This window comes from Mesorhizobium sp. M0808, assembly GCF_040320025.1.
In the GTDB taxonomy this organism is placed as follows: domain Bacteria; phylum Pseudomonadota; class Alphaproteobacteria; order Rhizobiales; family Rhizobiaceae; genus Mesorhizobium.
The window spans coordinates 1-93,247 of sequence record NZ_JAMYOX010000025.1; the positions used below are offsets into that span (position 1 = coordinate 1).

Genomic DNA, 93,247 nt, shown 5'->3' on the forward strand with positions numbered 1-93,247 from the left:
CCACCCCCCCCACGCCCGCGGCCGCCAAAACACGCACTCCCCTCCCTCACGAGCCGCGCTCTTGGGCTGGGCCCGCCGACCCCGTTGGCTGGGCGACGGCGCATCGGCTGTTTGATCACCGGCCCCGGCGCTGCGTGAGACGGGCTTGGCTTGGTCGCACGCTGCTCGGACATTTGCGTCACCACCGCGAGCCGGCCCTCGTCATTTCGCGGCCTTGACGAATGACGGGTCGATCATCTGCTCCGGCGTCACGTCCGCCTGAAGCAGCCCGGCGTTCTTGGCGGCTGCCTCGACATCGGCGAATGTCTTGGTGGAAAATTCGCCCGTCAGCGCATCCTTGTTTTCGGCGAGAGTATAGTAACGCACGCCATCAAAGGCGGTGTTGAGGTCTTCGACGCTCGAACCGACTGCCTTGGAGATGATCGCCCGGCCGTCGGGCGTGTCGGCATTGTAAGCCTTCAGGGCCGCATCCCAGGTCTTGATCATGGCAAGCACCTGGCCGGGACGCGACTTGATCACCTCATCGCGCACCACGAACACGTCACTGATCAGGCCGGGATCTTCGCCTGCGGTGAAGAGCAGCTTGACGTCCTTGTTCTGTGCCCTGGCCGCGGTGAGATAAGGCTCATAGGTAACCGCGACCGGAACCTGGCCAGCGATCAACGCGCTGCCGGCATCCGCCGCCGGCATTGGAACCGGCTGGACATCGGCGATGGACATGCCGTTCTTGGCGAGCGCGTATTTGAGCAGGATGTCGCTCGTCGTGCCTTCCTCGAAAGCGACCTGCTTGCCCTTGAGGTCGGCGACGGAGGCGACGTCCTTGCCGGCGATCATGGCGTCTGCCGTCATGCTGACGTCGAGCAGAAGCACGATCTTCACCGGCAGGCCGGCCGCAACCATTCCCATAGCCGTGTGGGTCGCGATGTTGGCGGCATCGAGCTGGCCGCTCGCCAGGGCGGCGTTGATGTCCTTGTCCTCGGCGAAGTTCACGATCTGCACGTCGGACAGCCCGTTTGCCTTGAACAGACCCTTGGCTTCGGCGACGTGCCACTGGCCGTAGCCAAGCCATGGCTCGATGCCGATCTTGAATGTTCCTGCCTCAGGCGTCGCCGGAATTGTCGTGTCGGCCGCGTAGACCGCCGGGGCAAACCCGACGGCAGCAGCCATAACGAGTGCCCGAAATTGTCCTGCTAGGTTACGCATCATCTTGTTCCCCTTGATGATCAGGCCGCTTTTTTGAGCCAAACATCCGGCCTGGTGAGAATGCGGGCTTCTGCTCTTGCGGCATCGTGCCTCGGCATCTTAGCTGTCCGTTCAACGAAAGTGCGACGACACTTCAACGTCAGCAACAGCGGATGTCAAGGCTAAATACATACATGCATATACAAGTTAGACACCTCTTTCCGACTCTGAATCGCTCCACTGCGATCAGGTTTTTTTGGACGGAGAATACCGACTGCCAAGCGAGTAGCGGCTTCCAACGTAAGTCAGCTTGCTGATCGTGGCAACGACGGCGCCCGTCCATGTCCGGCGATGCAGAAACAGGCAGCAGCTGCCGACGTCGATGCCCAGATACCGCGCCGTCTCGGCATCGGCAGGGGTCGCCGAGATGATGTGCTCGACCTCCGTCACCGGGGTTTTCTGCATGAGATAGTCGTAGGTCGCTGTCCTGGAAAAATCCTGCTTGTCATAGTCGGGTATCAGGCCCGGGTTGACGAAGCGCTCTTCCAGTTGCACAGGCAGGTCGTTCTCGAAGTTGACGACGATGGAATGATAGACCGACACGCGCTTTGCAAACTCGAACGAAAGCGCGAGCTCCTTTGTCGGCATGATCTTTTCGAGGACGATAACCTCGGAGCGATGCCGGTTTCCCCGCGCGACAATTTCCGCCGCGATGTTGTTGATCTCGATCAGTGCGGATTGCGGTCGAGGTGGCGCGATGAATGTGCCGACGCCCTGGCGCCGGATCAGAAAACCCGCAGAGGTCAACTCCCGCAAGGCACGATGGACCGTCATCCGAGACACGCCGAGTGTCGCCACGAATTCATTTTCGGACGGCAGCTTGCGGTCCTTGCTCCATCGCCCCGTTCCGATGTTCGTCAGGATGTAGTCCTTGACCTTCTCGTAAAGAGGGCTGGCGGTGTCGGGCAAAGTTATCATTTCAAAAATCCTTTCCGGCAGGTTCGGAAATCACACGCGCCCGGCAGACCGCATCCGGATGATCGTTTTCAAGCCGTCACCCTGCCCCGCCAGCAGCCGCTCATAGGCTGCGGGAACATCATCCAGGCCGATCTCGCGGTCGATCAGTTCGACCATGGGCTCGGTCAATTCGCCGAGCATCCGAATGGCGTCGGGAAGCTCATCGGCAAAGGCGTGGCATCCCAGCAATGCTATTTCGCGTTCAACCAGGATGTTGGGATCGATATCGAGGCGGCCATGGAATATGCCGACCATCGCAACGGTGCCGCCGGCATCGAGAACGCCGAGCAACTGGCCGAGTGCTGCGACGCTGCCGGTTGCTTCGACGGCAGCGAGCAAGGGGGCATCCGCGGTGGCGGCGGCAATGGCGTCCCGGTTCAAGTCGACGATGCTGGCGCCGGTCACCCGCGCCACCCGGGCGCAGCGGCCAGGGTTGCCATCGGCGACGAGCACGGTACCTGCGAATGTCCGGGAAAGCAGCAGTGCGGCAAGCCCGCCGATAGTCCCGCAGCCGACCACCAGAACGGAGCCGGCCGTTTTCGGCAGACGCCGCACTGCGTGCAACGCTACAGCCAGCGGCTCGGCCATCGCCGCGACCCGTTCGTCAAGCGCGGCATCGACGACGTGCAGCAGGCGTGCGGGCAGGACCGCCTGTTCGGCAAATCCGCCGTCGCATATCTCGCCGACAAAGCCCAGCGACGTGCAAAGATGCCGCCTGCCTGCATGGCATCGCGCGCATTCTCCACACCAGAAACGGGAATCGGCGACCACGCGGTCGCCAACAGCGACGGTATCCACCCCCTCGCCGATGGCGATCACCGTGCCTGTCAGCTCATGGCCAGCCGTCGAAGGCGATCGGCTTATCCATTGGCCCGTGCGGAAGTTGTGGAGATCGGAACCGCAAATGCCTGCGGCATCGACCCTCAGCTTCACCCAGCCTGGCTCGGGAGCGCCTGGCGTGGCGATATCCTCGACGCGCAAGTCGCCGGGTCCATAGAGTCGCGCCGCCCTCATCGTCATCGTTTCGGCTCAGCCGGCGAGATAGCGATCGCGGATCTCCGAAACCGCGTTCTCATGCGAGCTGAATCCTTCGTAGCGGGCGAGCCTGCGGGCATGCAGGGCGAGTTCCGGATAGGCCGCCGAGGTCACATAGCCGACCGACGATCTCTTGACGAAATCCGTCACGGAAAGCGGTCCAAAGGTTCGCGCCCACCGGCTGGTCGGCAGCACCGCATTGGGTCCTAGGACGAAGTTGGCGAGGGTCACCGGCGTATGCGGACCCATGAGGATCTCGGCGGCTTCCGTGATACGTCCGAGATGCGCAAATGGCTCGGTTGACAGAATCTCGAGGTGCTCCGGCGCATAGTCGTTGATGAACCGGTAGCTGTCCTCCAGCGACTCGGTCAGCACGATGCCGCCGCGCTTCCCAGTCAGCACCGCGCGTGAGAACTCCACACGCTGTTCGCTCATCCTGGACCAGTGTTCCGGTATCGCAATCAACGCGGCTTCGGCGACCTTGCGGCTGTGCGTCACCAGGTAGGCCGAGGAATCCGGCCCGTGCTCGGCCTCGATCAACAGGTCAAGAGCAGCCAGGCCGCCGTCGACGCTGTGATCGGCAAAAATGATCGCTTCGGAAGGACCGGCGGGGAGACCTGTGTTGATGATCGGGGACAACACGCTCTTTGCCGCCACCACCCACGGGCTCCCCGGCCCGACGATCTTGACGGCAGGCTTCACAGTCTCGGTCCCATAGGCGACGGCGGCGACCGCATGGGCGCCGCCGCACTTGTACACGGTCTCCACGCCGGCGATGCGGGCAGCAACCAGCGTCGCGGCGTCGACGGAACCATCCGAAGTCGCAGGCGTCACGATCGCGATCTGGGGAACCCCGGCAATCACCGCCGGAACCGAGGTCATCATCGTCACCGAGGGAAAGGCGCCTTTGCCGCGCGGAACATAAAGCGCAACGGAAGCAATCGGTGTGTATCGGTCACCCGCATAGGCGCCCGGCCGAACTTCCTTGAGCCACATCGTTTCCGGGCGCTGCTCCTCGTGGAAATGCCGGATGTTCTCAATACCGAACCGGATACTCTCCACGACATCCTTCTCGACCTTGTCGAATGCCGCGTCGAACTCCGCTTCCGAAACTTTCAGTCCACCGTCGGCAACATCGGCTTTGTCGAGTTCGCGTGCAAACCGGAGCAAGGCCGCGTCACCTTCATCCTTGACGGCCTGGATGATTGGACGGACCTTTTCGATGAAGGAAGACAGATCTCCTTCGGCGCGTTTCAGTAAACTGGACCGCTGATCGACACTGAGGGATGACAGGCGGTGGAAGCTGACGTCAGACATGGCGGCTCCTTTTCTTAGAACACAATTACGATTAGCGCTTGTCGATCACTTCTGGGACACGTCTCCGGCCACTGAAGCCTTCAAATCGATGCGAGAAAGCCTCCATCCACGGGAATGGACTGGCCGGTTATGTAGGCTGCCGCATCCGAAGCGAGGAACACCGCGATTCCGTGCAGGTCCGAGAGATCACCAAAACGGCGCTGCGGAATCTTGGCAAGCATCGATTGCTGCCATGCCTCGTTGCTGTAGAACACGTCTGTCATCGCTGTCCTGAAATAGCCAGGCGCAATGGCGTTGACCCGGATCCCGAGATCGGCCCACTCCGCCGCAAGCGCTCGCGTCATGCCGAGGAGGCCTGATTTCGACGAGCCGTACGGCACCGCCGTGGGAACCCCAACCTCGGAGGTCAGCGAGCAGAGATTGATAATGACGCCGGGCCGTCCGGCGTCTCTCATCTGCCGCGCGGCGGCTTGGGCGCAGAAGAAGGCGCCTTTGAGATTCGTATCGACAATCCGGTCCCACAAGGCCTCGTCGACATCGAGTGAAGGCCGGACCTCTTCCACCCCCGCATTGTTGACGAGAATATCGAGACCTCCGAGCAGGCTGCCGGCCTCGGCTGTCGCCGCCCGGCAGCGGTCGACATCGGTGACATCCAGGGCGATGGCATGCGCGACCCCGCCGGCGGTGCGGATGGCGGCCATCGTCTTCTCGAGCGAGGCCACGCTGCGCGCCGTGACCGCGACGTCGGCGCCGGCCGCGCTGAGCGCCTCGGCGATGCTGCGCCCGATGCCACGGCTTGCGCCGGTTACAAGCGCCTTCCTGCCTGACAGATCGAAGAGAGATGCGTTGCGCATGTCATCCTCCTTGGTAATGTCGCGCTTGGACCGATCGCGTCGAGACTATCCGAATGCAGCTTATCTATACAAGCATGTACATCATGGCTGTAGTGCGCCATGCGGAACTTTGCTTGTCAGAGCGGCAGCGCATTGGCCGACATCGGACCGGTCTACGCGGTTCGCCCCAGCCCATCTGGAGTTCATCGGGAGGGATAGATGAAGCGCGCAGTAGACCACGACGCGATGAGCGTGGTCGGCTATACCACCCCCTGGAGTGCCAAAGCAGGCCAGCGGATCAACCTCAGCCTGTCATGCGATCGGCCGATAAAGGCCACACGAATTTGCCGGCTCGACAAGCCGGCTCCGGAACTTCTCGCCTGGCCCATCGAAACGATAGGTGAAGCACGGCGTCGGCATTTCGACCAGGGGTCGTTCCTGTTCGTGCGAGCCGGCGAACTGGTCAAAGTACAAGCCGTCCACGGCATTCGTTTCGAGCTGTTCCTCACGCGCAACGAAGGTGCGCGCACGATCCTGGAAGCAGGCGCCCTCGGGCTGCGCCTCCGCGACGGCGCATTTGTCGTGGAAATCGGCGGCGAAACCCCTGTCGAGAAGAAGGCGCCAACTGGTGTGTGGCTCACTGTCGAGTTGGACCTGCGGCAGGAACAATCGCGTCTGCGCATCAAATCCCATGATCTTCTCGCGCCTTACGAACTCCATGAAGGTTTTGGCGGCCCGGCGCGGAACCTCCAGGCGCACGGTATCCATTTCGGCGCAAGTGCCACCAACCACGAACCTACCCTCAACGCGAAATTTGCCGCGATCCGGCTCGACACCCCACACGGGACTGTTGCCTGGGATTTCCCGACGCTGTTACCAACGCAGCCGATCCTGTCGTCGGGCGGAGCAGATCCGCTGCTCCTGGATGTGATCAATCAGCCAGCCTTCTGCGTGACTTCGGCACGGTGGGACGGATCGAGCTTCGAGCCTCGCTTGGTGCCGTCGCACTACGACGCTATCCATTGCCACGACGACGACATCGGCCCGCTTGCATGGCCGGCATCGCACCGCGCGACGATCCCCGAAAACGCACACCCAGGCGTCTACGCGTTCCAGGTCGAATGGGAGGGTGGCTACGAACGCGTGGTGTTCTTCGTCACCTCTTCACAGGTTTCGTCGCCGCTGTTGTTTCTCGTGCCGACGGCCACCTATCTCGCTTATGCGGACGAATATCTCCCGGATCATCTTTATGAATGGAAAGGCGACGACCGGGGACATCGCTTCGCGATCGCCAACAATCTGAAATCCCTTTACGACTACCATTCCGACCTTAGCGGTGTTTCCATCTGCTCCTACAAAAAGCCGAAAGTGACGCTCAGGGACGATTACGATTATCCGCTCTGCGGCTGCCCACACAACCTGCCGGTCGATCTGCATTTCCTCCGATTCTGCCACGAAAATGGAATCGTGTTTGACGTCATGACCGATCACGATTTGCACGAATGCGGCATAGACGGTTTGCGTCGACATCAAGCCGTCGTCACCGGCAGTCATCCCGAATATATGTCGATCGAGATGGAGCAGGCGCTGCGGCAGTTTGTGGCCGAAGGCGGCAGCATCGCCTATCTCGGCGGAAACGGCTTTGCTGCCACTGTGGCTTTCAAGGACGATCTGATGGAGTTGCGGCGCTCGCCGCTGGAGGCCGGCCGAACCTGGGACGGCCCGGTCGCCGAACAGGCGCTGTCGATCACCAACGAACCAGGCGGCTATCTCCGCTGCCGCGGCCGAGGCGAATTCTCGCTGATCGGCGGTGCAATCTCATTGATGGGTTTCGATGGCGCACGCCCTTTCACGCGCACTGAGGAAAGCCATGAAGCAGGATGCGCATGGCTGTTCGAAGGCGTTGAAAATGCGACCTTCGGCACCGACGGCATCGTGCTGGGCGGTGCCGCGGGCTACGAAGTGGATGCGACGGATCCGGCCCTCGGCACTTCCGCTGACACCGTCGTGATCGCGCGTGCGACGGGATTTCCCGACAGCTTCTTTCAGGATCCGACGCGCTGGTACGAGGGCGGGGATAGGCAGCACATCGCCCGCCGCTGCGCCGAAATGACCCTGCGAAAGCTCGCAGCAGGCGGCTTGATCTTTTCCGCAAGCTCGGTTGCCTGGTGCGGCGCGCTGCCAGCCGCAGGCGCCATGAACGATGTCGGCAGGATCACGCTCAATCTGCTTACCCGCCTCGGCGCCACGAAAGGAGAACCCGGCCGAGAAAAATCGATAAGCTGATTGGCGCCGTTACGGAAAGATCCGTATCCGGTTTTGGGAATCAAATCAGTCGGCGTGCACCGGCTTCGTCTCACATGCCTCTCCCCACCTGACGGACGGCAGTTGCCTCAGCCGCAACCTTCAGGTGCGCTGCTTTGACAAACGGCGCTGAACCAGAATTTGGCGCGGCATCAACGACACCCTCGCCGACTAGGCAAGGAAGCTCGGTATCCCTTCTTCGGCGGCGTGCAAGCGTTGTCGGACTATCCCGCAACGAATTGTCGGAACTGACCGATCTGGCCCGTCCTTGGGTCTCACCAGGGCAAGGAAGACGCGATGAGAGACCTGATCTTGAAGATGTCCATATCGATCGACGGCTTCGTGAGTGACCTGGAAGGCCGAAACACATGGATGTTCGGCGCCGATCAAGAGGCGAAGGCCTGGGGCGTAGAGTTCATATGGAACTCGAGCCTGCACATCATGGGCAGCCGCAGCTTCCGTGACATGGCCGCCTGGTGGCCGACCTCCTGCGAGCAGTTCGCGGCGCCGATGAACCAGATCCCCAAGGCCGTCTTCTCACGACGGGGACCGGAGATCCTGAGGGAGGTGAGCAAGTCGGCGGCGCTCGATGAGGCTCGCGCCGTCAACGCGGGAACCGGACAGCCGGCGAAGTTGCAGCCCGGTGGTGAAAGTTGGGCGGAGGCCTATGTGGCGAGCGGTGACTTGGCGGAGGAAGTCGCGAAGTTGAAAGCCCAAGAGGGCAAGCCGATCATCGCCCACGGCGGAGTGAGCTTCGCCCGCAGTCTCGTCGCCCAAGGACTGGTCGACCAGCTCGCCCTGATGGTGGCCCCCGTGGCGCTGGGCAAAGGCCTGCCGCTGTTCTCCGAACTGGTCGCGCCGATGTCTCTCAAGCTGGTGAGCTCGAAAGCCTTCCCGGGGGGCGCGGTGGCGCAGATTTACCGGCCAACGTGAACACGTCAGAGAATGTGTGCAGCCAGCGAACCGGCGAAGTGAGGGCGAGGTTTGAATGAATGCGATCCCTTCGGATCGTCGTCGATCGATAGGAGCCTGTGCGTGGCGAAGCTTGTGTTCGGAATGATGCAGTCGCTCGACGGCTATGTCGCTGGCGCCGAGGGCGGGCCCGGGCTGCCGATGCCCGGAGAGGCGCTCCATCGCCACTTCAACGCCCATGTGCGCGGGATCGCCGGCAGCCTCTACGGCCGGCGCATGTACGAGGTAATGCGCTATTGGGACGAGGATCAGTCGGGACAGGACCAGGTCGGGCGCGACTTTGCGGCGGCCTGGCGGGCGCAGCCGAAATGGGTCGTCTCTCGCACCCTGAAGTCGGTCGGGCCGAACGCCACGCTGGTGGACGACGATCTCAAAGGGTTCGTTAGGGCGCTTAAAGCCGAACACGAGGGCGAGATCGAAGTCGCCGGACCGGAGCTTGCGGGTAGTCTGACCGAGCTTGGCCTTATCGATGAGTACCGGCTCTACTTCCGTCCCATCGTGCTTGGTCGCGGCAAGCCATTCTTCGCCGGCCCGCGGCCGCCGCTGCGTCTCGTGGCCAGCGACCGGGTTGGCGAGGACGCGATCAGAGTGACGTACGTTCCCGCCTGATCACAACCCACCCGACACCCTAACGTCCGTCGGACCGAATTTGAGCTCATTCCCACTCGATGGTGCCTGGCGGTTTGCTCGTCACGTCATAGACGACGCGGTTGATGCCGCGCACCTCGTTGATGATGCCGGTGGCGGCGGCGCCCAGGAATGCCATGTCGTGACGGTGATATCCGCGGTGCTGCCATCTACCGATGGTGACGCTTTCGGCGCGTATGCGCGTACATACCGATAAGGGCAGCGGTCACGAGCCGCGCTGTCCCCACGGGCATTGCTCTACGTGCGCCCTTCAAGGAAAAGGAGCATTGTGACGGGGCTTAGCTATAGACGCTGTAGCATTGATCTAATGCGATTTATCGCAGCATCGACACCTTGCCTAGGCAGACTTTCAACCTTGTAAAATGAAAGGAACGTAAGCGAGGCTTGAGGAGCACAGGTATTCAGAATAGCTGTCTTGAGAACACGCCGCACTGGCCGCCTGAGGATCAGCCAATCGACCCACCAAGGGGAGCCCAAAGTTGTTATTGCAACCACCTTCCTTAACTGGCGAAGTCGCGGTTGTATGGCACCAAGATCGGCTGCGTGATCGTAGGCAATACCAGGCACCCATACCCTGTCGAACCAGCCCTTCAATATAGCTGGAGGTCCGAACCACCACGTGGGAAAAATCAAGACGATAGTCTCGGCCCAGAGAAGATCCTCAATCTCTTTAGCTACCTCTGTAGTCTCGAATCCGGAATAGTAGCTCGCGCGCTCCGCCGGTGTAAGAGCCGGGAAGAAGCCAGATCGATACAGATCAACATGTCGGCACTGGTGCTTCGCATCCATCAGGGTGTCGATAGCTGCTTTCGAAAGCGTTTGGCAAAGGCTTGGATTGAGTGGATGAGCCGTGACAATCAAACATCGCATACTAATATTTTGAATCCTCCCCAATTTGGTTGCGCTGCGCGTCATCATTCGTGCGGCGCGGTTCGGGCGAAGCTTCTCATACCAATCATGGATTTCGAAATAGCTGTACGCGCCACAGTCTTCAAAGAGCAATTGTTTTTCGACGCCGAGAATGGCCCTTCTACAGCGGTACGCTCGAGACAGCGCCATCGGCGACCTGCCAGGCGTCAGTCGCGCGATATGGACAGCCCCGCGAGAAGCGGCGCGTACGCGGCGAGCCTGCGGGATACGAACTCCGTGAAGAGCCGTACGCGCTTCGTCTTGCGTGTCTCCCCCTGTGTGAGAAGCCAGAGCGTTCCGTACATGTGCAGGTCGGTGCCCGGCACCCTCACCAGTAGGGGGTCGGCATCGCCGACGAAGCAGGGCAGTGTCGTGATCCCGAGCCCTTGCCGTACAGCAACGATCTGCGCCTCGGCGTCCGTGGTCCTGAAGGGAACCCCCGTGGTGCGAACCTCACCCTCGCTGGCCCATTCCGGAATTCCATGAATGCTTATGACGATCCACCGGATGGGATCAGGCGCGCCCGCACGCCACGCGGCTAGTCGATCACAGGACATATAGACGCCGCCGAACACCTCCGGTCCCTTCAGGCCATGAAGATTGAGCGGCAGGGTTTTGCGGTCGTAGACGACGCGGATCGCGACGTCGGCCTCTCGGTTGGTCAGATTTGCCAGCTCGCCGGACGACAAGATTTCCATCTCGATATCCGGATGCAGACGCGCGAAATCGGCGAAGTCCGGCATGAGCAGGTGTGTCGCGAGGGGCGGTGCCAGCGTCACCCGCAGAAGCCCGCGCACGCTCTGGTCGCGCCCGAAGACGCGCGTCTCCAGCAGGTGCGACGACACTTCCATCTGGTCCGCGAACTCGAGGACCTCCTCGCCCGCAGCCGTCAGGCGGTAGCCCGAAGGCAGCTTTTCGAACATCTGCACCCCGAGGCGTTCCTCGAGCTGGGCGACGCGTCGCAGCACGGTCGAGTGGTTCACACCGAGGCGCTCGGCGGCGGCCCGCACCGAGCCTCCGCGCGCGACGGCAAGAAAGTAGCGAACGTCATCCCAGTCGATCATGGTGCAATCCGGCACCGCGCGGTGCGCCTTCCAAAGCCCGTATCTAACACATCGAACAGCAGTACGGGCGGTCATCATAGCCTATGTCGACGAGCGCGGCTCAATTCCGAACGGCGGACGCCGATCGTCGCGGCTGGCGTCAGTCGTCCAGCCGGATCGATTTCGCACCACCGATGTGCGCGCTTCCGCACTCAACAACTGACGCCGGCGGACCCATTTCGAGGTTCTCGGAGGCAGATGCCGTCCCGACACCACGAAAGGAGAAGTCATGGGAAAGCTTGAGGGTAAGGTTGCAGTCATCACGGGTGGATCGAGCGGCATGGCGCTGGCGAGCGCCAAGCGGTTCGTTGAAGAAGGCGCCTATGTTTTCATCACGGGCCGGAGACAGGAGGCGCTGGACGAGGCCGTCAAGCTGATCGGCCGGAACGTGACCGGCGTGCGCGGCGACGCGGCCAATCTCGACGACCTCGACCGCCTGTTCGATACAGTCAAGCGGGAAAAGGGCAGGATCGACGTCCTGTACGCGAGCGCCGGCACGGGCGAAGCCGTCCCACTGGGCGAGATTACCGAGCAGCACTTCGATGCGGCCTTCGGCCTGAATACGCGCGGCACGCTGTTTACGGTTCAGAAGGCGTTGCCGCTGTTCAACGATGGCGGATCGATCTTCATGACCGGGTCAGTTGCTTCGGTGAAAGGTTTTCCTGGTTACAGCGTGTATGCGGCGAGCAAGGCGGCGCTGCACGCATTCGCACGCGGGTGGCTCAACGAACTCAAGGGCAGGAATATCCGGGTGAACGTGCTGCACCCGGGGCCGATCGCCACACCGATGCAGGACCAAGTTCTGACCGAGGAGGCGAAGCAGATGTTCGAATCCCTGATCCCGCGGGGAAAGATGGGGCGTCCTGAGGAAATTGCGACGGCCGCGCTGTTTCTTGCTTCCGACGATTCGAGCTTCGTGAATGGGGTGGAGTTGTCTGTCGATGGCGGCTTCTCGGCCATCTGAAATCGCGCCGGATCACGGGAAGCGGCTGACCGGCGGGAACTAGCGTGTCCATGGTGGAACGACCACGCAAAGGTCGCCACACAGCGGAACGAATAACCCAGCGCCGTTGAAGGCCGGGGAATCAATACCAACACGGATCGGAGAAGCATTATGAGCTACGCAATTGTAGGATTCGGTAAGATAGGCCAGGCCCTCGCCCACGCCTTCGCCCGTAAAAACATCGACGTGGCCGTCGCGAGCCGCCGGCCGCCCGAGGCGTTGGCGCCGCAGGCTCGGGCGATTGGACCCACGGTCGTCGCCAAGTCGCTGCGGGATGCACTCGAGGCCGACACAATTATCTTGGCGGTCCCGTTCGGGGAGCATCGCGAGGTTGCGAAAGCCCTGCCGAGTTGGAAAGGCAAGACGGTCATCGACGCGATGAACGCGTTTCCAGTCCCTGAAGAGCTGGACGGCCTGCCGTCCTCCGCCTTCGTCGCGAAGGCGTTCACCGGCGCCAAGCTCGTCAAAGGGTTCAATCATCTGGTTGCGGCCACCCTGGCTGCCGATCCGATCGTCGAGGGCGGGCACCGTGTCGTCTTTCTGTCGAGCGACGACGAGGACGCGACCGCTCCCGTGGCGGCCTTGGCCAAACAACTCGGGTTCGCACCCGTCAAGCTGGGAAAGCTCAACGAGGGTGGCGCGCTGGTGCAGGCACGCGGCCGCACTTGGGGCCAGCTCATCTTCCAGGATTTGTTCAAGAAGGAGCAGTAATCGATGTACGACCATGTGACCTGGCCCGAGCGATATGATCCGAAAACGTCGGCCATCTACGCACTCAACGACATTGACGTGAAGGCGCCGCCTGAAGCGGTCTGGAAGCTGCTCGTCGAAGCCGAGAATTGGTCGAGCTACTTTCCCGCCGAGGATCAGGTCAAGATTCTGACGGGGGAGCCGGAACTGGCGCTCGGAACGCGATACAGCCGTGTGACGGTTGGATTTCCGATGAGTCTGGTCGTGACGGAATGCGAGCCCCTTCGCAGGCTCGCATGGGCGACGACAGTTGATGGCGACGAGACCGGCTCAAGCGCATACCATGGCTGGGTCATCACGCCTACGGACCATGGCTGCCATGTGCTGACCGAGGAAACGCAGCAGGGCCCCTTCTTCCTCGATGAGCTCGGGCGCAAACATCCCGGCGCACTCTACCGGTATCACCAAGACTGGGTCGAAAGCCTCGCCCACGCAGCGGAGGCGGAAACAGCGAAGACGACAGTGGATTGATTGCGCTTCCTATTTAATTTTGGAGATGAATGAGATGAATATCGAACTCAAAGGCCGCAAGGCCATCGTTACCGGATCCACCGCCGGTATCGGCCGCGCGACGGCGGAGGGGTTGGCGCGTGCCGGTGCATCGGTCGTCGTCAACGGCCGTGGAAACGCTCGGGTCGATGAGGCGGTGCGGCAGCTGCGGCAGGCCTTCCCCGGCAGCGACATCTCGGGTATCGCCGCTGATCTTGCGACAGCGGAGGGGGCAAAGGCCTTGATCGCGCATGCGCCGGACGCCGATATCCTTGTGAACAACGTCGGTACAGCACACATCCGGAGCTACAACGGCGTCGAGGATATCGCAAATATCCCCGATGAGGACTGGCTTGACCTCTTCCAGTTGAACGTAATGAGTGGCGTGCGCGCGAGCCGTCATTACCTGCCGCGGATGGTGGCGAAAGGCTGGGGCCGCGTCGTGTTCATAAGTAGCGAATCCGCAGTCAACATCCCTAAGGAAATGCTCGACTATGGCATGACCAAGACCGCTCAACTCGCGGTCTCACGCGGGCTTGCCGAGGCGGTCGCGGGCACGGGCGTCACCGTCAACGCCGTCCTGCCGGGACCTACCCGCTCTGAGATCCTGGGCAACTTCATGGCGAAACAGGCTGACGCAAATGGAATCACGCAGCACGAAGCCGAGCAGGGATTCCTGCAGGCGATGCGTCCGACGAGCCTCATCCACCGCTTCGCGACCACCGATGAGGTGGCCAACATGATCATCTACACATGCTCGGAGCAGGCTTCGGCGACCACCGGCGCGGCTTTGCGGGTGGATGGTGGCGTGGTCCGCTTCGTCGCGTAGCAGGACGACCAAATTGTTCCGTTCGCCAACTCGGGTCCGCTGTCGGCCAAGCTGCTGAAGCATGGCACGCTTAAGTCTACAGGGATCTGCCGCACGGGCATGCGCACGATCCACGCATTGCGGGAGCACTCTGAAACTATGCGAGGCACGAGAACGTATTCAGCTACGGCGCCGTCCCCGCTGTGCTCGGCGGCCGTGCGCTCGTCTCGTTGGTCCCGCCCCGGGGCTTAGACCATGATACAAATCCACGGAACATGATGTCTATTGTCCGAGGAATTGGATCGGCGCTCCAATCCAAAGCATGTGCTGTGGACGGCGCGGTGTATCGATCCCTTTGAGCCTCTCTACACATAATCGAAGGTCTATCGCCGACCTGCAAAACGGCTGCTTGTTCTTGCAGAATCGCCCGCGAACTATCGCTTCCTATCGTTGACCAACAATTTCCGAATATATCCGACAGTACTCCAACCTACTCTACCGTACGCCCCATCATTCCCACTCGATTGTTTTAAGTGATCGTAACGCATTGAATTCCCTGCACAAATTCTTTCTGCACGCAATGAAGAACCGTCTCCCCGATCCGTCAGAAATTTGCGCTCTTGAATTCAAAGGAGAATTTCGGCGATTCAAAATCTGCTCGGTTTCAGCGACTATCGGCATCGATTGGTCGATTTTCGACATTCTTTAGCTGTGCCTTCACGATCCCGTCGGCAAAAAGACCGTCACGGCTCGCAAGAGCCTGAACGACACGCAGTTCCTCTCATGCCTTGATCCGTCCCGGACTTACGCCTTGGCGGCGTTCTGTGCAGCCTCGAATACATCGCGTGCGGACGTCGTACCCGCTACGTGCTCCGTAAGCACGTGCACCAACGTTTTCGAGTGTCGTGCAAACGCTGTACCCCGCCATCAAAGCCTCTAGCTCGCTAATGGCGGCTTCCAAGCCAGAAGGGACATCAATCTGACCGGCCAAAGACGCCCCGCTCCACCGAGCGGGGGCGTCTCCCCTGTTAATCCCTGTCAGCTTGCCGGATTGCGTGCGATGACGATCCACGCCGCGCCGTCGATCATCACCGACCGCTCGCCGGGGAGGCCCGCGAAGGCGGCACGAACCGCGGCCGAGGCGCGGGCGCGGATGTCGTCGGGCTGATCAGCGAGAGCGCGCGACAGCGGGCCGACCTCGAGTGTCATCTCCACCGCGTCGTCGATCGCCGCGTCCCGCGTCCCCCCCTCGCCGAACGGGATGGAGGCATCGAATGGCGCGATAGCGACATCGGTGAAGCCAGCCGCCGTTAAAATACGCGCCACCCGCCCCTGGTCGCCAAACGAGAACGGGCCGGGCGCTTCGGGATCGGGCGGCGCCGTCGGCGGGACGATGCCCTTGATCGCGCCCATCGGCAAGCGCACCCAATCGTTCTCGGCCATGCCGCGCCAGCAGACGAAAGCGACCCGCGCGCCCGGCTTGAGCGCACGGCGCATATGAGCGAACGCCGCCGTAGGATCGTCAAAGAACATCACTCCGAAGCGCGAGAACAGGATGTCGAACGCGCCCTCGGGCAACGCGGTGCTGCTGGCGTCGGCCACCTGGAACAGGGCCGGCGTATCCTGCGGCGCTAGCGCGCGCGCTCTGCCGATCAGCGGTTCGGATATGTCCACGCCTAGCACATGGCCCCCCGCGCCGACGCGGGCGGCCAGATCCAGACTAGACGCCCCCGCGCCGCAGCCGACGTCCAGCACGCGTTCGCCCGTGGCGGGCGCGGCGGCTTCGATCGCGGCCTGGCCGAACACCGCCATCATGGCATCGAGCCGGGCCTGGTAAGCGACCCAGCGCTCCCCGCTTTGGCCATTCCAGTCGGCTACCTGATAACATTTTTCTCTGCCATGCCATATCCTTGTTCTGATTCTTTCTTTGCTAGGCTCTCCCCTCAGGCGAGAGGGGGCCCGCGTTCCGTGACACCGGCCCGCAACCTTCTGAATTTGATAGCCCGCGGCAACCGGAGAAGGGAATCTGTGCTCTCAAACCAGCATCGACTGCTGGGCGAAGATGCCCGCCATCGCGCCGTGCGATGATGCCGTGGTGACCGAGGGCATGAGGGGGTTGGCAAGGTCGCCGGCGGCGTAGATGCCGGGCATGCTGGTTTCGCGGCGCTCGTCGACCTTGAGGGCGATGCCGAGGGGCGTATCGACCGTGGCGAGGCCCAGCGATTCATGCAGGATTGCGGACGGCTTGTTGCGCGGATGCGCGAACAGGATGTCGACCGCGACATTGGGGCCGGTATCGAGATTGACGGTGGCGAGATGGCCCCCGTGATGGGCGATCTCGGTGATCCGGCCATCGACGACAGGTATGTTACGACGCGCGAGATCGGCCCGGATATCGGGCGGAATGTCGTGACCATCGGCGAAGAGCGTCAACCTGTCGGTCCAATCGTGGAACAGCCTGACAGACTGGTGCGACTGCGGGCCGGACCAGACGAGGCCCCAATGCTGGCCGGCGACTTCAAAACCGTCGCAATAGGGGCAGGGCACGATGGACGTGCCCCAGCCTTCGGCAAAGCCCGGAACATCAGGCATCTGGTCGGCGACGCCATAGCTCAGGATCAGGCGGCGCGCCCCAAGGCTTTCGCCATCGCCAGTGAGGACGGAGAAATCGTCGACGGCGCCGGAGACGCTGTCGGCCCGGGCATTGACCAGCCTGATCGTGGGATAACGCGCCAGCTGCTGCCGCGCCTCGGCCAGGATGTCCAGCGGTGGCTTGTGATCGTGGCCGAGCAGACCATGCGAGTGGCCGGCGAAGCGGTTGCGCGGCAGGCCGGTATCGAGAACGGTGACCTTGCGGCGGGCACGGCCGAGCTGCAGGGCGCCGGCGAGACCGGCAAAGCTGCCGCCGATGATGATGACGTCATCCATGGTGATGGGCTCCGTGTCGTGGATGGAGGGGGTTGGGCTGGGCCTGGCGCGCAATATCGTCCAGCGATACGCGCTCGAGACGGGCAGCGAGCAGGGCTTCGGCCTCTGCGAGAAAGTCGCCCATCTGTGTTGACCGGCCGGACAATGCCGCATTCGATATCGCCGGGCGGCCCGGGGAAACTTGATTTGGACAACAGGTTGAAACCTACCCACTGGCTTGCACATTTCCGATACTACATGGTATCGTAATGCACGAATTAGGATACTGTCAAGTACTGGAATTGTCGTGACCGTAAACAGCCAGGGCCGGCGCGGCCGGCCCGCCAACGAGGCGCTTGGCCAAACGATAGTCGACGCCGCGTGCGAACTCTTTGTGGAATTGGGTTTTCAAGCGACGACATTGGACAAGGTCGCCCAGCGGGCGAAGATATCCAAGCTCAGCATCTATCGGCACTTCGAGAACAAGGAGGCGCTGTTCAGCGCGGCCATCGCGACCCGCTGCCATCAGTTTGCACCGCAGGCCCCTTTTGAAGGCGTCGACGGTTCGGTCGAAGATCAACTCATGGCGGTGGGATCATCCCTGCTTCGCACGCTGTTGAGCTCGGACGTCCGCAGTGTCGAAGCCATGATCATGGCCGACCAGACGAATCAAAAGTCGTTAAGCAAGCTCCATTACGAAGCCGGCCCCGCCCATGTCATCGCCCAAATCGAGGCCCTGTTGCGTCAGTTGCACGCGAAGGCGGTTCTGAACGTGCCCGATCCTCTCCGGTCCGCCCGCTTGTTTGCCGCGCTTTTCAAAGGATCCGATCTCCTGATTATCGCACGCTTCGATGAGGCGAGAGCAGAGGACGACAACGAAATCGAATCCTATTGCCGGTCGGCCGTCGCCATGTTCATCGCCGCGCACGGTGGCAACGACCACGCGGGCGGATAGGCATTTGATTGCTCCGGGCAGCTTGGCCGGGACCGTCGTCCAGGCGCTTCGTCATATTGGGCCGGCGCGCGCGGCCGAGCTTGCACAGATCGCGGCACCTCATCTTTCTCCCAACGATAAAAAGACGCTCGCATCTACCGCGGTCCAAGCTCCCGCCTGGATGCGGTCGACGCTTCTCTCCATCGCAGATCCGGCAGCAGTCGGGACAACATTTGATAGGTGATGCGACGGTGCCATCCGACGATTTGCGATCGGGTCCGGAACATCGATCGGTACCGCAGCCAAAGCTGAAACTATGTATGTCGACAACTAAAGTACCGTCAGCGCAGAAATGTCATGCTACGGGCAATTTTCGTTATATATTTCAAAGCGTTGACGCACAGAAAAGTACCGTCAAATCCCAAAAACGAATGACGGTACTTTTTAGAATGCTCTATCGGATACGAAAAGCACCGTCAAAAGTACCCACAGAGTGATCTGCTACAAGCTGCGAGCCGCGCCAGGCGCTCCGATAAACTTAACGATTTCAATGACTTGATAGGTTTGTCAATTCCATTGATAATGTGCCCTGGCTAGCAGTCTGCCCTGCCCGCAAATCATTGTATTTTCTGCGAAATTCTACGCTAGAGCCGCCTATCATCACCGTTTCCCTCACTCCCATTCGATGGTGCCTGGCGGTTTGCTCGTCACGTCGTAGACGACGCGGTTGATGCCGCGTACCTCGTTGATGATGCGGGTGGCGGCTGCTCCCAGGAATGCCATGTCGTAATGGTAGAAGTCGGCCGTCATGCCGTCGACCGAGGTGACGGCGCGCAGCGCGCAGACGAACTCGTAGGTGCGGCCGTCGCCCATCACGCCGACGGTCTGCACCGGCAGCAGCACGGCGAAGGCCTGCCAGATGGCGTCGTAGAGGCCGGCCTTGCGGATCTCGTCGAGATAGATGGCGTCGGCCTCGCGCAGGATCTCCAGCTTTTCGCGGGTGATGCCGCCCGGACAGCGGATGGCGAGACCGGGACCGGGGAACGGATGCCGGCCAATGAAGCTGTCGGGCAGGCCGAGCTCCTTGCCGAGCGCCCTCACCTCGTCCTTGAACAATTCGCGCAGCGGCTCGACCAGCTGCATGTTCATGCGTTCGGGCAAGCCGCCGACATTGTGATGCGACTTGATGGTCACCGACGGGCCGCCGCTGAAAGAGACGCTTTCGATGACGTCGGGATAGAGGGTGCCTTGTGCCAGGAAATCGGCGCCGCCGAGCTTCTCGGCCTCCTCCTCGAACACTTCGATGAACAGCCGCCCGATGGTCTTGCGCTTCTTCTCGGGGTCCGACTCGCCCTCGAGCGCGCCGATGAAACGGTCCGAAGCGTCGACCAGGATCAGCGGCAGATTGTAATGCTGGCGAAACATCTCCACCACGCCTGATGCCTCGTCCTTGCGCATCAGACCGTGGTCGACAAGGATGCAGGTGAGCTGGTCGCCGACCGCCTCATGGATCAGCAAGGCCGCGACCGAGGAATCGACGCCGCCCGACAGCGCGCAGATCACCTTGCCCTTGCCGACCTGTTTGCGGATCGTCTCGACCGCGTGCTCGCGGTAGGCGCGCATCGTCCAGTCGCCTTCGATGCCGGCGATGTTGTGGACGAAGTTGCGGAGCAGCCTGGCGCCGTCCGGCGTATGCACCACTTCGGGGTGGAACATGAGGCCGTACATTTTGCGCTCGACATTGCCGAAGATGGCGAAGGGCGAGCCCTCCGATTTTCCGAGCACCTCGAACCCCTTGGGCAGGGAGATGACCCGATCTCCATGGCTCATCCACACCTGGTGGCGCTGGCCGGGCGCCCACAGGCCCTCGAACAACGGGCTGTCCTTGGCGATCTCGACGAAGGCGCGGCCGAATTCGCGATGATCGGAGCTTTCGGCGACGCCGCCCATCTGCACGCACATCGCCATCTGGCCATAGCAGATGCCGAGCACCGGCACGCCGGCATCGAAGACGATCTGCGGCGCGCGCGGGCTGCCGATGTCGCCGGTCGAGGCCGGGCCGCCGGACAGGATCACCGCCTTCGGATTGATGCGCTTGAACGCCGCCTCGGCCGACTGGAAGGGCACGATCTCGGAAAACACGCCGGCCTCGCGGATGCGGCGGGCGATCAGCTGAGTGAACTGGCTGCCGAAATCGACAATCAGGACGGTGTCGGGATGATTGGCTGTTTTCATGGCGAGCGTTTAGAGAAAGAAACGAGTCGGCGCAATGGGTTGTGAGGTCGCGCTTTCACTTCGATTCCGGTGTGTCGTCCTGAACGCCAGAGGCTTTGTCCAATGCATCAGTTTGCGTTGTATCGAGTGACCGCAAGGCGTCCATCAGCGCCGCGAAACGCTCGTGACCAAGGCGGGCAACATAGCTCCGTTCGATCTGCAGCTTGATGCGGTCGCCATCGCGCAGGGCGTCCAGGCCGTTGCGGGTGTAGCGCACAAGCTTGCCGCGACCGTCTTGCGGATCGGGCAGACGCTGCAACACACCTTCCGTCTCCAGGCCATCGAGCAATTGCTGAATCGCCTGCTTTGAGATCGCGGAGCGCTCGATCAGCGCCGACTGGCGCATGCCGCCGCGCGGTATGTGTCCAAGCAGGCCGGCACGCGCTTCGGTGAACCAGTGATGGCCGGCAGCGCGCATCGCAGCGGCGAACTCGGTCTGCCAAGCGCGGCTCGCCTGCCACAGCCGCCAACCTATGTGATCCGGCAGCGCTTCAGGTTTTTCGTCAAGGCCCTTGACCAAATTCTTCTCGCCCGATACATAGTCAAGCATCTTGACTACTAGTTCACTCTAAGTGGCGATGCCGGTCAAGGCAATCGGCGACTTCAATTCAGGAGGAAATCATGGCAGCACTTCAGAAGGAAACCCTTGCAATGCTCATTCCGGGCATGACCCATGTGTTGGAACGAAACGGCAAGGAGGCTTACGTCTATTTTGAAAGCGAGGGTGCCGCGCACATGCTGCTCGACGATGGCGAGGCGCGAAGCGGGCGCTGGCGGATGCTCGATGACGGTTATATCGCCGACTGGGACACCGGCGCGACCGGACGCTGGACCCTCGATCACGAGCCCGGGTCAGTCACTTACATCAATCGCGACAACGCCGTTCGCTTCAGGATGATCGGCGTGCTGTTCGGCAACGCTAAGAACCTGCCGCCCCAACAAGCTTGAAGTCGATCGCGCCCGAGGCGATCGCCTGTTCCAGCAGCTGAACCGCCGCGGCCAGCTTCTCGTCGATGACGTGCAGATATTCGATCCAGTCGCCGACATGCCTCAGATCGGCTGCCCCGTCGGAAATGCCGCGCAGGCCGATAAGCGGAACGTCGAACAGCTGGCAGGCGCGCAGGCAGGCGAAGGTTTCCATGTCGACCATGTCGGCGGCGATCGTGTCGTAGGCGGCGCCGGAGACGATTGCCGCCCCGGTCGACAGCGCCGCCGGCCTGATGCCTGGTATCCTGAACGGCAGCGGCACGCTGACAGGCAGGTCGAGGAACGGCGTGGCGCCCTTCTCGAACCCAAGGGGCGAGGCGTCCATGTCGCGGTAGCCAACCGAAACGGCCTGGTAGATTTCCGTCTGCTCCAGCGTCCGGCTGCCCGCCGACCCGAGCGACACGACGAGATCCGGCAGCGCCTTCCCGGCATGCAGCCGGGACAGTTCGGCGCCGAGCCCGATACCGGCCTCCACTGGTCCGACGCCGGTCATCAGTGGCGTGAACAGCCGCTGCAGGTGTGGACCGTATTCGGCCTCGGCCGCCATGACGAAGAGAACGGACTTGCCGGAGATCGGGGTGAGCTCACCAGGTGTCTTGCCGGCCATGATCGTCCATCCTCCCTACCCGCTCCTCAGCCCTCGATACCGTCGCGGCCGAGCACCGTCATCATCGTTCCGGTCATCGTGGCGATCAGCTTGGCCTCGCCGTCGACGGCGAACGCATAGGCTTGTCCGTCGGCGACGATGATGGTGCGGCCAGGCTTGGTCACCGAGCCGCGGAACAGGAAGCGCTCGCCCCTGCCCGGCGCCAGCAGATTGACCTTGAACTCGATGGTCAGCACGCCGGAATTTTCCGGCATCAGCGAGAATGCCGCATAGCCGCAGGCCGAGTCGAGAGCCGTCGAAATGACGCCGGCATGGAGAAAGCCATGCTGCTGCGTCAGAGCCGCCGAATAGGGCATTTCGATCTCGATGATGCCGGGCGTCACCAGCGTCAGCTCGGCGCCAATCGTCATCATCGCGTTCTGGCGCGCGAAGGACGTCCTGACGCGGTCCTCATAATCGGGAGCAGGAACGATCTTTGCTGCCATGGCCGTCGCCCTTCGTTTCTCGGCAAATCTTATTGCAAAGGCATTTATCGCAGAGGGGTGGGCGGCAGGCAATCGCAAATGCTGCACTGCAGCATTCGGCTTAGCCCTGTATCGATGGCAACGATTCAGCCGGCCCGCCGCAGCGCGCAGAAGTAAAAGCCGTCGGTGCCGCTCAGCAGCGGCGACAGCGAAATGCCGCCTGCCGCACCGATACGCACTGTCGCTTCGTGGCCCGCAAAACGGCTGTCCCAAAGCTGGCGGTGATCGAGCGGGACAAAACCGGGATGGCGATCCCGGAAGGCCGAAACCTGGTCGCCATTTTCCTCGTCGAACACCGAACAGGTGATGTAGACCAGCAGGCCGCCGGGTTTGACGAAGTCCCTGGCGGCATCGAGTATCGTCTCCTGCTCGCCCTTGCGGGCGTCGAGCTGTCTTTGCGTCAGCCGCCATTTGGCATCCGGCCGGCGCCGCCAGGTGCCGCTGCCGGTGCAGGGCGCATCGATCAGGACGATGTCCATATGCTTGCCGAGCGGCGCGAGTTCGGCCGGCTTGGTGACGATCTGCACATTGCGGTTTTCCGAGCGGCGGATGCGGTCGAAGATCGGCGCCAGCCTTGCCTTCTCCGCATCGTGGGCGAAGATCTGGCCGCGATTGTCCATCGCCGCGGACAGCGCCAGCGTCTTGCCGCCGGCGCCGGCGCAAAAGTCGAGCACCTGCATTCCAGGCTCGGCGCCGGCCAGTTCGGCCGCAATCTGGGAACCCTCGTCCTGAACCTCGAACCAGCCTTTCTGGAAGGCCGGCTCGGCCTGCACGTTCGGGTGCCTGCCGTCGCCTTCGATCGGCGGGATGCGGATGCCGTGCGGCGCGATCCGGGCAGGCTTGGCGCCGGTCTCCGCCAGTTCCGCCAGCACCTTGCCGCGATCGGCCTTCAGCGTATTGACCCTGAGGTCGAGCGGCGGGCGTGTCGCCAGCGCGGCACCCTCTTCCACCCATGCCGTGCCGAACGCGCGCTCGAACAGCGGCATGCACCAGTCGGGGATGTCTGCCCTGACGGCCGGCGGCGCATCGGCGAGCCGGCGAGCCGCAAGCGTTGTCAGTTCGTCGGCGGTAAGCAGCGGCGGCGCGAACTTGTCGCCCTCGAGCGCCTCGTTCAGCGACTGCGCCGTCTGGCCCCATTCGAGCAGCAGCGCGCCGAAGCCGATGGCGCGCGGCGTGTCTTCGCCCAACAGCCAGCCGGCCGAGCGCTTGCGGCGCAGCGCGTCATAGACGATGTTGCCGATCGCGGCGCGGTCGCCGCCACCGGCGAAGCGGTGCGACAGGCCCCAGTCCTTCAGCGCATCGGCCACCGGACGGTGGCGCCGGCCAATGTCGTCAAGCACTTCGATGGCTGCCGCCAGCCGCCCGCCCAGTCTCATTGTCGTTTTCCATTACTCAGCAAATTAATTCCGGCCCTGCTCTTAGAGCTTTTCGTGCCCTGATTGAAACAGTTCTGTTTCGCCGACGGCGAGACGATCCATGCCGAGGGGTGACGAATGTGGGTTGGTGCATCGCGAGCCGCGGCCACCAGGCGGGCGCCGGCATGCGGAACGAAACAATTCGATCAATATATTACATGCTTCTAATGTGCGTGTCCGGCGCTCACAAGCATAGCGGCTTGCGAAACTGCTCTGCTTTGCAAGTTTTCCGGTTGCGAATACTCTTTGCGCGGTGATTCGCTTCGCAGAAAAAGCGGAGCCGCGGGTCGATACGAGGAGAGGGCAATGAAAACTTATCTGGCGGAAGTTCTAGGCACGTTTCTATTGGTGTTCATCGGCACGGCTTCGGTGGTGACGGGCGGCTTCGGCGGCGCGCTGCCGCTTGGCCAGGAAGGCATCGGTCTGGCGTTCGGCATCGGCCTGATCGCGGCGGCCTATGCGATCGGCCCGATTTCCGGCGCGCATCTCAATCCGGCGGTGACGCTCGGTGTGTTCCTCGCCGGGCGGATGCCGGCCAGGGACGTCATTCCCTATTGGATCGCGCAGGTCATCGGCGCCATCATCGCGTCGCTGGCGCTGTGGATCATCGTCTCCGGACAGGTCGGCGGCCACACCGGCGGCTTCGGCGCCAATGGCTGGGATGTGACGAAATGGGGCGTCAGCTCGGCCTTCCTGTGGGAGCTGATCGGCACCTTCACCTTCGTCACGGTGATCCTCGGCGTCACTAACGCCAAGCACACCACGGCCTTCGCCGGCCTGGTCATCGGCCTGACGCTGGCCGGACTGCACTTCGCCATCATTCCGGTGACCGGCACGTCGCTCAACCCGGCCCGTTCGATCGGACCGGCGCTGTTTTCGGGAACTGCGGCGATCGGCCAGCTGTGGCTGTTCATCGTCGCGCCGCTGATCGGCGGCGCCATTGCCGGCGTGGTCGCCAAGGCCGGTATCTTCGAGAAAGACTGACTTTCGAAGGCTTCATGGAAAAGGCGCGGGTCAAGGCCCGCGCCTTTTTCGTTGCATCGAGAAGTCGTGCGCCCGGATCAGGCCGCGAGGTCAAAACGGTCGGCGTTCATCACCTTGGTCCAGGCGGCGGCGAAATCCCTGACGAACTTCTGCCCGGCGTCGACCGATCCGTAGACCTCGGCAAGCGCACGCAATTGCGCGTGCGAGCCGAAGATCAGGTCGGCGCGGGTGCCGGTCCACTTGACTGCCCTGGTCTCGCGGTCGCGCGCCTCGTAGACTTCATCGGAGCCGGCGGCCGGATCCCAGACCGTGTTCATGCTGAGCAGGTTGACGAAGAAATCGTTGGTCAACGTGCCGGGCCTGTCGGTGAACACGCCGTGCTTCGACTGGCCGGTGTTGGCGCCGAGCACCCGCAACCCGCCGACGAGCACCGTCATCTCCGGCGCCGTCAAGGTCAGCAGCTGCGCCCGGTCGACCAGCATCGCTTCGACCGACATCGGCGGCTTGCCCCTGACATAATTGCGGAAGCCATCGACTTTCGGCTCGAGCGCGGCGAAGGACTGGACGTCGGTCTGTTCCTGCGAAGCGTCCATGCGGCCCGGCGTGAAAGGAACCTGCACGTCATGGCCGCCGTCCTTGGCCGCCTTCTCGACCGCGGCGACGCCGCCGAGAACGATCAGGTCGGCAAGCGAGATCTTCTTGCCGCCGGACTGCGAGTTATTGAAGCCCTTCTGGATGCCTTCGAGTGTCTCGAGCACCTTGGCCAGCTGCGCCGGCTGGTTGACCTCCCAATCCTTCTGCGGCGCCAGGCGGATGCGGGCGCCGTTGGCGCCGCCGCGCTTGTCGGAGCCGCGGAAAGTCGAGGCCGAGGCCCAGGCGGTCGAGACCAGTTCGGAAACGGACAGGCCGGAGGCCAGGATCTTCGCCTTCAGCGAGGCGATGTCCTGTTCTGCGACCAGCTCGTGGTCGATTGCCGGTATCGGGTCCTGCCAGATCAGCTCTTCCTTCGGCACGAGCGGGCCGAGATAGCGGACGGCCGGACCCATGTCGCGATGGGTCAGCTTGAACCAGGCGCGGGCGAAGGCATCGGCGAACTGATCAGGATTCTGATGGAACCGTCGCGAGATCTTCTCGTAGGCCGGGTCGACGCGCAGCACGAGGTCGGTGGTCAGCATCGCCGGCGCGCGGCGCTTCGAGGGATCGTGCGCGTCCGGCACGGTGCCTGCACCGGCGCCGCCCTTCGGCGTCCACTGATGGGCGCCGGCCGGGCTCTTGGTCAGCTCCCATTCGTAGTTGAACAGATTGTCGAAGAAGTTGTTGCTCCATTTGGTCGGCGTCGTGGTCCAGGTCACCTCGAGGCCCGAGGTGATGGCGTCGCCGGCAATGCCGGTGGCATGCTTGCTCGACCAGCCGAGGCCCTGTGCCTCGATGCCGGCGCCTTCCGGCTCCGCCCCGACCAGCGATGCATCACCGGCGCCGTGGGTCTTGCCGAAGGTGTGACCGCCGGCGATGAGCGCCACGGTTTCCTCGTCGTTCATGGCCATGCGAGCGAAGGTCTCGCGAATGTCGCGCGCCGCGGCCAATGGATCGGGCGTGCCGTTCGGCCCTTCCGGGTTGACGTAGATCAGCCCCATCTGCACGGCGCCGAGATGGCCGTGAAGTTCACGGTCGCCGGAATAGCGCTCGTCGGCGAGCCACTTGGTTTCCGATCCCCAGTCGACGTCCTGCTCCGGCTCCCAGACATCGGCGCGGCCGCCGGCGAAGCCGAAGGTCTTGAAGCCCATCGATTCCAGCGCGACGTTGCCGGTGAGGATCAACAGGTCGGCCCAGGAGATCTTCCTGCCGTATTTCTGCTTGACCGGCCACAGCAGCCGGCGCGCCTTGTCGAGATTGGCGTTGTCCGGCCAGCTGTTGAGCGGCGCGAAACGCTGCTGGCCGGCGCCGGCGCCGCCACGGCCGTCGCCGATGCGATAGGTACCGGCGCTGTGCCAGGCCATGCGGATGAAGAGCGGGCCGTAATGGCCGAAATCGGCCGGCCACCAATCCTGCGAATCGGTCATCACCTGGTGCAGATCCCTGATCACCGCATCGAGATCGAGGCTCTTGAATTCCTTGGCGTAGTCGAAGTCCTCGTCCATCGGGTCCGAGAGGCTGGACTGCTGATGGAGGACGGCAAGGTCGAGCTGGTTCGGCCACCAGTCACGGTTGCTCCTCCTGGCCGATCCATGTGGGACCGGGCATTTGCCGGCGCTGTTGTCGTCGGTTTTCGCGTCCATCTTTGCCTCCGATTTGTTGATTTTCCGGGATTTTGTTGATTTTCCGGGCAGGGCCAGCGGCCGCGCCATTCTGGAATGGTTCCAGACTAGCCCGCCCAGCCGATAAAGACAAATTGCCTTTGCTGTTTATTCTGATAGGTTTTCCTTATGATCGGTTTGACCGTCCGGCAGATGCATTATTTCGAGGCGCTGGCGCAGACGCTGCATTTCGGCCGTGCCGCAAAACTCGCCGGCGTCAGCCAGCCGGCGCTGTCCGCGCAGATCGCCGAGATGGAGCTGCGGCTCAATTGCCGTCTGTTCGAGCGCGGCGGCAAATCGGTGCGCATGACCGACGAAGCGCAGGTCCTGCTGCCGCGCATCGAGCGCATTCTTGCCGACGTCCGCGACGTCGAGGCGACGGCCCGGCGCGGCCGCCCGGCGCTGGAAGGCCGCTTCCGGCTCGGCATCATCCCGACGGTGGCGCCCTATCTGCTGCCGCATGTGCTGCCGGAGCTGAAACGGCATTTCCCGGCCTTGCAGCTGGAACTGCGCGAGGCGGTGACCGCGTCGCTGGTCGAGGACACCAGTTCGGGGAAGCTCGACGCCTTCGTCGCGGCACTGCCCCTCGATTACCCCGGCCTGGTCACCGAGGAACTTTTCTCCGACCGGTTCTTCCTTGCCGTGCCGGCCGGCGACCCCGCCTTCGCCTCGCCGCCGGTGCCGCCGGAAAGCCCGGCGCTGGAGCGGCTGATGCTGCTGGAGGAAGGCCATTGCCTGCGCGAACAGGCGCTCGCCGTCTGCGGCAGCGTGCGGCCGGTGGCGATGGCAAGCTACGGCGCGACCAGCCTGACGACGCTCTTACAGATGGTGGCGCATGGGCTCGGCGTCACGCTCATCCCCGAGATGGCGGCCGGGCCAGCCAGCACTATCCCCGATTTGAAGATCGTGCCGTTCCAGGAACCGATGCCGCAGCGCACGATCTGCCTCGCCTGGCGGCGCAACAAGGTGCGCCACGACGAATGCGTCGAACTGGCCAAGATCATCCGCGGGCTGGATGCGGCGGTGCTGGCAGCGTAGAGCGGCGGGTCAAGGATCCGGTTTTAGCCCCGAAGCCAACTCGCAAGAAAGGAACGGCTTCAATCCTTTTCCCAGGCTGCGAGCAACGGGCCGTTGCTTCCATAGACAGGGTCCTTGCGCGGACGGCCAACCCTGGGGATCGTGACGACTGCCTTGGCATGGTCGGCGGCGGTCGTACACAGGTCATAGGTGCCGGATGGAGGATAGGCGCCGACAACCAGAAAATCGTCGGACGCGGAAAGACGCTGGTGCCCGGTGCCGGCCGGAAGCACCGCGACGTCGCCGGCCTTCAGGGGGAGCGTTCGTCCCTTGTTGCCGCCAAAGCGGACTTTCGCCGTCCCGCGCGCGACGCCGAGCACCTCGTGTATCCGCGAATGGTAGTGGACGTAGTCGTAGATGCCGTTGCGCCAGCTATCGCCCCAGCCATTTGCCTCGAAAAGCGCCTCCATGACAGCCGCAGGATCGAATTCCTCGGGCAGCTTCACGGCGCCGCGATAGACGACAAGCGGCCAGAACGGATGGTTGGGCACAAGGCCATCATCCCAGAACCGAAATTCATTCGCTTTGCGCGGCCGGAGAAGATCGACGACCTCTCGCCGGCCCGGTCTGGCGGCACCGGTGACCTGCTCGACGGCTTTCTTCGTGGTTTGCAGAATGCTCATGATGCTGCTTGGATTGGTGGTGGCTTCATGCCGATTAACCGGCTGCACGGCGCTCGGTTCCGCTGAGGGCAGAGATCTGCGATCTGTGCGGTCGGCATTTGACGTCCGGGCACATCGAAGCCGCCCAAGTTTCAAGACTTGAACACCGCAAGCATGTGAAGATCCAATCGGTCCCGCCGCTGTGTCGTCCCATGGCACGGATGAGACGATACACTGTTTTACCACAGCGCTCGCGACAGCTCGCGAAACGGGCGACCCGCAGAGGCTTTTTTCGTGTTATTATGCACCTGCAACGCGCGTAATCTCGACCTCGGCAATATGGCAAAGGTCGAAAGCAATTTTTGCCCTGGCGTCCCCCAGCACGGACTCAACTCCGGATGGCTGAGTGTGCTTATCCGGGGCGAGGAGGTTGTCCATGTCCACGAGTAATGTCGAACGCCCGCTGCAGCCGGGCGACCGCGCGCCGAATATTATTCTCGATGCGATCTCCCGCGAAGGCAAAATCGCGCTCACTGATTTTCGAGGTCGTAGCCCATTGTTGATCGGCTTGTTTCGAGGCCTGCACTGTGCGTTCTGCCGGCGCAATGTCGCGGCAATGGCGCAACTCAAGCCGGCTCTGGCTGAGAAAGGCGTCGAATGCCTGGCGGTCGTCAATACGCCGGTAGAGCGCGCACGGCTCTATTTCCGTTACCATCCGACACCCGATCTTCTCGCCGCGTCCGACCCGGAGCGGGCCTCGCACCGTGCCTTCGGCTTGCGCGAGATCGGGATGGACAAGGTCATGGGGATCCGTATCGATCTCCCGGGTGAGTTGCCCGAGCCTATGGACCCCATCGCAATAAACGAGTTGCTCAACAAGAAGGAGGGGTATGAGATTACGGAAGCCGATCAGCAGATGATGGCTTCCGCTAAGGAGCTGCTGGTTGGTCAGTTTCTCATCGACCGAGGCGGTATTGTACGCTGGAGCTTCACTGAAGTTCTGGAGGCTGGCCTCAATACCGTCAAGGCGCCGAATCCGGAGGAATTGATGTCAGCAGCTTCCCAAGTTGCACATTAATGGGCTGCGGAAATAGGCGGCTGACACTCGCTCGACGACCGCGCCCTTCCCGCTCACTACCGGGGAAAGGCCGTCCTGGGTCAAAACCTGAAGATCGTGGATGACCGCTTCGCGCCCGATCTCGGCCGTAGAGATCAGCTTCTCCGCGTCCTGAAAGCAGACATCGCAAGCGAGGACTCCGGAGGTCGCGGTTGCGCCCTCAAGCCCCGCCCGGTCGACCAGATAGAAGATCGCATTGGCCTCGCCGCCCGGCATCGTCTCGCTGAGCTGGATGCGGCTGTTAGGCTGGATCAGACCGAGCAGGGTCTCCGCCGCACCTCGACGCCGAGGTCGCGCAGATCGTGGCCGTTGCCGCGCCGCGCCGATTTTCTGGAGTGATAAGCCGCGCCCGACGCGGCGAATTCGTAACCCTACTCGGCGGCCGTCTCCGATGGCGCCTCTGCCGACCCCGAAGGCTCGGCCTCGGCACGGGGCTTGCGCCGTGAAAACAGCGACCTGAGCGTGACGTAGAACACCGGCGTCAGGAACAGGCCGACGAAGGTGACGCCGAGCATGCCGGAGAATACCGCGGTGCCGAGCGACTGGCGCATTTCTGCGCCCGGGCCCGTTGCGATCATCAGCGGCACGACGCCGAGGATGAACGAGAAAGCGGTCATCAGGATCGGCCGCAGCCTGAGCCGGCAGGCTTCGACGGCAGCCTCGGCGGCCGACAGCCCGCGTTCCTGCGCCTGCCGCGCGAATTCGACGATCAGGATCGCGTTCTTGGCGGCAAGCCCGATTAGCACGATGAGGCCGATCTGCACGAGGATGTTGTTGTCCAGCCCTCGGAACGACACGCCGAGCAACGCCGCGAGCACGCCGAGCGGCACCACCAGCACAATGGCGAACGGCAGCACCCAGCTTTCATATTGCGCCGCCAGCGCCAGGAACACGAACAACACCGACAGTCCGAAGATATAGACAGCGGCATTGCCGGTGTTGCGCTCCTGATAGGCGAGCTCGGTCCATTCATAGGAGGTACCGGCCGGCAGCGTCTTTGCCGTGATCCCTTCCATCAATGCCAGCGCGTCGCCCGTGGAAACGCCGGGCGCGGCGTTGCCCTGCAACGGCACCGAAACGTACATGTTGTAGCGCTGGACCAGCGCCGGGCCGGTGACGTCGCGGATCTCGACCAACGTGCCGAGCGGAACCAGCGCGCCGGTCGCCGAGCGCACCTTCAGTTTCAAGATGTCGGCGCGATCGAGACGGAACGCCTGGTCGGCCTGCGCCCGCACCTGGTAGACGCGCCCGAAAGCGTTGAAGTCGTTGACGTAGGCGGTGCCCAAATTGATCGACAGCGCCTCGAAGATGTTGGGGATCGGCACGTTCAGGATGCGCGCCTTGTCGCGATCGATCGCCAGGAAGAATTGCGGGCTCGACGCGGAGAACGTGGTGAACACGCCCGTCAGCCCCGGCGTCTTGTTGGCCTTGCCAGCGATTTCGTTGGCAAGCGCCAGGATCTGCCGCATGTCGGCGCTGTTGCGCTCCTGGATCTGCAGCTTGAAGCCGCCGGCATTGCCGACGCCGCGGATCGGCGGCGGCGGCAGTGCGATAATGAAGGCTTCCTTGATGCTTTGCAGGCTGCCGAACAGATTGCCGATGACCTGGGTCGCCGACTGGCCGGCTTTCAGTCGCTCGTCAAACGGCTTGAATCTGGCGAAGATCACGCCCGCGTTGCTGGCGTTGGTGAAGGTCGCGCCGGAGAAGCCGGCGAAGGCGACTGCGTAGTCGACGCCTGGCGTTTTCTGGATGATCTGCGACGCCTGCTGGATGACCGCATCGGTCCTCGACAGCGAAGCGCCGTCCGGCAACTGGATGACGACGATCGCATAGCCCTGGTCAAGCGACGGAATGAAACCGCGCGGCACCGACTGCACCATGTAGACCGTGGCGTAGATGAGGGCCGCGAAAACGGCCAGCATGGCGGCGATCGTTATCCACGAGCCGACCAGCACGCGGATGATGCTCGAATACCAATGGGCGACCCTGTCGAAGCCGCGATTGAAGCCGTCGGCGAGCGCCCGTCCGAACCGCGCCAGGAAAAAGCGCGGCGGCGCCGCCGCGGCGTGATGCGGCTTGAACAGCAGTGCGGCCAGCGCCGGCGAAAGCGTCAGCGAATTGAATGCCGAGATCGCCGTCGACACCGCGATGGTGATCGCAAACTGCAGATAGAACTGCCCAGAAATGCCGGGGATGAAGGCTGTCGGTACGAACACGGCTATCAGCACCAGCGAGATCGCGATGACGGCCGTTCCGACTTCGTCCATGGTCAGGTGCGACGCCGGATTGGGCGCCAGCCCTCTGGCGATATTGCGCTCGACGTTTTCGACCACGACGATCGCATCGTCGACGACGATGCCGATCGCCAGAACTAGGCCGAACAGCGTCAGCATGTTGAGCGAGAAGCCGGCGGCGTAAAGCACCGCCAGCGTGCCGATCAGCGACACGGGGATCGCCACGATCGGCACGATCGCCATGCGCCACGATTGCAGGAAGACGATGATGACGATGATGACCAGCAGCATCGCCTCGAGAATCGTCTTGTAGACCTCCTGGATCGACTCGGCGACGAACTCGGTCGGATTGTAGACGATGTCGTAGCTCAACCCCTTCGGGAAGTCGCGGGAAAGCTCCTTCATCTTGTCCTGGATCTCCGCGGCTGCGGCGAGCGCATTGGTGCCCGGCCGCTGGAAGATGGCGAGCGCCACCGCCGGTTTGCCGTTGAGATAGGAGTTGGTGACGTAATCCTTGGCGCCGAGCTCGATGCGCGCCACGTCCTGCAGCGAGATCAGGCGGCCGTCGTCGGTCGATTTGACGATCACGTATCGGAAGTCGCGTGCGTCGTTGAAGCGGCCTTGCGTGGTGACCGTGTACTGGAACGCCGTGCCGGTGCTGGTCGGCGGCGCGCCGATCGAGCCGCCCGACACCTGGACGTTCTGGTCGCGCAGCGCCTGCACCACATCGCCCGAGGTCATCCCCAGGGCGGACAGTTTTTCCGGATCGAGCCAGATGCGCAGCGAGTATTCGCGTTCGCCGAAGATGATGAGGTCGCCGACGCCGTCTAGTCTGAGCAGTATGTCGCGCACCCGCGAGCGGGCGTAGTTCGAGACGTAGAGCTGGTCGTAGGTATTGTCGGGCGACAGCATGTGCACGACCATCATCAGGTCGGGCGAGCTCTTGGTGGTGGTGATGCCGAGGCGGCGGACTTCTTCGGGCAGGCGCGGCTCGGCGACCGACACGCGGTTCTGCACCAGCACCTGAGCCTGGTCGAGATCGGTGCCCAGCTTGAAGGTGATGGTCAGCGCCATCGCCCCGTCGCCCGACGAATAGGACGACATGTAGAGCATGCCCTCGACGCCGTTGATCTCCTGCTCGATCGGCGTTGCCACCGTCGCTGCGACCGTCTCGGCGTCGGCGCCCGGATACTGCGCGCGAACGACGATGGTCGGCGGCGCGATCTCGGGATATTGCGCGACCGGCAGCTGGGTATAAGCAATCCCGCCGAGGATCAGCAGGACGATCGAAACGACCGATGCGAAGATCGGACGGTCGACGAAGAAATGTGCGAACCTCATTGCTGCAACTCGGCGGTCTCGGCCTTGGGCGGCAACGTCACCATCTCGACCTTCACCTTGGTGCCGGGCCTGGCGTGCATCAGCCCTTTGACGATGATTGTCTCGTCGCCGGTCAGGCCCTGGCGGATGACCCGGTAGCCGTCGAGAAGCGGGCCGGTGCGCACGGGCTTCGCCGACACCATCCCGGCCTCATCCACCAGGAACACGATGCGGCGATCCTGATCGGCGCCGATCGCCTCGTCGGGCACCAGCACGCCGCTATGCGGCAGCGACCCCGGCACGTTGATGCGCCCGAACATGCCTGGCTGGAGAATGCCATCGGCGTTGGGAAACCTTGCACGCACCCGCATGGTGCCGGTCGCGTTGTCGATCCGGTTCTCGGCAAAATCGAGCTTGCCTTTGAATACCGCCTCCGCGCGGTCGGCGACACGAACCACCACCTCGAGCCCGCCGGCGCCTTCCTGCATGCTGCCGCCGCGCTCCTTCGCGTCGCGGGCATAGCTGAAATACAGGCGCTCATCGACGTCGAAATAGAAGTCGATCGGATCGCGTGTAACGATGGTCGTCAGCAAGGTGGAATCCGGCTGCACGAGGTTGCCGACCGACACCAGCCGGCGGTCGATGCGGCCGGACAAGGGCGCCTTGATCTCGGTGAATTCCATGTTCAGGCTGGCCGTCGTCAGCGCAGCCGTCGCGCCCTGCATCTGCGCCTGCGCCGAAAGGTATTCCCGCCGGCGGTCGTCGACCGTCGCGGTTGAGATATTGCCGGTCTTGGCGAGTTCGTCGGCGCGATCCAGCTGCATCTTGGAGAATTCGAGCAGACTCTTGGCGACGTCCACTTGCGACTTGGCGGCATCATAAGCCGCCTGGTACGGACGCTCGTCGATGGTGAAGAGCAGGTCGCCCTTGTTGACCAGTGCGCCGTCCTGGAAGCTGACCTTGTCCAGATAGCCGCTGACGCGCGAACGGATGGCGACCTGGTCGACGGCTTCGAAGCGCCCGACGAACTCGTCGTCTTCGACGATTTCACGGACCACCGGCTTGGCCGCTGTCACCACGGGTAGCTGCTGGTCCTGCGCAAACGCAGTGCTGCTGAAAGCCATGCCGAGCAGGAATGCCGCCGACACGGCGGCGCGGGGAAGCCAGCCGGCCGATCGACAGGGTCGCCCGCCCGCGTCGCGATGCAATTGCCCATTCTCTGGGGTGTCCATTTGCGTCCTCGCTCGCTGGACCCGGAGGTCGGTTGATCCGCTTCTACGCTCAGGCTTTTCGTCGAGATCAGAGCACTGCAGTGTTGTGCATGGCAACATGATCATTTTCCATGTAGGCCGAAATGTCCACCCTGTGGCTGCCCCGCCACCCGCCACTGGCAACGCAGATCCACCGGGCGGTCCGGGACGCCATTGAGACGGGACGGCTAGACCCGGGAGCAGACCTTGGTCCCGTCGGGCTGAACGTCCGCAATCCTTCTTCAAACGTTAAAGCCGCCATTCCGCTATCGGCTGCAGATCGAGACGTTCAAGGCCTTGGTGCTAAGCGTCCGCCCACGGCGCAAAGGAGACAAATTGGCGCCCACCCCTCAAGCCGTCTTTGCTGTCACCACTCTCAATTCTCGACTATCGCCTCATCCGGAACTTCTGCGGCTCGCCTACTTCGCAACTCAATGCGGAAACGGATGACCGCTCGTTCGAAAACCGGTCGATAGTGGTTTGCCACCTCCCCCCAACCCTCACGGCACAAATATCAAAAACACCCAAGTAAAAAACACCACCAGATGCACCAAGCCGGTCAAGAACGTCGTTCTCTCGGTGCTAAAGCTTACATTGCAGATGAAGAGCGCCAGAACCAAAAGCACCGTGTCGGTCGCCGGCAGCCCCAGGGTCAGGCCTCTTCCGGTCAGCAGGCTGGCGGCAGCGATTGCCGGTATTGTCAGGCCGATTGTGGCACAGGCCGAACCCATGGCGACGTTCAGGCCGCGTTGCAGCTCGTTGCTGAGTGCGGCGCGAACAGCCGAGATCGCCTCCGGCATCAGAACCAACCCGGCGATCATCGCGCCGACAATGGCGTCGGCCTGCGGCACCTGGTAGGCGACGAGCGCGTCCTCGACGCTGGCGGCGACCTGCTCGGCCAGCATGACGATGCCGATCAGCCCGATCAGCAGGAGCAGAGCGCCGGCGGCGACGCTTTCGTGAGCGTCGGTTCGCACTGCGGCGCCATGCGCTTGTCCATCGATGAAATCGTCGCGGTGGCGGACAGTCTGCGCGAACAGAAAACCGGCATAGAGCAGCACTGAAAGGACGCTGACGAAGCCAAGTTGGGCCGCCGAAAACGTGCCGGGATCGGTGGTTCGCGTGTAGGTCGGCAGAATAAGCGTCATGACGCTGAGCGCGACCAGAACCGCCAGATAGGCGCTGGTCCCTTGCCGGACGATCGCCTGCTTGCGATGGCGCCAGCCGCCAAACGTCAGACACATGCCGACAACGCCGGTGGAGGTGATCATCACCGTCGAGAACACGGATTCGCGGGCAAGCGTCGGGTTGTTCGCGCCGTGCAGCATGATGGAAACGATGATCGACACTTCGATTGCCGTCACGGCGATGGTCAGCACCAACGTGCCGTACGGCTCCCCAACCCGCCTGGCCACCGCCTCGGCGTGGTCGAGCACCACGAAAATCGTGATGAACATGATCGCGCTCGACAGCGCGCCGATGAATATCCTGGTGCCCAGCGACCCTTCGTCCACCGACACCCCGCTGGCCCTGACCGCGACAGCCATCGCCAGCGCGGCCAACGGCATGCCGTACGAAACCGCCGATCTTGCGAGACCACTCATTCCAAGCCCCTTCCGCAAGCCCCTTTTGCAAGTCCCTTCTGGGCAAGCCCCTCCTGCGAACCCTGCGAAAGCCTGAAGCGCCTCGCCCTCAAGCCGTCTTCTGCGTCACCAATCCCAGCTCGTCGACCATCGCCTGGCGCATCAGGAATTTCTGCGGCTTGCCGGTCACCGTCATCGGCAATTCGGTGCGGAAGCGGATGTAGCGCGGGATCTTGAAATGGGCGATCTGGCCGGCGCAGAACGCCTTGATCTCCTGCTCGGTGGTGATCTGGCCGGGCTTCAGCACGATCCAGGCGCACAGCTCCTCGCCATATTTCGGGTCGGGAATGCCGAACACCTGCACCTCCTTGATCTTGGGGTGGCGATAGAGGAATTCCTCGACCTCGCGTGGATAGACGTTCTCGCCGCCGCGGATGACCATGTCCTTGACCCGGCCGACGATGTTGCAATAGCCCTCGGCGTCAATGGTGGCGAGGTCGCCCGTGTGCATCCAGCCGTCGGCGTCGATGGCCTCGCGGGTCTTCTGCTCGTCGTCCCAATAGCCCTTCATCACGGAATAGCCGCGCGTGCAGAGCTCGCCCGGCGCGCCGACCGCGACGGTGGCGCCTTCGGCGTCGATGGCCTTGACCTCGACATGCGGATGGACGCGGCCGACGGTCGAGACGCGCTTTTCCAGCGGGTCGTCGACGCTGCTCTGGAACGACACCGGGCTGGTCTCGGTCATGCCGTAGGCGATGGTCACCTCTGCCATATGCATCAGCGACACCACCTTCTTCATCACCTCGATCGGGCATGGCGAGCCGGCCATGATGCCGGTGCGCAGGCTGGTGAGATCGAAGGAGGCGAACTCCGGATGGTCGAGCAGGCCGACGAACATGGTCGGCACGCCGTAAAGCGCGGTGCAGCGTTCCGTCGCCACCGCCTTCAGGGTGGCGCCGGCATCGAACCCCTCGCTCGGGAAAACCATGGTCGCGCCCTTGGTGACGCAGCCCATCGTGCCCATCGACATGCCGAAGCAATGGTAGAGCGGCACCGGAATGCACAGCAGGTCGTCGACGGTGAGTCGGATCGCCGCGGTGACGAAATTGCCGTTGTTGACGATGTTGTTGTGGGTCAGCGTCGCGCCCTTGGGCGCGCCAGTCGTGCCGCTGGTGAACTGGATGTTGATGGCATCGTCGGGTTTCAGCCCGTCGGAGATGCGGTCGAGCTTGTCATGCTCGTCGCGCCCAGCCATTGCCAGCACGTCGGCGAAATTGAACATGCCCGGCGAATTCTCCTCGTCCATGCGGATAACGGTCTTCAGCGCCGGCAGCTTGTTGGCGTCGAGCTTGCCAGGGGTGGCCTTGGCGATCTCCGGCGCCAGCGTCTCGATCATGCCGAGATAGTCGGAGCTCTTGAACTTGGCGGCGGTGACCAGCGCCTTGCAACCGACCTTGTTCAAGGCATATTCCAGCTCGACCAACCGATAGGCCGGGTTGATGTTGACCAGGATCAGGCCGATGCGGGCGGTGGCGAATTGCGTCACCAGCCATTCCCAGCGGTTCGGCGACCAGATGCCGACGCGATCGCCTTTCTCGAGGCCGAGCGCCAGGAAGCCGGCGGCGAGCGCATCGACAGTCTCCGACAGTTCCTCCCAGGTAAAGCGCTTGTCCTGCTCGACGAAGACGGCGGCATCGAGCGTGCCGTATTTGCCGACCGTATCGGCAAACAGCGCCGGGATGGTCAGGTTGAGCAGCGGCACGCTGCGCTCGCCCGAGACATGCGCCGTGCCGTCGACCGGCGCAATGAACGAACCCCCATCGCGCTTGGAGCGCAAATTGGTGGCATTCTTCAACTCGTCGAGATTGATCGGCATGGCCGTGTCCTCCGCAGACAGAACGAGCCTATCAGCCCGGCGGGGTGGTGGAAATCCCGCCGATGGCAGGGCTGGTTGGGAACTCGCCTGTAAGGGCCGAAAATAAAAAACCCGCCACGGAGGGCGGGTCTTCGGGGCCAATTGGCACCATAGCGAGATTAGTAGCATAGCTGCCGGCACAAAGCAAGAACAAAATTGCTGTACGTCAAGAAAATCGCGTCAGGTTGGCACTGCGGCCAAGCTGCCAATCTCCCTCCTTGAGGGGGAGATGGCCGGCAGGCCAGAGGGGGTCGTCTCGCGTGGAGCACCTGCCTGTTCTGTCCGTTAGGAGAGTCGCGTCAAGACGTACCGACCCCCTCTGTCGCCTTCGGCGACATCTCCCCCTCAAGGGGGGAGATTGGCGACGTCAGCCAGCGTTCACCGATGCCATCCTGGCCGCAATATCGCGCAAAGTCGCCTCGTCGGCCGCAGCGCGCGCCTTCCTCGACGCGACGAGACAGGCCTGCGAGCGCAGGATGAGGCCGTCGGCCAGCACCTTGAGATGGTTGGCGCGCAAGGTCGAGCCTGACGTGGTGATGTCGACGACGATATCGGCCAATCCGGCCGCCGGCGCGCCTTCGGTGGCGCCCAGGCTTTCGACGATGCGGTAGACCTGGATGCCGTGCTTTTGCGAAAAGAACTGCTGGGTCAGGCGCCAGTATTTGGTGGCGATCCTGAGCCGGCGGCCGTGGCGCTGGCGGAAATCGGCGGCGACGTCGTCGAGGTCGGCCATGGTGTCGACATCGAGCCAGATGTCGGGCACGGCGACGACGACATCGGCATTGCCGAAACCGAGGCGGGCGATGATTTCGGCGCGCGCCTCGCAATCGGCGAGGTTTTCGCGCAAAAGGTCCTCGCCGGTGATGCCGAGATCGACCGACCCCTGGCCGATCTCGCCTGATATCTCCGAGGCCGACAGGAACGCTATCTCGACGCCGTCAAGGCCGTCGATGCGGGCGCGGTATTTGCGCTCGTCGCCGGGCAGGCTGACGGCAACCCCGGCCTTGGCCAGCACCTCCAGCGCCTGCTCCTTGAGCCGGCCTTTCGACGGGATCGCCAGCGTGATCATGGCGCCGTCTCCCGCAGCGCCTCGATGCGGTCGAGCCAGACGGAAAAACCGACGCCGGGGATCGGCGTTTTGGCGCCGAGCAGCGTCAGCAGCCGGTCGTAGCGGCCACCACCGGCGAGCGGCCGGTCGCCATCCCGCGCCGCGATCTCGAAGACCAGGCCGGTGTAGTAATCGAGCGGCCGGCCGAAGGCGGCGTCGTAGCTGATTTCAGACATCGGCAGGCCGAGGCTTTCTATGGCCGCGGCGCGGGCTGCGAAATTCTCCAGCGCAGCCCCCAGTGAAAGCCCGGCATCGGCTGCAAAGCTTTCGAGCGCCCCGGCGGCGCTGTCGAGCGGCACGTCGATGGCCAAAAAGCTCTTCAGCGCCGCAAACGCCTCGTTCGACAGCCGCACGCTGCGCAGTTCGGCTTTCTCGATCAGGCGCCGCGCAATCTCGGACGGCGAACGCCCGGCCGTTGCCGACAGGCCGGCCTCTGCCATGCCGCCGGCGATATGCGCCGAAAGACCGTCGAGATCGCCATCGAGGACAAGGGCGGCGACCGAGCCGGCAAGCTGGCTGTTGCGCGGCGGATTGGCGAGATCGGCAAGCGCTGCCTCCAGCATCGGCGCCGAGCCGAAGGCCCGCGCCAGCCGCATGCGCCAGCCACGCGGCAGGCCAAGCGCGGCCAGTACCGCCTCGAAGATGGTCTGGTCGCCGAGCGTGACCGCCAGCCCCCGGCCGGGCAGCACCAGCGAAAGCAGCGCATGCGCATCGGCCAGCGAACGCGCGTCGGCGGCGGCCGTGTCGCGGTCGCCGAGATCTTCGATGCCGGCCTGGAAGAACTCGTTGCCGCCCTCGCGGCGCTGGCGAAACACCTCGCCGAGATAGGAATAGCGGCGCGGCGTGCCGGCCTGGCTGGCAATGTGGTCGAGGCAGACCGGAATGGTGAATTCCGGCCGCAGGCAAAGCGTCTGCCCGGTCTCGCTCTCGGTGAGAAAGATGCGGCGCCGCAAATCCTCGCCGGCCATGTCGAGGAACGGATCGGCCGGCTGCAGCACAGCGACCTCGACCGCATGGGTGTTGCGCGCGGCGAAGAGCGTCGCGATGTCGGATGCGATGGCGGGGCGGGGGGTCATAAAACGCCACCTCCCCTTCTCCCCTTGTGGGAGAAGGTGGATTGGCGCGACGCGCCAAGACGGATGAGGGGTGCCGGAAGAAATGAGGCGTCGGCGTTCCCTGGAACACCCCTCATCCGACCGAGCTTCGCTCGGCCACCTTCTCCCACAAGGGGAGAAGGAAGCGGCGCCCTACTTGCCACGCGCCCGCTCCTCGGCCTGCGCCGCCAGTATCTTGTTCACCTCGGCGACCAGATTGCCTTCCGCCACGGTCACCTGCGCCGGTCGTGCGGCGCGCCATTCGGCGTTGTCGGCGATCTCGGCCGACATCTTCGCGCCTTCGATCAGATCCTTGATCTGCACCTCGCCCTTGGCGCGCTCGTCGCCGCCCTGGATGACGGCGACCGGGCTGCCGCGGCGGTCGGCATATTTCAGCTGCGCCTTCATGCCGCCGCCGCCGAGGTACATTTCCGAGCGGATGCCGGCGGCGCGCAGCTCGGCCACCATCTTCTGGTAGCGGCCGAGGCTTTCCGTATCCTTGTCCATGGTCAGCACGACGACCGGCGCGATGACATCGGAAGTATCGAGCTTGCCGAGGTTCTTCAGCGCCGTCATCAGCCGCGAGACGCCGATCGAAAAACCGGTCGCCGGCACCGGCTCGCCACGAAAGCGCGAGACGAGGCCGTCATAACGGCCGCCGCCGCCAACCGAGCCGAAGCGCACGATCTGGCCGTCCTCATTGGGGATTTCGGCCAGCAGCTCGGCTTCGTAGACCGGGCCGGTGTAATATTCGAGGCCACGCACGACGGAGGGATCGATGCGGATGCGATCCTCACCGTAGCCGCTTTGTGCGACCATGGTTCTTATCTGCTCCAACTCTGCAAGACCCTCAACAAACGAGGCATTCGTTATGCCCAGATGTTCGAGTTTCCTTTCCTCGACAAGATTGCTGAGCCCTGGGGTGATAGATCCCAGTGTCTGGACAATTTGTTCGGGATCATGCTGCGCCATGACCGTGAAATAGCTGATCACAACATCGATTTGCGCGTTACCCAGCCCGGCACCCTTGGTGAAATCACCGCTCTCGTCCTTGCGCCCGGCGCCCAAAAGCAGACGAACCCCCTCGACGCCCAGCTTGTCCAGCTTGTCGATCGCCCGTAGCACCTGCAGCCGGCGGCCAGCGTTCTCGTCGCCGCCGAGGCCGATCGCCTCCAGCACGCCATCGAGCACTTTGCGGTTGTTGACGCGGACGACGTAATCGCCGCGCTTGATGCCGAGCGCCTCCATCACATCGGCCATCATCATCGCCATCTCGGCATCGGCCGCGACACCCGGCGTGCCGACCGTGTCGGCGTCGAACTGCATGAACTGGCGGAAGCGGCCGGGACCGGGCTTCTCGTTGCGGAACACCCAGCCGGAGCGATAGCTGCGATACGGCTTCGGCAGGCGCTCGAAATTCTCGGCGACGAAGCGCGCCATTGGCGCGGTCAGGTCGTAGCGCAGCGACAGCCACTGATCGTCATCGTCCTGAAACGAGAACACGCCCTCGTTCGGCCGGTCCTGGTCTGGCAGGAATTTGCCGAGCGCATCGGTGTATTCGATCAGCGGCTGGTCGACCGGCTCGAAACCGTAAAGCTCAAAGACCGAGCGTATCGTCGCCATCATCTTCTCGACAGCGCGGAGATCGTCGGCGCCGCGGTCGACAAAGCCACGCGGCAGGCGCGCTTTCATCTTTTCGGATTTGTCGGCCATGGGATGGGTACTTTGCTATGTAAACGGTGACTTATTTCGGGTCGGCGTGTCCTACCGATGCAGCCCGGAGAAGGCAAGGGTTTGCGGCTCTCCTTCTCCCCTTGTGGGAGAAGGTGGCCGAGCGAAGCTCGGTCGGATGAGGGGTGTTCCAAGGAACGCCGACGTCTCGTTTCTTCCAACACCCCTCATCCGGCTCGGCGCTGCGCGCCGATCCACCTTCTCCCACAAGGGGCCTGTTGCGTAATTCGCTGATTGTGATTCTCTGAGACGAAGCTCGGAGGGAATCGCGATGGCAGTGAAGCAGATGGGCCAGTTGAGCTTGGCGGAGGCTTTTCTGGGCGGCAAGTTGGCTGGCGGTTCTTCACCGCTTGATCGATTGTCGGGTCTGGTGAAGTGGTATCGCTTCGAGAAGCTGCTCAACCCGCTGCGCGATGGCGGACCCGGACGGGCAGCTTGGCCACCGCTGGTTCTGTTCAAGGCGCTTTTGCTGCAGTCACTCTACGGCCTGTCGGACCGCGAACTTGAGGAGGCGCTTGGCGACCGGCTGTCGTTCCGGCGCTTTGTCGGGCTCGGGCTGGAGGAGAGCGTTCCCGACCACACGGTGCTTTCGCGTTTTCGCAATCTGCTTGTCAGCGAAGGGCTGCTGGAGAAGCTGTTTGGCGAACTGGACCGGCAGCTGGAGAAAGCCGGTGTTATCCTGAAGCGGGGAACGATGCTGGATGCCACGCTGATCAATGCGGTTTCATTGCCCCCGACGGACGATCAGGCCTCAAAGGATGCGGACGCCCGCGTCACCGCGCGAAAGGGCAAGGGCGGCTTCACCTTTGGCTACAAGGCCCATGTCGGGGTGGATGAGGGCTCTGGCCTGATCCGCACGGTGATTACCACGCCAGCCAACGTCAACGACACGGTGATGGCCGATGACTTGATCTGCGGCGACGAGAAGACGGTGTGGGCGGACGCCGCCTACGACACCCATGCCCGCCGCGCCCGGCTCAAGGCCGAGGGCAAGAAGGTGCGCATCGCGCGCCGCCCCAACAAGCACCATGCGCTGCCGCCGCGGCTCAAACATTACAACCGCCTGATCGCCAGACGGCGAGCGGCGGTGGAGACCACTTTCGCCACGCTCAAGAACCGCATGAAGCTGACCAAGATCCGCTATGTCGGACTGGCGAAGGCCACCGCCCAGGTGACATTGGCGGCGATCGCCTTCAACATGCGCCGATGGGCCGCCATCACGGGATAGGTGCGCCCGCAGCCCGGCCGCCCGGGCCGAAACCGCCGCCGAAACCCCAAACAAGGGAGCGGAGCTCACAAATACGAGCGAAATCCCTGCGATCCCGCCCCATCCAAACATCCCCGGTTACTGCGCAACAGGCCCACAAGGGGAGAAGGAAAGGCGAAAAAGAAGCTGAAACAATTGCGCCATGCGCGCGGCATCGTGCCGACACAATCCGGGCCGATAAGCGCGCCGAAACAAGGGGTCGGGGCCATGGCCACGCTTCAGAAGTTCGACATCATCGATAGCGGCGCACGCGACGCCTCGGTCCGGCTGCGGCCGGCCGATGGTTATGCGCCGAAGACGAAGCAAATCGCCGGACCGTTCGAGATCGCGGCGCAACAGCGCAGCGGACCGACGATGCGCGACGTGCTGATGACCGGACTGCTGGTGATCTATCCGGTGTTCGCCGCGCTGGCGGCCATCCTTGCCGGGTTTTTCCTCGCCGGCGCCGGCGGCGCCTGAGCCGCTATTTCGGCCGCTTGAACGCTTTCCGTTCCGCCTCGACCGGCTCGCGGCAGACGCAGCCCTCGAGATGGTCGTTGACCAGCCCCATCGCCTGCATGAAGGCGTAGACGGTGGTCGGGCCGACAAAGCTCCAGCCGCGCTTCTTCAGCTCTTTCGAAATGCGGACCGAGACGGCCGTCGTCGGATTGGCGCGCAAATGCGCGAGGTCGACGATCTCGGGCCGCTCGTGCGGGCCGGGTTCGAACTTCCAGAACCAGGCGGCCAGCGAGCCAGCCTCGTCGATGAGTTCGCGGGCGCGCTTGGCGTTGTTGATGGTCGAAACGATCTTGCCGCGATGGCGGATGATGCCGGCATTGCCGAGCAGGCGCTCGACATCGGCGTCGGTGAGGGCGGCGATCTTGCCGACATCGAAGCCGGCAAACGCCTCGCGGAAATTGTCGCGCTTGCGCAATATGGTCAGCCAGGACAGGCCCGACTGAAAACCTTCGAGGCAGATCTTCTCGAACAGGCGGCGGTCGTCGGCGACCGGCCGGCCCCATTCGTGGTCGTGGTAGTGCAGATAATCCGGCAGGTTGCCGTGCCAGAAGCAGCGGGCGATGCCGTCGGGACCAGCAAGCAGACCTGTCTTTTCATCCATGGCGGAATTCCGTTCGTGTCTTGGCGTTAACGCGTTTTGACGCGGCCTTTACCGCGGCTTTACCAGATTCCTGAACCGGGCGGTAACCACACCAAAAGCTTTACTGACAGATCGGCATTTTACGCATTCCGATTCATGTTTCGGTTGCCGCTTCGCGCCCAATGTCGGCGAAATCGGGGAGGCTTTGCACCCCGGCATGTTCGACGATCAAGGTGCGTTGCGATGAAGACATTCTTGTTCCCCCTGTTCGGCGCCGCGGCCGTGCTTGCGGCCGGCGCCGCCAATGCCAACGACCGCTATGCCGAGAGGCCGCCGGTGGTGGTCAGCCCAGATCTTTCGGCGCCCTGGGTGCTGCAGCTCGGCCATGCGCCGGGCATCGTGCGGCAGAGCCGGCAAGAGGCGCAGCCGCAACGGCGCTACCGGCGGCTGGCCGAACCCGATCAGCTGCGCACCGCAGCGGTGCAGGCGCCGGCCAAGCGCATGGTGATGCGGCCGCAGATCGACCCGATCTATCTGCCGCAGGAAGTCGCCTATGACGGCCCGCAGAAGCCGGGCACGATCGTCATCGATACGCGAGAGAATTTCCTCTATCTGGTCGGGAAAAACGGTAAGGCGCGGCGTTATGGCGTCGGCACCGGCAAGCCGGGCTTCGAATGGTCCGGCACCCACAAGGTCACCAACAAGCGCGTCTGGCCGGATTGGCGGCCGCCGGCGGTGATGATCGCCCGCGAAGCCGCCAAGGGCCGCTATCTGCCGACCTATCTCGCCGGCGGCATGGAAAACCCGCTCGGCGCACGCGCGCTCTATCTCGGCTCGACCGAGTACCGTATCCACGGCACCAATCAGCCCTGGACGATCGGCGGCGCGGTGTCGTCGGGCTGCATCCGCATGCGCAACGAGGACGTGGTCGACCTTTACGAGCGGGTCAATGTTGGCACGACGGTTGTAGTGATGTAATCTGCGGTTGACCTCACCGATGATTCTGCTCAGAAGCCTCGGGAGCATTGAATAACGGGGGACGGGCCGTGTGGGGATGCGGCCAGTCACGAAAGGGCAGCGCGGCAAGCCGTGCTGCCCTTTTTGTTTCCGCCAGCAGGAATTGACGGGAAGATTTTGCCGGCACGTCGCGCGACCGGCATGGCGGTTCGCTTTTCGCGCTGCCTTTTCGCGGTTGCTTTGCTATGTGGCGGCTAAAATCCAGATAAAGGCCCCATCCCAATGTCCCTTTCCGATGACAGCCGCTATCTCAGAGGCGGCCCGGTTGCCCAACGCATCATCGCCGGCGTGCGCGAGGACGCGGCGATCGCCACCGTCGAAGGCTTTCCGCCCAAGCTGGTGTCGGTCACCGTCGGCGATACCGCCGCGGTCGACGTCTATGTCCGCAACCAGCGCGCCAAGGCCGGGTTGGCCGGCATCGGCTTCGAGGAAAGGCGCTTTCGCGCCGACATCACCGCCGGCGAACTGGAAGCGGCAATCCACGGGCTTAACGCCGACCCGCGCGTCACCGGCATCATCATCCAGCGGCCGGTGCCGGTGCACATTCCGATCAAGACGCTGCAGGCGGCGGTGCATCCGCTCAAGGATGTCGAGGGCATGCATCCGGCCTCGATCGGCAACATCGTCTACAACCAGCTCGACCTGGCGCCCTGCACCGCCGCCGCTTCGGTCGAACTGCTCAGGGAAACCGGCCTCGACCTCAAGGGGCTCGAGGTGGTGGTCGTCGGCCATTCCGAGATCGTCGGCAAGCCGATCGCGTTCCTTTTGATGAGCGAAGGCGCGACGGTGACCGTCTGTCACCACATGACGCGTTCGGTGGCGGCACACGCACGCCGCGCCGACGCCCTGTTCGTCGCCGTCGGCAAGCCGCGGCTGATCAAGGCCGACATGGTCAAGCCTGGTGCGGCGGTCATCGATATCGGCATCAATTCGGAAATCGGGCCGGACGGCGAGAGCCGCATCGTCGGCGACGTCGATGCCGAGAGCGTCAAGCATGTCGCGTCCTGGATCACGCCGGTGCCGGGCGGCGTCGGCCCGATCACTGTGGCGATCCTGCTGCGCAACACGATGGTGGCCCTCAGCCGGCAGCGTGCCCGCTATCAGGCGACTTATGGCGTAGTTGACAGGCTCGCGGCGGAATAAAGACCCGCAGGCGCCAAGCCCCCTCACCCAGCCTCCGCTTCGCTCGGCTGACCTCTCCCCGAGGGGAGAGGAGATCGCCAGCGTTGGTGCCACCCTCTTCTCCCCAGCGGGGAGAAGGTGGACGCGAAGCGGCCGGATGAGGGGCCTGACGCCCACGACCATCCTGTTACTCAGCCGCAACCAGCTTTTCTTCCGGAACGCCTTCCGGCTTCGGCCCGCCATAGGCCCAGGCGAGCAGCTTTATCGTATGCACCACCGGCAGCTTGGCGGCAGAAGCGATCTGGGTGATGCAGCCGATATTGCCGGTGGCGACGATTTCGGCACCGGTCGCCTCGATATTCCTGACCTTGCGGTCGCGCAGCGTTGCCGAAATCCCGGGCTGCAGGATGTTGTAGGTGCCGGCCGAACCGCAGCACAGATGCCCTTCGCGCGGCTCGCGCACGACGAAGCCGGCACGGACCAGAAGCTCCTTCGGCTGGCGGGTGATCTTCTGGCCGTGCTGCATCGAGCAGGCTGAGTGATAGGCGACGATGGTGCCCGGCTTGCGGACCGGCTCGGGCAGGTCGAGGCTTGCCAGATATTCGGTGATGTCCCTGGCCAGCGCCGAGACGCGCGCGGCCTTGTCGGCATAGGCCGGATCGAGGCGCAGCATGAAGCCGTAATCCTTGATGGTGGTGCCGCACCCGGATGCGGTGATGACGATGGCGTCGAGTCCGCCCTGCTCGACGGCGCGCGTCCAGGCGTCGACGTTCCGTCGGGCCGACGCCAAGGCAGCGTCCTCGCGCCCCATATGATGCACCAGCGCGCCGCAGCAGCCCTCGCCCTCGGGCACCACGACCTCAACGCCAAGCCGGGTCAGCAGCGAAATCGTCGTGTCGTTGATGCCGGGATCGAGCACGGATTGCGCGCAGCCGGTGAGGATGGCGACGCGGCCATTTTTCTTCGCGCCCTGCCCGGCATGGACGCCCGGCGAGGCCATCGGCGAGACTGCCGGGACCGACGCCGGGGCCAGCTTCAACATCGCGCCCAAAGGCTTCAATGCCTGGATTTTCTCAAACAGGCCGGCGAATGGCTGGCCGAGCTTCGCCAGCTTGAGCGCCGCGCGGAAACGCGAGGGATAGGGCAGCACGAAGGCCAGCATGGCGCGTGTCAGGCGATCGGCCAGCGGACGCTTGTAGGTCTCCTCGATATGGACGCGGGCGTGGTCGACCAGATGCATGTAGTTGACGCCCGACGGGCAGGTGGTCATGCAGGCGAGGCAGGACAGGCAGCGGTCGATATGGGTGACGATCTGCTTGTCGGCCGGCCGGCCGTTTTCCAGCATGTCCTTGATCAGATAAATCCGGCCGCGCGGCGAATCCAGTTCGTTGCCGAGCGTCACATAGGTCGGGCAGGTGGCGGTGCAGAAGCCGCAATGCACACATTTGCGCAGGATCTTCTCCGATTCCGCGACATGCGGATCGGCGAGCTGGGCAGCTGAGAAATTGGTCTGCACGTAAACGAATCCCTACCGTTTGAGCATGATCTTTTCCCAAAACCGGTACCCACTTTTGGGGATCATGCTCATAATCCCAGAAACCAGCTTTCCGGGTTCTTGACCGGCTCGCCGCGCTGCAGCGCCTGCAGGCCGAGAATGCAGCGGGCGATGAACCAGACCGCGACGGCAACCATCAGCACGACACCGATGACCACGATCATCAGCAGCGCCGAGATCAGTGCATAGAGCAGGCCGATCCAGAAGGTGCGGATCAGGAATGTGTAATGGCTCTCGACGAAGCCGCCGGCCTTGCCGCGATTGATATAGGCCAGGACGACGCCGACAATACCGCTGACGCCGATGGCCAGGCCGGCGAGATAGAGGATGTAGATGACCAGCGCGTTGGTCGGGCCGGGCTCCAGCCAGCGGTCGGTCTGGCGTGACGTACCGTTTTGGCCTGGATCGCTCATTGTGCTCCTCCCTCGGTTGCCGGCGCGAGAGTAGCAGAGCTTGCGCCCGGCGCCATACGGCCGGGATTGAGGATATTCTTCGGGTCGAATTCGGCCTTCAGCCGCGCCGACAGTGCTGCCAGCGGTGGCGCCTGCGGCTCGAACACCGGCACGGCGGCGCGATGTGCAGGGATTGCGCGCACCAGCGTCGCATGGCCGCCGCCATGTCTTCTGATCAGGCCGCGCAACAGGCCAGCCTCGGGATCGTCCTGCTGCATGCGCAGCCAGATCAGCCCGCCCTGCCAATCGTAGAAGGCATCGACCGGGGCCTGCATGCGCAGCGCCAGCACCATCTGGTGGCCCCGCGACGGCGCCATCGAGACGCGCCACACCGGCCTTTCGCTGCCATCGGCGAACGGCGCGCAGTCGCGGACATCGCGCCAGACCGAGTACGAGACCGAACCGGAAATCTCCTGCAGCGGCCCAGCGTTTTTCAGCAGGTCTTTCAGCGCGGCAATGCGGTAAGCGACCGACGGGCCGAAGCCCTCGATGCGCAGCAGCGTCGCGGCATCGCTGCCGAGACTGCCGCCAGCGACCCTAGCTGCGACCCGTTCGGGAAGATGGGCAGCACTCGACACTTCGGCGCTGGAACCCAGCGCCAGCGCCATGGCGGCGGCGGCGTGATCGTCGAGCAGGCCGCGGATGGCAAGCGTGACTTCGGTCTCGGCAGCAGGCAGCACCTTGAAGGTGACGTCGGTGAGCACCGCCAGCGTGCCCCAGCTGTTGGCCATCAGCTTGGACAGATCGTAGCCGGTGACGTTCTTGACGACGCGGCCGCCGGACTTGAAGGCCTCGCCGCGCCCGGAAACGGCCGCTATGCCGAGGATATGGTCGCGCGCAGCACCCACCTTCAGCCGGCGCGGGCCGGAAAGGTTCGCGGCGAGTGCGCCGCCGATCGTGCCTCGCGCTGGCTCACCGCCGAGCAGCGGGCCGTAATCCATCGGTTCGAAGGCAAGTTGCTGGCCGTTTTCGGCAAGCAGGCTTTCGATTTCGGCCAGCGGCGTGCCGGCTTTTGCCGACAGCACCAGTTCGGCCGGCTCGTAAAGCATGACGCCGGAGAGTTTGGAAAGGTCGAACGTATGCTCGCCCTGCTGCGGCCGGCCGATACCGCGCTTGGAGCCGTGGCCGAGGATTTCCAGCGGTGCGTCTTCCGCCGCGGCCCAGGCGACGGTGGAGAGGACTTCGGCTGCGGTGGTGGGGACGAAGGTGGTCATGAGGCGGATGCGCCAATGGCAAATGCAAAGACGTCGCGTTCCTTCGCGCCCCCCTCTGTCCTGCCGGACATCTCCCCCTCAAGGGGGGAGATCGGACGTCGCGTCTGGCTTCGCCAATCGTCAATATTGAAAGAAGGCTGAGGCGTGCAAGCTGCCAATCTCCCCCCTTGAGGGGGAGATGTCCGGCAGGACAGAGGGGGGTGTTCAAGCGCCAACATACCCACTCAAAACCTCGGAATGTCCGGAAACGCCACTTGCCCGCGATGCACGTGCATCCGCCCGAGCTCGGCGCATCGCCTCAATTGCGGGAAGACCTTGCCGGGATTCAAAAGATGGTTGGGGTCGAAGGCGCATTTGACGCGCATCTGCTGGTCGAGGTCGATCTGGTTGAACATTTCCGGCATCAGGTCGCGCTTCTCGACGCCGACCCCGTGCTCGCCGGTCAGCACGCCACCGACCTTGACGCAGAGCCGCAATATGTCGGCGCCGAAACTCTCCGCCTTGTCGAGTTCGCCCGGCACGTTGGCGTCATAGAGGATGAGCGGGTGCAGATTGCCGTCGCCGGCGTGGAAGACATTGGCGACGCCGAGCCCGTATTTCTCCGACAGCTCGCGCATGCCGGCGAGCACGCGCGGCAGTTCCTTGCGCGGGATGGTGCCGTCCATGCAGTAGTAGTCGGGCGAGATGCGGCCGACCGCCGGGAAAGCCGCCTTGCGGCCGGCCCAGAAGCTCAGCCGCTCCTGCTCCGATTGCGAAATGCGGCATATGGTCGAGCCGTTCCTATAGGCGATGGCTTCGACCAGGCCGATCAGGTGATCGACCTCGACACCCGGCCCGTCCAGCTCGACGATCAGCAGCGCCTCGACATCCAAGGGATAGCCGGCCTGGACGAAATCCTCGGCGGCGTGGATGGCCGGACGGTCCATCATCTCCATGCCGCCCGGAATGATGCCGGCGCCGATGATGTCGGCAACGCATTGGCCGGCCTTCTCGCTGGTCGGGAAACCGATCAGCAGGGCACGCGCCGTCTCCGGCTTCTTCAGGATGCGTACGGTGACCTCGGTTACGACGCCGAGCAGTCCTTCGGAGCCGGTCATGACGCCGAGCAGGTCGTAGCCTTCCGCGTCGAGATGGCTGCCGCCGAGGCGCACCACCTCGCCATTCATCAGCACCATCTCGATGCCGAGCACATTGTTGGCGGTGAGACCGTATTTCAGGCAGTGCACGCCGCCGGAATTTTCAGCGACATTGCCGCCGATCGAGCAGGCGATCTGGGAGGATGGATCGGGGGCGTAATAGAAGCCCTCCTGCTCGACGGCGGTGGTGATGCCGAGATTGGTGACGCCGGGCTGGGCGACGACGACGCGGTTCTGAAAATCGATCTCGAGGATGCGGTTGAAGCGGCTCATCACCAGCAGCACCGCGTCTTCCAGCGGCAGCGCACCGCCGGAGAGCGAGGTGCCGGAGCCGCGCGGCACGACGCGGATGTTGCGGTCGCTGCAATATTTCAGCACGCGCGACACCTGCGCCACGGTTTGCGGCAGCACCACGACCAGCGGCAATTGCCGGTAGGCGGTGAGCCCGTCGCTCTCGAAGGCGCGCATGGCATTGGCGGCGTCGACGACGCCCTCGCCCGGCACCATGATGCGCATATCGGCGACGATCTCGTCGCGCCGGCGCATCGTGGCGTCGTCTGGTTTCGGCATGGCAAGGCCGGACATCGACAGCCTCCTTCGATCGACTGGTAAAAATCTTTTACCAGCGACCGCGGTCGGTTGCAAATGCCGCTTTGGCCGGGATGAGAGGCCTATGGCCGAGACAGCCTTCCGCAGCGGCAATCTGCCGCTGCGCCCCACACTACTCGCCCGGCTGCTTGCCTGGTTCGGAGTGCATGCGGCGGACGCGGCGCACGCCCCACCAGACGAGCACGACGGCGAGCGGCACCGAGGCGGCGGTGACCATTTCCGGCGCGAAGGCATGGCCGAAGATCGAGGCGCCCTTGGCGACGTAGCCGATGAGGCCGACGACATAGTAGGAAACCGCGGCGACCGAGAGCCCCTCCACCGTCTGCTGCAGCCGCAATTGCAGGCGGGCGCGATTGTTCATCGATGCCAAAAGATCGCGGTTCTGCTTCTCGACCTCGACGTCGACCCAGGTGCGCAGCAGTGTGGTGGCACGGGTGAGCTTCGTCGACAGGTTGGCCTGACGCTCCTCGACCGAACGGCAGGTACGCATCGCCGGCGCCACGCGGCGCTGCAGAAAACCGCCCCAGGTGTCGTAGCCGGGCACCGCCTCTTCGTCGAGCGCCTCCAGCCGTTCGCGCACGATGCCGTCATAGGCGCGGCTGGCGCCGAAGCGGTAGAGGCTGGAGGCGGCATCGGCCTCCAGCTCGGCGGCCAGTTCGGTCAAGTCGGCAAGTAGCGTCTGGCTGTCGCGGGTCTCGGCGACCTTCATTTCCAACGTGGTCTGGGCCAGCCTGTCTTCGATGCGGCGGGCGCGACCGGACAGCGTCAGGGCCAGCGGCAGCCCAAGCATGGCCAGCGTGCGGTAGGTCTCGATGTCGATCAGCCGCTGCGACAGTGCCCCGGTGCGCGCCGGGGTCAGGCCGCGGTCGAGCACCAGCATGCGGGTCAAGCCGTCGCCATCCTGACGGAAATCGGTGACGATGGCCGCGTTGCCGCGCTCGACCAGCGAATAGCACAGGCTGGTCGGGTCGAAGCCGGCGATCAGTTTTTCGTTCGCCGGCGTCCATTTGCGGATCTCCAGCCTGATGCCGGAAATCACCGTGCCCGGCGGCGAAAACCCGTTGCCGAAGGGTGTGTCTTCTTGCCCCCTGCCGTTTTCGGCGAGCGGCCCTTCCCAGAGATAGGTCGAGAATTCCGTGTGGCGTTCCCAGCGCAGCGAGCCCTTGCCCCATTTCATCGCGTGGTGGCGGGCGTGAGGGTCGGGCGCGGCAATGCCGAGGCGTCGCGACAATTCGGAAAGCACGGCCTGATCGATCCCGGATCCAGCTTCGGTCATGAAGGAAAGCTGCACCAGCACGCGCGGCTTTTCGACCAGCGGCTGCGGCCGGGCGTGGACCTCGCCGAGCGCGCCCGGCCGACCTTCATGCGCCGGAAAGCCCATGACGGTGCCGCCCACGGCTTTGGCGCGCAGCTGGAATTCGAGGCTGGACGGGTCGGCGTCTGGCACGGCTGGTCCCCCAGGCTTCTCTGAGCCCTTTGGCAATGATGTCCCTCTAGAGCGGTTCATTGTTTCATGGAAACGCCGAACCGCTCTATCTCTTTTATTCTGCGCAATTCCGGACGGAAAACCCTTTCACACTTTTCCTGGAATTGCTCTAGAGACAATCTCCAGAGGACGCAAACAGCCAGTTTAGCTGAAGGTGATATGAAGCCGCGGCTGTGAAACCGACCCGGCGCCCGGGGCGAATTGGATAAATAATTTGACCAGTTGGCGACGCTGGCTTTATCGTGCGCGACATCGGTTCAACCCCAGGCATTCCGTTTGAGCGACATTTTCTCCCGGATCGAGCATTCGCGCACCGCCGACGAGGTGGTGCAGCAGATCGAGAGCCTGATCCTCGAAGGCGTCCTGCGCACCGGCGACCGGCTGCCGGGCGAGCGCGAACTGGCGCGCCAGTTCGAGGTGTCGCGGCCGATCCTGCGCGATGCCTTGAAAGCCTTGGAAGGGCGCGGGCTGTTGACGACACGGCCAGGCGGCGGCACCCATGTCGCCGATGTCATCGGCCAGCTGTTCACCAAGCCGGTGACCGACCTGATCTCGATGCATCGCAAGGCGGTGACCGACTATCTGGAGTACCGCCGCGAGATCGAGGCGGTGGCGGCGGAATATGCGGCGCGGCGTGCCACATCGGACGATCTGGCGCTGCTCGACCGCATCATGGCACGTATGGACGAGGCGCACCGGACCGGCAATTTCGACGACGAGGCGGAAATCGACGTCGAGTTCCACCACGCGATCTGCGAATGCGCGCACAACATCATCCTGCTGCACACGCTGCGCTCCTGTTATCGGCTGCTGTCGGAAGGCGTGTTCCAGAACCGGCGGCTGGTGTTCAGCGTGCCGGGCGCGCGCGAGGCGCTGCTTTCGCAGCACCGGGCAATCTACACGGCGGTCAAGGCCGGCGATGCAGCCGCGGCGCGGCAGGCGGCGATGGACCACATCTCCTACGTCGAACGATCGATGGCCGAGGCCGAGCGCAGCGGCGACTGGCAGCGCGTGTCGCGGCTGAGGCTCAGGCAACGCTCCGAGCCCGGTGGCGGTGAGCCGGCAAGAAAACAGCCGTAGGCACCGCCCAGAAAATTCAACGACGAACCAGCGAAGAACCAGCGGAAAAAGATCCATGAGCAGCATTCTCACCATCGCCGACCTCAAGGACCTGGCGCGCCGCCGCGTGCCGAAGATGTTCTTCGACTATGCCGATTCCGGCGCCTGGACCGAAAGCACCTACCGGGCCAACGAGGAAGATTTCCAGAAGATCAAGTTCCGCCAGCGCGTGCTGGTCGACATGGACAACCGCTCGCTGGAATCGACCATGATCGGCGAGAAGGTGACGATGCCGGTGGCGCTGGCGCCGACCGGCATGACCGGCATGCAGCATCCGGACGGCGAGATGCTGGCGGCCCAGGCGGCGGAAGAATTCGGTGTGCCGTTCACGCTGTCGACAATGAGCATCTGCTCGATCGAGGATGTCGCGTCGGTGACCAGGAAGCCGTTCTGGTTCCAGCTCTATGTGCTGCGCGACAAGGACTTCGTCTTCGATTTGATCGACCGCGCAAAAGCGGCGAAATGTTCGGCGCTGGTGCTGACGCTCGACCTGCAGATCCTCGGTCAGCGCCACAAGGATATCCGCAACGGGCTTTCGGCGCCGCCGCGAATGACGCCGAAGCACCTCTGGCAGATGGCGACAAGGCCGCGCTGGTGCGCCGGCATGGCCGGCACCAAGCGCCGGAGCTTCCGCAACATCGTCGGCCATGCCAAGGGCGTCGGCGACCTCGCCTCGCTATCGTCGTGGACGAAGGAGCAGTTCGATCCGCATCTGTCGTGGAAGGACGTCGCCTGGATCAAGGAGCGCTGGGGCGGCAAGCTGATCCTGAAAGGCATACTCGACAGGGAAGATGCGCTGATGGCGGCCAGGACAGGCGCCGACGCGATCATCGTATCCAACCATGGCGGCCGCCAGCTCGACGGCGCCTCGTCGTCGATCATGGCGCTCGAAGAGATCGCCGACGCCGTCGGCGACGCGATCGAGGTGCATATGGACGGCGGCATCCGCTCCGGCCAGGACGTGCTCAAGGCGCTGTGCCTCGGCGCCAAGGGCACCTATATCGGCCGGCCTTTCCTGTACGGCCTCGGCGCACTCGGCAAGGAAGGGGTTACCAAGGCGCTGGAAATCATCCGCAAGGAGATGGACATAACGCTGGCTCTGTGCGGAAAGCGTCTGGTCACCGACATGGGCAAGGATCAGCTTCGGCGCTAAAGTCACGTGACGGCATGATCACGGAGGCGACGCAGGCATTGACGGAGCCCGGCATCAGTTTCTACGAGGCGCGCGGACCGCAAGGCATGCGTCTCTACGCGATCGGCGATGTGCACGGCCGGCTCGACCTGCTGACCGCCATGCACCGGCGGATCGAGGCGGAGCTCGGTCAAAGGCCGTCGGCCGATTGGCGCGTGATCCATCTCGGCGACTATGTCGACCGGGGCCCGGACTCCAGGGGCGTCATCGATTTCCTGATCGACGCGCAGAAACGCGATCCGCGTCACCTGATGCTCGCCGGAAATCATGATCTCGGCTTTCTCGATTTTCTCGATGTCCCCGATCCGGACGGGCTGTTCATGCGCTATGGCGGCATCCAGACGGCGCTATCGTATGGTGTCTCACTCGGTGGGAGCAGCGCCTGGTTTGGCCGCGCCGATGCGGCATTGCGGCAAGGGCACGCCGCACTGGTCGAGGCGGTGCCGCAGAACCATGTCGAGTTCCTGCGCTCGCTGCCCTTCTCAGTGACGTTCGGCGACTTCTTCTTCTGCCATGCCGGCATCCGGCCCGGCGTTGCGCTGGAAAGCCAGACCCGGCAGGACCTGATCTGGATCCGCGAGGTCTTCCACGATCACACCGGTCTTCATCCGAAGATCGTGGTGCACGGCCATACGCCGGTGCCCAAGCCCGAGATCACCGGCAACCGCGTCAATGTCGACACCCTCGCCTGGCAGTCGGGAAACCTCACCGCGCTCGTGGTAGACGGCGCTGACAAGCATATCCTGACAGTCACGGGTGAGCGGGCGTAGGTAAGGCGTGGAGTTATGTGCAGAGGGTCTAGCGAAGCGCGGCGGTGACGCCGTAGCCGTCGACGGCATTGTGGTTGTTGGCTGCGTCGGCGGAATAAATGCCGAGGCCGCACAAGACGATAGCCGACAACATGGCAAAGGACAAAAAGGCTGCTTTCACGGACGTCATCTCTTGTTGAGCTTTCTGCATCTATGCACGAGCGGGTTACCAATGCGTTGAAACGCGAAATACGTCGCAAATGTCTGACGGTTTCGCGCTTCTAGGCATGTTCTGTATCGGCGGTGTGTCGCGCGGGTCACAGGAAAGGTTCATCGCGGTTGCACGCAAGATGCAGAGCGGGCGCCTTTTAGGCTGGCGGACAGACACAGGCCAAGGATGAAACGCGTTTTCCCCGGCGGATTTGCCGCCGCGTGCCAAATATGCAACGTCGCCAAATAGGCAACGTTGGCTGTATGAGCCGTCAGATCGTCGCCACCCAGGCGCGGGCGATGGCCAGGCCGGCGGCATCGGCTTGCGGTCCGTTGCGGGCCATTTCATCGTCGAGCCGGACGGCCCAATCAGGATGGCGTTCGGCGATCAGCGGTGCGAAGGAGGTGCTCCAGTCGCGCACCATCGGACTGTCGGCCTCGAAATGGAACTGGAAGCCGTAGACGGCGCGGCCGATGCGGAACGCCTGGTTCTCGGCGACGGCATTGCCGGCCAGCCGCACGGCAGTCTTAGGCAAGACAAAGGTGTCGTCGTGCCATTCGAAGATCGGGAATTTTGCGGGCAAAGCGGCGAGCACCGGATCGGCCTGCGCCGCCGCGGTGAGCGCGACCTCGTGCCAGCCGAACTCCGACGCGCCGCCGATCTGGTTCTCGCCGCCAAAGGCGCGCGCGACCAACTGGCTGCCGAGGCAGATACCAAGCACCGCGCGATCCCTCTCGGCAAAGTCGCGTGTCAGATCGAGCAGACCCGGAAAATAAGGACAGAGCTCGTCCTCCAGCGCATTCTGGGCGCCGCCGAGCACCACCATGGCGTCATGCCCGCCGCTATCTTGCGGCAGCGCGTCGCCGCGGTAGGGACGGCGCAGGTCGATATCGGCGCCCGCCTCGACAAGGGCCGCGCCGATCTGGCCAAGGCCCTCATTGTCGAAGTTCTGGACAACCAAGACCCGCATCGAAACCTGCTGACATGAAATTGATGCAACGAGCGATATCATGGCACCAGCATTGCCGCCAACAGGGAACGCCTATGCCACTGCAAAACCGGGTCGACCCGTTCGGCGCCATCCATGCCGTGCCGGAGCGCGGCCTGTTCATGGGCAATCGCGGCATCATTCACGACCCCGAGACGAGAACGCTGTTGAAGAAGCGCTGGGCGCTGCAAGCCTGGATCATCTGCGTCTGCGAATTCGGCAACGTGCGGCGCGAGCCGATGGGGCGCAACCGGGCTGGCGGCAAGGCCGGCTGGACCGAGCTGTTTTTCCTCGACGAGGTGACGGCACTTGCCGCCGGCCACCGTCCCTGCTTCTTCTGCCGGCGCGAGCGGGCCAAGGATTTTGTCCGGCGTTTCGGCGACGCCTTCGGCATTGCCGAGCCACGCGCGCCGCAACTCGACAAGCGCCTGCACAAGGAGCGCCTGGCCTCGGGCGGACGAGCGACGAGACTGAAACCGGAAGCGCTTGCGGACTTGCCGGACGGCACGATGATCTCGTCAGGAAACAGGGCGTACGCCCTGTTTGATGGCGCCGCGCTGCCCTGGAGTTTCGGCGGTTATGGCGAACCGGTGGGGTTCGGCGGTTTTACCGCCAGTCCAATCCGCCTGCTCACGCCAGCGACAACTGTTTCGGTGCTGCGGAAAGGCTACGAGCCTGTCTGGCATCCTTCCGCCGAGGCTTGACGCCGAGGGTGACGTTGCCGCATTCCTCGGCGATGCGCGCCAATTACAAGATGCAGCGGCTGTTCGTGCCGGACGGGCTTGGACCGGACATCGAGTTCGACGTCGGCCCGCAGCAGAGCCATTATCTCTCGCACGTGCTGCGGCTCGGCGAAGGCGCCGAAATTCTGGTCTTCAACGGCCGCGACGGCGAATGGTCGGCGGCGATCGCGGCGAAGTCGAAGAAGGCGTTGCGGCTGAAGTTGCTGGCATTGCAGCGGCCGCAGCCGCCGCTGCCCGATCTCGTCTATTGCTTCGCGCCGCTGAAGCAGGGGCGGCTCGACTACCTCGTGCAAAAGGCGGTGGAGATGGGCGCCGGCATCCTGCAGCCGGTCATCACCCAGCATACGCAAGTGACAAAACCCGGCATCGAGCGCCTGCGCGCCAATGTCGTCGAGGCGGCCGAACAATGCGGCATATTGGCGGTGCCGGAGCTGCGCGAAGCGGAAAAATTCGAGCGCCTGCTGGCGGGCTGGGACCGTGAGCGGCGGCTGATCTTCTGCGACGAGGATGCATCGACCAACAGTCCCCTGCCGGCATTGCAGGCGGTGCGGGAGAACAAGCTCGGGCTGCTTGTCGGGCCGGAGGGCGGCTTTTCCGACGAGGAGCGCAGGATGCTGAGAGCGCTGCCTTTCGTTACCGCCATTCCGCTTGGGCCCCGCATCCTGCGGGCGGACACGGCGGCCGTAGCAGCACTGGCGCTGATCCAGGCGACAATCGGGGATTGGTGATCAATTCCAGTCACCCGCTGGCTCAGGATTTTTCGCTTGATCGGCTACTGACATTTCGTCCATCTAGCGCCGGCAGTGGCCGCGCGTCCTTTCGGGCGCGCAAAGGACGCTGTAGCATATTGATTGGGCACATGATCCTTTCCGAAAATCGAAGCCGGTTTTCGGGGCCATGTGCGGAGGGCTATTATGGCGCGCGATACTACCGATTTCCGGCCGATCGAAGGCGTCGACGAACTCGTCGAGCACCTGGCCGAAGGCAACAAGCCGCGCGACAAATGGCGCATCGGCACGGAGCACGAGAAATTCCCGTTCTATGTCGACGGCAATGCGCCGGTGCCCTATGGCGGCGAGCGCGGCATCCGCGCCATCCTCGAAGGCATGCAGGACAAACTCGGCTGGGACCCGATCATGGATGCCGGCCGCATCATCGGCCTGGTCGAGCCGACCGGCCAGGGCGCGATCTCGCTGGAGCCCGGCGGCCAGTTCGAGCTGTCCGGCGCGCCGCTGGAGACGATCCACCAGACCTGCCGCGAAGGCAATGCGCATCTGGCGCAGGTGCGCGAGATCGCCGAACCGATGGGCATTCGTTTTCTCGGCCTTGGCGGCAGCCCGAAATGGTCGCTGGCCGAGACGCCGAAAATGCCGAAATCGCGCTACGAGATCATGACCCGCTACATGCCCAAAGTCGGCACCAAGGGCCTCGACATGATGTACCGGACCTGCACGATCCAGGTGAACCTCGACTTCGAGAGCGAAGCCGACATGCGCCGCAAAATGCAGGTGTCGCTGAAGCTGCAGCCGCTGTCGACGGCGCTGTTTGCCAACTCGCCCTTCACCGAAAGCCGGCCGAACGGCTTGCAGAGCTGGCGCGGCGAGATCTGGCGCGACACCGACAATCAGCGCTCCGGCCTGCTCGAATTCTGCTTCTCGCCCGATTTCGGCTTTGCCGATTATGTCGAATGGGCGCTCGACGTGCCGATGTATTTCGTCATCCGCGACGGCCAGTACCATGACATGACGCACATCACCTTCCGCCAGTTCATGGCGGGTGCTGCCCGCAACGAACTGCCGGACGGGCTGCCGACGATGGGCGACTGGGCGAACCATCTGTCGACGCTGTTCCCGGACGTGCGGCTGAAGCGCTTTCTCGAAATGCGCGGCGCCGATGGCGGGCCGTGGCGGCGCATCTGCGCGCTGCCGGCCTTCTGGGTCGGGCTGCTCTATGATGCGGCTGCGCTCGACGCGGCCGAGGCGCTGACCTCGAGCTGGAGCTACGACGAAGTGCTGGCAATGCGCAACGCAGTGCCGGAACAGGGCATTTCGGCGCCCTTCCGCAACACGACATTGCGCGAGATCGCCCGCGACGTGCTCGTCATCTCGCGCATGGGACTGAAGAACCGCGACCGCAAGAACCGCGACGGCTACGACGAGACGTCGTTCCTCAACACGCTGGACGAGGTCGTCGCGCGTGGCACCACCAGCGCCGAAGAGATGCTCTCGGCCTACCACACACGCTGGGGCGGCTCGATCGAGCCGGTGTTCATGGAATACGCGTATTAACGCTTCGCTATCCGCTTGGCCGATGGTCCGGCAAATTCGCTTCAATCAGTGATGGAAACGAACTAGGCTTCTCCAACGAGGATTTTCCCGGAGGAGAAAACAATGCCTTCATTGTTCGATATTCTGGCACAGGCCCAGAACGGCAACGGCATGCAGGCGCTGGCCCAGCAGTTCGGGCTTTCGCAGCAGCAGACGCAGGCGGCGGTCGCGGCGCTGCTGCCGGCCTTTTCGCAGGGGCTGAAGCGCAACACGGCGGACCCTTATGGGCTCGGCTCCTTCATGACGGCGATGGCAAGCGGCCAGCACGCCAAATATTTTGAGGATGCAAGCCGGGCCTTCTCGCCGCAGGGCCTCGATGAAGGCAACGGCATTCTCGGCCATTTGTTCGGCTCGAAGGACCTGTCGCGGGCCGTCGCCAACCAGGCCGCGCAGGCGAGCGGCGTCAGCCAGCAGGTGTTGCAGCAGATGCTGCCGGCAATCGCCTCGATGATGATGGGCGGGCTGTTCAAGCAGACCACCAACCAGTTAGGCGGGCAGATACATGCGGCAGGCGGTGGCGGCAATCCGCTTGGCGAGCTCATCGAGCAGATGATGCGGCAGGCGGGCGGCGGCGGCCAGGCGCCGGCCCCTCAGCCTGCAGGCCCCACGGATAACCCGCTCGGCAAGGTGCTGCAGGATATGTTCGGCGGGCAGCAGCCGCAACAGACGCAGAGCCCTTACGGCGACAACCCGCTGGGCAAGGTGCTGCAGGATATGTTCGGCGGCGGTGCACCACAGCCGCAGCAGCCGCAGAACCAACCCCAGCAAACACAGAACCCTTATGGTGACAATCCGCTCGGCAAAGTACTGCAGGACATGTTCGGCGGTGGCGCACCGCAGTCTCAGCCGCGTCAGGCGCCGCAGCAACCCCAGGCGCCGCAGCCGCAGGCCAATCCGAGCGGCAGGCCGAGAAATCCGTTTGACGACCTGTTCGGCAAGATGTTCGAGACAGGCGCCCAGCAGCGCGACGACTACCAGAAAGGCATGGAGTCGATCTTCGACCAGTTCAAGCAGGGCATGGGCCGGCGCTAGACCAGACACCGGCAACCAATCATCAGTGCCGCCCAAAAAAGAAAGCCCGGTCCTGGGAGGACCGGGCAGCGCGCAGGCTGGCCGGGGGGATCCGGCAGGGAGTGGGGAGCCTGCGTAACTTAGTGGCGTCGTGCCTCAAAAAGGTTCAACGCGCCCGAACGGCGAAACCACGCGATCACACGACCTTGCAGGCAATATCCTCGATCGTTTCGGCGCGCTCGACCGCGATGACGCGAAGCCTTTCTGTCGGATCGCGGCCAAAGGGTACACCGACAGCGACGTGCAGGTCGGCGCGGGTCAGGCCGATGTCGGCGAGTTCGGCATCCGACATCTCGCCGAGGCGATAAAAGGCGCGGCGGTTTCTCCAGGCGCGGTAAACATTGGCAGCGGCATTGGCCACGCGCGTCGCAACGGCCGGACGCGAGGTGATGCGCGAGGTCTCGGTAGCGAAATCAAACGTAGCCATGTCGGTCTCCTTCACATTCGAACGGGCGAAACCGGTCGATCGGGCGCTGGCGACAGCGGCCGTTCCGGCTTCGATTCACATGCCTTCATGTGGACAATCGGAATTTGCCATGGCCCGATTGATTAATCCAACGAATGTTTCTAATCTTTAGCATCAGCATCAATGATGGATTAGGCCAATGAAAGCGCCGCTCGATCTCGATCAGTTGCAGACCTTCATCTCGATTGTCGACACCGGCAGCTTTACCCGCGCGGCGGAAGCGGTGCATCGGACCCAGTCTGCGGTGTCGATGCAGATGCGGCGGCTGGAGGAACGGATCGGCAAGCCGCTGTTCGAAAAAGACGGCCGCACCAACAGGCTGACCGAGGAAGGCGACAGACTGCTCTCCTACGCAAGGCGGCTGCTCTATCTCAACAAGGAAACACTGGCCGCCTTCGACGACCGCCGGCTCGAAGGCACCATCCGCATCGGCACGCCGGACGATTATGCCGATCGCTTCCTGCCAGAGATCATGGCGCGGTTTGCCCGTTCCAACCCGCATGTCGAACTGACCGTTATCTGCGAACCGACGCCGGGACTGGTCGAACACATCAAGCGCGGCAATCTCGACCTGGCGCTGGTGACGCACAACGACGCGCGTGGCCAGTCGGAAGTGGTGCGGCGCGAACCGCTGCTGTGGGTTACCTCGGCCAACCATGCGACGCATGAGCAGCCGATCCTGCCGATGGCCTTCGGCCGGCCGAACTGCATCTGGCGGCGGGCCGCCGCCGACGTGCTCGATCAGCAGAGCCGCGACTATCGCATCCTGTTCACCAGCTTCTCTGCCACCGTCATCGCAGCCGCGGTGCTTTCCGGTCTGGCGATCTCGGTGCTGCCGGAATGCGCCCTGCGGCCCGGCATGCGGGTGCTGGGCGAGGCCGACGGTTTCGGCGCCCTGCCCGATTGCCGCATCGGCATCATGCGCGGTCAGACCTCGCGGCCGGAGATCGTCGACGCGCTTGCGCGCCACATTTCGGAGAGCCTCGACAATATTTCCGTGCCACTCGGCGAGGAGACCGGCACGTTCGATTTCGCCGCCCTCGCCTTCGCCAAGATGAAGCGGACCAAGCCGAACCAGATTCTGCCGGGCTGGTGATCGCGCGATTGGGGCGGACATCGAACACGGCCGCCTTGACGCCGGCCAGCAATCGTCCCCCAATCGGCCGATGAGCGACGCAGCATCCGAATCACGCACCAACGCCACCGAATATACGGTGAGCGAAATTTCCGGCGCGCTGAAGCGTACGGTCGAGGACGTCTTCGGCAATGTACGGGTGCGCGGCGAGATTTCCGGCTATCGCGGACCGCATTCCTCCGGCCATGCCTATTTCTGCCTGAAGGACGATCGCGCGCGGCTCGACGCCGTGGTGTGGAAGACCACGATGAGCCGGCTGAAATTCCGTCCAGAGGAAGGCATGGAGGTGATCGCCACCGGCCGGCTCACCACCTATCCCGGAAAGTCGAACTACCAGATCGTTATCGACAATCTCGAGCCGGCCGGTGCCGGTGCGCTGATGGCGCTGCTGGACGAGCGCAAGCGCCGGCTGCAGGCCGAAGGCCTGTTCGACGCGTCGCGCAAGCGGCGTCTGCCGTTCATGCCCTGCGTCATCGGCGTCGTCACCTCGCCGACAGGCGCCGTCATCCGCGACATCATCCACCGCATCAAGGATCGGTTTCCACTGCACGTGCTCGTCTGGCCGGTGCGGGTGCAGGGCGAGACGGCGGGTGCGGAAGTGACGGCTGCCGTCAACGGCTTCAACGCACTGCCATGGGACGGCGCCATCGCGCGGCCCGATCTGTTGATCGTGGCGCGCGGCGGCGGCAGCCTGGAGGACCTGTGGGGGTTCAACGACGAAGCGCTTGCCCGGGCCGTCGCCGCTTCGGGCATTCCGGTGATTTCTGCGGTCGGCCACGAGACCGACTGGACATTGATCGATCTGGCGGCGGATGTGCGGGCGCCGACGCCGACAGGCGCCGCCGAGATCGCCGTGCCGGTCAAGGTCGACCTCGAAGCGACGCTTGCCGGCCTTGGCGCGCGGTTGAAGACCGCACTGTCCCGCAATTTCGAACGCAAGCGGCAGGCGGCACGCGCGGCCGCCCGGGCGCTGCCCTCGCCCGACCAGTTGCTGGCGCTGCCGCGGCGGCGCTTCGACGAGGCGACGAGCCGGCTCGGCCGGGCGCTGTCGGTCAGCGTCGAGCGCAAGCGAGCCAGGCTTCTGGGGCAGCGGCTGACGCCGGCGACTTTGTCGCGGCGCATGAACGAAGCCCGCACGCTGACCCGTCGCGACCTCGCCCGTGCGCAAGCGGCGTTCTTCGCCATCGTGCGCGAGCGTCGAGCGCGGTTTTCACGCACGGCGACCAGACTGTCACCGGCGCCGATCGCAAGACGGCAGAAACTGCAAGGCGATGCACTGCTGGCACTGACGCGGCGGCAGGACCAGGCAATTTCGCGGCGGCTGGACCGTCTGCGTGGAAAACTGACGCAGGCAGACCGGCTGCTGGCGACGCTCTCGCACAAGGCCGTGCTGGCGCGAGGCTTCGCGCTGGTCAAGGATGCGGACGGCGCGGTGGTCAAGCATGCGGCGGAAGTGGCGTCGGGAATGGCGCTTTCGCTGGAGTTCGCCGACGGCACCGCCGATGCAGTCGCCATCAGTGGCACGGCGCGGCCGAAGACGGTTGCCAAGCCCGCGGCCAAGCTCAAGGCGCCGGGCGGCCAAGGTTCGCTTTTCTGAGGAAAAAATGACCGACCCGCATCTCGCGACGCCCTCGGGCAAACTGCGCGCCCGCGCCTTCGCGATCCCATTCGATGGCACGCCAGGCCGCTTCAATGCCATCACCGATGTGCCCGGCGTGACGGTCGGCTATACCACGCTGATCTCAGGGGACGGGCCGCTCGTCGTCGGCAAGGGTCCGGTACGCACCGGCGTGACCGCGATCCTGCCATGGCCCAGAGACGAGTTGGCCGTCCCTGCGTTTGCCGGCGTGTTCAGCGCCAATGGCAATGGCGAACTGACCGGCTCACATCTGATAGAGGAGCTCGGAGCGTTCAATCTTCCCATCACCATCACCAACACGCATTCCTGCGGCGTCAGCCGCGACGCAACGTTGCGCTGGATGCAGACGGTGCTGCCGCAATCGCTCGACAGCGCCTGGGCGCTGCCGGTGGCGGGCGAGACTTACGACGGCTTCCTGAACGATATCAACGGCCACCATGTGAGCTTCGAGCACGTGTTTTCCGCGCTCGAAACGGCTGAAAGCGGGCCGATCGAAGAGGGCAGCGTCGGCGGCGGCACAGGCATGATCACCTTCGGCTTCAAGGCAGGGTCCGGCACATCCTCGCGCAGCGTCGACTGGAATGGAGAGCGTTTCACGATCGGCTGCTTCGTTCAGTCGAATTTCGGTGCACGGCGAAACCTCGTGATCCGTGGCATCAGAGCCGGAGCGGAACTCGCCGAACCGGCGATCCGGGACAACACGCCGCGAGCGGAAAAGAGCTCGATCATCGCGATCGTCGCCACCGATGCGCCATTCATGCCGCATCAGTTGAAAAGACTGGCGAAACGCGTGCCGCTCGGCGTGGCGCTGATCGGCGGCTATGGATACAATTCGTCCGGCGATATCTTTCTGGCCTTCAGCACGGCCAATCCCGACGCGGCGCGCGGCGCGGCCGGCAAGCTGGTCAGCGCCGGCTATATACCGGATGCCGACATCAACCCGTTCTTCGACGCCGTCATTCAGAGCGTGGAGGAAGCCATCCTCAACGCACTGGTCGCCAATGACGACATGACCGGGCGCGACGGCAATTTCGTGCCGGCGTTGCCGAAAACATGGCTTAAGGAGAGATTTGGCAAAGCTGCGCGGCGATAAGACCGCGCAACTGCATCAGACAGGCAATGTTGCCCGGCAAGTTTTGCCGGAGGCGGTCCGTCAGCCGGCAGGCTTGTTGGAATTCCGCTCGTCCTGATCGGCCTCGGCCGCCTCTTCGAGCCTTGAAGCAATGAGCTCCTGAATGTCGCCGACCTCTTCCTGGATATCCTCCAGGGGTATGCCGGCTTCGGCAGCCTTGGCCGCACATTCCCTGGCGAGGGTCTCGGCCTGCTTCTCGATTCTGGCTGGCGAGGGCTGGCAGTGGACTTTTTCGCCAATCCACCCGCGCAAGAACTCGATCGCGTGTTCACTCATACTGCTGTTTCCCTAGCGGCTATGCCGGTTGGTATTCATAAACGTCGGCATCTTCGAAAAGATGCGTGCTGCCATTCGAGCCGAGTCGGCTTCGCCCGGCAAGCCGAACTTGTCCGAGGTCCACAGAGCTGAAGGGAATGGAGGGTTCAAGGAGCACGTTCTAGTTCTTGAGGACTGATTCTCTCGACGAAACTCGTTCGACCCGCGCTATTGTTTCTATTTGCTTTTTTTCGGTTTTCAAGCCGTTTTAGATCACAATAGATGTCGCAATGACTAGCACATTTACCGCGCTCTCGCCGGCACCATGTAAGAGGCGAGCCGTCAAAGCCGCCGCTATATAGTGACAACCATTTGCAATGTCGACTCTGCCGGCGATCCTGCTTCTTTCCGCCGCGCTTGCTGGGACATATGTGGTGTGGCGAGGCTTGCGGTGCAAACTGCCGAGCGCCTCATGCAAGGCGTGCAATAGCGTCTTGTGGAACCCTGAAGTGCTTGTCCAGGTTGGCTCTCTACCGCTGGCGGTAAAGGATCATGCCGGCATGATAGAGGACGCCTTCGACGAACTCACCATCCGCGGTGAAGCCCGTATCGTCCCAGTATTCTATGTGGCTGCCCTGCACTTCATAGCGTCCCCGATAGGCGCTCTCGCGGTCACCGCGCGCTTCGTCATAACGGCCGTTCGGCAGGAGTTCGTGCCTGATATGGCGATCCTCGGTGACCCACATTCCGACATAGGGATGATCTTGGTGCGTCATTGGTTCCTCCGCAAGGATTGGAGTTGCAGGAAGGGTCAGGCCGGTTGGAGCTACAGCAACGGCAATATCCGTAAGCACTGCGGCCAAAGTGGATCGCATCAATGCGCCGCCTTCGTCGGACGCACGACGATCTCGTTGACGTCGACATCGTCGGGCTGTTCGATTGCGTAGCGCACTGCCCTGGCGATGGCATCGGGTTGCAGGGCAATAGCACGCCAGGTTTTCATGGCGGCGGCGGCGGCTTCGTCGGAGATCGTGTTCGCCAGCTCGCTTTCCACCACGCCAGGATGAATGCAGGTTACGCGGATATCGTCACTCTCCTGGCGGAGCCCATCGGAAATCGCGCGGACAGCGTATTTCGTTGCGCAATAGACGGCAGCCGTGGGCGAGACGGCCAGTGCGCCAATGGAACCGATATTGATGATGTGACCGGAGCCGCGTGCCGTCATCTCGGGCAGAACCGCCGCGACGCCGTACAGAACACCCTTGATGTTGACGTCCACCATCAGCTCCCACTCGTCGACCTTCATGGCCCGCATTGTTGACGATGACATCGACCTGGCCCCATTCGGCCCGGGCGGCATCGGCGAATGCTGCGACATCCGCCCTCCTGGTGACGTCGAGCGCTCGCACGCGAACCGTTCCACCAGCTGCCTCGATTTCGGCCGCAAGCGCTTCAAGGCGGTCGGTGCGGCGTGCGCCGAGCATCAGCTTCGCACCTGCCACGCCAAGCTCGCGGGCAATGCCAGCACCGATGCCGCTGGAGGCACCGGTGATCAGAACAACTCTGTTCATGGTCATCGAGATGATCCTTTTGGTTCTGTGATTATTTTCACGATGTGAAGGGATGGCGTGCGGTGCGTCAGCCTTATTTGGGGTCACTGGGCGGTGTAGCCGCCATCGACCAGAAGCAAGGCCCCGGTGATGAAGCTGGATGCCGGCGAGGCAAGAAAGGCGATGGCCTCGGCAACTTCTTGCGGCTGGCCGATCCGGCCGATTGGATGCGCGCTGCCGAAGCTGCGCAGCATCTCCCGGCCATTCTCCACCACACCTTCCATGATGTCGGTTTCGATCACGCCAGGGGCAACGGCGTTGCAGCGAATGCCCATGCGCCCGTATTCGATCGCGATCACCTTGGTCAGCTGTGCGACAGCCGCCTTGGAGGAGGCATAGGCCGCCTGCGTCTCGAAGGCCGCGACGGCCGAGATCGACGAGACATTGACGATCGCGCCGCTACCGCCGGCAGCCATCAATTCCACTGCGGCACGGGCAGTGACGAAGCTGCCGCGCGCGTTGATCTGCAGAATGCGGTCATAGTCGTCGACCGAGGTCTCAGTCAGTCGTTTGTTGAGCGTGCGACCGGCATTGTTCACGACGATGTCAAGTCGTCCGAAGCGCTTCGCGGCGAGTTCGACCGAGCGTCTGGCCAGGTCCTCGTCGGCGACATCGCCGACCAGCGTTGCCACATCCTCGGCTTCCAATTCGCGTACGCTGTCGCTGAGATCGCTTGCCACGATCCGGGCGCCCCGCGCCCGCAGCAGTTCCGCCGCGCAGCGGCCGATGCCGCGTGCCGCGCCGGTCACGAGGGCGACTTTTCCATCCAGGTCCCAGGAGGAAGGGAGTGATGTCATGGGATATCTCCTTGTCGGTCGGCTTCGGCTTGGATCGGGAGGATCAAGCCTTCTTGCCGTTGCGACAGAGATAGAGCCGTGGCATTGTCGCGATAACCCGCCCGCCGTTAACCTCGATGGTAAGTTTGACTAACCAATGGATATCGATCTCAATGCAATTGCCGTCTTCGTCGCGGTGGCCGAGGAACGCAATTTTCGTGCTGCGGCAGGCCGGCTGGGCGTGACGCGCTCGGCGGTCAGCCAGAGCATCCTCAGGCTTGAACAGCGCCTTGGCATCGCATTGCTGCAGCGCACGACACGCAGCGTCAACCTGACCGAAGCGGGCGAGCGCCTGCTGGCGAGCGTCGCACCGGCGATCGCCGACGTGAACGCGGCAATCGAAGCCACCACGGAGTTGCTGGACCGCCCGCGCGGCCGCCTGCGGATCGCGGTTTCGTCTATCGCAGAGGCCTTTCTGTCAGGACCGTTGCTGGCGTCCTTTGCAGAAAGGTTTCCCGAGGTGCATCTGGATATTGTGGTCACCGACGAGGAATTCGACATCGTTGCCGAAGGCTATGATGCGGGAGTGAGGCTCGGCGAAGTGATCGAGCAGGACATGATTGCCGTGCCGGTATCGGGCGATCAGCGGCAGATGGCCGTCTGCGCCCCGCGCTATCTCGAAAAGTTCGGAGCACCCGCCCATCCGCGCGAGCTTGTGGCACATCGCTGTATCGGCTGGCGGCCGGCGCCGGGAGTTTCGCCCTATCGGTGGGAGTTCGGCGAGGACGGGCGCGAGTTCGACGTGGCGGTTGCGCCCGAGATCACTACCAACGACATGTGGCTGATGATCCGGCTGGCCGTTGCAGGCGCCGGAATCACGTTCGGCATGGCCGATACATTCCGCCCCTGGCTCGACCGCGGCGAGCTCGTGCCAATCCTGGACGGCTATTTTCCGCCGTTTGCGGGTTTCTATCTCTATTTCCCAAGCCGACGGAATATCGCGCCGAAGCTGAGAGCCCTCGTGGATCACCTGCGCGGCGCGCGTCAGGCGCGGGACCGTGGGTGAGCGCTACGGGATCGTAGTGAACGCTCGGCGCTATTGGTCAGAAACCTGGCTGAAAGCTGAATGGTACCGTTGGCTGGGATCGAACCAGCGACCTCCGGATCCACAATCCGGCGCTCTAACCATCTGAGCTACAACGGCACGCTTGCCCGAGCGAGATCCAGACGGAACGTTCATTCTCCGGGACCCGCTCTGTCGTTCGGCGATGCGTCCATACGGGCTATCGGAGTTTAATTCAAGGCTTTTGGCAAAGCAAAAGATCGCTCCGGCATCGCGTCATTTTTCGCCGGACAAAGAAAAGGCCGGCGGGAGGAGGTGCCGGCCTTTCCTGTTACGAGCCAGCGGGAGGAGGTGCTGGCTGGTCACCCCGGTGAGCAGAGGGAGGAGGTTCCACCCGCCGGGTATTCGTTTGAAACAATTATATCGCACATCTATTTGTCTGACGAAATGCGACCTTTTGATGCATCGTCAAACTGTGCGCAAATATTAGGCGATCTTGATTTCTTTCACGGCCTTTTCGAAGGCGGTCTTGATCGGCTTGGATACGTCCTCGGCCGCCTTGACAGCAACCGCCTGGAAGTCCTTGGCCTGCTCGACGGTCAATTCGACCTGTTTGCGCACGAATGCTGTCTGCAGCTCGACGACTTCCGACAGCGACTTGGCGCCGATCAGGGCTTCGAAATGCGAGAAGCCGGCTTCGGCATTGGCACGCAAGGCGGCGATGGTCTTGAGCGACAGGTCGCTGGAAACGGTCTTGGCGGTCTCATAGGTCGACTCCAGCGCCTTCTGGGTCTCCTCGGCGCCGGTCTTCAGCTTTGCATAGGCCTCTTTCGACTGCTCGACGCCCTTTTCGGCGAAGGCGCGGATCTGGTCGGTGGCCTTGGAAGCGTCGAAGCTCGGGAATTCAACGTTTTCAATCGTTTCAGCAGTCTTGGTCCTGGACATTTTCCATCCTTTTCAGCGGCAGCGGCTTTGACAAAATGCCGTCTCGTTCATCTATCATGGCAATATAAAGGCAAATTTTGTGCATTGCAACATGTTTGTTGCATCGCACCATAAAATATTTGGTTCGCGGCGTTAACCACGCGCCTAGAGATTCCGCTGGTTGCACGCTATGACTTGTGGACCTTCGCGCCGTCGGCTTTTATTAACAAAGCGTTAACCGCAAATTGCCCGCTCTGTGAGGGTCGCCAAGCGCATGCCGGCTGAAAACTACTCCTTCCTCGATGTCGCCGTGCTCGACGCCGTCCGCCTGGGCTTCGCCGCAGGCGACGCGATCGCTATTCTGTCGGCAGATCTCGAGCAGGTGATCTGGGCCAACGGCCCCGGCGCAGCGGTATTCGGCTATCCCGACATCGGCGCGATCATCGGCGCCTCGGCAGGTTTGCCGCTGATCGCCAGGCGCCAGATCATGGCAACCAGCGGTTTTCCGCAGATCGGCCGCGACCGTGCCATCACGGTCCGGCTGGCGACTGGCCTGACCAGCCGCGCGGTCGGCTTCCTGGCCAGCGCAGTGACCATGCCCGATGGCGAGGAAGCAATCATGCTGGCGCTGCCGGCGGCGCAGACCGGCTCGCGCAGCGCGGCCGAGATCGCCGACCGCGCCATCGGTGGCTTTACGGAAGACGGCCACTACATCGCCTTTGTCGATGCCAAGGGCAATATCGACGCCGCATCGGACGGCTTTTCGGCGCTCGGCATCCGGCCTGAGACGCTGGCCGCACTTGTCGCCGACGTGGCGAACGAGAGCGACCGCATCGTCAAGCGCCTGGTTCCGGGTGGGTCCAGCTCCTATCCCGCGGGCCTTGCCCGGCTGACGGAAGAGCGGCACCTGCTGGTGGTGATCGACGAGGACCGGCTTGACGGCGAGGCCCCCGATGGCGAGCGCGCCGGCGGGGAAACCGAGGGGGCAGCGGCACCGAGCGGTGGCGATCTTCCCCAGCCAACGAACCAGGACAACGAGCAGCCAATCACCAGCACCGGCGCGGCGGAGATCGACCTTGCAGCGATGGAAGGAACCTCGGCATCGGCGGAGCACGAACCTGCCGACGCGGCCGGCGATCACCGCACGGCTAGCGAAACGCCGACGCAGCATGACCATTGGTACTTCAATGCCGGCGACGACACGCAGATCTCGCCCGGGGCAGCTGTGTCCGGCAAAGTCGAGACCCCAGCCAGCCCGGATACTTCGCCGGAAAGCGCCGCAAAAGCCACCAAAGCCGCCTCGCCGGCCGAACACCGCGCTTCGGCGATCGATCGCACCGCCGCGCCCATGCGTTTCGTCTGGCGTACCGACGCGGAGGGCCATTTCAGCGCCCTGTCGCCGGAATTTGCCGAGCTCGTCGGCAAGCCTGCAGCCGACGTGATCGGACGTCGCTTCGAGGATGTTTCGGCCGCCTATGGCCTCGATGCTTCTGGCGAGATTGCCGGCCTGCTCGAACGGCGCGACACCTGGTCCGGCCGCTCCGTGCTGTGGCCGGTCGCCGGCACCGATCTGAAGATACCCGTCGATCTGGCGGCGCTCCCGGTTTACAGCCGCAGCCGGGTTTTCGAAGGTTTTCGCGGTTTCGGCGTGGCCAGGAGCGGCGATGCGGTGGTCGATCCGGATGCCGTCGGCATGGCCCTTGTCGCCGAGGAGAAACCTGCCGCGACCATCGGGCCGAAAGCCGTCGAACCTCTCCCCGAGACACCTAAACCCGCCGATCCGTTCAGGGGCGAAGTGCCGGCATTGACCATCGTGCCAAAACCCGAGCGGCGCTTTGCCGACAAGGTGATCCGGCTGGCCGAGCACCGGCAGCCGGCCAACGACAAGGGCCTGTCGACGCTGGAACGCAGCGCGTTTCGCGAGATTGGCGAGCGTCTCAAGAGGGACAGCACCCCGGCCGAAGAACAGCCCAGCGCCGGAAAGCAGAAGCCGGTTGAGAAAGTCGAGGCAGCCGGCAAGGCCGACGAGCCAAAGCTGAAAGAAGCCGGGCTGGCGGACAAGGGTGAGATGCCGGCGCAAGGTCCGGAAAGCGGGGCGGCTGCCGCCGAACCGCCCGAGGCCGATGCCGAAGACCAGAAGGATCTCGCCCGGCTCGACGGCGAGCAGCCCGATGAGGCGGAAGCAGAGGCGCAAGCCGGCGAACCCGTCACACGCCCTGTTTCCGGATCGCTGCTCGACTATGCCGACCGCGAACCCAGCGACGAAGCGCAGGAAGGCATTGAGCCCAGCACGAACCGTCGAACGATCGTCGCCGAAGCGCCGCGGGATGGCGACGACGACAGCATGACGGCCGAAGATTTCCGTGACGCCGAGGACAGCGAGGATTGGTCCGAGGACAGCGCAGCCGCAGCCGACGTTGCCGGCCAGGTGCCGCCCATCGCGCGGCTGCAGGCACCACCGCTCAAACTCGACGGCTTCGTGCCGTCGGCGTTTGCCGGAGAGGACAACAAGGGGCCGGATACCTCGATCCTCGGCAAGCTGCCAGTGCCGGTGCTTATCCATTCCGGCGACCAGCTGCATTACGCGAACGACGAATTCCTCGGCTTGACCGGCTATGCGACGCTCAATGCCCTGGACGAGGCCGGCGGGCTCGGCGCGCTGTTTGCCGACCCTTATGCCGACGACGGCAGTTCCGACGGCGGCGACCGCGCTCTGCGGCTGAAGACGCGCGACGGTCAGGAATTTCCGATCGACGCGATTTTGCGCTCCGTGCCCTGGGGTAACGGCAAGGCGCTGATGCTGGTCGTACGCCGTTCCGGCGACGACGAAGCAGCAGCCATTCCGCATGGCGCCGCCGAAGACCAAACGCAGCCGGATGTTTCCGAGCTCAAGGCACGCATTGCCGAAATGCGCACCATCATCGACACCGCCACCGACGGCGTCGTGCTGATCGGCCGTAACGGAACGATCCGTTCAATTAGCCGTCCGGCGGAAGCGCTGTTCGGCTTCGACAGCGACGAGGTGACCGGCAAACCGTTCGTCTCGCTGTTTGCGATCGAAAGCCAGCGCGCGGCGCGTGACTATCTCGAGGGGTTGTCGGAGCCCGGCGTTGCAAGCGTGATGAACGATGGCCGCGAGGTGATCGGGCGCGAGGCGCAGGGGCGTTTCATTCCGCTGTTCATGACCATCGGCAGGCTGCCCAACGACAGCGGCTTCTGTGCGGTGGTGCGCGATATCACCCAGTGGAAGCGGGCCGAAGAGGACTTGACCCAGGCGCGCGCGGTCGCCGAACGCGCCTCGTCGCAGAAGACCGATTTTCTGGCCCGCATCAGCCACGAGATCCGCACGCCGCTCAACGCCATAATCGGCTTTTCCGAGCTGATGGTCGACGAGAAATTCGGGCCGGTGGCCAATGACCGCTATCGCGACTATCTGCGCGACATCAACCGTTCGGGCAACCACGTGCTCGATCTGGTCAACGACCTGCTCGACATTTCGAAAATCGAGGCCGGCCAGCAGGAGATGGCCTATGAGGCGGTGTCGCTTAACGACACGCTGGCCGAAACCGTGGCGATGATGCAGCCGCAAGCCAACCGGGAACGCGTCATCATCCGCTCCAGCTTCGCCTCGCGGCTGCCGGAAGTGGTGGCCGATCTGCGCAGCGTGCGGCAGATCGCGCTCAACATCCTGTCGAACGCCGTCCGCTACACGCAGGCTGGCGGCCAGGTGATCGTGTCGACGGCTTACGAGCTCTCCGGCGATGTCGTCATGCGCGTGCGCGATACCGGCATCGGCATGAGCCAGTCCGAGATCGAGCAGGCGCTGAAGCCGTTCAAGCAGATCAATGCGCTGAAGCGCGGCCGTGGCGACGGCACGGGTCTTGGGCTGCCGCTGACCAAGGCGATGGTCGAAGCGAACCGGGCCCGGTTCACCATCAACTCGACGCCCGGCGAGGGAACCCTGGTCGAAGTCGCCTTTCCCTCGACCCGCGTGCTCGCCGGTTAGCTATGGTTGCGCAAAGAAAAAAGGCGTCCAACAGGACGCCTTGAGAAATTGGAATTGCTGTCACAACGGGGCTTGAGCGAATCAGATCCTCTCGGGGCTAAGAGGAACGGGATTTCTCCCTCAAGTTACGCACGACTATTGATGCCGGGCCTTAACAAATCCTTACCGGCACGCCGGAAAATTTACCAATGTGTACCACTCATGAAATCTAGGTAAATTCCGAAGAGATAATTTGTTAACTATACCTGACCTCAAAACGGCTCCCACCTTGGATCCCAGGGTCAGTCGGCAAGCTGCGGCAGGTTGCGGAACAGCTCGAGCGCTTCGGGATTGGCGAGCGCTTCCTTGTTCTTGATGGCGCGGCCGTGCACCATGTCGCGTACCGCGAGCTCGGTGATCTTGCCCGATTTGGTTCGCGGAATATCGCTGACGGCGACGATCTTGGCCGGCACGTGGCGCGGGCTCGCCCCGGTGCGGATTTTCGCGCGGATGCGCTTTTCCAGCTCGGCATCGAGCTCAACGCCGGCCGCCAGCCGCACGAACAGCACGACACGCACGTCATTGTCGAAATCCTGGCCGATGCACAGCGCTTCGAGGATTTCCGGCATCTGCTCGACCTGATTGTAGATCTCCGCCGTGCCGATCCTGACACCGCCCGGATTGAGCGTGGCGTCGGAACGGCCATGGATGATCAGGCCACCATGGACGGTCCATTCGGCGAAATCGCCGTGGCACCAGACATCGTCGAAACGTTCGAAATAGGCGGCCTTGTATTTCCTGCCGTCAGGGTCGTTCCAGAAGCCGATCGGCATCGCCGGAAACGTCTTGGTGCAGACGAGCTCGCCCTTCTCCTGGCGGAGCGGGCGGCCGTCATCGTCCCAGACATCGACGGCAAGGCCGAGCCCGGGCCCTTGGATCTCGCCGGTCCATACCGGTTCGATCGGCACGCCGAGCACGAAGCAGGAGACGATATCGGTGCCGCCGGAAATCGAAGCCAGATGCACGTCCTTCTTGATGCCTTCATAGACGAAGCGGAAATCTTCCGGCGATAGCGGCGAGCCGGTCGATGAGATGGTGCGCACGCTGGAAAGATCATGCGTGCGGATCGGCTTCAGGCCGGCCTTGCGCACGGAATCGATGAATTTGGCCGAGGTGCCGAAATAGGTCATCTTTTCGGCATCGGCGAAGTCGAACAGCGCATTGCCGTCCGGGTAGAACGGCGAGCCGTCGTAGAGCAGCAAGGTGGTGCCCGATGCCAAGCCCGACACCAGCCAGTTCCACATCATCCAGCCGCAGGTGGTGAAGTAGAAGAAGCGGTCGCCGTCGAGCAGGCCGGCATGCAGCCGTTCTTCCTTGACGTGCTGGATCAGCGTTCCGCCGGCCGAATGGACAATGCATTTGGGAATGCCGGTCGTGCCCGATGAAAACAGGATGTACAGCGGATGCGAAAACGGCAGCCTTTCGTAGGCGACAGGCCTTGCGGCAAAGGGTGACAGCGCCTCTTCCAGCGCAGCCGCCTTGCCGATGGTCGCGGCGACGTCGAGCGAGGTGCCGAGATAGTCGACAATGAGGACTTTGCGGACGGTGGCGAGCTTGCCCGCCACGGCCGCGATCTTGTCGGCGACTTCGATCGCCTTGCCATTGTACCAGTAGCCGTCCGGCGCGATGAACACGACAGGCTCGATCTGGCCGAACCGGTCGAGAACCCCCTGCTCGCCGAAATCTGGGGAGCAGGACGACCAGACCGCGCCGATCGAGGCGGCCGCCAGCATCGCAGCAACGGTCTCCGGCATGTTGGGCATCATCGCGGCGATGCGGTCGCCCTTCTTCACCTTGAGCGACAGGAAAAGCCGCTGCAGCCGCGAGGTCAGCGCATGCAGCTCGTTCCAGGACAGCCGCCGCTCGACCTTGTCCTCGCCGCGAAAGACGATTGCGTCGCCAAGCCCGGTTTTCTTGAGGAGATTCTCGGCGAAATTCAGCTTTGCCTCAGGAAAGAAGGTCGCGCCGGGCATCTTGTTGCCATCGACCAGCACGCGTTCGCCCTTGTCGCCGACGATGCCACAAAAGTCCCAGACCAGGCTCCAGAAGGTCTCGCGATCATCGATCGACCAGCGATGCAGGTCGGCATAGGAGGAGAAAACCTTGCCGGCCATGTTCGCCGCGGTGTTCATGAAGGCGGTCATCGGCGCTGCGTCGATCTGCTCTTGCGTCGGGATCCAGAGCGGTGCGTCGTCAGCCATCATTGTTCCTCCTTAAAGCACGTCACGTTTGAAGAGATTCACGCGACGCGCTTTAAACTTTTGTCTTTATGCATGTCGTTTATCCCAAAACCGCTGCGCACTTTGGGCGACATGCATTGGCATCGCTTATGCATATCGCGATGCAGCAGAGCAAGATTTTGTTGGACCGCGCCGGTCAGGGTGTGCGCAAATGCCATCGCCGGGCCATAAAGACTTGAAATGCGTCAGCCGTCGGTTACACCCGCCGGGCGATTTTGTCGGAATGGAAGCATACGGGGCGATATGCCATCACCTTTGATCCGACGCGGAATATGGGCGATCGGCGCAGCCGTCATCGTCATCGCGCTGGTTGTCGCAGCCTTGCCGTTGATCGCCTCGACCCGCATCGTACGCGACCGTATCGCGTGGGAAATGAGCGCGTGGAGCGGTTTCCGGGTCACCATCGACGGCGCGCCGCGTATCGAGGTCTGGCCGAATTTCCGGGCGATCCTGAGCGACGTGACGCTGTCGCAATGGACAGAGACGGATGCGCCGCCCGTGGTCGAGGCCGAACGGGTCGAGGTCGACCTCTCAGCGATGGCGGCGCTGCGTGGCGATGTGATGTTTTCGACGGCGCGGCTGGTACGACCGACGATCCGGGTTCAGCGTACCGCGAGCGGGTTTTTCCTGCCTGCGATTCCCAGCGGCGGGCGCATTACGCGTTCGATCGATGCTGCCCGCGCGGTGATCAACACAAATCCCGCCAAGCCGGATCTCGGCAAGCTGCCGACAGATCCGTTCGGCACAGTCGAGTTCAGGGACGGCCGCGTAGTGGCTGCCATCGGCGGCAAGGACCAGGAGATATTGAGCAGCCTGAGCGGCCAGGCGAACTGGGCCGCGATGAACAGCAATGCGACGCTGTCGGCGACCGGGATATGGCGCGGCGAAAGTGTTGCCATCGACGCCGCATCGCCGAACCCGCTCGTGCTGTTTGGTGGCGGCACAGCACCGGCTACATTTTCCTTCAAGGCGGCACCGGCCAGTTTTTCGTTCGACGGCCGCGCCAGCATGTCGGAGAACGGCTATTTCGACGGCCAGGCAAAATTCGCCGCACCTTCGCTCCGACGCGTGCTCGAATGGTCGCAGGCCGGCATCGCGCCCGGTGCCGCAATCGGCTCGATCTCGGTTTCAAGCAAGATCACGGCGACGGCCGGGCGCGTCAAATTTGAAAACACGGCCCTGACCCTCGACAACAACCCGGGAATGGGTGCGCTGGACTTCACCTATGGTGAGGCACTGCCGGTGATCTCCGGCACACTTGCCTTCGATACGCTCGACCTCAGATCATTTCTCTCCGCCTTTACGCCGGTACCATCCGCCGGCGGCACCGGCCCGGGCGAAATCGACACAAGCTTCGCCGACCGGATCAATCTCGATCTCAGGCTGTCGGCGGCGCATGCCACCGCCGGCGCCATCCAGCTTGCCGACGTCGCTGCCACTGCCCAGGTCAAGAACGGCCTTGCCGCCTTCGACATCTCGGATGCATCCGCCTTTGGCGGCAACGTCCAGAGCAGCGTCCGTTTCGACCGCAAGCCCGCCGGCACGGAAGTCGAGATCCGGCTGCTTGCTTCCGATATCGACGGCGGCGCTTTCGGCACCGCGGCCGGGATGACGCGGCTGGTGCCGATCGGCACTGGAACCGTTTCGGTCATCCTCAAGGGGCCTGGCAGAACCTGGGACTCGATTTTCGAAAACGCCAATGGCTCGCTGTCCGCGACGTTCGGCGCGGGTGCGCTGAGCCGGCTTAACCTGCCGGCGTTCCTCAAGCACACCGAACAGGGCGGATTCTTCGCGCTGGACGACGTCTCGGACGGAACGCTGCCGATCGACGGGGCCGAGCTCAAGGCGAGCATTTCGAACGGCGTGGCGCGTATCGACAAGGCCGAGGTGAATTCCGCGCAATACAAGATCTGGCTTTCCGGCATCGCATCCTATGCCGGACGCGGGCTGGCGCTGTCCGGCGGCATCGTCCAGCCGAGCCAGGCTGCCACGCAGACGAATGGCCAGCCGCCCAAGCAGTCGTCGTTCTTCGTCGGCGGCACGTGGAGCACGCCGTTCATCTCGCCGATAAGCCGCGGCGTTTCGGGAGAGTAGCGAGCCTTCAACCTCGCTGCGCGGCCTGCTCGTCGCGCTGGCGCTGCACCTCGCGGCGTTTGTTGGCGAGCGAAGCGATGATCACGCCAACTGCGACGACCGCGATCAAGATGGTGCAGGCTGCGTTGATTTCCGGCGTCACGCCAAGGCGGACCTGGCTGTAGATCTTCATCGGCAGCGTCGTGGCGCCGGGTCCCGAGGTGAAGCTGGCAATAACCAAATCATCGAGCGACAGCGTGAAGGCCAGCATCCAGCCGGAGACGATAGCCGGCATGATAACCGGCAGCGTGATCTGGAAGAAGGTCTTCACCGGTGGCGCACCGAGATCCATCGCGGCCTCTTCCAGCGAACGATCGAAAGTGATCAGGCGCGACTGAACCACCACCGCCACGAAGCACATGGTAAGCGTGGTGTGGGCAAGCGTCACCGTCAGAAAGCCGCGGTCGAGGCCGACGGCGACGAAGAGCAGCAATAGCGACAGGCCGGTGATGACTTCCGGCATGACCAGCGGCGCAAACACCATGCCCGAAAACAGCAGCCGGCCGCGAAAGCGCGTGTAGCGTGTCAAGGTGAGCGCCGCCAGCGTGCCGAGCACGGTCGCCACCGTGGCCGAGATGACGCCGACGCGGGCCGTCACCCAGGTGGCGTCCATCAGACCCCGATTGTGGAACAGCGACACATACCATTTCGTCGAAAAGCCGCCCCAGACGGTGACCAGCTTCGACTCGTTGAAAGAGAACACAACGAGCAGGACGATCGGCAGGTAAAGAAAGGCAAAGCCGAGCACGATCGAAGTGATGTTGAAGCGGCTCCAGGTCGCATTCATTGGTCCTGCTCCTGGGCGCGCGCCTGGGCTCGCTGGAAGAGCATGATCGGCACGATCAGCAGCAGCAGCAAGATGACGGCAACCGCGGACGACACTGGCCAGTCGCGGTTGGCGAAGAACTCGTTCCACAGCGTCCTGCCGATCATCAGCGTCTGCGAGCCGCCGAGCAGGTCGGGGATGACGAACTCGCCGACGGCAGGAATGAACACCAGGAGGCAGCCGGCGATGACGCCGGGCAGCGACAGCGGAAAGGTGATCTTCCAGAAGGCGCTGGTCGGCGGGCAGCCGAGATCCTTGGCCGCCTCGATCAGAGAATGGTCCATTTTCTCCAAGGACGAATAGAGCGGCAGCACCATGAACGGCAGATAGGAGTAAACGATGCCGATGAAGATCGCCGTATAGGTGTTGAGGATGATCAGCGGCTGGCTGATGATGCCGGTGGCGAGCAGCAGCTGGTTGAGCAGGCCCTCGGGCTTGAGGATGCCAATCCAGGCGTAGACACGGATCAGGAACGAGGTCCAGAACGGCAGGATCACCAGCATCAGCAAGGTCGGGCGAATCGTCGCCGGAGCGCGTGCCATGCCATAGGCAATGGGATAGCCGACCAGCAATGTCAGGACCGTCGAGATGGCGGCGACGATGACGCTCGTCACATAGGCATTGAAGTAAAGCGCATCCTGCGTCAGCCAGGTATAGTTGTCGAAATTGAGCGCGCCGAATTCCGAGATAAACCCGGAAATGCCGCCGCGGAAATCGAGCACCGGCGTGTAGGGCGGCATGGCGATCGCAGTCTGCGACAGCGAAATCTTGAAGACGATGATGAAAGGGACGAGAAAGAAGAACAGCAGCCAGAGGTAGGGGACGATGATGACGAGCCGGCTAACGAAGGCCGCTCCCAGCCTGACCAAGGCGGATTTGCCGGCAGCGCTTGCCGGAGAGCTTGTTGCGGCGGTGACAGCGGACATGATCAGTCCCTACCGTGCCAGGACGACGCCGGCGTCGGGGCGGAAAGAAACCCAGGCGCGGTCGTTCCAGGTCAATGGGTCCTCGGTGAGGCGTGCCGCGTTCATGGTGCTCGCCCGCACCACCTGACCGTCGTCCAGCCTGACGTGATAGACGGTCATGTCGCCGAGATAGGCTATGTCGTAGACCTCGCCCTCGATGGCGTTGACGGCACCGGCCGGTTTCGTGGAGGACACCTTGATCTTCTCCGGCCTGATGGCGAAGGTGACGGATGTTCCGGCGGCGGCACTGCCGGCATTTTCGGTCCGGATGGTGATGCCGTTGCCGGCATCGATGCTCGCGCTGCCGGCCTCGCCAGCCGCGATCTTGCCGTCGAACATATTCACATTGCCGACGAAGCCGGCGACGAAGCGGGAACCCGGCGCCTCGTAGACCTCGGCCGGCGTCGCCACCTGCATCACCTCGCCCTTGTCGATGATGGCGATGCGGTCAGCCATCGTCATCGCCTCTTCCTGATCATGGGTGACGACGACGAAGGTGAGGCCGAGGTTCTGCTGCAGGTCCATCAGCTCGAACTGGGTTTCCTCGCGCAGCTTCTTGTCCAGCGCACCAAGCGGCTCGTCGAGCAGCAGGACTTTCGGCCGCTTGGCCACCGAGCGCGCGAGCGCGACGCGCTGGCGCTGGCCGCCCGACAATTGGTGCGGCTTGCGCTTGGCGAACTGCTCGAGCTTGACCAGCTTCAGCATCTCGGCGACGCGCTTGTCGATGTCGGCCTTGGCCATGCCTTCCTGCTTGAGGCCGAAGGCGATGTTGTTCTCGACCGTCATGTGCGGAAACAAGGCGTAGGACTGGAACATCATGTTGACCGGCCGCCGGTAGGGCGGAATGCCGCGCAGATCCTGGCCATCGAGCAGGATGCGGCCGGCGGTCGGCTCCTCGAAGCCGGCAAGCATCCTAAGCAGTGTCGATTTCCCGCAGCCTGAGGCCCCCAGCAAGGCAAAGAATTCGCGTTCGAAAATGGTCAGCGACAGGTTGTTGACCGCTGTGAACTCACCGAATTTCTTGGTGACGTTGTCGAACTGGATGTATGGCTTGGCGTTCGGATCGTTCCATGGCGCAAAATCCCTGCGGATGCTGCCAAGCGATTTCATGTCCCACTCCGTCCTGCTGCTTGCCCCATGAGAAAGCGGCCCCGGCAACGGCTGCCGGGGCCTGGTCAGATTGCTATTGGCCGGTGACGATCTTGGTCCAGGTGCGAGTGATGATGCGCTGGGTCTTGGGATCGTAAGGCGATACGGTGTAGAGCTTCTGCAAGGTGGCTGCATCCGGATAGATCGCCGGATCTTCCAGGATCGCCTTGTCGATGAACTGCTGCGAAGCCTTGTTGCCGTTGGCATAGAGCACATAGTTCGACGATTTGGCGATCACTTCGGGCTTCATCATGTAGTTCAGGAACTCATGGGCTTCGGCGACATGCGGCGCATCGGCCGGGATCGCCATCTGGTCGAACCACATCTGGGCACCTTCCTTCGGCACGGAGTAGCCGATCTCGACGCCCTGCTTGGCTTCGTCGGCGCGGTTGCGGGCCTGGAAGACGTCACCCGACCAGCCGACCGCCAGGCAGATGTCGCCATTGGCAAGGGCGTTGATGTATTCGGAAGAGTGGAACTTGCGGATATAGGGCCGGACCTTCAGCAAGGTTTCTTCGGCCTTGGCAATCTCATCGGGCGACGTGCTGTTCGGATCGAGGCCCAGATATTTCAGTGCCGCCGGTATGATGTCGGCCGGCGAATCCAGCACATAGACGCCGCAGTCCTTCAATTTGGCCAGGCTTTCGGGATTGAAGAACACGTCCCAGCTGTCGATCTTGTCGGTGCCGAGCGCTGCCTGCACCTTCTTGATGTTGTAGCCGATGCCAACCGTACCCCACATGTAGTTGATCGAATATTCGTTGCCGGGATCATATTTGGCGGTCCGTTCCATGACCGTGTCCCACATATTTGAAATGTTCGGCAGTTTCGACTTGTCGAGCTTCTGGAACACACCCGCCTGGATCTGGCGTGCAAGGAAATTGCCGCTGGGCACGACGACATCGTAGCCGCTGCCGCCGGCGAGCAGTTTCGTTTCCAGGATCTCGTTGGAATCGAAAGTGTCGTAGACGACCTTGATGCCGGTTTCCTTGGTGAAGTCGTCGATGATCGAACTGTCGATATAGTCCGACCAGTTGAAGACGTTGACGACGCGATCCTCGGCACGTGCGCCCAAGGTGAAAACTGCCAGAAACGCCGAAGTCGCCGAAAGCCAGAGCGCTTTGCGGGTCATGCTATTCTCCTTTGATGAGTGTTCCGTAGCCAGCTCGTCGCGGCGTCCGCGCGGCTGGGCATTTGCTTCAAGGTATTGGGCTTGCAGGCAGGCGACAAGCGCGAATTGCCGGCGCCATTATCGTTCGGCGGCGAGCCGACAGCGAAGACCTGGCGTGGCGTTGGTGGTGTTCCGACGCCGTCGGAAGCTTTCGCTACGGCGCGGGCAGGGAGACGACGATATTGTCCGGCCTCGATGCGGCCGGCATGGAGACTTGGCAAGATACGCCTGTCTTGTTGTTGCCGTGATCGCAGCCTGCCCGCGCGGCTGCAACGTTGTCAATGGTTCATCTCGCTTTGACGCGCGCACTGCATCAATTAGGTGACGGCACACCGGTGACGCCCGCTCGCGCGGGCCGCGTCTGACGCTTGAACTCGAGCCCGATATGGACGAGCAGCGCGGTGACCACGACCGCACCGCCGACGATGGTGCGCGCCGACGGCACCTCGGAATGGATGAGCCAGACCCAGATCGGGCCAAGGATCGGTTCGAACGTGCCGAGCAGCGCCGCGACGGCGGCCGGAACAAGCCGGGCTCCGGTGGCGAAGAAGGCGAGACCGAGTCCCAGATTGATCACGCCAAAGGCAAAGAGGAAGCCCATATCGTGACTGGAGACGCCCAGCGCCGACGCCTGCGATGCCGCAAAGGCGGCCGCCAGCATCGTGCCGAGGCAGGTCGCCGGCGTCATGCGCACATGGGCAAAGCGGCGCGTGATGACGGTGGCGATCGAGAACATGACGGCGATGAGCAGCGCCAGCCCGTCGCCGATCGGCGACACCGCGCCATCGAGCGATTCCGACACCATGATGGCGACGCCGACAATGACGGCGGCGATCGCCACCCAGGTCGCCACCGCCACCCGTTCGCGAAACAGCGCCCAGGCAAACAGCGCCGCCAGAAGCGGCACGCCGGCCTGCATCAACAGGATGTTGGCGACGGTGGTATAGGCAAGCGCCACGACGAAAGAGGTCGACGCCGTGGCGAAGCAGAACGCCACCGCAAGGCCGGCCAGGCCCATGCCGCGAAACAGCTTCAGCGTGCCACGCCAGCCGTCGCGCCAGACCATGAAGCAGAGCAGGAAGGCGGCGGCCCAGACCGAGCGCCAGAACACCACCGTCCAGCTGTCGGCGTTGTCGATGAAGCGCGCAATGCTGCCGCCGAAGCTCCACATCAACGCCGACAGGAATACCAGCAGGAAACCGACGCGTTCCCCTTGCGGCGACACGATCGGCGAAGCGGCAACCGGAGATGATGCGGTATCGGTCATGGGTACGACTGTCGGCGAATTCGGAGCAGCACGATGTGCAATGGACGACAGAGACGTGCCTAATTCGCGTAACGCAAAGCAGAAGGCCGGGCGTGATCCAGTTAGATGTTCCGTTTGGCGCACTGATGAGGGCGCCTCGCCCCTCGCCCGGCGATGATCCGAGGCGACTTGTCGATGATGCGTTACGAGGTGCTCTTGTTGCCGCGGATAAAACGCCAGAGACCGGCCAGCGGAATCAGCAGGAGCAGGCCAAACTTTTTCAGCGCGATCAGCGCCACGACCAGAAAACCTGCTTTCGCCGCCAGCTTGCCGGCAATCAGGCCACCGACGCCAATCGCCGCAACCGTATCTACGCCCGGCACGAAATCGGCGTATGTCTTGCCGGTATTGAAGTCCGCGAGGCCAAGCACTTCATCCAGGCTTTGCCTTATCTCCGGCAATTGTTCCACCGTCGCGATATAGCTCATCACGAAGACGCCCTCCCTGCCAAGGAAACGGACGTCGTAGTTGAGCGTATGGGCGGCATCGTTGCCAAATTGCAGCTCCTTGGCCCAGTGCAGGCGCTTGTGGGCCGCGTCATAAACCGGCGGCGACGCCCAGCCGATCAGCGTAATGGGCGCATAGCCATCCTTTACCCTCTGATCGTTGCCGGACAGAGTGTCTGACTGCATGTTGCGCAGCAGTTCATTGTAATCGATGGACGCGGCGTCGCTGTCGTCGACGTAACCGATCTTTTCCCAGCGCAGTTCTATCCCCCAATTGTTGTCGGCAATGGGATCATGGGAGACTGGAAAGATCATGCCGAGGGCATCGGAACCAGAGTCGGGCGGATTGCCCCAGGCTTCGGTGAGGACGGAGAGCGTGTCCTTCTTGTCCAGAAAATAGAACTTGTCCTTGAGGTCGAGATGGATGCCTTCGGCAAGATTTATCGCGCCGGTCTTCGGATCGATCTTGTCCAGGAACGCCTTGCCGGCATCATTGTAGTGTTGATAGGAATTGAAGAAATCCGAGGACTTTTCAGCCAATGCGGGATCGGCCGAAAACGCGAGCGCCAAGCCAAGCCAAAAAACTGTCCTGCCCATCATTGATCCCCCGACCGTTTCGCAGTTCTTTTTTTGATACCGTACCGTCAATGCTGAATCAATATTCGGCTGAATCAATATTTTTGCTGAACCAATATTTTGGTCGGCAACCGCGAACCAGCTTACTGGTTGCGGCCGCAGGAACAGATGAGGTCCTTTGGTCGAAGATTCAGCCGCAATATTGCTGGAGCCGAATCACTGGAAATCGAACGCCGACAGTCCCGTGACCATCTCGTCGAGGCCGAGCGGACGTGTAACGGGTGGCTCGGCGCGGGCGAGGCAGCCGATGCGTTCGCACAGCCGGCAGGCAGGGCCGACCGGTGTCGCCGGCACGGCGGCGTTCTGTCCGGTCTTGCCGATGGCGGCCGGCCCCGGCAATGCCGCTCCATAGACGACCTCGTCGCGAAAACCGATGTCGCAGCCGAGCAACAGCGCCGTGCGCCGCGGGCGCTCGGCAAACGAGCCCTGCGGCCCTTCGAGCGTGCGGGCCATGCAGAGGAACGCCGCACCGTCGGGCATTTCCACTGCCTCGACCAGGATCTGGCCGGGCTGGGCGAAGGCGGCATGGACCGGCAGCTTCGGACAGCCGCCGCCGAAGCGGCTTTGCGGAAAGCCGTGGCTGCCCGCCTTGCGGAACCGATTGCCGGCACTGTCGACCTCGAGCATGAAGAACGGCACACCCGACGCACCCGGCCGCTGCAGCGTGGTCAGCCGGTTCGCCGCCTGCTCGAAGGAAACGCCGAAGCGCGACCGCAACATGTCTATATCGTAGCGGGTGCGGACCGCAGCGGCGTGAAAAGGCTGATAGGGCATCATCAGAGCGTGCGCGGCATAGCGGCCGAGCTCGAAACGCGCCAGCCGGCGGGCTTCGTCCGTGGTCAGCTTCAGCGCCTGGATCTCGGCGGCGACAGCGACGCTCATGCGGATCAGGCAGGCCTCCATAGCCACCTCGCGCAGCTGATCGAATGGCGACAGGCGCTCGGACAGGAACAGGCGTTGCGAGTGACGGTCATAGCGACGCCGCCAGTTGGGCATGGTAGCGACCGGCAGTACCTTAACGACGATGCCGAATTCACGCCGCAGCCAAGCCTTCAACGCACTGAACAGATCGTCGCCAGGATCGAGCACCGACGTGAATGCCTCGGCTTCCTCTTCGAGCGCGGCAAAATGATTCGGCCGGCGTTCGAAAATCTCATGCACCTCGTCGATCGGCAGCCGGGCACCGGAGAGTGCGGTGGCCTTGCCCTCACGCGCGAGCAGCTCGTTGAGATCCGATAATCGCTCGGCCTGCTCGCGATAGGCGCGAAACAGTTTTATCACAGCGGCGGAAGCGTTGGGCGCCGCCTCGGCAAGCTCGATGAGTTCCTGGTCGCCCGGCAGTTCGCCGGCCAGCAACGGATCTGAAAACACTTCCTTCAAATCGGCGACCGATCCCCGCGCCTCGCCCTGCAGTTCGTGCGGGTCAACCTTGTAGACGGATGCCAGCCTCAGGATCAGTTGCACCGTCAGCGGCCGCTGGTTGCGCTCGATAAGATTGAGATAGGACGGCGAGATGCCGAGCCCTTCGGCCATCGCCGTCTGGGTCAGCCCCTTGGCGTTGCGGATGCGACGAATGCGCGGCCCGGCAAAGATTTTGTGGTCGGCCAATCGAGTTTCCTTGACAGAATTTTACATCCGCCGATGGCATGGCTGTCTTTACAACCATGACAGATTTACAGCTCTCATCAGTCAAACACAACACAGGTTTTCCCTTATTTTATGACTGATCCGGAGGTTTACCTCGCTTGCGTCGTGCCGACGTGTAAATGGTGTCACACATATGGCGCACATATTTTCCCTCTGCGACGCCTTCCTAAACCGGCATCAAAACCGCCTGGAGTGATCAATGACCGACTTTTACAACCTCGTCCCGTCGGCGCCGCAAGGCCGCTTTGATGGCATCGAAAGGCCCTATTCACCGGACGACGTGAAGCGGCTGCGCGGCTCGGTGCAGATCCGGCAGAGCCTCGCCGAAATGGGGGCAAACCGGCTGTGGCAGCTCATCCATGAAGAGGATTTCGTCAACGCGCTGGGTGCCATGTCGGGCAACCAGGCGATGCAGCAGGTGCGGGCCGGGCTGAAAGCGATCTATCTGTCAGGATGGCAGGTCGCCGCCGATGCCAACACCGCTTCCGCCATGTACCCGGACCAGTCGCTTTATCCCGCAAATGCCGCGCCCGAACTGGTCAAGCGCATAAACCGCACCTTACAGCGCGCCGACCAGATCGAGACTTCGGAAGGCAACGGGCTGTCGGTCGACACCTGGTTCGCGCCGATCGTCGCCGACGCGGAAGCCGGTTTCGGCGGGCCGCTCAACGCCTTCGAGATCATGAAGGCGTTCATCGAGGCGGGTGCGGCCGGCATCCATTACGAGGACCAGCTGGCTTCGGAGAAGAAATGCGGCCATCTTGGCGGCAAGGTGCTGATCCCGACCGCCGCACATATCCGCAACCTCAACGCGGCGCGGCTTGCCGCCGACGTCATGGGTACGCCGACGCTGGTCGTGGCACGCACCGACGCGGAAGCGGCACAGCTCTTGACCTCCGACATCGATGAGCGCGACCAGCCCTTCGTCGATTATGGCGCCGGCCGCACCGCGGAGGGCTTCTATCGTGTCAGCAACGGCATCGAGCCCTGCATCGCCCGCGCCGTCGCCTATGCGCCCTATGCGGACCTGATCTGGTGCGAGACTTCCAAGCCCGATCTGGCGCAGGCCAGGACGTTTGCCGAAGGCGTGCGCAAGCATCATCCAGGCAAGCTGCTTGCCTATAATTGCTCGCCGTCTTTCAACTGGAAGAAGAATCTCGAAGACGCAATGATCGCGAAGTTCCAGAAGGAACTCGGCGCCATCGGTTACAAGTTCCAGTTCATTACGCTGGCCGGTTTCCACCAGCTCAATTTCGGCATGTTCGAGCTCGCCCGCGGCTACAAGGAGCGGCAGATGGCCGCCTATTCGGAACTGCAGCAGGCGGAATTCGCCGCGGAAGCCAATGGCTATACCGCCACCAAGCACCAGCGCGAGGTCGGCACCGGCTATTTCGATGCCGTCTCGATGGCGATCACCGGTGGCCAGTCTTCGACCACGGCCATGCAGGGATCGACCGAGCGCGCCCAATTCAGGCCGGCGGCGGAATAGCAGACAAACAGAGTGAACGCCCAAACGGGCATGGCAACACAACAGGCATGGCAACACAGGGAGAAGACCAATGGCTTCGATAAGCCGCGTCAAGGAACGGGCCGAAGAGCAGGCCACCAGCATGAATGTCGACCAGCAGGCGACCATCCGCATGCTGGCGAACGATCTGCACAGGCTCAATCAGTCGGTGATGAAGGCGGTCGAGGCAGGCGTCTCGGTCGAACTGGTGCGCTCGGCACGGCACCATGGCGGCGACGGCAACTGGGGCGATCTGCTGATCCCGGTCATCGTCACACAGCGGAGCCACGACAGACAAACTCGATAGCACCGCGCCTCTTTTGAGCGCATGCTATCGCACCTTGCACGCCGCGGCTTTGCCTAATTCGGCAGAGCCGCTAATGCAACGATTTCAATGACAAGATCAGGCTGCGCAAGCGCTGCAACGCCAATAACTTCCGAGGGCGGCGGGTTGTTGTAGCTGCAGTGCTTCGGGCAGTGCACGGCAAAGAATTCGTCCAAGACGTCCAAGCGAAAATTGGGCGAGCTCAGCACGCCGCCATCTGGAAATGGCCCCTTAACAAAGAAGGTCAGCCGGATGAGATGCTCGAGCGCACTGCCAAGCTCCTCCAGATCTGATTTGATATTGGTGAGAATTGCGCGCCACTGTGCCGCTGCATCGCCAATGGCGGCGCCGCCGCTTTTGCCGATCGGATCGTAGTCCTCGGCCGTCGCGGTGTTTCCGGAAAGGTAGACAAACCCCTTTGCGCCGGTAACGACCGTACCCTTTCCCCATGGCATCAACCGGCCATTTTTGAATTTCTTGTGAGTCACTAGTTCCATCGTCATCTCCCGTCGGTCAAAGAGACGTGCTTAGCCAACGAGGAAGGGTAGTCCGGCGAGGCGATACGACAAGCTCGCGACAGGCCCGACTCGCCTTCGTCCAACCTTACGTCAACCCGGCTACGGCTGCGAGTTCGTGCGTTCGCGCTGCAAAGCCAAACTTAGCTGAGCCTGCCCGGTTGTGGTGGGAACTTCTTCTTCGGGCGGCGGCAAAGAAAAGCACTTAATTTTAATTTTAATGTTTCTTGCGATATTCTCCTGATACGCCATTTGAGCTTGACATGAGCAGTGATCTCACGCCAATTACCTCTCGAGTTTCAACCCTGCATTGAAACATTGAACAACGGCCTGCCCCGCCATGTGCCCAGCGAATCGCGATATCGAGACTGCAAAACAGCTGCCTTTCGTCAGTCGGGACATGGAGACGCGGATGCTCCCGGATTTCTCGCGGGTGCTGGTGGTCGGAAAATCACCGATCAACCGCGTCGTGGTTTCAAAAATCGTGGAGCGGTCCGGCCTCAAACCGATCTCGGAAACTCCCGAAACCGCGGCAAAGGCCTTGCACGCGCTGATTCCCGGGGCTGTCGTTCTCGACGGCGGTGCGGAGAATGGGGACTGCGACGCCTTGCTGTCGGGTATCGATGCACTGCGAAGGGCGTCAGGCAGATCGCTTCCGTCGGTGATCCTGCTTTCAGTCAAGACCGGCACGCCGGAGAGCCTGGGCCTGTCCAGCGTCATCGATGCAGTGGTCGTCAAGCCGATCACCACCGAACGGCTGCAGCCGGTGATCGACCGGCTGGTCGGGGTCGGCCGCAACTGACCTCTACCGTGATGCCTCGGCTGCAGACCTGATCAATCAATCTCGCCGATACGCTCGATCAAGCCCGGCAGTTCACCGAGATTGGCTATCTGGCGAAAGCGTGGTGCCGAGACCGGCGGCTCGACATGTTCCAGCACCCAGGTCAGATCATGCGGAACGTGGATGCCCCAACTGCCGGCTTCGATGGCCGGCACGACGTCCGATTTGAGCGAGTTGCCGACCATCATGCCCTTTTCCGGGCCGTCGCCGTGGCGGCTGAAGATGCGGCTATAGGTGGCCGCGCTCTTGTCGCTGACGATCTCGACGGCATCAAACAGCTCGCCCAGCCCGGATTGCGCGAGCTTGCGTTCCTGGTCGAACAGGTCGCCCTTGGTGATCAGCACCAGGCGGTAGGCGCCGGCCAGCTTTTCCACGGTTTCGCGCGCATGCGGAAGCGGCTCGATCGGATGGCTGAGCATCTCGCGGCCCGCGGCGAGAATTTCGGCGATAGTCGAGGCCCGCACCTGGCCGTTGGTGACCTCGATCGCCGTCTCGATCATCGACAGCGTGAACCCCTTGATGCCGAAGCCGTAGACCGCGAGGTTGCGCTTCTCGGCCTCCAGCAATCTTGCTGAAATCCGGTCCTCCTCGGCTTGATCGGCGAGCAGTGCGGCAAAGCGCTTCTCGGTCACGCGGAAGAACTGTTCGTTCTGCCACAGCGTGTCATCGGCGTCGAAGCCGATCGTCGTCAGTTTGCGGCTGTGTTGCATGGGGACCATTAATTGCAGCGTTGCGGGAGGCCGACCCTAGACCAGGAGGCTTTTATCCGGAAGTCGTTGTGTTCCCCCGGTTATCGAGGCGCACGCCAGCCGGCTCCCCTTCCCTTTCGTCGTCGGCAACGGCTATACTCCACAATCTGCAACAAATCTGGTGATTGATGCCGCCTGCAAAAAAGGAAGTCCGTCCGTCGAGCCGCGGAGGACGCGCCCGCACGCCTGCCTTCGTGAAAAACCAACGTGGCGTCAAGAACTGGAAGGAAGTCAGCGCCTGGCTGGAATGGCGCGGCATCGAAGATATCGAATGCATCACACCCGACCAGGCGGGGGTTGCGCGCGGCAAGATGATGCCATCGAAGAAGTTCACCTCCAACACCTCGCTGGCGCTGCCTTCGGCGGTGTTCATGACAACGATTTCCGGCGGCTATCCGGAGGACGGCAACGGCTTCCACTATCCGGAGGACGACGGCGACCTCAAGCTGATGCCTGACCTCTCGACGCTGACGGTGGTGCCGTGGGAGGAGGACCCTACCGCGGCGGTTATCTGCGACCTCGTCCACCAGGACGGCCGCTCGGTCGAGTTCACGCCGCGCAACGTGCTGAAGCGCGTGCTTGCCGCCTATGACAAGCGTGGGCTGAGGCCGGTCGTGGCACCCGAGATCGAGTTCTACCTGGTGCGCAAGAACCCCGATCCGGACTATCCGCTGACCCCGCCAGTAGGTCGATCGGGACGGCCGATCGGCGGCGGCGCCGGCTATTCGATCGCCGGGGTTAACGAATTCGACGAATTGATCGACGACATCTACCATTTCTCCGAAAGCCAGGGTCTGGAGATCGACACGCTGATCCACGAGGAGGGCGCCGGCCAGCTCGAAATCAATCTGCGTCACGGCGATCCGATCGAGCTCGCCGACCAGGTGTTCATGTTCAAGCGAACCATCCGCGAGGCGGCGCTCAAGCACGAGATCTACGCCACGTTTATGGCCAAGCCGATCCAAGGGCAGCCCGGTTCGGCCATGCATATCCATCAGTCGATCATCGACAAGAAGACCGGCAAGAACGTTTTTTCGGCGGAGGACGGCTCGGAGACCGAGGCCTTCTTCCATTTCATCGGCGGCATGCAGAAACATGTGCCGAACGCGCTGGTGATGTTTGCGCCCTACGTCAATTCCTACCGGCGGCTGACGCAGTCGGCCTCGGCGCCGGTCAACAACAAATGGGGCTACGACAACCGCACCACGGCCTTCCGCGTGCCCCGCTCCGACCCGGCGGCGCGGCGCGTCGAAAACCGCATCCCCTCCTCCGACGCCAACCCCTATCTGGCGCTGGCGGCATCGCTTGCCTGCGGACTGATCGGCATGACCAACAAGATCAAGGCCGAGCCGCCGGTTCTGACGACCGCCAACGAGGACCAGATCGACCTGCCGCGCAGCCTGCTCGAAGCCGTCGACCTGTTCGAGGCTGACGAAGAACTCGGCGCGCTGCTCGGCAAGTCATTTGCCGCCACCTATGCGGCGATCAAGCGAGCGGAATTCGAGACCTTCATGGAAGTGATCAGCCCGTGGGAGAGGGAGTATTTGCTGCTGAATGTGTAGTAGGGGAGTAGGGGAGTAGGGGAGTAGGGCAATATGGCAGTAGGGCAGTAGGGCAAGGATGACGGACAAGATCGCATCGTACAGGGATCTGATCGTTTGGCAGCAAGCCATGGACCTAACAGTTGCAATCTACCAAGTAACAAGGACTTGGCCGAAAGACGAGATCTACGGGCTGACGAGTCAGGTGCGTCGGGCAGCAACGTCGGTGCCCGCCAACATCGCCGAGGGTTACGGCGGAGAAAGCCGAGCTTCCTACCAGCAGTTTCTCAGGATCGCCCAGGGATCACTCAAGGAACTGGAGACACACCTTTTAATCGCGCAAAGGGTTGGAATTACCTCTCGCGAGGCGGTCGAGTCATTGATGCCCCACAGCGAGAGCGTAGGAAAGCTCTTGCGGCTTCTGATCCGCAAGCTGTCGGCTGAATAGACACCTACTGCCCTACTGCCCTAGAGCACTAAAACGCTTAAGAAATACCCAACTACACCCGTACGGACCGGGTGCGCACCGGCCCGCCTGCCAA

General features: G+C 63.1%; 82 protein-coding genes, 1 tRNA gene and 3 pseudogenes. 36 read left to right on the top strand and 50 right to left on the bottom strand.

Annotated elements, in window-relative coordinates; all coding sequences use genetic code 11:
- Positions 1-201 precede the first annotated feature (201 nt).
- The 5 genes from NKI25_RS24065 to NKI25_RS24085 all read right to left on the bottom strand — a co-directional run bounded on the left by NKI25_RS24065 (position 202) and on the right by NKI25_RS24085 (position 5,405).
- Positions 202-1,203: an ABC transporter substrate-binding protein gene (locus NKI25_RS24065; RefSeq protein WP_352615287.1), complete on the bottom strand. Its 1,002-nt coding sequence runs from the start codon at positions 1,201-1,203 to the stop codon at positions 202-204.
- 225 nt (positions 1,204-1,428) lie between these two features.
- Entirely contained in the window at positions 1,429-2,160 is a 732-nt protein-coding gene (hutC, locus tag NKI25_RS24070) for a histidine utilization transcriptional repressor HutC (RefSeq protein WP_352999600.1), read from the bottom strand.
- Between the two features lie 30 nt (positions 2,161-2,190).
- A complete protein-coding gene (locus NKI25_RS24075; protein ID WP_352999636.1) occupies positions 2,191-3,213 on the bottom strand; it encodes a zinc-dependent alcohol dehydrogenase in 1,023 nt (340 codons plus the stop codon).
- Between the two features lie 15 nt (positions 3,214-3,228).
- A complete protein-coding gene (hisD, locus tag NKI25_RS24080; protein ID WP_352593721.1) occupies positions 3,229-4,551 on the bottom strand; it encodes a histidinol dehydrogenase in 1,323 nt (440 codons plus the stop codon).
- Positions 4,552-4,631: 80 nt separating this feature from the next.
- Positions 4,632-5,405: an SDR family NAD(P)-dependent oxidoreductase gene (locus tag NKI25_RS24085; RefSeq protein WP_352451001.1), complete on the bottom strand. Its 774-nt coding sequence runs from the start codon at positions 5,403-5,405 to the stop codon at positions 4,632-4,634.
- Between the two features lie 198 nt (positions 5,406-5,603).
- On the opposite strand from NKI25_RS24085, the gene NKI25_RS24090 reads away from it, so the two are divergent.
- From NKI25_RS24090 to NKI25_RS24100, 3 genes are all read left to right on the top strand, one after another.
- Positions 5,604-7,670, top strand: a complete 2,067-nt coding sequence (locus NKI25_RS24090) for a N,N-dimethylformamidase beta subunit family domain-containing protein (protein ID WP_352593722.1) — start codon at positions 5,604-5,606, stop codon at positions 7,668-7,670.
- Positions 7,671-7,985: 315 nt separating this feature from the next.
- On the top strand, positions 7,986-8,621 hold the full coding sequence (locus NKI25_RS24095) for a dihydrofolate reductase family protein (RefSeq protein WP_352999604.1): 636 nt from the start codon (positions 7,986-7,988) through the stop codon (positions 8,619-8,621).
- Between the two features lie 102 nt (positions 8,622-8,723).
- Positions 8,724-9,269 (top strand): dihydrofolate reductase family protein, encoded by a 546-nt coding sequence (locus tag NKI25_RS24100; RefSeq protein WP_023676194.1) that lies wholly within the window; start codon positions 8,724-8,726, stop codon positions 9,267-9,269.
- 46 nt (positions 9,270-9,315) lie between these two features.
- Here NKI25_RS24100 and NKI25_RS24105 read toward each other — a convergent pair.
- The 3 genes and pseudogenes from NKI25_RS24105 to NKI25_RS24115 all read right to left on the bottom strand — a co-directional run.
- A pseudogene (locus NKI25_RS24105) lies at positions 9,316-9,482 on the bottom strand (GMP synthase (glutamine-hydrolyzing)); the annotation flags it as partial.
- 108 nt (positions 9,483-9,590) lie between these two features.
- Positions 9,591-10,367, bottom strand: coding sequence for an NAD(P)H-dependent oxidoreductase (locus tag NKI25_RS24110; RefSeq protein ID WP_352593724.1), 777 nt, complete (start codon positions 10,365-10,367; stop codon positions 9,591-9,593).
- A 17-nt stretch (positions 10,368-10,384) separates the two neighbouring features.
- The gene (locus NKI25_RS24115) at positions 10,385-11,281 is read right to left on the bottom strand and encodes a LysR family transcriptional regulator (protein WP_023676196.1); all 897 of its coding nucleotides are present in this window, start codon (positions 11,279-11,281) and stop codon (positions 10,385-10,387) included.
- Between the two features lie 268 nt (positions 11,282-11,549).
- Between NKI25_RS24115 and NKI25_RS24120 the strand changes: the two genes are divergently transcribed.
- The 5 genes and pseudogenes from NKI25_RS24120 to NKI25_RS36525 all read left to right on the top strand — a co-directional run.
- Entirely contained in the window at positions 11,550-12,284 is a 735-nt protein-coding gene (locus tag NKI25_RS24120) for an SDR family NAD(P)-dependent oxidoreductase (RefSeq protein WP_023676197.1), read from the top strand.
- A 150-nt stretch (positions 12,285-12,434) separates the two neighbouring features.
- Positions 12,435-13,034, top strand: coding sequence for an NADPH-dependent F420 reductase (locus NKI25_RS24125; protein ID WP_352593725.1), 600 nt, complete (start codon positions 12,435-12,437; stop codon positions 13,032-13,034).
- 3 nt (positions 13,035-13,037) lie between these two features.
- Entirely contained in the window at positions 13,038-13,544 is a 507-nt protein-coding gene (locus NKI25_RS24130) for an SRPBCC domain-containing protein (protein WP_352450990.1), read from the top strand.
- 34 nt (positions 13,545-13,578) lie between these two features.
- Positions 13,579-14,391, top strand: a complete 813-nt coding sequence (locus NKI25_RS24135; protein WP_352578786.1) for an SDR family NAD(P)-dependent oxidoreductase — start codon at positions 13,579-13,581, stop codon at positions 14,389-14,391.
- A 3-nt stretch (positions 14,392-14,394) separates the two neighbouring features.
- Positions 14,395-14,508 (top strand): annotated as a pseudogene (locus tag NKI25_RS36525) (alpha/beta fold hydrolase); the annotation flags it as partial.
- A 900-nt stretch (positions 14,509-15,408) separates the two neighbouring features.
- Here NKI25_RS36525 and NKI25_RS24140 read toward each other — a convergent pair.
- Positions 15,409-16,185 carry a class I SAM-dependent methyltransferase gene (locus NKI25_RS24140; protein WP_502897424.1) on the bottom strand — a complete coding sequence of 259 codons (777 nt, stop codon included), beginning with the start codon at positions 16,183-16,185 and terminating at the stop codon, positions 15,409-15,411.
- Between the two features lie 219 nt (positions 16,186-16,404).
- Positions 16,405-17,298, bottom strand: a complete 894-nt coding sequence (locus NKI25_RS24145; RefSeq protein ID WP_352578814.1) for an NAD(P)/FAD-dependent oxidoreductase — start codon at positions 17,296-17,298, stop codon at positions 16,405-16,407.
- Here NKI25_RS24145 and NKI25_RS24150 point away from each other — a divergent pair.
- Positions 17,279-17,431, top strand: a complete 153-nt coding sequence (locus NKI25_RS24150) for a hypothetical protein (RefSeq protein WP_352999607.1) — start codon at positions 17,279-17,281, stop codon at positions 17,429-17,431. The genes NKI25_RS24145 and NKI25_RS24150 overlap by 20 nt on opposite strands.
- Before the next feature lie 153 nt (positions 17,432-17,584).
- Positions 17,585-18,232, top strand: coding sequence for a TetR/AcrR family transcriptional regulator (locus NKI25_RS24155; protein ID WP_352593726.1), 648 nt, complete (start codon positions 17,585-17,587; stop codon positions 18,230-18,232).
- Between the two features lie 651 nt (positions 18,233-18,883).
- Here NKI25_RS24155 and guaA read toward each other — a convergent pair.
- Positions 18,884-20,446 (bottom strand): glutamine-hydrolyzing GMP synthase, encoded by a 1,563-nt coding sequence (guaA, locus tag NKI25_RS24165; protein WP_352457585.1) that lies wholly within the window; start codon positions 20,444-20,446, stop codon positions 18,884-18,886.
- A 55-nt stretch (positions 20,447-20,501) separates the two neighbouring features.
- Complete coding sequence (locus NKI25_RS24170; RefSeq protein ID WP_352999610.1) at positions 20,502-21,035, bottom strand: MarR family winged helix-turn-helix transcriptional regulator; 534 nt, start codon at positions 21,033-21,035, stop codon at positions 20,502-20,504.
- Positions 21,036-21,106: 71 nt separating this feature from the next.
- Between NKI25_RS24170 and NKI25_RS24175 the strand changes: the two genes are divergently transcribed.
- Positions 21,107-21,433, top strand: coding sequence for a hypothetical protein (locus NKI25_RS24175; protein ID WP_352828897.1), 327 nt, complete (start codon positions 21,107-21,109; stop codon positions 21,431-21,433).
- Here NKI25_RS24175 and NKI25_RS24180 read toward each other — a convergent pair.
- The 3 genes from NKI25_RS24180 to NKI25_RS24190 all read right to left on the bottom strand — a co-directional run bounded on the left by NKI25_RS24180 (position 21,405) and on the right by NKI25_RS24190 (position 23,979).
- Entirely contained in the window at positions 21,405-22,079 is a 675-nt protein-coding gene (locus NKI25_RS24180; protein ID WP_352828895.1) for a 5'-methylthioadenosine/S-adenosylhomocysteine nucleosidase, read from the bottom strand. The two genes, NKI25_RS24175 and NKI25_RS24180, sit on opposite strands and share 29 nt — an antisense overlap.
- 26 nt (positions 22,080-22,105) lie before the next feature.
- A complete protein-coding gene (locus NKI25_RS24185) occupies positions 22,106-22,564 on the bottom strand; it encodes a PaaI family thioesterase (RefSeq protein WP_023677140.1) in 459 nt (152 codons plus the stop codon).
- 125 nt (positions 22,565-22,689) lie between these two features.
- Entirely contained in the window at positions 22,690-23,979 is a 1,290-nt protein-coding gene (locus tag NKI25_RS24190) for an RsmB/NOP family class I SAM-dependent RNA methyltransferase (protein WP_352828893.1), read from the bottom strand.
- A 345-nt stretch (positions 23,980-24,324) separates the two neighbouring features.
- On the opposite strand from NKI25_RS24190, the gene NKI25_RS24195 reads away from it, so the two are divergent.
- A complete protein-coding gene (locus tag NKI25_RS24195; RefSeq protein WP_023677138.1) occupies positions 24,325-25,002 on the top strand; it encodes an MIP/aquaporin family protein in 678 nt (225 codons plus the stop codon).
- Between the two features lie 77 nt (positions 25,003-25,079).
- Here NKI25_RS24195 and katG read toward each other — a convergent pair whose 3' ends face one another.
- The gene (katG, locus tag NKI25_RS24200) at positions 25,080-27,278 is read right to left on the bottom strand and encodes a catalase/peroxidase HPI (protein ID WP_352828891.1); all 2,199 of its coding nucleotides are present in this window, start codon (positions 27,276-27,278) and stop codon (positions 25,080-25,082) included.
- A 147-nt stretch (positions 27,279-27,425) separates the two neighbouring features.
- Here katG and NKI25_RS24205 point away from each other — a divergent pair, with 147 nt between their 5' ends.
- On the top strand, positions 27,426-28,334 hold the full coding sequence (locus NKI25_RS24205) for a hydrogen peroxide-inducible genes activator (protein ID WP_352691100.1): 909 nt from the start codon (positions 27,426-27,428) through the stop codon (positions 28,332-28,334).
- Positions 28,335-28,393: 59 nt separating this feature from the next.
- Here NKI25_RS24205 and NKI25_RS24210 read toward each other — a convergent pair whose 3' ends face one another.
- Positions 28,394-28,996 (bottom strand): cupin, encoded by a 603-nt coding sequence (locus NKI25_RS24210; protein WP_352828890.1) that lies wholly within the window; start codon positions 28,994-28,996, stop codon positions 28,394-28,396.
- 415 nt (positions 28,997-29,411) lie between these two features.
- Between NKI25_RS24210 and NKI25_RS24215 the strand changes: the two genes are divergently transcribed.
- Positions 29,412-30,053, top strand: a complete 642-nt coding sequence (locus NKI25_RS24215; protein WP_352828888.1) for a peroxiredoxin-like family protein — start codon at positions 29,412-29,414, stop codon at positions 30,051-30,053.
- On the opposite strand, the gene NKI25_RS24220 is transcribed toward NKI25_RS24215, so the two are convergent.
- The 8 genes from NKI25_RS24220 to hisS all read right to left on the bottom strand — a co-directional run bounded on the left by NKI25_RS24220 (position 30,027) and on the right by hisS (position 42,309).
- Positions 30,027-30,308, bottom strand: a complete 282-nt coding sequence (locus tag NKI25_RS24220; protein WP_352828887.1) for a hypothetical protein — start codon at positions 30,306-30,308, stop codon at positions 30,027-30,029. The genes NKI25_RS24215 and NKI25_RS24220 overlap by 27 nt on opposite strands.
- Before the next feature lie 155 nt (positions 30,309-30,463).
- Positions 30,464-33,667, bottom strand: a complete 3,204-nt coding sequence (locus tag NKI25_RS24225; RefSeq protein WP_352828885.1) for an efflux RND transporter permease subunit — start codon at positions 33,665-33,667, stop codon at positions 30,464-30,466.
- Positions 33,664-34,770: an efflux RND transporter periplasmic adaptor subunit gene (locus NKI25_RS24230; RefSeq protein ID WP_051406143.1), complete on the bottom strand. Its 1,107-nt coding sequence runs from the start codon at positions 34,768-34,770 to the stop codon at positions 33,664-33,666. Before NKI25_RS24230 ends, NKI25_RS24225 begins: the two co-directional genes overlap by 4 nt.
- Before the next feature lie 626 nt (positions 34,771-35,396).
- Entirely contained in the window at positions 35,397-36,500 is a 1,104-nt protein-coding gene (locus tag NKI25_RS24235) for a calcium:cation antiporter (protein ID WP_352999612.1), read from the bottom strand.
- 88 nt (positions 36,501-36,588) lie between these two features.
- Positions 36,589-38,355, bottom strand: a complete 1,767-nt coding sequence (locus NKI25_RS24240; RefSeq protein WP_352999614.1) for an AMP-binding protein — start codon at positions 38,353-38,355, stop codon at positions 36,589-36,591.
- 406 nt (positions 38,356-38,761) lie between these two features.
- Entirely contained in the window at positions 38,762-39,463 is a 702-nt protein-coding gene (hisG, locus tag NKI25_RS24245) for an ATP phosphoribosyltransferase (RefSeq protein WP_352829325.1), read from the bottom strand.
- Entirely contained in the window at positions 39,460-40,578 is a 1,119-nt protein-coding gene (locus NKI25_RS24250; protein WP_352999616.1) for an ATP phosphoribosyltransferase regulatory subunit, read from the bottom strand. Before NKI25_RS24250 ends, hisG begins: the two co-directional genes overlap by 4 nt.
- A 171-nt stretch (positions 40,579-40,749) precedes the next feature.
- Complete coding sequence (gene hisS / locus NKI25_RS24255; RefSeq protein WP_352829329.1) at positions 40,750-42,309, bottom strand: histidine--tRNA ligase; 1,560 nt, start codon at positions 42,307-42,309, stop codon at positions 40,750-40,752.
- Between the two features lie 289 nt (positions 42,310-42,598).
- On the opposite strand from hisS, the gene NKI25_RS24260 reads away from it, so the two are divergent.
- Entirely contained in the window at positions 42,599-43,555 is a 957-nt protein-coding gene (locus tag NKI25_RS24260; protein ID WP_352596372.1) for an IS5 family transposase, read from the top strand.
- Positions 43,556-43,801: 246 nt separating this feature from the next.
- On the top strand, positions 43,802-44,053 hold the full coding sequence (locus NKI25_RS24265; protein WP_031213141.1) for a hypothetical protein: 252 nt from the start codon (positions 43,802-43,804) through the stop codon (positions 44,051-44,053).
- A gap of 4 nt (positions 44,054-44,057) precedes the next feature.
- Here the strand turns inward: NKI25_RS24265 and NKI25_RS24270 are convergent, their stop codons facing one another.
- Positions 44,058-44,693 (bottom strand): DNA-3-methyladenine glycosylase I, encoded by a 636-nt coding sequence (locus NKI25_RS24270; protein ID WP_352999618.1) that lies wholly within the window; start codon positions 44,691-44,693, stop codon positions 44,058-44,060.
- A 222-nt stretch (positions 44,694-44,915) separates the two neighbouring features.
- Here NKI25_RS24270 and NKI25_RS24275 point away from each other — a divergent pair, with 222 nt between their 5' ends.
- Complete coding sequence (locus NKI25_RS24275; protein WP_023680452.1) at positions 44,916-45,650, top strand: L,D-transpeptidase; 735 nt, start codon at positions 44,916-44,918, stop codon at positions 45,648-45,650.
- Between the two features lie 261 nt (positions 45,651-45,911).
- Complete coding sequence (locus NKI25_RS24280) at positions 45,912-46,832, top strand: bifunctional 5,10-methylenetetrahydrofolate dehydrogenase/5,10-methenyltetrahydrofolate cyclohydrolase (RefSeq protein ID WP_352999620.1); 921 nt, start codon at positions 45,912-45,914, stop codon at positions 46,830-46,832.
- A gap of 166 nt (positions 46,833-46,998) precedes the next feature.
- Here NKI25_RS24280 and glcF read toward each other — a convergent pair whose 3' ends face one another.
- The 5 genes from glcF to NKI25_RS24305 form a co-directional block, all read right to left on the bottom strand.
- Complete coding sequence (gene glcF, locus NKI25_RS24285) at positions 46,999-48,327, bottom strand: glycolate oxidase subunit GlcF (protein WP_352577554.1); 1,329 nt, start codon at positions 48,325-48,327, stop codon at positions 46,999-47,001.
- Positions 48,328-48,395: 68 nt separating this feature from the next.
- Positions 48,396-48,779, bottom strand: coding sequence for a DUF4870 family protein (locus NKI25_RS24290; protein WP_352577553.1), 384 nt, complete (start codon positions 48,777-48,779; stop codon positions 48,396-48,398).
- A complete protein-coding gene (locus NKI25_RS24295) occupies positions 48,776-50,032 on the bottom strand; it encodes an FAD-binding protein (RefSeq protein ID WP_352589310.1) in 1,257 nt (418 codons plus the stop codon). The genes NKI25_RS24290 and NKI25_RS24295 overlap by 4 nt, the downstream gene beginning before the upstream one ends.
- A gap of 224 nt (positions 50,033-50,256) precedes the next feature.
- Positions 50,257-51,753 carry an FAD-linked oxidase C-terminal domain-containing protein gene (locus tag NKI25_RS24300; RefSeq protein ID WP_352999622.1) on the bottom strand — a complete coding sequence of 499 codons (1,497 nt, stop codon included), beginning with the start codon at positions 51,751-51,753 and terminating at the stop codon, positions 50,257-50,259.
- 136 nt (positions 51,754-51,889) lie between these two features.
- On the bottom strand, positions 51,890-53,224 hold the full coding sequence (locus NKI25_RS24305; RefSeq protein ID WP_023680458.1) for a DUF3422 family protein: 1,335 nt from the start codon (positions 53,222-53,224) through the stop codon (positions 51,890-51,892).
- Between the two features lie 315 nt (positions 53,225-53,539).
- Here NKI25_RS24305 and NKI25_RS24310 point away from each other — a divergent pair, with 315 nt between their 5' ends.
- The 3 genes from NKI25_RS24310 to NKI25_RS24320 are packed head-to-tail and all read left to right on the top strand — an operon-like array spanning position 53,540 to position 56,344.
- The gene (locus tag NKI25_RS24310) at positions 53,540-54,343 is read left to right on the top strand and encodes an FCD domain-containing protein (RefSeq protein WP_352999624.1); all 804 of its coding nucleotides are present in this window, start codon (positions 53,540-53,542) and stop codon (positions 54,341-54,343) included.
- Between the two features lie 55 nt (positions 54,344-54,398).
- Complete coding sequence (locus tag NKI25_RS24315) at positions 54,399-55,535, top strand: alpha-hydroxy acid oxidase (RefSeq protein WP_023680460.1); 1,137 nt, start codon at positions 54,399-54,401, stop codon at positions 55,533-55,535.
- Positions 55,536-55,573: 38 nt separating this feature from the next.
- A complete protein-coding gene (locus tag NKI25_RS24320) occupies positions 55,574-56,344 on the top strand; it encodes a metallophosphoesterase family protein (protein ID WP_031213158.1) in 771 nt (256 codons plus the stop codon).
- A gap of 28 nt (positions 56,345-56,372) precedes the next feature.
- On the opposite strand, the gene NKI25_RS24325 is transcribed toward NKI25_RS24320, so the two are convergent.
- Together NKI25_RS24325 and NKI25_RS24330 are read right to left on the bottom strand one after the other, a co-directional pair.
- Positions 56,373-56,504: a hypothetical protein gene (locus tag NKI25_RS24325; RefSeq protein ID WP_280952144.1), complete on the bottom strand. Its 132-nt coding sequence runs from the start codon at positions 56,502-56,504 to the stop codon at positions 56,373-56,375.
- A 301-nt stretch (positions 56,505-56,805) separates the two neighbouring features.
- A complete protein-coding gene (locus NKI25_RS24330) occupies positions 56,806-57,504 on the bottom strand; it encodes a type 1 glutamine amidotransferase (RefSeq protein WP_352624699.1) in 699 nt (232 codons plus the stop codon).
- A 74-nt stretch (positions 57,505-57,578) separates the two neighbouring features.
- On the opposite strand from NKI25_RS24330, the gene NKI25_RS24335 reads away from it, so the two are divergent.
- The 4 genes from NKI25_RS24335 to NKI25_RS24350 all read left to right on the top strand — a co-directional run bounded on the left by NKI25_RS24335 (position 57,579) and on the right by NKI25_RS24350 (position 61,624).
- The gene (locus NKI25_RS24335) at positions 57,579-58,226 is read left to right on the top strand and encodes a hypothetical protein (RefSeq protein WP_352999627.1); all 648 of its coding nucleotides are present in this window, start codon (positions 57,579-57,581) and stop codon (positions 58,224-58,226) included.
- 32 nt (positions 58,227-58,258) lie between these two features.
- Positions 58,259-58,993 carry a 16S rRNA (uracil(1498)-N(3))-methyltransferase gene (locus tag NKI25_RS24340; protein WP_352634749.1) on the top strand — a complete coding sequence of 245 codons (735 nt, stop codon included), beginning with the start codon at positions 58,259-58,261 and terminating at the stop codon, positions 58,991-58,993.
- A 186-nt stretch (positions 58,994-59,179) separates the two neighbouring features.
- Positions 59,180-60,553 (top strand): glutamate--cysteine ligase, encoded by a 1,374-nt coding sequence (locus tag NKI25_RS24345; RefSeq protein ID WP_352634637.1) that lies wholly within the window; start codon positions 59,180-59,182, stop codon positions 60,551-60,553.
- Positions 60,554-60,655: 102 nt separating this feature from the next.
- Positions 60,656-61,624, top strand: a complete 969-nt coding sequence (locus tag NKI25_RS24350; RefSeq protein ID WP_352691086.1) for a DUF937 domain-containing protein — start codon at positions 60,656-60,658, stop codon at positions 61,622-61,624.
- Positions 61,625-61,799: 175 nt separating this feature from the next.
- On the opposite strand, the gene NKI25_RS24355 is transcribed toward NKI25_RS24350, so the two are convergent.
- Positions 61,800-62,090, bottom strand: coding sequence for a DUF1127 domain-containing protein (locus NKI25_RS24355; RefSeq protein WP_031213160.1), 291 nt, complete (start codon positions 62,088-62,090; stop codon positions 61,800-61,802).
- 178 nt (positions 62,091-62,268) lie between these two features.
- Between NKI25_RS24355 and NKI25_RS24360 the strand changes: the two genes are divergently transcribed.
- The 3 genes from NKI25_RS24360 (at position 62,269) to NKI25_RS24370 (ending at position 65,996) form a co-directional block, all read left to right on the top strand.
- Positions 62,269-63,225, top strand: coding sequence for a LysR substrate-binding domain-containing protein (locus NKI25_RS24360; RefSeq protein ID WP_023680469.1), 957 nt, complete (start codon positions 62,269-62,271; stop codon positions 63,223-63,225).
- A 70-nt stretch (positions 63,226-63,295) separates the two neighbouring features.
- Positions 63,296-64,861 carry an exodeoxyribonuclease VII large subunit gene (xseA, locus tag NKI25_RS24365; protein ID WP_352634642.1) on the top strand — a complete coding sequence of 522 codons (1,566 nt, stop codon included), beginning with the start codon at positions 63,296-63,298 and terminating at the stop codon, positions 64,859-64,861.
- Positions 64,862-64,868: 7 nt separating this feature from the next.
- Positions 64,869-65,996 carry a DmpA family aminopeptidase gene (locus NKI25_RS24370; protein ID WP_352634644.1) on the top strand — a complete coding sequence of 376 codons (1,128 nt, stop codon included), beginning with the start codon at positions 64,869-64,871 and terminating at the stop codon, positions 65,994-65,996.
- Positions 65,997-66,056: 60 nt separating this feature from the next.
- Here the strand turns inward: NKI25_RS24370 and NKI25_RS24375 are convergent, their stop codons facing one another.
- The 4 genes and pseudogenes from NKI25_RS24375 to NKI25_RS24390 all read right to left on the bottom strand — a co-directional run bounded on the left by NKI25_RS24375 (position 66,057) and on the right by NKI25_RS24390 (position 68,697).
- Positions 66,057-66,311, bottom strand: coding sequence for a DUF768 domain-containing protein (locus tag NKI25_RS24375; RefSeq protein ID WP_023677464.1), 255 nt, complete (start codon positions 66,309-66,311; stop codon positions 66,057-66,059).
- Between the two features lie 509 nt (positions 66,312-66,820).
- Entirely contained in the window at positions 66,821-67,165 is a 345-nt protein-coding gene (locus tag NKI25_RS24380; RefSeq protein WP_352634646.1) for an Atu4866 domain-containing protein, read from the bottom strand.
- Positions 67,165-67,867: pseudogene (locus NKI25_RS24385) on the bottom strand (SDR family oxidoreductase). The gene NKI25_RS24380 and the pseudogene NKI25_RS24385 overlap by 1 nt, the downstream one beginning before the upstream one ends.
- A gap of 77 nt (positions 67,868-67,944) precedes the next feature.
- Positions 67,945-68,697: an SDR family NAD(P)-dependent oxidoreductase gene (locus tag NKI25_RS24390; protein WP_352999630.1), complete on the bottom strand. Its 753-nt coding sequence runs from the start codon at positions 68,695-68,697 to the stop codon at positions 67,945-67,947.
- 136 nt (positions 68,698-68,833) lie between these two features.
- On the opposite strand from NKI25_RS24390, the gene NKI25_RS24395 reads away from it, so the two are divergent.
- Positions 68,834-69,742 carry a LysR family transcriptional regulator gene (locus NKI25_RS24395; protein ID WP_352634650.1) on the top strand — a complete coding sequence of 303 codons (909 nt, stop codon included), beginning with the start codon at positions 68,834-68,836 and terminating at the stop codon, positions 69,740-69,742.
- Between the two features lie 61 nt (positions 69,743-69,803).
- Here NKI25_RS24395 and NKI25_RS24400 read toward each other — a convergent pair.
- Together NKI25_RS24400 and NKI25_RS24405 are read right to left on the bottom strand one after the other, a co-directional pair.
- Positions 69,804-69,880 (bottom strand) — tRNA-His (locus tag NKI25_RS24400).
- Between the two features lie 345 nt (positions 69,881-70,225).
- The gene (locus tag NKI25_RS24405; protein WP_023677458.1) at positions 70,226-70,684 is read right to left on the bottom strand and encodes a phasin; all 459 of its coding nucleotides are present in this window, start codon (positions 70,682-70,684) and stop codon (positions 70,226-70,228) included.
- 253 nt (positions 70,685-70,937) lie between these two features.
- On the opposite strand from NKI25_RS24405, the gene NKI25_RS24410 reads away from it, so the two are divergent.
- Positions 70,938-74,669, top strand: coding sequence for a PAS domain S-box protein (locus NKI25_RS24410; protein WP_352829343.1), 3,732 nt, complete (start codon positions 70,938-70,940; stop codon positions 74,667-74,669).
- A 281-nt stretch (positions 74,670-74,950) separates the two neighbouring features.
- On the opposite strand, the gene NKI25_RS24415 is transcribed toward NKI25_RS24410, so the two are convergent.
- Complete coding sequence (locus NKI25_RS24415) at positions 74,951-76,909, bottom strand: acetoacetate--CoA ligase (protein ID WP_352634654.1); 1,959 nt, start codon at positions 76,907-76,909, stop codon at positions 74,951-74,953.
- 282 nt (positions 76,910-77,191) lie between these two features.
- On the opposite strand from NKI25_RS24415, the gene NKI25_RS24420 reads away from it, so the two are divergent.
- Positions 77,192-79,042, top strand: coding sequence for an AsmA family protein (locus NKI25_RS24420; RefSeq protein WP_352457085.1), 1,851 nt, complete (start codon positions 77,192-77,194; stop codon positions 79,040-79,042).
- Positions 79,043-79,049: 7 nt separating this feature from the next.
- On the opposite strand, the gene NKI25_RS24425 is transcribed toward NKI25_RS24420, so the two are convergent.
- From NKI25_RS24425 to NKI25_RS24455, 7 genes are all read right to left on the bottom strand, one after another.
- On the bottom strand, positions 79,050-79,868 hold the full coding sequence (locus NKI25_RS24425) for an ABC transporter permease (RefSeq protein ID WP_352577544.1): 819 nt from the start codon (positions 79,866-79,868) through the stop codon (positions 79,050-79,052).
- On the bottom strand, positions 79,865-80,833 hold the full coding sequence (locus tag NKI25_RS24430; RefSeq protein WP_352829345.1) for an ABC transporter permease subunit: 969 nt from the start codon (positions 80,831-80,833) through the stop codon (positions 79,865-79,867). Before NKI25_RS24430 ends, NKI25_RS24425 begins: the two co-directional genes overlap by 4 nt.
- A gap of 9 nt (positions 80,834-80,842) precedes the next feature.
- Positions 80,843-81,982, bottom strand: coding sequence for an ABC transporter ATP-binding protein (locus tag NKI25_RS24435; protein WP_352634656.1), 1,140 nt, complete (start codon positions 81,980-81,982; stop codon positions 80,843-80,845).
- 73 nt (positions 81,983-82,055) lie between these two features.
- Positions 82,056-83,153, bottom strand: coding sequence for a polyamine ABC transporter substrate-binding protein (locus tag NKI25_RS24440; protein WP_352999632.1), 1,098 nt, complete (start codon positions 83,151-83,153; stop codon positions 82,056-82,058).
- Positions 83,154-83,505: 352 nt separating this feature from the next.
- The gene (locus tag NKI25_RS24445) at positions 83,506-84,459 is read right to left on the bottom strand and encodes a DMT family transporter (protein WP_023677450.1); all 954 of its coding nucleotides are present in this window, start codon (positions 84,457-84,459) and stop codon (positions 83,506-83,508) included.
- A gap of 182 nt (positions 84,460-84,641) precedes the next feature.
- The gene (locus tag NKI25_RS24450; RefSeq protein WP_352829349.1) at positions 84,642-85,619 is read right to left on the bottom strand and encodes a DUF2167 domain-containing protein; all 978 of its coding nucleotides are present in this window, start codon (positions 85,617-85,619) and stop codon (positions 84,642-84,644) included.
- 117 nt (positions 85,620-85,736) lie between these two features.
- On the bottom strand, positions 85,737-87,188 hold the full coding sequence (locus tag NKI25_RS24455) for a helix-turn-helix domain-containing protein (protein ID WP_352829351.1): 1,452 nt from the start codon (positions 87,186-87,188) through the stop codon (positions 85,737-85,739).
- Between the two features lie 238 nt (positions 87,189-87,426).
- Here NKI25_RS24455 and aceA point away from each other — a divergent pair, with 238 nt between their 5' ends.
- Both aceA and NKI25_RS24465 read left to right on the top strand, forming a co-directional pair.
- Positions 87,427-88,716 carry an isocitrate lyase gene (aceA, locus tag NKI25_RS24460; protein WP_352999634.1) on the top strand — a complete coding sequence of 430 codons (1,290 nt, stop codon included), beginning with the start codon at positions 87,427-87,429 and terminating at the stop codon, positions 88,714-88,716.
- Between the two features lie 70 nt (positions 88,717-88,786).
- Positions 88,787-89,041: an SMc00767 family acetate metabolism repressor gene (locus NKI25_RS24465; protein WP_023677446.1), complete on the top strand. Its 255-nt coding sequence runs from the start codon at positions 88,787-88,789 to the stop codon at positions 89,039-89,041.
- Between the two features lie 53 nt (positions 89,042-89,094).
- Here the strand turns inward: NKI25_RS24465 and NKI25_RS24470 are convergent, their stop codons facing one another.
- Complete coding sequence (locus NKI25_RS24470) at positions 89,095-89,556, bottom strand: RidA family protein (RefSeq protein WP_352829353.1); 462 nt, start codon at positions 89,554-89,556, stop codon at positions 89,095-89,097.
- Positions 89,557-89,986: 430 nt separating this feature from the next.
- Here NKI25_RS24470 and NKI25_RS24475 point away from each other — a divergent pair, with 430 nt between their 5' ends.
- Positions 89,987-90,376, top strand: coding sequence for an ANTAR domain-containing protein (locus tag NKI25_RS24475; RefSeq protein ID WP_352829355.1), 390 nt, complete (start codon positions 89,987-89,989; stop codon positions 90,374-90,376).
- 32 nt (positions 90,377-90,408) lie between these two features.
- Here the strand turns inward: NKI25_RS24475 and NKI25_RS24480 are convergent, their stop codons facing one another.
- Positions 90,409-91,125: an HAD family hydrolase gene (locus NKI25_RS24480; protein ID WP_352829357.1), complete on the bottom strand. Its 717-nt coding sequence runs from the start codon at positions 91,123-91,125 to the stop codon at positions 90,409-90,411.
- 167 nt (positions 91,126-91,292) lie between these two features.
- Here NKI25_RS24480 and NKI25_RS24485 point away from each other — a divergent pair, with 167 nt between their 5' ends.
- A complete protein-coding gene (locus NKI25_RS24485) occupies positions 91,293-92,726 on the top strand; it encodes a glutamine synthetase family protein (protein WP_352457076.1) in 1,434 nt (477 codons plus the stop codon).
- A 58-nt stretch (positions 92,727-92,784) separates the two neighbouring features.
- A complete protein-coding gene (locus NKI25_RS24490; protein ID WP_352829358.1) occupies positions 92,785-93,153 on the top strand; it encodes a four helix bundle protein in 369 nt (122 codons plus the stop codon).
- The last annotated feature ends 94 nt before the right edge of the window (positions 93,154-93,247 follow it).

Bases quoted from the DNA above. Each gene is read 5' to 3' on its own strand.
- NKI25_RS24065 (WP_352615287.1), bottom strand. From the start codon at position 1,203: ATGCGTAACCTAGCAGGACAATTTCGGGCACTCGTTATGGCTGCTGCC.
- hutC (WP_352999600.1), bottom strand. From the start codon at position 2,160: ATGATAACTTTGCCCGACACCGCCAGCCCTCTTTACGAGAAGGTCAAG.
- NKI25_RS24075 (WP_352999636.1), bottom strand. From the start codon at position 3,213: ATGAGGGCGGCGCGACTCTATGGACCCGGCGACTTGCGCGTCGAGGAT.
- hisD (WP_352593721.1), bottom strand. From the start codon at position 4,551: ATGTCTGACGTCAGCTTCCACCGCCTGTCATCCCTCAGTGTCGATCAG.
- NKI25_RS24085 (WP_352451001.1), bottom strand. From the start codon at position 5,405: ATGCGCAACGCATCTCTCTTCGATCTGTCAGGCAGGAAGGCGCTTGTA.
- NKI25_RS24090 (WP_352593722.1), top strand. From the start codon at position 5,604: ATGAAGCGCGCAGTAGACCACGACGCGATGAGCGTGGTCGGCTATACC.
- NKI25_RS24095 (WP_352999604.1), top strand. From the start codon at position 7,986: ATGAGAGACCTGATCTTGAAGATGTCCATATCGATCGACGGCTTCGTG.
- NKI25_RS24110 (WP_352593724.1), bottom strand. From the start codon at position 10,367: ATGGCGCTGTCTCGAGCGTACCGCTGTAGAAGGGCCATTCTCGGCGTC.
- NKI25_RS24115 (WP_023676196.1), bottom strand. From the start codon at position 11,281: ATGATCGACTGGGATGACGTTCGCTACTTTCTTGCCGTCGCGCGCGGA.
- NKI25_RS24120 (WP_023676197.1), top strand. From the start codon at position 11,550: ATGGGAAAGCTTGAGGGTAAGGTTGCAGTCATCACGGGTGGATCGAGC.
- NKI25_RS24125 (WP_352593725.1), top strand. From the start codon at position 12,435: ATGAGCTACGCAATTGTAGGATTCGGTAAGATAGGCCAGGCCCTCGCC.
- NKI25_RS24130 (WP_352450990.1), top strand. From the start codon at position 13,038: ATGTACGACCATGTGACCTGGCCCGAGCGATATGATCCGAAAACGTCG.
- NKI25_RS24135 (WP_352578786.1), top strand. From the start codon at position 13,579: ATGAATATCGAACTCAAAGGCCGCAAGGCCATCGTTACCGGATCCACC.
- NKI25_RS24140 (WP_502897424.1), bottom strand. From the start codon at position 16,185: ATGATGGCGGTGTTCGGCCAGGCCGCGATCGAAGCCGCCGCGCCCGCC.
- NKI25_RS24150 (WP_352999607.1), top strand. From the start codon at position 17,279: ATGATGATGACGTCATCCATGGTGATGGGCTCCGTGTCGTGGATGGAG.
- NKI25_RS24145 (WP_352578814.1), bottom strand. From the start codon at position 17,298: ATGGATGACGTCATCATCATCGGCGGCAGCTTTGCCGGTCTCGCCGGC.
- guaA (WP_352457585.1), bottom strand. From the start codon at position 20,446: ATGAAAACAGCCAATCATCCCGACACCGTCCTGATTGTCGATTTCGGC.
- NKI25_RS24170 (WP_352999610.1), bottom strand. From the start codon at position 21,035: ATGCTTGACTATGTATCGGGCGAGAAGAATTTGGTCAAGGGCCTTGAC.
- NKI25_RS24175 (WP_352828897.1), top strand. From the start codon at position 21,107: ATGGCAGCACTTCAGAAGGAAACCCTTGCAATGCTCATTCCGGGCATG.
- NKI25_RS24180 (WP_352828895.1), bottom strand. From the start codon at position 22,079: ATGGCCGGCAAGACACCTGGTGAGCTCACCCCGATCTCCGGCAAGTCC.
- NKI25_RS24185 (WP_023677140.1), bottom strand. From the start codon at position 22,564: ATGGCAGCAAAGATCGTTCCTGCTCCCGATTATGAGGACCGCGTCAGG.
- NKI25_RS24190 (WP_352828893.1), bottom strand. From the start codon at position 23,979: ATGAGACTGGGCGGGCGGCTGGCGGCAGCCATCGAAGTGCTTGACGAC.
- NKI25_RS24195 (WP_023677138.1), top strand. From the start codon at position 24,325: ATGAAAACTTATCTGGCGGAAGTTCTAGGCACGTTTCTATTGGTGTTC.
- katG (WP_352828891.1), bottom strand. From the start codon at position 27,278: ATGGACGCGAAAACCGACGACAACAGCGCCGGCAAATGCCCGGTCCCA.
- NKI25_RS24205 (WP_352691100.1), top strand. From the start codon at position 27,426: ATGATCGGTTTGACCGTCCGGCAGATGCATTATTTCGAGGCGCTGGCG.
- NKI25_RS24210 (WP_352828890.1), bottom strand. From the start codon at position 28,996: ATGAGCATTCTGCAAACCACGAAGAAAGCCGTCGAGCAGGTCACCGGT.
- NKI25_RS24215 (WP_352828888.1), top strand. From the start codon at position 29,412: ATGTCCACGAGTAATGTCGAACGCCCGCTGCAGCCGGGCGACCGCGCG.
- NKI25_RS24220 (WP_352828887.1), bottom strand. From the start codon at position 30,308: ATGCCGGGCGGCGAGGCCAATGCGATCTTCTATCTGGTCGACCGGGCG.
- NKI25_RS24225 (WP_352828885.1), bottom strand. From the start codon at position 33,667: ATGAGGTTCGCACATTTCTTCGTCGACCGTCCGATCTTCGCATCGGTC.
- NKI25_RS24230 (WP_051406143.1), bottom strand. From the start codon at position 34,770: ATGGCTTTCAGCAGCACTGCGTTTGCGCAGGACCAGCAGCTACCCGTG.
- NKI25_RS24235 (WP_352999612.1), bottom strand. From the start codon at position 36,500: ATGAGTGGTCTCGCAAGATCGGCGGTTTCGTACGGCATGCCGTTGGCC.
- NKI25_RS24240 (WP_352999614.1), bottom strand. From the start codon at position 38,355: ATGCCGATCAATCTCGACGAGTTGAAGAATGCCACCAATTTGCGCTCC.
- hisG (WP_352829325.1), bottom strand. From the start codon at position 39,463: ATGATCACGCTGGCGATCCCGTCGAAAGGCCGGCTCAAGGAGCAGGCG.
- NKI25_RS24250 (WP_352999616.1), bottom strand. From the start codon at position 40,578: ATGACCCCCCGCCCCGCCATCGCATCCGACATCGCGACGCTCTTCGCC.
- hisS (WP_352829329.1), bottom strand. From the start codon at position 42,309: ATGGCCGACAAATCCGAAAAGATGAAAGCGCGCCTGCCGCGTGGCTTT.
- NKI25_RS24260 (WP_352596372.1), top strand. From the start codon at position 42,599: ATGGCAGTGAAGCAGATGGGCCAGTTGAGCTTGGCGGAGGCTTTTCTG.
- NKI25_RS24265 (WP_031213141.1), top strand. From the start codon at position 43,802: ATGGCCACGCTTCAGAAGTTCGACATCATCGATAGCGGCGCACGCGAC.
- NKI25_RS24270 (WP_352999618.1), bottom strand. From the start codon at position 44,693: ATGGATGAAAAGACAGGTCTGCTTGCTGGTCCCGACGGCATCGCCCGC.
- NKI25_RS24275 (WP_023680452.1), top strand. From the start codon at position 44,916: ATGAAGACATTCTTGTTCCCCCTGTTCGGCGCCGCGGCCGTGCTTGCG.
- NKI25_RS24280 (WP_352999620.1), top strand. From the start codon at position 45,912: ATGTCCCTTTCCGATGACAGCCGCTATCTCAGAGGCGGCCCGGTTGCC.
- NKI25_RS24290 (WP_352577553.1), bottom strand. From the start codon at position 48,779: ATGAGCGATCCAGGCCAAAACGGTACGTCACGCCAGACCGACCGCTGG.
- NKI25_RS24295 (WP_352589310.1), bottom strand. From the start codon at position 50,032: ATGACCACCTTCGTCCCCACCACCGCAGCCGAAGTCCTCTCCACCGTC.
- NKI25_RS24300 (WP_352999622.1), bottom strand. From the start codon at position 51,753: ATGTCCGGCCTTGCCATGCCGAAACCAGACGACGCCACGATGCGCCGG.
- NKI25_RS24315 (WP_023680460.1), top strand. From the start codon at position 54,399: ATGAGCAGCATTCTCACCATCGCCGACCTCAAGGACCTGGCGCGCCGC.
- NKI25_RS24330 (WP_352624699.1), bottom strand. From the start codon at position 57,504: ATGCGGGTCTTGGTTGTCCAGAACTTCGACAATGAGGGCCTTGGCCAG.
- NKI25_RS24335 (WP_352999627.1), top strand. From the start codon at position 57,579: ATGCCACTGCAAAACCGGGTCGACCCGTTCGGCGCCATCCATGCCGTG.
- NKI25_RS24340 (WP_352634749.1), top strand. From the start codon at position 58,259: ATGCGCGCCAATTACAAGATGCAGCGGCTGTTCGTGCCGGACGGGCTT.
- NKI25_RS24345 (WP_352634637.1), top strand. From the start codon at position 59,180: ATGGCGCGCGATACTACCGATTTCCGGCCGATCGAAGGCGTCGACGAA.
- NKI25_RS24350 (WP_352691086.1), top strand. From the start codon at position 60,656: ATGCCTTCATTGTTCGATATTCTGGCACAGGCCCAGAACGGCAACGGC.
- NKI25_RS24355 (WP_031213160.1), bottom strand. From the start codon at position 62,090: ATGGCTACGTTTGATTTCGCTACCGAGACCTCGCGCATCACCTCGCGT.
- NKI25_RS24360 (WP_023680469.1), top strand. From the start codon at position 62,269: ATGAAAGCGCCGCTCGATCTCGATCAGTTGCAGACCTTCATCTCGATT.
- xseA (WP_352634642.1), top strand. From the start codon at position 63,296: ATGAGCGACGCAGCATCCGAATCACGCACCAACGCCACCGAATATACG.
- NKI25_RS24370 (WP_352634644.1), top strand. From the start codon at position 64,869: ATGACCGACCCGCATCTCGCGACGCCCTCGGGCAAACTGCGCGCCCGC.
- NKI25_RS24375 (WP_023677464.1), bottom strand. From the start codon at position 66,311: ATGAGTGAACACGCGATCGAGTTCTTGCGCGGGTGGATTGGCGAAAAA.
- NKI25_RS24380 (WP_352634646.1), bottom strand. From the start codon at position 67,165: ATGCGATCCACTTTGGCCGCAGTGCTTACGGATATTGCCGTTGCTGTA.
- NKI25_RS24390 (WP_352999630.1), bottom strand. From the start codon at position 68,697: ATGACATCACTCCCTTCCTCCTGGGACCTGGATGGAAAAGTCGCCCTC.
- NKI25_RS24395 (WP_352634650.1), top strand. From the start codon at position 68,834: ATGGATATCGATCTCAATGCAATTGCCGTCTTCGTCGCGGTGGCCGAG.
- NKI25_RS24405 (WP_023677458.1), bottom strand. From the start codon at position 70,684: ATGTCCAGGACCAAGACTGCTGAAACGATTGAAAACGTTGAATTCCCG.
- NKI25_RS24410 (WP_352829343.1), top strand. From the start codon at position 70,938: ATGCCGGCTGAAAACTACTCCTTCCTCGATGTCGCCGTGCTCGACGCC.
- NKI25_RS24415 (WP_352634654.1), bottom strand. From the start codon at position 76,909: ATGGCTGACGACGCACCGCTCTGGATCCCGACGCAAGAGCAGATCGAC.
- NKI25_RS24420 (WP_352457085.1), top strand. From the start codon at position 77,192: ATGCCATCACCTTTGATCCGACGCGGAATATGGGCGATCGGCGCAGCC.
- NKI25_RS24425 (WP_352577544.1), bottom strand. From the start codon at position 79,868: ATGAATGCGACCTGGAGCCGCTTCAACATCACTTCGATCGTGCTCGGC.
- NKI25_RS24430 (WP_352829345.1), bottom strand. From the start codon at position 80,833: ATGTCCGCTGTCACCGCCGCAACAAGCTCTCCGGCAAGCGCTGCCGGC.
- NKI25_RS24435 (WP_352634656.1), bottom strand. From the start codon at position 81,982: ATGAAATCGCTTGGCAGCATCCGCAGGGATTTTGCGCCATGGAACGAT.
- NKI25_RS24440 (WP_352999632.1), bottom strand. From the start codon at position 83,153: ATGACCCGCAAAGCGCTCTGGCTTTCGGCGACTTCGGCGTTTCTGGCA.
- NKI25_RS24445 (WP_023677450.1), bottom strand. From the start codon at position 84,459: ATGACCGATACCGCATCATCTCCGGTTGCCGCTTCGCCGATCGTGTCG.
- aceA (WP_352999634.1), top strand. From the start codon at position 87,427: ATGACCGACTTTTACAACCTCGTCCCGTCGGCGCCGCAAGGCCGCTTT.
- NKI25_RS24465 (WP_023677446.1), top strand. From the start codon at position 88,787: ATGGCTTCGATAAGCCGCGTCAAGGAACGGGCCGAAGAGCAGGCCACC.
- NKI25_RS24470 (WP_352829353.1), bottom strand. From the start codon at position 89,556: ATGGAACTAGTGACTCACAAGAAATTCAAAAATGGCCGGTTGATGCCA.
- NKI25_RS24475 (WP_352829355.1), top strand. From the start codon at position 89,987: ATGCTCCCGGATTTCTCGCGGGTGCTGGTGGTCGGAAAATCACCGATC.
- NKI25_RS24480 (WP_352829357.1), bottom strand. From the start codon at position 91,125: ATGCAACACAGCCGCAAACTGACGACGATCGGCTTCGACGCCGATGAC.
- NKI25_RS24485 (WP_352457076.1), top strand. From the start codon at position 91,293: ATGCCGCCTGCAAAAAAGGAAGTCCGTCCGTCGAGCCGCGGAGGACGC.
- NKI25_RS24490 (WP_352829358.1), top strand. From the start codon at position 92,785: ATGACGGACAAGATCGCATCGTACAGGGATCTGATCGTTTGGCAGCAA.